Source organism: Nibribacter ruber (assembly GCF_009913235.1).
GTDB lineage: Bacteria > Bacteroidota > Bacteroidia > Cytophagales > Hymenobacteraceae > Nibribacter > Nibribacter ruber.
In genome coordinates, this window is record NZ_CP047897.1 from 1 (window position 1) to 115,343 (window position 115,343).

Genomic DNA, 115,343 nt, shown 5'->3' on the forward strand with positions numbered 1-115,343 from the left:
CGAAACATTCACCTTAATCTACAAACTATGGCAGCAATTAAATGGGCGGTTGACCCTATGCACTCAGAGGTGCAGTTCAAAGTAAAGCACTTGATGATCACTACCGTGACCGGTTATTTCCAGACGTTCAACGTGGAAGTGGAGACGGAGAGTGACGACTTCGCTACCGCGTCCAGCATCCTGTTCACCGCCGATGTCAACTCCATCAACACCAACAACGAGCAACGCGACACGCACCTAAAATCAGCGGATTTCTTTGACACCGATACGCACGGCCAGATAAAGTTTGTGGGCAACCGCTATGAAAAGCTAGGCGATGACCGCGCCAAGCTGCACGGCAACCTCACCATCAAAGGCACCACCAAGCCAGTGACCGTAGACGTGGAGTTTGGGGGCATTGTGGTAGACCCGTACGGGCAGACCAAAGCCGGTTTCACGGTAAACGGCAAGATCAGCCGTAAAGAGTTCGGCCTCACCTGGAACGCCGTCACCGAAGCCGGCAGCGTAGTAGTAGCCGATGAAATCAAACTTCTCGCCGAAATCCAACTGGTGAAACAAGCCTAAGCACCTTCTTCTTAAACAACGCAGCAGCCCGGCTTTTCTATAGGAGGCGGGCTGCTGCGTTTTAGGGCCTTCCATGAGACATACGGACGTTGGTGCCATGGGCGATAGAACTTCTACCAGAAACCATTTGGCTTAGCGTAACAGCATGAATCTCTTATGCTTTAGGCAAACCCTAGTCTTTCAAATGCACCAGGTATTTGGTGAGGTTGCCCCATTGGATGGCCTGGAAGCCTGCCCAGCCGCCGGTGGAGATGACGGTGTTAAGGAGAGGGCGGTCACCGGCTTCCTGGCCGTGGTTGTTGGCTACTTCGTTTTGGCCAATCTCGCAGGCCAGCAGGGTGTTACCTTGGCGGGCTACCAGAAAGGTGCTGGTGGCTTCTTCGGTGAAGAAGTGTTCTGTCTTGCCGGCTGGCTGTGCTGGTTTCTGAGGATTTTGACTGGGCTGTACCACAAACTTGGCCAGGTTTTCTTCCTCGGTCACGTCCACCACTTTCACCCAGTTCTCAATGGTGCTGGCCGGTAGAATGATCTTGATGAAATCTCCCACGGTGGGCTTTCTGCTGATGTCTCTCTGGCCCTGCGCGTTGTAAAGTTCAAAGGTAGAGGTGATGCCCGTCATGTCTGACCAACCCTCTATGTTGAATAGCTTTTCCCGGGCTTCGGCAAAAGCCTGAATGGCGCTTTCTTCGTCTGGGAAGGTATTCTCACTTTGGAAGAACTTGTCCTTGGAGTCTTCGCCCAGCACGGCTTTAAATTCTTTCTTTATCTTATCAAACAGTTCTGTTACGCCCATAGCTTGTTTGGTTTTTTGGTGGTTTGAGGAAATCGTTTTTGGGCAGTTTTCTGGGAAATAGGCCAAAAACGAGTGAAATTATTCTTTCATCAGGGATTGGTATTCGGGGTGCCGCTGCACGTAGGCTTCCACCACCGGGCAGGACGGTATGAACTGGTAGCCTTGCGCTTGCACAAAGTCCAGTCCGGCTTTCACCAATTGGTCTGCCAGGCCCTGGTTGCGGTACGCTTCGGGGATAAAGGTGTAGTCCAGGTCCAACACTTTTTCTTCTGGGTAGGTGTAGGTCATCTCGGCTTCTTCATCGCCTAAGGGCGCGTAAAACCTGAAATCTTCCTGGTCATGCACAATGTCTAGTTTCATGGGCTGTTAGAAAATGCGGACTAGTTTGTACGTGCCTGTTTATGAAAAGTCTCTTCGTTTTTGGCCTGTTTTCTGGAAAAAAGGCCAAAAACGAAGAGACTGGTAAAGAAGTGAATAAACCGATTACTTGGCCACTATCTTGATCATGGTGCCGGCGGCCAGTTGGTCTTTGAGCTGCATGCCGTTCAAGATGGCTATTTCTTCCTGGCGCTTGGTGGGCACGTTGTAGCTGGTCAAGGCTTGGGCCAGGGTAGATGCCTTGCTCAAAGTTTTCACGCGCACGCGTTCAGGCTGGCGGTTGAGTTTGTCTGGATCTGAGAGCGTCCTGAAGTTCTGCATGGTATTGGAGAACGTGGGCGCGTAGGCATTGAAGTCATTTGCTGAAGTCACCCCGAACATACCGTAAATGTTGCCTCCGTACTGGATGAGGTAGATCATGGCGCGCACCGGAACCTGCTCTTGCTGCTGTTGCTGGGCCTCTTGCGACGGTTTCTGGTCAGCCACAATGGCAATGGCTGGCAGGCCGTTCACCGTCACGCTTCTAGACTCCAGGGGCTGCAACTGGTATTTGGTCACCACTTCCTGGGCGGCCGCTTCCAGAGCCGTGCCCGGTACCAGCGTCAGGAACATGAGGGCTTTTCCGTCTTTGGGTGCCATCTGTACTTGTTGCGGCGTGTTTTGGTACTGCCAGGCCTGCGGAATTGGGAACTGGAATTTAAGTTCTGGGTGGTAGAATACCTGATTCTCCACGAAGCCTTGTTTTGGGTCCTCGCCGTAAATGATGCCGTCAATGAGTTTCAGGAAGTTGTTGCGGTTCACCTTTAAGGGCGTGTTGACCTGCTGTTTCCATTGGGCGGCCAGTTGTTTCACGGTAGAATAGCGGTCGCCGGGGTTAGGGTGGGTAGACAAGAAATCCGGAATCTCCTGCGCGCCGGCCTGGGCGCTGCTGCGTTGCAGGGTCAGGAAGAAGTCGGCCATTTCAGTGGCGTCATAGCCTATCTTGGTAGAATACTCCACACCTAGCTCATCACTTTGCCGCTCAGCATCCCTCCCGAATTTCAGGAACAAGAGACTTGCGCCCTGTGATAAGGTCTGGCCCATGTTGGCCAACGTAGGACTGAAGATCATGCCTCCAATCAAGAGTCCCTGCGTGAGGGTGGCCTTGCTCTGCTGCGCCGCCGAGTGCCGGGCCGTCACGTGGCCAATCTCGTGGCCCAGTACGCCCGCAAACTGTGCCTCATTGTTCAGGTGCGCCATAATACCCCGCGTGAAATACACGTAGCCGCCCGGCACGGCGAAGGCATTGATCACTTCAGAATCCAGCACCCTGAAGGTATACTTGAGATTGCTTCTATGCGAGACGGCGGCCATCTGCTGCCCCTTCTCCTGGATGAAGCGCTGCATTTCGGGGTCATTGTACAGGCCAAACTGCGCCACAATCTGCGGATCTGCCTCCTGGCCCATGGCAATTTCCTGTTCCTCTGAGATGAGCATCACTTCTTTCTTGCCAGTGACCGGGTTGGTGGCGCAGGAATTGAACAACAGGAGCACTGCCAGGGCACTGCTGTAGAATATGTTCTTTTTCATAGTTGGGTAGTGTTAGGGGTTGCATTGCCCAGAAGCGGTTACGCTTCTATAAGTGCAATATTTCTCTTGCAACGGCTGGTGGGGCTTTAGGTTGCATGAGGGGGTTTACTAGATCCGTAACGGCTTTTTTGGAACTGGTTTCATGCGTTTATTCCTGCAAAAGAGGAGTGGGGTCTTGCTTAATTTCAACTTGTCTGCTTACTGCTCAAGCTGAAATCAGGATTGAAAGTGCAACTGGAGGGCTAGGCTATAAGGAAACTTGACGGATTTTCTAAGTACAAATGGTCCAGAGACTGGCAGAATTTCGCTAATTTCCACCACTCATTTGCGTTTTAACCCTTGCTCACATGGAACTTGTAAATGCCCCAGCACCCGCTGTCTACTCTAACCTCACGGTAGAAGAATTCATCCAGAAATACGCCACCCACCCGGTCTACACGCCGCCCACCGGCCCAGAACTGAACGCCAAAAACTGGCAGTCAGAATCTGCGTTGCGCATGTTCTTGAACAACCTTACCGCCGAGGTAGCCGAGGATCCAGAGAAGTTGGTGGTGTACGGTGGTATTGGTCAGGCTGCACGCACACCAGCAGACGCCCGCAAGATTGTGGAGTTGTTGCTGACCCTGGAAGAAGATGAAAGTCTGCTGGTGCAGAGTGGTAAACCGGTGGGCAAGATACGGTCGCACTCCGAGGCACCACGCGTGCTGATTGCCAATAGCAACCTGGTGCCGCATTGGGCTACATGGGAGCACTTCAACAACCTGCGTGACCGCGGCTTGATGATGTACGGCCAGATGACTGCCGGAAGCTGGATTTACATTGGCACTCAGGGCATTCTGCAAGGCACCTATGAGACCTTTGCGGCCTGCGGAAGAATCCACTTTGGCGGTGACCTGCGCAACAGGTTAGTAGTGACCGGCGGACTAGGCGGCATGGGCGGGGCTCAGCCTCTGGCGGCCACCATTGCCGGTGCCACCTTTCTGGGCGTGGACATTGACCCTGAGCGCATCAAAAAGCGCCTGGAGACCCGCTACATTGACAAGATGACCTATGACTACCACGAGGCCATGCGGCTGGTGCTGGCGGCGCAAGCCAAAGGTGAAGCCATCTCCGTGGGCTTGGTTGGTGACATTGGCGATGTGCTGGAACGCATGATTCAGGATAACATCACCCCAGATGTGTTGACAGACCAAACCTCGGCGCATGACCCCATCAACGGCTATGTGCCTAATGGACTGACTTTGGTAGAAGCCAGAAGATTACGAGAAGAAGACCCAGCCGCCTATAAAGAGAAATCCCTGAAAAGCATGGCCCGCCACGTGCACTTTATGCTGGAACTGAAAAAGCGCGGTGCCAGAACCTTCGACTACGGCAACAACCTGCGGGAATTTGCCATGCAGGGTGGCGAGAAGGACGCGTTCCAGATTCAGGGCTTCGTGCCCGAGTACATGCGCCCGCTCTTCTGCGAAGGGAAAGGTCCGTTCAGATGGGCCGCTTTGTCAGGAGACCCGGAGGATATCAGAGTAACCGATGAGGCCTTGAAAGAACTCTTCCCTGAGAACACGCACATGATTAACTGGCTGGAGCAGGCGCAGGAGAAAGTAGCGTTCCAGGGCCTGCCTTGCCGTATATGCTGGTTGGGTATGGGCGAGCGCGAAAAAGCCGGATTGATGTTCAATCAACTGGTGCGCGAAGGCAAAGTGAAGGCGCCTATCGTGATTGGCCGTGACCATTTGGACTGCGGTTCGGTGGCCTCGCCGTACCGTGAGACCGAAGGCATGCTGGATGGTTCTGACGCCGTGTCTGACTGGCCATTGCTCAACTTGATGGCCAACACCAGCGGTGGCGCTACCTGGGTGTCTTTCCACCATGGCGGCGGCGTAGGCATTGGCTATTCTCAGCATGCGGGCATGGTGATTCTGGCAGACGGCACAGACCGCGCCGACCGTTGCCTGAGCCGCGTCCTCTACAATGACCCTGCCATGGGTATCTTCCGTCACGCAGACGCCGGCTATGAAACTGCCCAGAAGAACGCTGAGAAATTCGGCTTAAACATATAAGGAATGCTAGTTTAGTAGCCTTTCCGTTTTTGGCCTGTTTTCATCAAATCAGGCCAAAAACGGAAAGGCTTTTTACATGAACCGCTGTTTTGCAAACGCTCTAATTCTAACACTATGTCCACAGCTTCTTTCCTATTAATAGGGCCTTTCACTCAAGTAGTGACCATGGCCGATTTGCCTTTGACTGGTCCTTTGCTGGATGAAGCCTTGCCTATTGAAGAACAAGCTGGGGTATTAGTGCAGAATGGGAAGATTGTACGGGTGGATGCCTTCGCCTATTTGCTCCCAGAGGCTGAAGCAAATGGTTATGCCATTCAATGGATAGAGGAGCCCATGGTATTGTTGCCCGGCCTGATTGACGCGCACACGCACCTCTGCTATGCCGGGTCCAGAGCCAAGGACTACGCCCTACGCATTGCCGGTAAAAGCTACCTGGAAATCGCGCGTAGCGGCGGTGGTATTCTGGACACCGTCCGGAAAACCAGAAAGGCCAGCCAGGCAGAACTTGAACAAAGCCTGTTGCAACGCTGTCAGAGGCATTTACAGGAAGGTGTTACCACCTGTGAAGTTAAGAGTGGTTATGGCTTGAATCTGGAAGATGAATTGAAGATGCTTCGGGCTATCCAAAATGTGAGCCAACAACAGCCCTTGGAGTTGGTGCCTACTTGTCTGGCCGCCCACATGGTTCCGCCCGAATTTGAAGATGGTGCCACTTACCTGAAGCATGTGCTAAAAGTTTTGTTGCCCCAGGTAAAAGCAGAAGGCTTGGCCAACCGCGTGGACATCTTCATTGAAGACACCGCCTTTGACGAAGCTGATGCCTTACGATATCTGAAAGACGCCCAGGAACTAGGATTTGACATCACCGTTCACGCCGACCAGTTTTCTACCGGCGGCACGGAAGTAGCCGCCCACGTACACGCTGCCAGCGCCGACCACCTGGAGGCCAGCGGCGAAGAAGAAATCCACCTCATGAAAAAGGCAGGCGTAGTAGCCACCGTTTTGCCGGGCGCCTCGGTGGGCCTAGGCATGCACTATGCACCCGCCCGTAAAATGCTAGACGCCGGCCTCTGCGTCGCCATCGCCACCGACTGGAACCCCGGCTCAGCGCCCATGGGGGACTTACTTCTGCAATCCGCCTTATTAGGTGCCGCCCAAAAGCTCACCATGGCCGAAACCTGGGCTGGCATCACCTACCGCGCCGCCCACGCCCTTCGCCTTACAGACAGAGGCACCTTGGTAACTGGTCAATTGGCAGATATGATTGCCTTCAATACAGATGATTACCGCGAGATTCTGTACATGCAGGGAAAGCTAAAGCCCAGTGTGGTTTGGAAGCGGGGAGATTTGATTAAGAATTAAGAATTACCTTGGACTAACCCCACTCTTCATATTTGTCATCCTGAAAGGATCTTGGTAGCAAGCTATAAAGGCGTGTGACTAAGCGCAGATTCTCCCATTGAGGATTGCCCGAACGAGAGTTTGAGGCACCGAGCGAAGTTCTGTAGAGGGGTTTTTACATTATAAGATAAATTAAAAATAAGATGGAAATGCGTGGGAGATAAGGCAGTGCCTGGTCTCTACAAAGGAAATTTGTGTTAAGTAGTAATAGCACTTAGTCAAATGCCATTACAGCTTTCTACTAAGATCCTTTCAGGATGACAAAAGTGGGGGAGCCGGTTTTGCTTGTAAGCAGATATTTAGTCAAACTACTGACTGATATTGGCCTGATTTCCAAGAAAAAGGCCAAAAACGACCAAACGTCAAGTAAACTTAATTTAATTTCATCCAACCCAAGTAATTTAACCATTACAAAACCTCATGTACAAACCCATAGACGCCCAAACCTGGAAAGGAAGAGTAGATGCCGCAGACGGTGAGTTGGGCTTACGCTGGCATCAGATGATGCAATTGCTCAGGTTGTCGCCGGAACAGGAATTGCCGCAAGTGGCACCGGGCAGGTGTGGGTTTGCGTTCCTGGGGTTCTGCTGTGATGAAGGCGTGCGCCGGAACCAGGGCAGGGTAGGAGCCGCCAGTGCACCGCCTTTGATTCGGCAGGCCATGGCTTCTTTTGCCAATCACCTACCAAGCAATGCTTCATTGGCTGACGCGGGGGATGTACTGGTGCTCAATCAGTATTTGGAGGAGGCGCAAGTGCAGTTGGGCAAGAAGGTGCAGGCCTTGCAGGAGCATGGGTACAAGACCATTGTTTTAGGAGGCGGGCATGAAACCGCTTATGGGCATTTTCTGGGTTTGCAATCTGCGTTAGAGGAAGAGGAGACGCTGGGTATCATCAACTTTGATGCGCATTTTGACTTGCGCAGTTACTCGAATCAGCCTAGTTCTGGCACGCCGTTTTTGCAGATAGCAGACGCCTTAGAGAAGCAGAACAAAGACTTTAACTACCTCTGTCTGGGCATTCAGGAATATGGCAACACGCGGGCTTTATTCAACACCGCCCAAAACCTATGCGCAGAATATGTACTGGCGCAAGACCTGCATGCCATCAACGCTGAGGCATTAAAATCACAGATTCAAACCTTCTTAAGCAAGATAGACAAAGTTTATGTGAGTATTGATTTGGACGTCTTCGCGGCGGCGTATGCGCCAGGAGTGAGTGCGCCGGCGGCCATGGGCGTTCAGCCAGACATTGTGCTGTTGCTTTTGCAGGATATTATGAAATCAGAAAAGGTGCTGAGCCTGGACGTGGTGGAGCTGAATCCGCAATTTGACATAGACAGCAGAACGGCCAAGTTAGCCGCCTCGCTCATCTACCACAGCATTATGAATTGGCGCTAGTAAACGCGGGCAAGTGCAGGGTTTCTTTGTAGCGCATGCGGTAAGCGTTGAGCGCCGTGGTGCCCAGTTTCTGCAACAACATATAATTGGCTACTGCGCCTACAGGTGCACCAATGATGGGAATTAACTGCGCCATCTTGGCTAGGTCAATGTAGTCTCGGTATTCTTGCTGGAAGGTGCGCCAGTCAAAGTCGTTAATGTCCTCGGGTAGGTGCTGTTTCTGGGTTTCCCAATCCACCATTTGCAAATACACTTCGCGGCGGTGCTGGTGACTACTGAACGCCAGCTGGAAGATGTGCAATAGATACACCCGCTCCCGGTAGTCGCGCACGTCAAACCCCGACAGGCTTCCAATCTCAAACAACAGTTTCAGTTTCAAACTCAGCAACAGCGGGAAGTCCGCTAGGCCCAAGAGAATTCCACCGGCTCCGGTGATGCCTCCCTCGGCGGCGGCGGTCTTTTTGTAGAACTCAATACGCTCTATCACTGCGGCCTCCTGGGCTTGCAAACTGGAATAGGAAACCGGCGGCCGGGACGTAATCTTCGCCCCGAACAGCACGGCTTTTATCATTTGCCTCAAGGTGGTGGTAATGCCCTTGTGGACCTTCTCCGGAATGAAACTGTTTACCTTCTTTTGGAAACGGGCCGCCAGCTGGTTGATGATGGTAGGCCGACGGAGCATCTGCTCCTGCCACGCCCGCAGTTCATGCATAACCTGTTGTTCATACTGGTGGTGTTCCATTTCCATTGAATTTCTTTGAGTTTACAGCAGGCCCATCCCTCAAAATGCCGCTTGTATTTGTGAAGTTTGATTAGTTGCTAGTTCAATTCTAAATTCCAAAATCTTATGGCCTGTGTCGCAATTCAATTGGAGTTGGTTTTCTTCTAAAACTTTCATCTCCCAAATGACCGCAGGAACCTGAGTTTTTAACTCAGTGATGGTAAGATGTATGGTATCCAAATACAAAAGCTTTGAGTCAGCGCTTTTGGTAGAGTCCCATTGCTGGAGGAATATGCCGTCTTTATAGTGAAAGAACCAGTCTCCAAATGTTTTACCATCAAACTCATGGAATGGTGGCTCACTTTTAACTGAAAAATAGCCCGGTCCGAATCGAATCTCACCTTCAAATTTTTGGAAAAGTTTGATGGAATTCATTTCAGTCAAAAATGTCCATTGCTCTATTATACTGGAATTAGTCAACTGGGCTTTCATCCAGAGCTTTTCTTCCTTAGTCTTTGAAAAGCTTTAGTAGAGCGAGAGGATACTTGCAGGAATCATTAGAAAAAGTCCTCCTAGCAGGATTAATGGAGAGAGTAAAAGAGACAAAAAGTGAAAGGAGAAGCTTTTTAAACTTCTCCTTTCCTGTGGCTTACTAACTATGCCCGCTTCTTTTACTTTTATTTGACTCAACTATTTCTAGCTAAAGATAAAGTCTGATTATCTATTTACTGCGTTTTCCGCCCCGGGTACCCGCGGTGCGTTTAGCTGGTCCAGATGCTTTAGACTTGCGGTTGGCCGCCGATTTAGGATTACCCGAATTAGCCAATGGTCTTGACCCGGTTTTGGTAGGCGCCGCGCTTTTTGGTCCTCTGGTTGAAGCAGGCTTTGGTTTGCCGGTGGCCTCTGCCTTCGGTTTGCCAGCGACTGTGCCGGAACCGGTTTTCTTGGCCGGATACTTGGCCTTGCGCTCAAAGTATTCGCGTTTTACCTCGCCGGGCAGGGTGCGCTTGTGCTCAGACGCCGGAAGCGACTGCTGGGGCTTGGCATAGTGAACCTTCACGCCAAATTCTTCTTCTTCACGCAGGTCTGAGAAGTCGTTTTCGGCTTCTTCGGCGGCCTGTTTGGCAGAGGTTCTGGTCTTGGCAGAGGCTTCTTCGGTTTTAGAAGAATCGGCCACGGCCTCCAGCAGACCTTTCATCTCGTCTGGAGTCAAATGACGCCAGTGACCGGTTGGCAAATCGGCTAGCTTCACGTTCATGATGCGCGTACGCTTCAAGCTGGTGGCTTTGTATTCAAGGGCTTCGCACATGCGGCGTACCTGGCGGTTCCAGCCTTGGGTAAGCACAATGGTAAAGCTTTTGATGCCGCGTTTCTGCACGAAGCATTTCTTGGTCACGCCTTCAAACAAGCGCACGCCGTTGCTCATCTTGGCAATGAACTCATCGGTCACGGGCTTGTCTACCGTCACAAAGTACTCCTTGTCATGGTTATTGTCGGCGCGCAGAATTTTGTTCACCAAATCCCCGTCATTGGTCAGGAAAATAAGCCCTTCTGTAGGGTTGTCCAAACGCCCGATGGGGAAGATGCGCTTGGGGTAGCCAATAAAATCAATGATGTTGGTCTTATCCTTCGGGTCTGTGGTAGAGGTCACGCCGGCCGGCTTGTTAAAGGCCAATACAATGGGACGGTCCGTCGGTTTTTTAGACTTAATGGTCTCGCCATCCACGGCCACAACGTCGCCAGGGCGTACCATAGCGCCCATCTTCGGCATGTTTTCGTTAATGGTCACACGACCTTCTTCAATGTAGCGGTCGGCTTCTCTTCTAGAGCAGAAACCCGAGTCACTGATGTATTTATTTAAGCGTACTTGTTCGTCTTTTGACATGATGCTGTGATTCTTGGGTGATAGAATACTACGCGGGTAAATCCCAATTACTTGCCGCCGAAGGTTTTGACATACAGGTATTCCACCTTTGTACGAGCCCAAGGCGTCTTGCGGAGAAACTTGAGGCTGGATTGGATGCTGGGGTCACTGACAAAACAGTTAATCCTGATGCGGTCGCCCAGCTTCTCCCAACCGTAGTGGTCTACCAACTGAGTCAGAATGGCTTCCAAGGTTTTTCCGTGAAGGGGATTGTTCTTCTGTGTTTCCACGCGCTTCTTCTATGATGATGTTTGTGACAATAGCTCCGAGGCAAGACCAGTAGTAACCTTCTTGAACAGAAGCTTTCTAGTCTGTACTCAACAATTCAGAATTTTGATGCGCACTGAAGCAAGACGCAAAGGTACCAACATTTGCGCGGACTACAGGATTTAATTGAGAAGGAAAGGAGAGTAGCCGTTTTCGGGCTATTTTCTGGAAATCAGCCCAAAAACAGTCAATTGGTTTTCAAGAAGAAATGGGTTTGTTAGTTCAAAGTGTTATCGTTTGCCTGATTCTCCTTGTTCCACATTTCCTGTATACCATCCCACCATTGCGTTGCCCATTGTTTAAGCTTATGTAAAGGTAACGGCTCACCTAAGCTTTTAAAAAGCATGTAATCCTTTGCTGTAAAGGCCAATTCACCTCCTGCTATACCTTTAGAATTGTTACAGTTTAAGATGAAGGAGTCAGGTTCAAATAAAGTGAAATTTTGAATCTCAAGGCCTAAGTTACTTATGGTTCGGGTGTCACTTGTGGTTTTCCTGATTGTCTCTCTTAATGCGGTAGGTTTTAATTTAGTCACTTCATCATTTTTGAAAACGAAGTAATCGCACTTTAACTCCCTACAACCAATAAGGTCTAGTTTTATTTGGTAGTCCATGATAGGAGGGATCCACACTTCACCCCATGGAATTACAAGCTCAAGAGTTAAAACATCTCCAATTTTCTTCACGCTGATTATTTCAAAATCGTGAAACATTGAAAACAGTTCTTCTATTTCTTGTTGCTCATTTCCTTTTAGAGAACACATAAGGAAGTTAAAAGCAGTATTTCTCTACGGCCACGGCGACGCCGTCTTCAACGCTTTTCAAAGTCACTTCGTTGGCGACGGCTTTCACCTCATCGCGGGCGTTGGCCACGGCTATGCCCAGACCCACTTCCTGTAGCATGTGAATGTCATTGTAATTGTCCCCGAAGGCAATGACCTCAGACAGTTGAATGCCGTGTTTCTGCAAGATTAACTCCAATCCCGAGGCTTTGGAAATGGCTTTCGGCGCCAATTCCAGGTACGTGTTTTTGGAGCGGTAAATGTGAATCTCCTCGCCAAACTGCTCATTCAAGGCTTGCTCTATTGCGTGTATTTCTTCCTCGGGGCCCATGAGCATGATTTTGTGCGCGCCAGAGTTGGCCTCATTCCATTTTTCTAGTACTTGGGCTGGGTGTTGAAGGATGGCTTTCACCTTGGTTATTTTCTCTTCGCGCTCCGTCCATTGGTCCATCTGCGGGGCATACCAGAAATCCTCTTGGTACAAGCTCATGTGCACCTGCGTGCCCTGCGTCATCTCCAGAATAGGCTGACAGATAGCCACCGGAATCATCACCGTTTCTAGGACTTCCGGCGTGTGGGTGCCTTCGTCATAATGCAGGACATACCCACCGTTGTAGCAAATGAGCGACGAAGGGTGCACGCCCAATTCCTTCTGCAAGTGGTACATGGCGCTGGGCATGCGGCTAGAAGCCAGAATCACCGGAAAATCTTTGGGCAAGCGCTGTAGGGTAGCAATTGTTTTAGGTGACAGTTCCCGGTCTTTGTTCAAAAGGGTACCGTCAATGTCAGTGCAGAAGGCTTTCAAAATCATAGGGCAAAGGTACTAAAGCGGAATCTATAGCCCATTCTTTTTTAAAATGTTAAGGTCGCGTGCCTGATTTCCAAAAAGGTATAAGCAATATATAGTGATGACTACAAAGCCAATCGTTAAGAGGGTACCCAATTGTTTCTTAGCCTTTGATTCGTTCTCTAGCTTTTCTACTATCTGTAGATACCTGCCATTTTTTAAGAAATACAGATAGTTGACAAACACAAAAGCTGCCAAAAGTAGAATCACATTGAGAGGAGTTTCTAAATGCAAATTTGGGAAGAATCTTACTTTGACGTAGCTGTAAGCACTAACAGCGTTGATAAAACACAGAAATGATAAAAACATGAGGGCAGAGAACTCTGGCGTTCTCTTAGTCTTTACCCAATAGGTAAACAAAAGAAGGTTATAAAACAGGTAATTGTATAGGTGGAGCATTATTATTCAAGTCTTGGGTTTTACTTTCCCTCTTGGTCTTTCAGGAAATTAATCTTTCCCTTGGTCTGTCCCCTGACAGACCAACTCTAAAACAGCCAAAATGTTGGTCTGTCAGGGGACAGACCAAGGGAGTAGTAAATTTTTATAACGCCAACCCTATCATCCAAATCTTCTTTCTCATAGAGAAGGACTGACGTTGATTCGTTTTTGGCCTGTTTTCTAGAAAACAGACCAAAAACGAAATACCAGAACTTGCCTCAATCTCTACTTACTCTCCTTCAACAACTTCTCCGCCCTAAACAAACCATCTGCGGCTTGTTGAATCTTGGCTTTCAGTTTTGGGTTATATTCTGGATTTTGGGCTAAAAACGAACGCACCGTATTTGCTGCAGAGGTGGTGCCGTAAGACCCGAAGGTAGCCGAAAGCCAGCCATAAGGGAAAAATATATCACCGGTCTGTTGAATCTCAGTGAGCAGATTAAGGCTCTCAGCCAAATACTTTTCTGAAGTTGCCGTACGCAAAGGATGGTGCAGATAGCCCAGCGCTGACAAGACCCAGGATTCTTTCTCGCGGTTTTCTGGGTTCTTCAAAGAAGCAAAGAACGCATCCCGCACTTTCACATCACCAGACAAGGCCGGAAGCAGGAATTGCATGCGCTGTTTGCGGTCTGGGTTGGGAATGCGGCTCATCTGCTGTTGCAAAATCTCAGCGCTATTTGGATAGTCCCGTACGGCTAAAGCTAAAGCCAAGGATGTGTAGTCGTCTTCGGTGAGTTTAGCACCTTCGGGGGCTTGTTCCTCTTTCCAGATTTGATAAAGTTGCTGTTGGGCTTCCTTGGTCAGGGCAATGCTCTGGTAGGTTTTAAACAGCAGTTTTTTGAAGTTGGGTTTGGCCTGTTTCTGCACGGCCTGCACCAGTTCCTTCTCCAGTTCTGGGGCTAGTTTGTTTCTTTCTGCCGAAGACAAGAAGCGCCAGTAGATGTCGCTTAGTTGGCCGGTCATCAGCTTTAGATTCAGTTCTTCGGGCTCTTGTGCCAAGCCTTTTCTATAGGCATCCAGCAATTGGCGCGGCGTCACTGACCTGCCGTTGAGCATGTTCTCATATAGGTTAATGTACGCCGAGGCTCTCTCTACCGGGCTCTTCAAGCTGTACATAGAACTCAACAGCTTGGCATCTACCGGAAACACGCCATAACCCTGACCCGTGCTATTGAACAGCACAAACAAGGGACCGGCTTTCCCGACGGCGGCGGGTACGGTGACTTGCGCTTGATTGGCATTCACGGTTAGTTGCTCCACGCGATTTGGGTACACCAAGGCCACCTCAAAAAACTGGGGCCATACGCGGGCCGACCCGTCTTCACCTTTCTGAGAGATGCGCAGTTCGGTGATAGCACCGTTGGCGGTTTTTAAGTTATAGTCAAAGACAGGCCGGCCAGGCTCATTCACCCAAACCTGGTTCCAAGCCTGAAGGTCTTGCGGGGTGAGCGCGTCTAGAATCTGGATGAGCTCTGGCCAGGTGGCGTTGCCGTTGGCGTAAGTTTTCAAGTACTGGCGCAAGCCCTGCTTGAACAGCTCTTCGCCCATGAGGCGCTCCAATTGGCGCATCATAATGGGCGCCTTGTGGTAAATGATGTTGCCGTACATAGAGCCCGCGTCCTGCAGGTTGTCCAAGTTCTGGCGGATGGGGTTAGCGCCTGCCGTGCGGTCAATGCCGTAGGCCGCCGGGAAATGGTCGGTTAAAAATTTAAGGTCATAATTGGCGTTGGCCACCGCCACCTGCGTAATTTTATCGGCCATGAAATTGGCGAAGACTTCTTTCATCCAGACGTCATTGAACCACTCCATGGTCACCAAATCCCCGAACCACATGTGCGCCGTCTCATGCGCGAGTAAACTGGAGCGGGAAATCTTTTGGTCCTGCGTAGCACCCTCGTCCAAGAAGAGAGTAGAGGCCTTGTATTGGATGGCGCCCACGTGCTCCATGCCGCCGTACTGAAAGTCTGGGATGGCTACAAAATCAAACTTCTGGAACGGGTATTTTATCTGCGTGTAGTCTTCCATGAAGGCTAACGCGTCTCCGTGAATCTGGAAGATAGGCTCCAAGCTTAATTTCAATTTCTTTTGGTCTGTTTCGCGGTGCAGAAAATGCATGGTGCGGCCCTTTACCGCTTGGCTCACGTGCTGGAATTTTCCGACGGCAAATGAGAACAGATAGGTACTGATGGTATCTGACTTCTGAAACCGATAGGTCTTGTCATTGGCCGTCACCGTCGAGTCCAGCAAGGCACCGTTAGCTAAGGCTTTCCAGTTTTTGGGCAGGGTCAAGGTCAGCTCAAAAGTGGCCTTCAGGTCAGGTTGGTCGAAGCAAGGGAAGACGGTCCGGGCGCGGTCGGGTACCAGGAGCGTGTAGAGGTAGTCTTCGTTTCTGTTCAAAGACAAATCACCGGCAATGAAGGCAATCTCCACCTGGTTCTGGCCGGTTTTCAGGGCTTTGGCCGGAAGCACGATATGCTCTTTGGTAATGCTGACCAGCACTGGCTTGCCGTTTACCTTCACGCTTTTGAGATGATCAGCCTTCTCCTTGAAATCCAATTGCAGGTCATCAGCGGTATTCTTGAGCACAAAACTGATCTTTTCTGTGGCGGCAATGGGCGCTTGCTTCTGCGCGGGAATGGTCAGATGCAGATTGTAGGATAGGTTCTGAAGGACGGCGCGCCGGTGCTCTGCTAACTTTTTAGAGACACCGGTTTCAACGTCACCTGCTTTAGTCTCTGGGCCCATCTTAAAAGAACTACAAGAAATGGAAGCCGTCACCGTGAAGAGGAGCAAGCCATTCCGAAGGGTTTTGATATATTTATGTTTCATGCCATGCTAAAGCTACGAACTTATAGGGTGAAATCCTTTCAGAGAGAGTGTACATGAAAACGCTAGTGATAGAACGCTTGGTTTTTAAGCTCTTATCTGAGAAATAGGCCAAAAACGAAGTTACCTACCGCAAGTTTCCAACTTGTGGTTCCTGTGCCGCAAGTTTGTAAACTTGCTTTAATGATTGCTCCAAGTTGATAACTTGAAGCAGGGTTTGCTAAATAGGATACTGCCATCTTTCCCTTTTGTCATTCTGAAAGGATCTTGGTGGCCAGCTTGACAAACGCTTGAGTAAACATCATTACAGCTGGCCCACAAGGTCCTTTCAGGAGGACAAAAGAGAGTGAATTTGTAAAGGAAAATCGCTGAACAACATTAGACTAACCATGAGTCTCTTTAATAAACCCACTTTGAAAGTTGTAGTCGCCTCGGGCAACCCCGTGAAAGTAAGCGCGGCTTTGGCCGGAATGCAAAAGATGATGCCAGGCGCCTCCATCGAAACCGTCTCCGTGTCTGTGCCCTCTGGCGTAGCCGACCAACCCATGACCGATGAAGAGACGCTGGCCGGTGCGCTCAACCGCGTACAGAATGCCAAAGAAGCAAACCCGCTGGCAGACGCGTGGGTAGGCATTGAGGGCGGAGTAGACTATTTGCAGGGAGAGCTGGCCACCTTCGCGTGGGTAGTCATCCAGACCGAAGACCTGGTAGGCAAGGCCCGTTCTGGTACTTTCTTTTTACCCAAAACCGTACAAGAACTGGTGGAACAAGGACTAGAACTCGGCAAAGCCAACGACCAGATTTTTTCCCGCATCAACTCCAAGCAGAAAGGCGGCGCCATTGGCATTTTAACGGATGAGGTGCTGGACAGAAAACAACTCTATGAACAGGCGGTGGTGCTGGCCTTGGTTCCGCACAAGAACCGGGAATTGTATTTGCCTGAAACGGCCAATCCTTAATTTGAACTTCTACTTTTGATTGTCGTTTTTCGCCTATTTTCCTGAAAATACCCCAAAAACGTCTATCCCTTCTACTCTTAATACATGCCAAAATCAGCACATTTAGATACCTCGCATATTCAGCTCTTCCCGCTGGGAGACAGCGCATTGGTGGTGCAGTTTGGCGAAGTGATTGATGTGAGCATTCATGAGCAGGTGCGCGCGTTTGCCGAGTATGTAGAGGTGCATCCGTTTTATGGGTTTGTGGAGCAAGTGCCGGCGTATACTACTGTCACCGTTTACTACAACCCCTGGCTGTCAAGCCTGAAAGGGAAGGTGAATCCTTATGAAACGGTGGTGGTATGGGTGCAGGAAGCACTGGCAAAAATGACGTCTGCTTCCAAAAAAACTGGCAAAGTTGTCAAGGAGATTCCGGTTTGTTATAGCAGTGAGTTCGGCCCAGATTTAAAGTTCGTCGCGGAGAATTCTGGGTTGTCAGAGGCTGAAGTCATTGCCCTGCATACAGCGCCGGAATACCTGGTGTATATGATGGGCTTTGCACCGGGGTTTCCTTATTTGGGTGGATTAAACCTTAGTCTGGCTACTCCTAGGAAGGCCACACCCAGGCCCACCATTCCCGCGGGTTCTGTGGGCATTGCCGGGGAGCAGACGGGCGTGTACCCCATGCAGACTCCGGGCGGCTGGCAGTTGATCGGGCGGACCCCTTTGGCCTTGTTCAAGGTGCACCGTGAAACTCCCAGTCTGTTACAGATGGGAGACACCGTGAAATTTGTGCCCATCAGGCCAGAAGAGTTTTACCAGTTACAGACAGAGCACCATGGGTCTTAGAATAGAGAAGCCAGGCCTACTCACCACCGTGCAGGACACGGGCCGGTTGGGGCACCAGAAAGAAGGCGTGCTGGTGAGTGGTGCCATGGATGCGATGGCTCTTAGAATGGGCAACTTGCTGGTGGGTAATCATGAGAATAGTGCTTCGCTAGAAATGACCCTGCTGGGGCCAACCATCACTTTCACGCAAAGCCATCTTATCTCCATCACGGGCGCTGACCTATCGCCTAAAATTAACGGGGAAGCCATTCCGCTTTGGCGGCCCGTACTTGTCAAAGCAGGAGCAATACTCACGTTTGGCACCCCCATTCAAGGCACCCGAAGCTACCTAAATATTGCCGGTGGCCTTAAGGTGGAGCCTGTTTTAGGAAGCGCTTCTACTTACCTAAAAGCTGGGTTTGGCGGTTGGCAGGGCAAAGTCTTGCAAGCGGGTATAGAACTGGATTGCAACGAGTTGTCTACCCATATGTTTCCGTTTGTAAAGAGCCTAGAAAACGGTCTGGGAAAGGAAGCATTTTATGCAACTTCTTGGAGGCCTTCGCCAGATTTATTGCCAGCATACGAGCCCAACCCAATCATCAGAGCCGTGCGCGGACCCGAATACGATTGGTTCTCCCTGGAAAGCAAGGACACGTTCTGGCAAACTTCTTTTCAGTTAACGGCAGCTTCAGACCGGATGGGCTACCAATTAGAGGGCGAAAAGTTGGAGCTGCAAAAGGTTCTGGAAATGCTGTCTACGGCCGTCACGTTTGGGACCGTGCAAGTGCCTTCCAGCGGCAACCCCATTGTCCTGATGGCCGATCACCAAACTACTGGTGGTTATCCCAGAATTGCCCAGGTCATCACCGCAGATTATTCCAAGCTTGCCCAAGTAGTGCCCGGGCGGCAGATCCAATTCCAGGAAGTGACCTTAGAGGAAGCACAATTCCTGTACCTGAAACAAGAGCAGAACCTGGAACGCCTAAAGCAAACTTTATCCCTTAAATTCACCACATGAGCCACCTGTATTCTGTAGATATAAACTGTGACCTCGGAGAAAGCTTCGGGGCCTACCAAATGGGCAACGACGAAGCTATTCTGCCCTTTGTCACCTCGGCCAACATTGCCTGTGGATTCCATGCCGGTGACCCTGGGGTGATGAAAAAGACCGTGCGGTTAGCCATAGCAAACAAGGTGGCCATTGGCGCGCATCCGGGCTTTCAAGACTTGGTTGGCTTTGGCCGAAGGGACATGGCGGTTTCAGCGGAGGAAGCCTTTGATCTGGTGGTGTACCAAATAGGCGCGTTGCAGGCATTTGTGCAGGCTGAGGGCGGCGTGCTCCACCACGTAAAACCGCATGGCGCCTTGTACAACATGGCAGCTATCAATGCATCTCTGGCTCAGGCCATTGCCGAGGCCGTCTACAAGGTAAATCCTCACCTGCACCTATATGGCTTGGCTGGCAGTGAACTGGTTAAAGCAGGGGAGAAACTGGGCTTGCACGTAGCCCATGAAGTCTTCGCTGACAGAACCTACCAAGCAGATGGCACCTTGACGTCGCGCAGGTTGCCCAATGCCATGATCATCAACCAACAGGAAGCAGTGCAGCAGGTGATACGCATGATCAAAGAAGGAAAGGTGCGTTCCCAGCAGGGCGAAGAAGTGGCTATACAAGCAGATACCATTTGCATTCACGGCGATGTAGCGCACGCGCTGGAACTTGCCCAGCTCATTAAGGAAAAACTTACCCAGAAAGGGATTCAGTTACAAACCACAGGCGCCTAATTCTATGAAGTCAGAAAGGAATTGGAGTGTCTTGTTGGGTGCCGCCTTCTTGATGGCGACATCTGCCGTCGGCCCGGGGTTCTTAACGCAAACTACCGTATTCACGCAGAAGTTGGGCGCCAGTTTCGGGTTTGTGATTCTGCTGTCTATTCTTCTGGACATTGTAGTGCAGTTGAATGTCTGGCGGGTGATTGCCGTGTCAGAGAAACGCGCGCAGGATATTGCCAACGCAGTATTTCCGGGTTTAGGCATATTCATTTCTCTGCTCATTGTGCTGGGAGGTTTTGCGTTTAACATTGGTAACGTGGGCGGCGCTGGCTTAGGATTTCAAGTGTTGCTGGGCCTTTCGCCAGAGGTGGGAGCCATCATTGCCGCCGCCATAGCCATTGTGATTTTTCTGGTCCGTGAAGCCGGCAAAGTCATGGACCGTTTCGCTCAGGTCATGGGCGTGCTCATGATCCTGCTCATCATTTACGTGGCCGTTGTTTCTGATCCACCACTGGCAGAAGCCGCCACAAAAACCATCACACCCGATCAGATTGACGTGATGGCCATCATTACCTTAGTGGGTGGTACCGTGGGGGGCTACATCACCTTTGCCGGCGGCCATCGCTTGTTAGATGCCGGCGTGCGGGGAGAAGCGGCTTTGCCCAGCGTAAACCGAAGCGCCGTTTCCGGCATCACCATCGCCTCTGTCATCAGAGTGTTTTTGTTTCTGGCAACGCTGGGAGTCATCACCAAAGGCTTTGTGTTGGACGATGCCAATCCGCCGGCCTCGGTGTTTCAATCGGCGGCGGGCAGCGTGGGGTACAAGCTCTTCGGGTTAGTGATGCTGGCTGCGGCGGTGACGTCTATAGTAGGTTCAGCGTACACGTCGGTGACGTTCATCAGGACGTTCCACAAGCGTATTGACCAGAATGAGAACTGGTTTATCATTGGGTTCATCGCCATCTCCACCCTTCTCTTCGTGCTAATTGGCAAACCGGTATCCTTACTGGTGCTGGCAGGAGCCCTCAATGGATTGATTCTGCCCATTACCTTAGGCACCATTCTCCTGGCTGCCTACAAAACCAAGATCATTGGCACCTACCATCACCCGCTTTGGCTAACTGTATTTGGCGTAATAGCCGTGCTCATGATGGCGTACATGGGAGGCTATACCTTGATTCAGAAGTTGCCTCAGTTGTTTTCGTAGAGCTTGTTTTTGGCTTGGTTTACACAAAACAGCCTAAAAACGAATAAGTCTGTTTTTAGGCTGTTTGTGATATTATTGAAGCACTGTGGTGTGAATTGTGATTTATTGCTCACTAGCGTAGACATCGTCTGTAACAGGGTGCAACCACTTTACAATTCCTTTCTCTGTGTTAGGGATAATGTACATCTGTTGCATGCCCTTTTCTGGACTTGCCCCGTGCCAGTGCATCATGTTAGGCGGGCAGGTCACTACGTCGCCTTTCTTCAAAGTTTGCCGGGCTTGCCCTTTTATCTGGTGATAGCCTTCCCCGTCTGTGATAATCAAGATTTGACCGGCCGGATGAATATGCCAATTGCTTCGGGCACCAGGCTCAAAATAGACGTTACCAACTAATGTGTTGTAAGTGCTGTCATTGGCTACCAGACTGGAGGCCCAGGCCTTGCCCGTAAAGTTCTCTTTGGATCCTAGTTCGCCTTTCGGGAAGATGGATTGTGTTTCTTCTTGGGCAGTTGGGTTATTATCTTGCTGTTGGCAGTTACTAAACAATAGTACCATTCCCAAAGCGACTACAGATATTATATTCTTGTTAGGCTTCTTATACATTAGTAATTTGAGTGAGGGGAGAAGGTTAATTTTCGGTTACACCGCCTTTAGGTGATGGCTTAGTTAGCCAGCTTTATTTATCCAATTCAAAAGCCACTGTCACATTTCCAGACCCTAATGCGGTGGAAAGCCCGGTAGGGTCATCAATGCGCCCCAGCCGTGTGTATTGGTAAGGAGTGGTAAGCTCTTTGTAGAAAAGCACCAGTGTGTTAGCTCCAAACAGCATCAAATCACCGGGTTGGATGGTGCCGGGACTGGAAGCGTTGGTAGGCAGACTGCTGGGCAAATCAAAGTACTTTTCGTTTTCGTTCAACTCCGTCATGTTAAGGGTCATGGGCAATTGGGCCTTGAAGGCGGTAGCGGTGGCATTATCATACAAAGTGGCCACAAACTTTTTCTGACCAACTGTTATCCTAAGTTTCATGCTAGTAGAATTAGGCGTATCAGGCTCTATGTTCTTTTTCTTATTTACAGTACAGGCTAACAGTTGGAGGCTGAAGAGCATTAGGAATAAAATGGTGCCTGTTCTCATAAGTGACAGTTTTAGAATTCGGGTTTTCTAATGAAGAACAGGAAGGTGCTTGTGAAGCACCTTCCTGCCAGATGGCCTTATTTCAAATTCTGGTTGAAAAAGGAAGTGAGTTTGTCAAAAGGGATGATGTCTGTCTTGTCATACAAATCAACGTGGTCTGCCTTAGGTACAATCACTAGCTCTTTGGGACCGGATGCCATTTTGTACACATCCTCGGAATAATAACGCGAATGTGCATTTTCACCCGCAATCAGCAGGATGGGACGGGGTGAAATCAACTCCAAATTGGCCGCCATGGGAAAACTGAAGAAGGACATGGGGGTGGTAGCGGTCCAGGCGGTGGTTGAGTTGATGGACCTTGGGTGGAAACCGCGCGGTGTCCGGTAATAATCAAAAAAGGAAGCTAATACAGGATCTGGGTTCTGAGGCAGGGATTCAGGAAGTATACGGTTTCCTTTTACAAGATTGCCTTTTTCGTCAAAAGGTACCTCATGTAAGCCTACCGCGTAGTTCTTGTTCTCGGCATCTGCCCAACGCTGTTGGCTTAGGTAATCAATCACCTTCTTGCGTTGCTCCAAAGTATAGCTGTCTTTGTGGCTGCGGCTCATGCTGCGGGACATGTCATACATAGAAGCAGTGGCTACGGCTTTAATCCGGCTGTCGCTAGTGGCGGCGGTGAGAGCCATGCCGCTCAAGCCGCAGATTCCTATCACCCCAATTTTATTTCTGTCAACAGTAGGCAACAAGCCAAGATAGTCCACGGCGGCACTGTAGTCTTCTGTGTAAATATCAGGCGAGGCCACGTTGCGCACGTCTCCACCACTTTCGCCGGTAAAGGATTGGTCAAAGGCCAAGGTCACAAACCCTCTGGACGCCATTTCATTCGCATACAATCCAGAAGATTGCTCCTTCACCGCTCCAAAAGGACCGCTCAAAATCAAAGCGGCAAGTTTCTGGGTTCCTCTGTTCTTAGGCAGGTATAAATCCCCAGCCAGGGTAATGCCATAGCGGTTTTTAAAAGTTACAGCTTGGCGGGTCACTTTATCACTTAACTGAAAGGTATACTGGTCTTTTTGGGCGGATTCTTTCATAGCTTTCGGGGTTGCTGTTTTCGCTTTCTGATTGGTTTGGGCATTGGCTTGGCCTACCATCATAAGGATGGCCAAGGCTAAAAGAGGTATCTTTTTCATCTTGATTCGCATTTAAATTGATTGAATCTGAGGGAATAGACGAGTTACCCATCAATGGTTTTGATGACTTTGGCTGGTACGCCGCCTACTATGGTATTGTCCGGCACGTCTTTGGAAACCACCGCTCCCGCCGCTACAATGGAGTTTTCTCCAATGGTGACACCGGGCAAAATGGTGGCGGCCGCACCTATCCAGGCATTGCGTTTAATGAGGATGGGTTGGCAGAGTAGGGCTCTGCGGTCTGTGGGATTGGTAGGGTGGTTTTCGGTGATGAGGTTCACCTTGGGGCCTAGCATCACATGGTCTTCTATCGTAATGCCACCCATATCCAGAAAGGAACAGGCATGGTTGATGAAGACATGTTTGCCTATTTGTGTAAACCGCCCGAAATTGGTGTAAAAGGGCCCAAACACCGTGGTGCTCTCCGGCAGGTCAGTGCCTAACAGCTCGCTTAACCTCTCCCGGATTTGGTCTACTCCCGTGGAGTTGTTAACCCTAACTATTAGCTCTAAAGTGCGGGTAACTACTTCTTGTATCTTATGATATTGCGGGTCTTCTAGCCTGATGGGCTCCCCGGCTTTCATTCTATCAAATATGTCTCTATCACGTTGCGTAAAGACATCTTCTCTTTCTAAATCTTCCATTGTCTCTGCCTTTATGAGTACAATACAAAGGTACGTAAGCCACAGGCAGGCAGGTAAAGGGAATCAAACCATTACTTATGAAAATCAAACCTCCTGCGTGCGCATGGATTTTGGGTTGGTGCCCGTGAGGCGTTTAAAGTAGTTGTTGAAATAGGAAGGGTACTCAAACCCGAGGGCGTAAGCAATGTCGGCCACGTTCCAGTCAGTGTGCTGGAGGAGGGCTTTGGCCTCGGTGATTATGCGCTCCGCTACAAGGGTAGTGGTAGGCTTGCCGGTAACTTCTTTTACGGTGCGGTTCAGGTAATTTACGTGCACGTTTAATTGAGCGGCATAGTCCTGGGCGGTCTTTAGTTGAAGCGGACGGTCTATGGTTTCAATGGGGAATTGGCGCTCCAGAAGCTCCAGAAAGACCGAGGTGAGCCGTGAGGCGGCGTTCTTGGTTTGGTCTAACTTCTCTGAAGGCTGTAATTTGTTGGCCTCATGCAGAATAAGGTGAATGTAATTTCGGATAACGTCGTCTTTATGAGCATACTCTGACTGTTGTTCTTCTATCATTCTCTGGAAAATGGAGTTCAAGAATTCTCTCTGCGTTTCAGTGATTTTCAATACCGGCGTACCGCCAATCTTAAACAATGGCGACTGTTGCAGACTCTCAGAACGATCAGATTGCTTTAAGAAATCCTCGGAGAAAAGGATGGTATACCCTACATAGCTGGTGGAGATGGTCTCCCAGGAATACGGGATATGCGGGTTCCCGAAAAATAGGACGGTGCCCTCTTGTTCAAAGGTTCGGTCAGCGTAATGAATGGCGCTCTTGCCCGTAGTCAAGCAGATTTTGTAGAAGTCTTTCCTGCTGTAAATGCGGGTGGCATTAGTGTCACTCTCAATTTGAAACACGTTGAACCCTTTCAATTTGAGTTCTGAATTGAAAGTAGAACCATGGCTTTCAGTCTTCTTATTCATGTGGCAAAGTTAAGGAAATCAAATTAAGTTGACTCCTTGACAGAACACAGCTAGTAAAGCATAAGTTTACTTTAACAGATAAGTACAGAATTATAGCCCCCTCTTAAGTTAATGACAAACTAAGTTCAGAAATAGGCTGGTGTATTGGTTTAGGCTACACCTTGATTCAGCAGTTACCTCAGTTGTTTGCTTAAAACCCGTTTTTGGCCTGTTTTCTGGAAAATAGGCCAAAAACGGAGACCGACTTTAGAAAGAAGCCAATTCTCGTATGCCCAAATTGAAGTCAGAACCAGTTAGCGTCGCATCTCTGGAAGTGGCTACGGCACCGTCTACATAAATGGTAAGTTTGATTTTGGCAGAAGTAGGAGTGTTTACCCAGGTGGCTGGCGGGTACACCGTCACCGCGGCAATGGTTGGGTTGCCAACCCCTTCCTCATCTGGGATGCTCACCGTTTTTGACCAAGTGGTGCCATTTACGGTTTCCGTAGATTCACTATTGGAAGTGATTGCGTAGTCCATTCTGTATTGATCGGCTTTGTCTGACGTAAACTCATACCTAACCTGATGCTCTTCTGGGTCATCTTCACACGCCGAAAACAACACAAACGTAACTAATGCTAACAGAGGTAAAATCTTTCTCATAGTGATTGGATAAGTGGCTGTAAGATATTGATGTATACTAGTTTATCCAAGGGCTGGCTGAAGTAGTATGAATAATTTCTAGTAAGACTATAAAACAAAAAGGCCTGAGAAATGTCTCAGGCCTTTTCTTTGGTCTACAGGGAGAAGTATTACGTCTTGTGTCCTGCGTCCTATGTCTCAAAAAAGACTATTTCACTTCTTTCAACAACTCCTGCACAGCGGCTTCTAGTTGTTGGTCTTTGCCTTTGGCGACTAGCTCAAACTCGTTCATCACTTTCACGTCTGGTTCGGTTTGCAGGTTCTCCAGATAGCGGCCTTGCACGTCTTTCACGCCCAACGGCGGAACGCCCCAACGCAGGCTGTTGTCCTGAAGAGACTCCCAACCGGCAAAGGTACAGGTACCTGGTACCGGCATACCCACCAGTTTACCCAGTTTCAAATCCTGGTAACTGAACGCGAAGCAATGGCCGTCTGAGTAGTTGGCTTCGTTGGCCAGGGCAATGCTAGGTTTGTTCCATCTAAAGGAAGGCTCCACGCCAGTCGCGCGGGTGTCTGTGGTGTAGGTGAGGAACAATTTGCCACTCAGGAACATGGCTAAGTCTGCCACCAAGTCACCACCGCCGTTGTTACGGGTGTCCACCACCATGGCTTTGCGGTTGGCGTACTTGCCCATCACTTCTTCATACACGGTGCGGTAGCTTGGGTCGTTCATGCCCGGTATGTGCACGTAGCCCAGTTGGCCGTTGCTCAGGCGATCTACTTCTTCGGCGTTGCGGCGTACCCAGCGCTTGTAGAGCAGGGTATTTTCCTCTCCACCAGAAATTGGCTTAATAGTGATGTCTCGGCGATTTTTGGTGGCAGGATCGTACACCGTAATAAGCGTGTTTTTGCCGGCCTTGCGGTTCAGGTACTGTGCGTAATCCTTGTCTGGCGTGATGGTCTCGCCGTCAATCTTCTCGATGATGGTACCCGCCTTGATGTTCATGCCGGCTTTGCTCAGCGGACCTTCAGAAATAACCTCGTCAATTTTGATACCGTTGCCCGAGTACGTCTGATCCATGAAAATACCCAGAGACGCGGTGGCATCTGCGTTTACCGGCACGTTGGAGAAACTGGCGCCTGAGTGGGACACGTTCAACTCACCCAGCAACTCGCTCAGCATTTCAGAGAACTCATAGTTGTTGCTGATGTGCGGCAGGTACTTCTCATAGTCAGGCTTCAGCTCGGCCCATTTGGCACCATGGAAACCGGCGGTATAGAAGGTCTTCTGCGTACGACGCCATACGTGGTCAAACATGAACTCGCGCTCGGCGGCTACGTTCAGGTTCATTTCGCCGTTAATGGCTACAGTTTCCTGTTTGGCGGTGGCCGGGTCCAGTTTTACGATGCGTCCGTCAGACAACAGGAACATGTTTTTCATGTCCTTGTCCCACTCCAGAGAGGCGCGCTGGGCGTTCAACGGCACCAGCATTTTTGTTTCCTTGGTGCGCAAATTGGTAGACCAAAGGTTGTAGCCTTTCTCAAAGCGTGCCAGGTAATACAGCGTCTCGCCGTCCTTAGAAACCACGGCATCTCCTAGTTGAGAAGAATGCAAAGTCAAGCGGGCTTTGCGGGTTTTCAGGCCTTCCCAGTCAATGGTCATGCCTTTGTCTTCTTCTTTCTTCTTTTTTTTGTCTTTCTCGTTTTCCTTGGCTTTTTCTTTCTCCTTGGCGGCTTTGTCTTCGGCCTCTTTTACCAGGGCGTAGTCTTCTTTGCTCAGCCTGAATTTGTCATACGCATCTTGCGTCATGAACATGGCAAACACGTCACTTTGGGCACCGCCGCTGTTGGCTTGGGCGCGCATGCCTTCCCGGGTGCTGGCCCAGATGAGCATCTTGCCGCCTTGCATCCACTTCGGCGCGAAGTCCTGATACCCGCTCTCCGTGAGGTTGATTTTCTTGCCAGAACCATCGGCGGCAATCAAACCTACTTCGCCGTTGGCGAAACCCGGCTCTGAGAACTCAAACGACAACCATTTGCTGTCTGGGCTCCAGGTAAAGTACTGGTCATTGTCTGACATGGAGAACAGCTCATTGGTGGTGAGCAGGGTGCGCACTTGCTTGCTGGCCAGGTTGTATACCTTGAGCGTCATGCGGTCCTCCACGAAGGCTATCTCTTTGCCATCCGGCGAAAACTCTGGCTGGTAGTTCTCTTTGTCATTGTTGATGATAGGGGTTTCTCTGAGCAGGGTAGAAGCATAGAAATAGGGCTCTTCTGAGCGAACCCTTTGCGTCTGGTAAATCTTCCAGCCTTTGCCGCGCTCTGTGGCATAGATGAGAGACTTGCCATCTGGCGAGAAGCTCACACTGCGCTCTTGCTCTGGGGTGTTGGTGATTCGCTTGGTCACGCCACCTTCTACTGAGGACACGAATACTTCGCCGCGGTAAATATAGGCTACCTCTTTGCCGTTGGGTGACACGGCCATGCCGCTTACGCCGCCGCCCACGTTCACAATGCGCTCGTTGTTGGCTTTGGCATCTGTGGAGATTATCACGCGTACTTTCTGAGGCTCGCCGTTGGGCTGTTTGGTGTAGAGTTCACCGTCAAAGCTGAAGCACAACACCCCGTTGTTAGAGGCGCTCAAAAAGCGTACCGGGTGCTTTGTGAATTTAGTGACCTGCGTAGAAGCGGCGTTGGCTGAACCAGCTGCCATTTTGTGCACGTTGAACGTACCGCTGGCCTCGCTCAGGTAATAGATGCTTTTCTCATTGTCAGCAAAAACCGGGTTGCGGTCCTCACCCACATAGTTCGTCAGTTTGGTGTGCTTGTTGGCTTTGGCATCATACATCCAAAGATCCCGGGCAATGGCAGATACCTGGTGCTTGCGCCACTGGTTTTCGCCGCCTTTTTTGTCATGGTAGAGTAGCACGTTTCCGTCTTTGCTCACTTTCACGTCCTCGGCGGGTGTAGTTAAGACCTGTGTCACACGGCCGCCCATTACGCCAATCTTGTAGAGTTCTGGCAAGGCGAAGGTAGAGAACATGCGGTTGCTGGCTGCGTCCATGCGCGTAGACCCAAAATAGACCGTCTTGTCATCTGGAGAAAAATCATACGGATACTCATTGGACGAGTGGAAGGTCAAACGCTGGGCCTCGCCGCCATTGATGGCCATCTTGAACACGTCAAAATTCCCGAAGCGGTCTGACGCGAACACGATGGACATACCGTCATGGCTCCAAACGGGCATGAAGTCATGCGCCTCGTGCTGGGTCAAGGGCATAGCCGTGCCACCGCTGGCTGCCACTTTGTACAGGTCGCCTTTGTAGGTGAAGACAATGGTCTGGCCGTCTGGCGAAATGGACGGATAGCGCAACCAAGACGGGCTACCTTGCGCCATGGCCGCTACGCTGGATCCCGCCAGCAACGCCGAGCACAATAATTTTTTGAGCATATTTTGTGTGATTAATTGGTACAGGAATAAGGCAGTAAGTTACAGACTTAGTAGCAAGATTAGTAGCATTTAGCAAGGCAATCTTTCAAAGCCCGGGAGGTATTTGAGTCTGTGGCTCGTTTTTGGGCTATTTTCCAGAAAACAGGCCAAAAACGACCTGAATCAAGGTGTTTCTAGTTGCCGTTATACTTGAGAAAATGTGTTTTTGGAAAGGTGGTTATTCCTTCACTGCATCCAAGGCTTTCCAGATGGCGGTCAAGTGTTCGGCTAGCTTTTGATTTACTTTTCCGGTGGAGGGATTATCCAGTTCGGTGTTGGCCATGAAGATTTTCCCGATGCCCGTGGCCGGGTCAAAATACAGCAAGGTAGTCACGCCCAGGTCGCCGCCGGTATGCCCAATCTGCCCGTTCTTTCTATGCGCCCAGAAGATGCCGCTGTTGGGTTCAGATGCCTTGATGTCTTGCGGTGCATTCTCTTCAGAAAATTGCTTTTGAAACAGCTGGGCGTATGCGGTACCTGGGAGAAGGGTGCCGGTGCCTTGAAAGCCCTTTATCATTTCCTGCAGAAACCTGGACAGGTCCTGTAGGTTGGTGTGCAGGCTTCCGTCTGGGTAGGTGATTTCACTGTACAGAGGGTAGGCCTTTTTCTTGTAGCTGTAGTTCTTACTGCTCGCCTGGGCTAGGTCAGGCGTTAGGAACCATGCGGTTTGCTGCATACCCAAAGGCTTAAAAATATGCTTTTTACAAAACGCAGAAAACGGCATTCCTGCTTTCACTTCAATTAAATACGCTGCCAAGGCAGACCCAATGTTAGAGTAGGCATACGTAGTGCCAGGCCCCGCACTTGTGAAGTTTTTTACGCTGTAATGCTGGCCGTTTGCGGTGACGTATTCTTTCAGAAACGAAGCCAGTGTAGTGTCCGTCCGGTTTGTGAGGACGGCTTCTTTTTTCATCCAGTTGTACAGTGGTGCCGAGGAATCTGAGAAGGTATTGAAAGTGAAAATTTTGCCATACACTTCCTCTCTGTCCAGAATTCCTGACGTGTGCGTGGCCAGGTGTTTTACCAGGATGGGAGCGTGCGTTTCTGGATTGGTGACGGCCCAGGGCAGAATGTCATTGATGGGGGTGTCCAGAGTGAAGTAGCCTAATTCTACCGCTTTCATCAACGCCACGCCTATCACCGTTTTGCTCACCGAGGCGATGTTCTGGACCGTGCCCGTAGTGTACGGCTGCTTGTTTTTTAAATCGGCGTGGCCGAAGGCGTTTTGATATAAGACACCGTCCTTGTTGACTACCGCCACGGAAAACCCTACATACCCAGAGGACTTTTGCAGTTTCTCCAAAGACTTGGTCAGGGCCTGGTTGTGAGAATCTTGTCCGTACGAAGACAAGCCCATCAAGGATATGAAAACGAAGGCAGACAAGCGAAGGAATAGGAGGGGAGCTTTCAAGCGATAAAGAAATTAGAATCCGGGCAAAATAAGTGAACAGAAGCAGCCTCAAGGTGAATTGGTACACCTCCGTTTTTGGCGTATTTTCTGAGAAATAGCCCAAAAACGATCTGTATTTGTTTATCCTTTCAAGTGAGCCAAACGGTCTTCTATTTCTGCAAATGAAGGACGCTGGGTAACCTGGGGTTGCAAACAATCTTCTTGTAGCGTGGCTAATTCTTGTACCGTCTTTTGTCGCGCAGATGCCTCAAAAGTTACAAACGGCAGCACATCTTCCAGCAAACACCCAAAGGCCCGTACCTCAATCTTCTCCAGGTTTGTAGCCAGTTCTCTATTTGCCCCATCATACAAAGTAGCCGCGCCAAAATCCCCGAACAGCGGATTCCCCTGTTCATTCACCAAGGTGTTGTGCGCATACAAATCGCCGTGCAAAATGCCGTGAGCGTGTACATGACGGGCCACTGAGGCAATGCCTTTGGCCATGTTCAAGACCTGGTCCAGCGTAAAAGTAGTGCCCTCATTAAACATGTCTCTGGTGATGGTGGCAAAACTGGGCGAACCTGCCAGATTGAAATATCCTTCTGGAATTAAACCTAGCACAAGACCTTGCTTTTGGTCAGGATGATGGGTGAGCACAGCCAAGGTTTCTACCAGGTTTGGATGGGCGCCCGCGGCTAGGCTGGCCTGCATTTCGTCTTCGGGGAGGCCGTCGCTGGTGACAGAGCCTTTAAAGATTTTCACGGCCACTTCTTCGGGTAAGTAAGAGGGTGCTTCTGGTTTCACCCTCGCCTTGTAAATAATGCCCGAGGCGCCTTCGCCCAACTGTTGCTCTATTCCTAGTTCTTTCCAGTTTGTCTCCGGAACCTTGTGCCCAGCTGCGGCAGAGGCGCTGCATGGATTGCTGGCAAAGGCCAGCCAGGCCAGACGCGGTAAAGAGAAAAGCCATGCTGGTAGTTCTGTTAATCTGTTAGCCGAGATGCGGAGCAGTTCCAGGTTCTGGCAGTTGGCTAACTCAGGAGGCAAGGACTCCAGTTGGTTGCCGGCCAGCATGAGTTTCTGCATGTGGGTACAGTTACCAATGGAGGCGGGGAGTTGCGTGATTTGATTGTCTGTGAGGATGAGCCAGCGGCAGGAGGCGGGAATGACGTTTTCTGGGACGGTTTCCAGTTCACAGGCCTTGAACCCAATCATCTCCAAACGGACACATTGGCCCAGCACCGCCGGGAATTCTGTAAATGGGTTGTTGGACAGAAACACAATCCTGAGCCGGGACAGCTGGGCAAACTCATGGGGCAGGGAACGCAGCTGGTTGCCTGCCAAGTCCAGCACTTCCAGGGTGTCGGCCAGGTCCAGGATTTCCATGGGAAAGTGCTTAAGGCCGCAGGAAAGCTTTAGCTGCGAAGTGCCGCGCAGGGCTCCGGATTGTAACTGCTCAAGGGTTTGCATGGCGCAAAGGTACGCCAAAGACATGGTTTGCCTACTGCTTCCCGTGGCGCTGCAAGGAGCTGTTTTTAGCCTTTTTTCTGGAAAACAGCCTAAAAACGACGGGGTGTTACAAAGGCTGTATTCTTAACATTGGCATAACATAAACATAACACTGCCATCACAAAATAGGGAAATGATCCAAATACCTTTGTAGCGTTGAAAAAGTAAACGGCCGGCAGTTGGAAACGCCAACCCAGGCTGGTCTTCTTTGGATGATTTTTTTCAGCTCCTTCTTTGCACCTGACTAATGCAAAAGGGGAACTTACTCGCTTTGACCTTTAACCCATTTGTTATGTTCTCACCCATAACGAGTACCCACCGTCGTATTACCCTTGTCGGTAAGTCTTTAATTTTGCTCATCTGCTTGCTGTTAACTGCAGAAGCTGGAAAGGCGCAATCTGTCAATGCCACCAAGGGTGGTAAGGGCCTGCAATTTGTTTCCGCTGACTCTGTCTTTTCTACTAAAATCAATCTTAGAATCCAAACCCTTTATGTGGGGGAGTATGACCTGGACAATGACGAATACTCAGACCAGGTTCAGATTAGAAGAGCGCGTTTAAAACTGGAGGGTTTTGCCTTCAGGCCTGCTTTTGAATACAAGTTAGAATTGGGTTTGAGCAACTCAGACATTGGTGGCGGTAATCAGGCAGCGAACAATAATACCTCCAATGTGGTATTAGATGCATTTGTGAAATGGAATATCAATGACAACCTAGGTTTGATATTTGGGCAGACCAAACTGCCCGGTAACAGAGAACGCATTATTTCCTCTCAAAAAATGCAGTTTGTGGACCGCAGTCTGTTGAACTCCCGCTATAACATTGACCGTGACGTAGGAATACAGCTACATCATGAGTTTGCTTTGGGAACAGTGGTAGTGAAAGAGGTAGCGGCCATTTCTATGGGCGAAGGCAGAAACATTACTGTTGACAATGTGGGAGGCTATGACTTTACCGGACGTGTAGAAGTCTTGCCTTTTGGCGAGTTCAAGGGCGGCGGAGACTATGTAGGTTCTGACCTGGAGCGAGAAGAAACTCCTAAGCTGGCCATTGCCCTAGCATATGACTTAAATAAAGGTGCCTCCAGGGAGCGCGGCCAGTTGGGTCGTTTCTTTACGCAGCACCAGGACCTGAAGACTATTTTTGCAGATGCCATGTTTAAATACCGCGGTTTCTCTGCCATGGCAGAGTTCGCCGACAAAACATCTTCTGGTTCACCGGTGGTAGAAACTGACCTGGAAACGGGTGATGTGAAGAACTCTTTCTTTACAGGATCAGGTTTTAACATTCAGGCTGGTTACCTGTTCAAAAACAATTATGAAGTGGCAGGCCGGTTCACCAACGTAGACCCAGAAGCCGCCACCCAACGCGAAGAAAATAAGCAGTACACCTTAGGTCTCTCTAAGTACATCCTGGGTCATACCGTAAAAGCGCAAACAGACGTAAGTCTTTTGAGAGAACAACAGAAATGGAGCAACCTAATGTATCGTTTCCAATTTGAGGTTGGCTTCTAAGCAATTGAGAAAGCATTCTTAACATATCAGGTAAGTACCTAATATTAAAAAACCATGAAAACCACATTTCAATCTTTCGGTACGCAGGCAGCTAGCCTGTTTTTAGCGGCCACCTTATTAGTTTCCTGCGGAAAAGGCGGTGACCAAAAAGCAGAAAACGTAGAGGCAGATAAAACCTCTGGCAACGCTACCACTACCACTGCCATCACCATCAAAGGTTCAGACACGGTTTTGCCTTTGGCGCAGCAAGAGGCTGAACGCTACATGGCCCAGCACAAAGACGCGTCCATCACCATTGTGGGCGGCGGTACAGGCGTGGGTGTCTCGGCGCTCATGGAAGGCACCACAGACATTGCCATGGCCTCCAGAGAACTCAAGACCAAAGAGAAGCTGGAACTGAAGGGCGCCAAGAAAGACATCCAAGAAGCCCTTATTGCCTATGACGCCCTCTCTGTGATTGTGAACCCAAAAAACAAAGTGAGCCAATTGACGCGTGAGCAGTTGGAAGGCATCTTCACGGGCAAAATCACCAACTGGAAAGAAGTAGGCGGCGCTGATGCCAAGGTGGTGGCCTATTCCAGAGAGACCAGCTCCGGTACTTATGAGTTCTTCAAAGAGCACGTGCTGGACAAGAAAAACTACGCCAACAACATCTTGATGATGCCCGCCACCGGATCCATTGTGCAAAGCGTGGGCCAGACCGAAGGCGCCATTGGTTACATTGGCCTGGCCTATGAGTCCCCCGAGGTAAAATCATTGGCGGTGTCGTATGACCAGGGCAAGACCTACGTGAAGCCTAGCGTGGCTGCCGCGCAGGACAAGTCCTACCCGGTGTCTCGCCCGCTGTTCTTCTTTTATGACGCCTCTTCAGAAAGCAAGGTGAAGCCGTTTATAGACTACATCCTCTCTCCTGAAGGGCAGAAGACCGTCCTTGAAATTGGCTATGTGCCCTTGAATAAATAATCCTGAGACTCCCGTGAAAACCACTCCTCCTGTAAAGCGCAACGTCAGCCGCCTGGGCGAAAAAGCCATTGAGGCCGTCCTGACCCTGAGCGGCACCGTGACCAGCCTCACCGTGCTCCTGATTGTGTTCTTCCTGTTCAAGGAAGGACTGGGGCTGTTTTCACAGACGCCGGTGAGCGAAGGAAGCGTGATTGCCGTGAGCGCCCAGAATCCGGTCAAAGAACTATCCTCCGCCCAGATTAAGGAAATCTTTGACCAGGAAATCACCAACTGGCAGGAGGTGGGCGGACCCAACGCGTCAATCCAACTCTTCAGCGTAGACGACATCACAGACTATTATTCTGAGGAGGAAATAGGCAAAGACTTTGAATACCTGCCTCAGCGCCTGAGTGACTTGATGGTACGGGAACCCAACTTGCTGGTCTATTTCCCGGAGGAGTACCTGGCCAAAGACTTCAAGGGGCACCAGATCAAACTCAAGAACATTACCCTCACAGACTTTCTGCTGGGCCGGCAGTGGTACCCCACCATTACGCCAGCGGTGCAGATGGGCGTGCTACCCCTTATTCTGGGTACGTTGTGGGTGAGTCTGGGCGCAATTCTCATTGCCCTGCCGCTGGGTTTGGCCACCGCTATTTACATGGCTGAAATTGCCAGCCCGCGCATGCGCAATTTGCTAAAGCCCATCATTGAATTATTGGCAGGAATTCCATCCGTAGTGTTCGGGTTCTTTGGGTTGGTGGTGATTGTACCTATGATCCAGAACGTGTTCGGCTTGCCGGTAGGGGAGACCGCCTTGGCGGGGAGCATCATCCTGGGCATCATGGCCCTGCCTACCATCATCTCCGTGTCTGAAGATGCCATGCGCACCACGCCCCGGGCCATGAAAGAGGCAAGTCTGGCCTTAGGCGCCAACAAGTGGCAGACCATTTACAAAGTCATCATCCCGTATTCGCTGTCAGGTATTTCTACGGCGGCCATCTTGGGCATTGGCCGCGCCATTGGCGAGACTATGGCGGTGCTCATGGTCACAGGAAACGCCTCAGTGATACCAAGTACTTTCTTGGAACCAGTGCGCACCATTCCGGCCACCATTGCCGCAGAACTCGGCGAGGCCCCGCAGGGCGGCATCCATTACCAGGCACTTTTTGCATTAGGTTGTATTCTCTTCCTGATGACCCTGGTGATTAACCTCACCGTAGACTACGTGTCTGCCAAGAGAGAAGCGAAATAACGAATCATGTATCAGGTAGCAAGTATCACGTACCTGATACATGATAGAAAGAATAAAGTAGGAGCTGAGATAAACTTACTAGTTAATAAGAAACTATTAATAAGACACGTGCCACAGTAGTCTTGCTACGTGATACTTGCTACCTGATACCAATAAAAAGATGGGATTTCAAGAAGGAACAAAGAAGGGAGACAGCAAGCGGCTTAAGCAGGCGGTAGCCTTTGGCGTATTCAAGGTGCTGAGCTTTCTGGTGGTGGCTATTCTGGTCATCATCCTGGGCTTCATCATCTTCAACGGCATTACGGCCATCAGTTGGGAGTTCCTCACAGAGATGCCGCGCGAAGGCATGACTGCCGGCGGTATCTTTCCGGCCATAGTGGGTACGCTGTGTCTGGTGGTGGGTAGCATGTTGTTCGCGTTTCCGGTGGGCATTCTGTCGGGTATCTACATCAATGAGTACGCCAAGGACGGCTGGCTCAAGCGTTTCATCAAACTCATGACCAACAACCTGGCGGGCGTCCCTTCCATTGTGTTCGGTTTGTTTGGGATGGCCTTGTTTGTGAACAAGCTGGGCTTTGGAGACTCCCTGCTGGCCGGCTCCCTGACCCTGGGCTTACTGGCGCTACCCGTGGTGATAAGAACCACAGAAGAAGCCCTCAAATCCATTGACGATTCCTTTAGGGTAGGCAGTCTGGCGCTGGGGGCCTCTAAGTGGCAGACCACTAGCAAAGTGGTGCTTCCCATTGCGTTTCCCAACATCATTACAGGCTTGATATTGTCCGTGGGTAGGGTGTCTGGCGAGACGGCGCCTATTCTCTTTACCGTGGCGGCGTATTTTCTGCCCAAGCTGCCCACCAGCATCTTTGACCAGGTTATGGCCCTGCCTTACCACTTGTACGTGATCTCTACCAGCGGCACCGACATTGAAGCCTCGCGCTCTATGGCCTATGGCACGGCCTTCGTCCTGATTGTGATTGTGCTCTTGGTGAACTTGCTGGCCAACTGGCTGCGCAAATACTACGGCAAGAAAGTGAAAATGAACTAAGCCCCGTTTTTAGCCTATTTTCCAGAAATCAGCCCGAAAACGAAAAAATGAACTGCCTCTTTCTCAAAAGATATGAATAGCATAGAAACCAAAGACGTTCACCTGTACTACGGCGATTTTCATGCCCTCAAAGGCATTTCCACGGCCCTCAAGAAAAACCAGGTAACGGCTTTCATAGGACCCTCCGGCTGCGGAAAGTCAACGTACCTGCGCTGCTTTAACCGCATGAACGACCTCATTGACAACGTCAAAATCACCGGCGAAATCCTGATTGACGAGGTGGACATCTACCAGAAGAACATACGGGTAGACGACTTGCGCAAGCACGTGGGGATGGTGTTCCAGAAACCAAATCCGTTCCCCAAATCCATCTTTGAGAACGTAGCCTACGGTCTTAGAGTAGATGGTATTAGTGACAAAGCGTTTATTGAAGAGCGGGTGGAGCGTTCCCTCAAACAGGCCGCCCTCTGGGAGGAGGTCAAAGACAAACTCAAGAAATCCGCTTTTGAGCTGTCGGGGGGGCAGCAGCAGCGTCTGTGCATTGCGCGCACGCTGGCCATTGAGCCATCTGTGGTGCTCATGGATGAGCCTGCCTCGGCGCTGGACCCCATTTCCACGGCCAAAATTGAGGAGCTGATTTATGAGCTCAAGAAGGATTACACCATTGTGATTGTGACACACAACATGCAACAGGCCGGCCGCGTGAGTGACCATACGGCTTTTTTTTACCTAGGCGAGCTGATTGAGTATGGCAAGACCAAAACCATTTTTACCAGCCCCAAAGACCAGCGCACGCAGAACTACATCACCGGCCGTTTTGGTTGATTCTGCTTGTATTGCCGCCCCTGAATTTTGTGCGTATCTTTTGCCATGATACCAGCCCATATTCTCAACCCAGGATCCATGAACCAGTTAGACAAAGAGTTACAGCTTATAAAGGCCAAAGTGAATGCCATGTGGGAGTTGGTGGAGCTGCAGGTGGCCTCTGCCCGCGAAGCCTTGGAAACCACCAACCCGCAGCTGGCCCGCAAAGTGGTGAAGCGCGATAAGAAGGTCAACGATTTTGACCTGAAGATTGACCGCATGTGCGAAAACTTCTTCGCGCTGTACAACCCCGTGGCCGTAGACTTGCGCTGGATGCTGGCCACCCTCAAAATCAACGCCAACCTGGAGCGCATTGGAGATTCTGCCGAGGGCATTGCCCAGCAGGTGTGCGAGGTGGAGAGTGCCTTTGCGCCAGCTCTGCTAGAGGCCACGCGCTTCACTGAAATGTATGATGCCGCCCAAGCCATGCTGGCAGACGCGTTCCTGGCCTTTGACGAGCAGGACACCTCCCTGGCCCGCCAACTGATTCAACGCGACAAATTGCTCAACAAGATTAACGGCAGAAAGGACAAGGTGTTGGTACAGTACATGCAGCAGCACCCAGACCAGATGAACCACTGCCTCAAGTTGTCCAGCGTCCTGCAAAAGCTGGAACGCATTGGCGACCAGGTCACCAACATTTCAGAAGAGGTGATCTTCTACGTGGACGCTAAGATGATCAAGCACAAAAGCATGAAGAAGAAAACCAAAGACAAGAAGAACAAGCCAGAAGAAGGCGAGTCGCCTTCAATTTAAATCTCAAATTTTCTTTCACTGTCATCCTGAAAGGACCTTGTGGGCGAACTAGACAGGCCTTCGCCAAACGCAGATTCTCCTTGAGGGGAGCGTAGAGGGGTGTCTGCAACTGCTGGTCTTAATATTTCATTACATACTTATGTATAAATGACTTGTGAAAATCCTCTAGTAGTGTACTTTCCTGATAAATAAATCATTACTCTCCTTTGTAAACACCCCTCTACGCTCCCCTCAAGGAGAATCTGCGTTTACTTAAGCGCCTTTTTCGTTCGCTACCTAGATCCTTTCAAGATGAAAAAAGAGGAGAAGTGAGTATCTGATTTTAAGCTTTAAAAGACAAGGCCGATGCTCCAGTTGCATCGGCCTTCTTGATTTAGAAAAATTTCGTTTTTGGCCTGATTTCCAGAAAACAAGCTAAAAACGGATTGATTACGCTGGATTTGTAGAGCGCAGATAGGTTGGCTTCTGCCGGGCTTTGGCGGCTTGTTCAAAGGCATAGGCCAAACCAATCAAAGGCCCTTCTGTGTACGGCTTCCCGAAGAACGAGAATCCAATAGGCAGATGCAAGACCTGACCCATGGGCACCGTGATGTGCGGATAGCCCGAGATAGCCGCCGGCGTGGACAAACCGTAACCCGAGAAAGCATCACCGTTCACTACGTCAATGCACCAGGATGGACCGTACGTAGGGCCCGAGATGGCGTCCAGCTTGTTGTCGTCCATGATTTTGTTGATGATGGCGCGGGATTGTTTCAGGTTCTTGTCGCGGGCGGTGAGGTAGGCTTTGCTGTTGAGGTCGCCTAGTTTTTCAGAGCTCTCAAGCGTTTCCTGCTTGAAGAAGGGCATGGCCTTGGCCTCATTCTGCTTGTTGAATTCAATCACCTCTTTCAAAGATTTTACCTTGGCATTGGCCGTGGCCAGGTACTTGTTCACGCCGTCTTTGAACTCGTATTGAAGGACCTTGAATTCGTCGCCGCCCAGTTCATTGATTTTGCCCACCACTTCCACTTCCACCACGGTAGCGCCTTTGCTTTTCAATGCCTCAATGGCTTTTTGGTACAGGGTATCTATGCCTTCATGGCCTTTCAGGAAAGACTTTTCCACGCCAATGCGCTTACCTTGCAGGCTGTTGGCGTCCAGGAACTTGGTGTAATCAGTAAGAGTTTTGCCAGTGCTTTCCTGGGTGATGGCGTCGTTGGCATCTGTACCGGTCATAGCGCCCAGCAAAATGGCGGCGTCTGCCACGGTTCTGGCAATGGGACCTGCCGTGTCTTGACTAGCCGAGATGGGGATGATGCCTGCACGACTCACCAAACCCACGGTGGGTTTAATGCCCACGGCGCCGTTCACTGAAGCCGGGCATACTACAGAACCATCGGTCTCAGTGCCCACGGCAATGGCGCACAGGTTGGCGGCTACCGCCGTACCAGACCCAGAGCTGGAGCCGCAGGGAGAGCGGTCCAATACGTATGGATTTTTGGTCTGGCCACCCCGGCTACTCCAGCCGCTGGTAGAACGCGTAGACCTAAAATTAGCCCATTCGCTCAGGTTGGTTTTGCCCAGAATGACAGCCCCTGCCTCGCGCAGTTTAGCGGCCACGAAGGCGTCTTTGCTGGCTTTGTTCTCGGCTAAGGCCAAAGCGCCCGCGCTGGTTGACATCTTGTCCTTGGTGTCAATGTTGTCTTTGATGAGGATTGGAATGCCGTGCAGAGGGCCGCGCACCTTGCCGTTTTTGCGTTCCTGGTCCAGGGCTTCGGCAATTTGTAATGCGTCTGGGTTTACCTCAATCACGGAGTTGAGCTTGGGTCCGTTTTTGTCGATAGCCTGAATGCGGTCCAGGTACAGCTGGGTGATTTTTTGGGAAGTGAGCTCGCCTGACTTCATCTTGTCCTGAAGCTGTTGCACGGTGGCCTCGCTCAGTTCAAAATCGTCTTGGATGTCTGCGCTTTGGTTACCGTCTGTGCTGGCGGTATCATCGGTTTTTTTGGTGGCACAGGCGCCTACGCCCAGCATAGAAAAAGTAATGCCCGCCAAAGAGCCGGCCTTTAAGAAGTTTCTGCGTTTCATGTTGGTTAGTTTGGTATTGAAAGATAATCTGCAGCGCCTGATTTTTAAATAGAGGACGCATAATTCTTTTCGGGGCAAGGCGCAAACGACCAAGCGTCTAAAGCGGGGTTTAACTCAGGCTACTGCCGTTTTTGGCCTCTTTTCCAGAAAACAAGCCAAAAACGTGGCGGTTTGAGGCAGGCAGCCGGCCCTAACCTAAATTCCTCTCATACCATAAGCAGAATGTAGCGGCTAGTTTTTACATTTACCAGATGCCCAACCGCCAGCCCATGAAACAGCTACTCACCCTTTTACTAGTAATTTGCCTACTGCCTTGGGCGCAGGCTCAGCAACGCAAGCGCGTGCGGGACTACGGCGTGAAGATTGGCGTTCTGCCTACGGGTTCTTTGAATGCCATCACCGATGTGCCGGGCGTGAAAGTTGGTCACGTGACGCTGGTACAGGGGGCGCAGGTAAGAACCGGCGTGACGGCTATCTTACCCCACGGTGGAAATTTGTTTCAGGAGAAAGTGCCGGCGGCAGTGTTTGTAGGCAATGGCTTCGGGAAGCTGGCGGGCGTGACGCAGATACAGGAACTGGGCAATCTGGAATCACCTATTATCTTGACGAATACCCTAGCGGTGGGCACGGCGCTCAATGCGGTGGTGGACTATACCTTGCAGCAGCCGGGCAATGAAACGGTGCAGTCGGTGAACGCGGTGATAGGGGAGACGAACGACGGATATTTGAATGACATACGTGGCCGGCACCTAACCCAGGCGCATGTGCTGGCCGCCATCAAACAAGCCAAAGAAGGACCAGTAGCAGAAGGCAACGTGGGCGCGGGGACGGGTACGGTGTGCTTCGGGTTTAAGGGTGGCATTGGCACTTCTAGCCGGCAACTGCCGCAGAGTTTGGGAGGCTATAACGTAGGCGTTTTGGTGCAGAGCAATTTTGGCGGCGTCTTGCAGATTGACGGAGTTCCGGTGGGCGAGGAGCTGAAGCAATTTTCTTTCAGTAAGCAGATTCTGGAAAAGGCCGACGGCTCCTGCATGATGGTGGTGGCTACCAATGCGCCGGTAGACGCCCGCAACCTGGAGCGCATGGCGCAACGGGCCATGCTGGGCCTGGCCAAAACCGGCGGCATCGCGTCTAACGGAAGCGGGGATTACGTCATCGCATTTTCTACCAACGCCGGGGTGCGCGTGCCGTTTACTCCCAAAGAACCCACCCAAACCGTGACGTATCTGCACAATGACGCCATGAGTGCTTTGTTTCTGGCCACCATTGAAGCCACTGAGGAAGCCATCATCAACTCGCTCTTCAAAGCCGAAACCATGCAAGGCAAAGACCAGAACACCATTCAGGCCCTGCCCTTAGACAAAACCTTAGACTTACTCAAGAAACACCATGCCCGCTAACCCAACTTTGTACGCCTACCTGCGCGGCGAAATTCTGCCCTACGACCAGGCTTTTCTGCACGTGAGCGACTTGTCCATCCAGAGAGGCTACGGCATCTTTGACTTCCTGAAGGTGGAGAACGGACAGCCCCTGTTCATGGAGCATTACCTGGACCGGTTTTACCACTCGGCGCAACTGATGGAGCTGGCAATCCCGCTGGAGCGGTCTGCCTTGCAGGAGGCGGTGTTTCATTTGATAGACAAGAACAACCTGCCACTGTCTGGCATCAAGATGATTTTAACGGGCGGCTATTCTCTGGATGGCTACCAGCCAGTAGAACCTAATCTCATGATTGTCCAGCAACCAGTCACCATGCCTACCCAGGAGCAGTTGCAGAAGGGCTTTGAAATTATCACCCATGAGTACGTGCGCGATATTCCGGCGGCCAAGACCATCAATTACTCGGTGGGTATAAAACTGTTGAGCCAAATAAAAGCGGCCGGCGCCGATGATGTGCTCTACCACCAAGGCTGCGTGGTGTCAGAATTCCCGAGGGCGAATTTCTTCATTGTTAAACAGGACGATACGGTGGTGACAGCGGCCCAGGATGTCTTAAAAGGCATCACCAGAAAGAACGTGCTGGAGATTGCCGGCCGTACCTTTAAAGCCGAGGAAGGCACCATCACATTGCAGGATATTGACCAGGCCAAAGAGGCGTTCCTCACCAGCACCACCAAGCGCGTGATGCCCGTGGTGAAGATGGACGGCTACGCCATTGGCGACGGCACGCCCGGCCCCGTCACCCTTGCCTTGCTGGAGGAATTGTTGAAGCTGGAGAAACATTCTGCTCAACGCTAGTCTGAGGCTTTGGCTGAGGATTCTGCTTGCCCGGGGCAGTAGGCGCGAAATAAAAGTGATACACCATCAAGGCCAGGCAAAACAGCAGAATGAGCAGAATGGCCGCCGTCTGCCACGCCGACCACACGAAGAACTTAGGTTTGCGCTTTTTCTTGTCCAGGTACTGCTTTACCCGGCCGCGCGTCTCTTTGACGGCGTGGTACACCTTGGCGGCCTGGGCCAGCTCCATGCCTTCCACCAGGTCTGAGCACAGCTCACAAGACACCAGGTGGCGCTCCACCAGGTGGTTCTGCTCCGGCGATAAACGCTCTGACTGGTACCCGCGTAGCACCTCCAGTGACGGATGGCCCTCGGGTCCCCAATCCTGTTCAAAGTGGTGGTTACTGTTCATAGTTTCTCTCCAGGTAAATGCGCAGGTTTCGCTTCCCGTTTTGAATGTGGCTCTTTACTTTGGCCACCTCGTACCCGGTCAGGTCCGCAATTTCTTTGTAGCTTTTTTTCTGCAGGTAAAACAACTCCACGCACAGGCGTTGTTCTTCGTTCAAGGTTTGTAATCCTTCTGCCAATAATTGAACCTCTAGTTCAGGCTCTGGTTGGTCTTCATAGGCGTGGGCGCTGGACTTTTCCAGACTGGCGCTGGTCTGGTCATCAAAGGAACTGAATTTTTTCTTTTTATCAGCGCGCAGGAGCATCAGGCAGTGGTTCTTGGCCAGGGTGTGCAACCAGCTTTTAAAAGTAGTTACCTCATGCTTTTGCAGGGCCGTGAACAGTGTCTCAAAAATCTGCATGGTGGCGTCCTTGCTTTCCTCTTCGTCCTTCAGGTACTTGAGGCACACCAGGTACACCATCTCTGTGTGCCGCTCAAACAATTCCCCCACGCAAGCCGCGTCCCCTGACTTCTTGAACTGGTGTACCAGCTCCAGGTCAGTAGGGTCTTTTTGGCGTGCGAAGAGTTTTAGAAACATAAGGCCGTTGGGTCAATGCGTCGAAAAAGGTACTGGATTTGGCGCGGACTATTGCTGGTGCTGCTCAAATAATTCTTGCCGTTTAGTAGTAGATGCAGAAACCGCTATGTTTCCATAAGCCGATGCAAAAAATAAACCAGGCAACTGGCGCTACCTGGTCTAGGATGTTTTATGCTGGTTTTAAATTCGAGGCGGGAAAGCCGTTTTTCGCCTATTTTCTGGGAAACAGGCAAAAAACGGCTTTCTTCTAAAGGAGGGATGGCTCTATTTTGCGAATGCCTGGAGCTTAGGCTTCCAATACTTTTAAGGCTTCTTCGTTGCCAATCTTGTGCGCCATCTCGGTGGCGGTGAGGCCGCGGCTGTCGCGTAGGTTCTGGTCGGCGCCGTGCTTGGCCACAATCTTGACCAGCTCATGCCGCCCGAACATGGTGGCAAACATCAAAGCGGTACCGCCGCTTCCGTTCTGCAGGTTCAAGTCGGCGCCGTGTTCAATGAGTAGCTCGGCTATTTCAGCGTGACCCTTAAAGCACAGTCCCATCAAGGCGGTGTTGCCGCTGTTGTCCTGTATGTTCACATCGGCGCCCGCATTTAGCAAGACTTTGGTGGCTTCTAAATGTCCTTCGTAACTGGCCAGAATCATGGGCGTGAATCCGCGGCCGTCGCGCACGTCCACCGGCACGCCTTCGGCTAGCAGTTCTTTAATGAGCGACACGTCTCCTTTGCGGGCGGCATCAAAAATTAAATGTTCTGGATTGGTAGAGCTGAATTCCATGAGGCTTGCTTTTGATTAGGGTTGATGGATGATGCAACATACGGAAAAGGGCAACGGCAGGACCATCAATACTTTTGATGCCGCATAGAGACCGGCTATAAGAAGGACGGGTAAACAGGTTACGGAAGAATCTGTGGCGGAAAAGAGAAAACCGTTTTTGGGCTGTTTTCTGGAAAACAGCCCAAAAACGGTTTTGCATTAGGTGGCGTGAGAACTGTTAGTCTGCCCAGCGCCATTCTCCGGCAATCTGAAGCGGCTCTTTGAGGTTATTCTTTAACAGGAATTCCTTGGTCTCCGCGTCATTGAGTTTCTTGGCTTGAATCTGGTCTGCGTCTGCCAGGCCGTACAAGAGCATGGCACTGAAGCGCACCGTGTTTTTCAATTGTTGTTCGTCTACCAAGGCAAAAGAGTCGCAGTCGGCGTGGTAGCAATCGCCGCCATTGTTCGGCAGCTTTCCACCAAAAGAGCCACCCGTTGGGATGCCCTGCAACATGAACGGCTGGTGGTCTGAGTGCAGACCCGCCCTAGCTGAGAAGCTGTTTTTGAATGTGGTGTCAATGGAAGCGGTAATGGCCCCGATGGACTGGAACAAGGGCTTCATGGATTCCTGGCTGGCGTTATAGCCTTTGGGGTCATTGGTCATGTCATAGTTGAGCATGTAGGCAATGTTGTTCAGGCTCTTGTCTTTGGTAGCCTGTTCAATATAAGCTTCAGAACCCAGCAGGCCCTGTTCTTCGCCCATGAACATGACAAACTCAATGGTGCGCTTAGGCGTCAGGTTCAAGGCCTGGAAGGTGCGGGCCATGTCCAAAACCGCAAACGACCCGATGCCGTTGTCAATGGCGCCCGTAGACAAATCCCAGCTATCCAAATGGCCGCCAATCACAATCTTCTCCTGCGGCAGTTCGCTTCCTTTTAAGGTAGCAATCACGTTACGGGCTTTGATCTTGCCCGAATGATTGGTCATGGCAATCTGCGCCGTCACCATCTGGCCACCCTGCAACTGCTCTTTCAGTTTCAGGCCGTCTTCCTTGCCCACGCACAGGGCGGGAATAGGAATCAGTTTGCCCGTCACTGAGGCCGTGCCCGTTAAAAGCGTACCACCCGCCACTGTGTTAATGATGATGATGCCCTTGGCCCCGTTCTTAATGGCCAAGGCTGTTTTCTCTGACCGGTGCAGGTTCCTGGCACCTTCGGGTGAGCCTGGTAAAATGCCTAGGTATACTAGAGCAATCTTGCCTTTCACGGCATTGGGTTGTGCGTTGTAGTCGGCTTCCAGGCCGTTGCCCATGTCCACCAACTGTCCCGTGGCATTGGCCTTGACGGGGGAGTGCGCCAGTGAAACAGCCTTCACGTCTTGAAAATGCGGGCCATTTATGCGAACTTGCAGCTTTAAAGTTCCCCTGCTCCAGCTCTCCACCTCAAAAGGTTGATACCGCACTTCTTTGAATCCATAGGATTTGAAGAGATTGAACGCGTACTCTTCGGCCTTTTTTCCATTCTCAGAACCAGTGAGCCGATGGCCAATGGTTTTGCTGGCTTGTTGAAGGGAACTATATGCCTTGGAGTTTGATTGCACTTCTGCATTGATTTGCTGGAAGGTGGCCGGCCAGGAGGACTGGGCGTGTGCGGTTAAGGAAAGTGCCAAAGCCAAAGTAGAAAGAATTATTCTGGAGGATGAATCCATATGATGCTGGTAATTAGATTTTTGTAGTTTTTTGGAGAATTATAAATTAAAATACTGAATTTATTTAAACTTTTATGGCTTTGCCTTGTCAAAGGCGCTAACCTTTTTAAAATTCAGAACATAAAGGCTTGCAGAAGTAATATTAGATAATTGATTAATGAAAAGTAAGAGGACCGCTGAGATTATAAAGATTTTGGGAGAAGGCAGCATAAAAGTGTTGTCCTTGGATGTATTTGATACTTTATTGTGGAGACAGGTATCTCACCCTACTCATGTTTTCCATCAAACTGCCCTACGAGTAAAAAGAAACCATCTTCACTCTTTCGCGCTGGATCCGGTGTTCTTTATGCAGGAAAGAATCAAGGCGGAAGAGCATGCGCGGCTAAAGATGTCTAAGCATAATCATGAAGTCACTATTGCCGAGATATATAATTGCCTGGATGTACATTCAAACGTAAGCAATGATTTGCTTATTGAAGCAGAGCTTGCTTCTGAGGTGGAAGTCCTTAAACCTAATCTCACTATATTCAACGTCATTCAGTACTGCGCTCAGAAAAAAGTTAAAGTAGTATTGTGTTCAGACATGTATTGGCCTGAGTCACAGTTGCGCAGCATGATTGACCAGGTATATGCCGCTAATGGCTTGCCAGCTTTCACATATGACTTATTTGTTTCTTGTGATTATCGACACGGAAAACACAGCGGCGGGCTATACGAGGAATTGTTAAAAACATTAAAGGAGACTAAGAGGGAAGAAATTTTACACATAGGAGATAATTTCCACGCAGATGTGGACCAGGCAGATAAAAAAGGTCTAAACAGTTATTACTTTAAAAGGACGGCATCACTGTATGACAAGCTGCTGGCCAGAGAAAAGCAATATACCAGCACTACTCCGCTAGAAAGCAATTTTGGACTTGACAGTCTGCGGCTCCAGTCTGTGTTTGAATCTGAGGCTCTGTTGCAGGATAACGACCAGTTCAACCACCAGAGCTACGGTTCTTTTATACTAGGTCCTGTATTTACCCTTTTTGCCGAGTGGATTATCAATGCTGCCCAAAGCAGAAATCAAAAGGTAGTTTACTGCCTCATGCGGGACGGCTACTTGATTAGCCGCCTTATCAATAAGATTTGTGAAGCCAGAGGGCTGGATATAAAAGCAAAAGAAATCTGGATTTCCAGAAGGATTATCAAGAGAGCCTCAATTTTTAAAGCCGACAAGAAAGAACTGGGTGGTTTCTTTGAAAACATTACTCATCCTAAACTGTCAAGCCTCACCAAGGATTTAGGCATTGATTTAAACGTCTTGCGACACCTGACCCAAATTACCCATGATGAGCCTTTGGCCCAGCATGAGGCTGACTTGGTTCTGGGAAAATTAGAGCAGAGCAATATTCTTAAAAAGGAAATTGTAGCCCATTCAAAAACCGTGCGGCAGAACCTGTTGAATTATCTTTCACAGGAGGGATTCTTTGACACTAAAAACAATATAATTGTTGACTTGGGCTGGGGTGGAACCATCCAGAAGAGATTACAAACCATATTTGACTTTGAAAACTTAGCCGTTGACAGCCTTGGCTTATACCTAGCCACGCATGTAGGCATTAAGGCATTAAATCACATCAATGTTGAGCACCAAGGGTTCCTAACCAATCAGGGAGAAGAAGCATATGCTTGTGAGACCATTGTCTGCATGCCTGAAATTCTTGAGCAGTCTTGTATGGACAGAAGAGGTACGCTCTGTGAAATTAAAGAGGACGGGGTCATTGTCAACGAAGAGAACCTGATTCCGGTAGAGCAGCTAAAAGAGCTGGAAGAATTGCAAAAAGGTATCTTCCACTTCTGTGATCTTTGGGTACAAAACCACAAATCTCTTAAGTTCACCCCTCAGAATAGAACCATCCTGAAAAACTACCTGTTAGGCGTGCTTGTGCCTTCCATCAAGGCTCCTTTAAAAGAGGAGGTGATGCTGTTCAGTAACTGGGGACATGATACCAATGATGGCACAGATGAAGTTGAACCCATCATTGGTACTGCTGAGATGCGGAAACGTGCCCTGTCCATGTCTAGACCCGAGATTCTTCAACTCTCCAGGTTAGACTGCTATTGGCCAGAAGGTCTGTTGGCCTTTTTAGATGCTCAGTTTGGACATCATGACTATCATAGAGCAAATGAGCAAGTGTACTTTGCGCCAGAGCCTCCTGTAGTTGCACTAGAGCCTGTGAATATGCCACCCGTGCAGGAATCCTTAGTTGCCGCGCCAGTAGTCTTTGAGTCTCCACAGTTCACTCCGGCTGCACACAACAACATTGATAGCCTATTAAACTACTACTACTCTAACTATGAGGTGTTGCCTAACTGGTATAAGAAGGGAGGGCACCTACTTAAAATTATGACCGGCAGAAGAAAGTTGTTCAGATCTGAGAAGAAGCAGTTGAATAGAGTAAAGGAGCTGGCCATTATCAACGGTAGCTATTCCAAATATGACGAGTTGCGGCTTTGGTATTATTTGGAGTATGAGTCATTGCCTAAATGGTACAAGAAGTTCGGGGTAAAAATCAGCAATAACTAAGGCAGCGGTTTGTTGAAGATAGCAGTTCTCACGCATCTGTTTTACGCAGATACCTTGAACGACCTCAAACTGTACCTTGGAAATCTTAAAGGATTCCAAACGCAGCTTTATTTTAGTGTTTGTGCTGGCCATTCTTATACCAATGCGCTTGTGCAAACAATTAAAAATGAGTTTGAGGGGAGCTTAGTCATAAAGACTACCAATGTAGGAAAAGACATTGGGGGAAAGCTGGCCATGGTTCATCTTTTTTTAATGGCGCAGGATACTTCTGATCTGATTCTTTTCATGCATGATAAGAAAAGCCCTCATACCACCAGTGGTGCAAATTGGAGGTCCGATCTGTTGAGCATAGCAGCAGAGGAGAAGCTAGCTACCGTGGAGCACATTTTCTCTTGTCAGGAACAGGTGGGCATTGTAGCCAGCAAGAAGTTTATCCTTAATGAATACAACCAGCAGAATAAGAGTTTTACAACTACCAATGATTTTTTGCTAAAGAAGTTAAGGGAGACTTATGGGTTAAAAAATACCACCTTTGAATTTGTAGGTGGTACAATGTTTTGGATAAGAAGTAAAATAGTTAGAGAGTTTTTTTTAAAGCACTCTCCTCTCAAAATCAGGGAAAGCCTTGAGGTGGGCAATGTGCTTGACCATGAAAAGGGGACTTATACCCATTCATGGGAACGGCTGCTGAGTTGGATAGCTCTGGATCAAGGATATAAAATAGTTGGTATTTGATGTTGAACAGAGTTAGCTACCTTACTGATGATTTTACAAGCAGCAAGGTCTTCTTTGAAGCAGGAGGGAAAGGTGATTTTGTTTTGGTAATGACATCAGAACGTTTTCGGCTTGTTAAAGAAGTTATTTTAGGAATACATGCAGTAAAGAATATTAACTCAGAGGCATCTTTTGCGATCTGTTTTGATTTTTCTAACGCTTCTACACTTACAGGAGAAGAAGCGATTCTGCATATAGAGAATTTTATCCAACTCTCTTTTTTGCCGGCCTGCCAAACTGCGCTTAACGCAGTGATTTTCTATTTTATTCCACCCGTAGTACACAGTGCTGTAGAAGCCTGGGTGCACTTTAGAAACGCGCTTAATGGTTCTTTTATAAAGCAGGGATTCACGGAAGTCATATTCAAGCCTATTCACTTACTACAGCAGCAGCAGCAGGGTGTTTTGTTAACAGACTTCAATAGTATCCATTTACCTTTGTCAGAAGAAGACTTGCATGAGACTTATTACCAAGCACTTTTGCAGAAGGGAATAATAGGTGGCTCATTATTAGTCCTTCATAAACCACTTGAAACTTTTAAGGTCATTGAGGCTATTGCTTGTAAAACCGAAATAGAGTTTGGAAAAGCTGAGGAGGTAACTTATACTTTGATGATGCAGAATCTTACCCTTCAGAAAAAGGTGAAGAAACTGGAAGAGTTATATGTGGCTAGTACCAAAGAATTAAATAACCAAAAAGAATACTTAACAATCTATCATAGCAAAAGCGAATCATTGGGTATCAATGAATTCTATTTTCATGAGTATGAAGTCCTGCCACTTTGGTACAAAAGGTTGGGGCATATCATAAAGGTAATGACAGGCAGAAGGACCTTTCAATCACTTTATGATAAGAACGCTAAAAAATATTTAAATTGAATTACTGGTTGCTTACCACTGAGTTTCCTCCATTCTTTGGCGGGGGCATCAGTACTTACTGTTATTTTACCTCAAAAATGCTGCAGGCCAACGGCCACAGCGTTTCTGTTTTTATTAATGACTCTTCTGTTAATGGGCTAGACGTAAAACTGCTGGACGGGGTACGAATTGTCAGATTCAACCCATCCAAGACCAATGCATCTGCTTTTTTGGGACACGTGACCAATATAAGCTATGAGTTTGCGGAGGTCGTCAAACAGTTTGTACAGGAAGAAGGGCAGCCAGATGTCATTGAGGCACAAGAGTACCTTGGAATTGCCTATTATCTGCTTCAGTTCAAGTACTTGAAGTATGACTGGTGCAAGAACATTCCGGTGGTCATTACCATGCACTCGCCTTCCTTTCTTTACATGGAGTACAACCATGTATTGCAGTACAAATACCCCAATTACTGGGTATGCGAGATGGAACGCTTTTGTCTGCAGGCAGCAGACCTCTTGCTTTCTCCCAGCCAGTTCATGCTCAATGAGCTAGCCAATAGGTTCACCCTAACCAACCAAAACACAGCGGTGGTGCCTAACCCATATGAGGGTGAGGTGAAGGGGAGAAAGGCTATTCCCAATAAAAATTTCCCAGATGAAATTGTCTTCTTCGGAAAACTAACCTACCAGAAGGGTGCCTCCATTCTGTTAACCTATTTCAAGGAATTATGGGATGGAGGCTTCAGAGAACCTTTGATTTTGATAGGCGGCCAGGATATAGTGTATCACCCCGAAGGGAAGACTATGGGCGACCTGATCAGGAGAAAGTACAAGGAATATATTGACCAAGGCCTTCTTAAGTTGGAGGACAGAATAGAGCCTTCTCAAATACAGAAGCGCCTTTCCAATGCCAAAGTGGTCATTATTCCTAGCATGAATGACAACCTGCCGTACGTTGTATTTGAAATGATGGCCATGGGCAAGGTTGTGTTGGCGTCTAAGCAAGGAGGCCATTCTGAGGTGATAGAGCATGGCAAGGATGGTTTCATCTTTGACCATGGCCAACCAGGGACCTTTGCCCAGCAGCTGAACCATGTGTTGCAGCTGTCTGAAAAGGAAAGAAAGGCTATCTCTGTCAATGCCATCCACAAGGTGCAGAACCATTATAACCTGCAGGCCATCTATACCCAGAAAATGGGCCTTGTTAGCAAGTTATTGAAGAAAAAGGAATTGGTAGACACTTACCCTTTTGTGCGGGTGAGAAAAAGTACTCTGCCGGTTAAAACACCTTTGGCTTTACCAGATGCTGCAGACCTGCTCACTGTCATTATCCCTTTCTACAACCTAGGGGAGTATGTAGAAGAAACCATCGCTTCAGTTCGCAAATCTACCGGGGTGAATAAAGAGATTTTGATTGTCAATGACGGAAGCAATGATCCTAAGAGCCTGAAAGTGCTGGAGAAACTGCGCAAGGCAAAGGACTGCATTGTGATTGACACCAAAAATGCCGGCCTGGCTGCAGCCAGAAACACCGGAGCTAAGAATGCTCAAGGAAAGTACATTGCTTTTCTGGACGCCGATGACAAAGTTGCCCCAGAATACTTTGCAAAAGCGCTTAAGGTATTGCAGCACAATACCAATGTGCATTTTGTAGGTGCCTGGACTCAATATTTTGGAGATTCTTCCAAAGTGTGGCCCACCTTCTCCCCAGAGCCGCCTGTTATTCTATACCATAACATGGTCAATTCCAGTTCCTTGGTTTATAAAAAGGAATCCTTTTTGCACGCGGGCCTTAATGACGGTCAAATGCCCTTCCAAGGACTTGAAGACTATGAAAGCGTCATCTCACTTTTAGAAAACGGCTTAAACGGAGTAGTGTTGCCAGAGGTGCTCTTCCACTACAGGGTGCGCAAAGATTCGATGATCAGAGAAGTTTCCAGTGTTAAAATGCTGGTTTTATATGAGTATCTAAGCAAGAAGCACAAGGAGTTCTACTCTGAGTATGCGGCAGAGGTCTTCAGTTTGACCAATGCTAATGGGTCTGGAGTGGTGTTGGACAATCCTTCATTAGATTTCCAGTTGATTTATAGATTCCCCTTTAACAGCAGGCTGGGCAAGGGAGTCATTAAAGTAGTGAAGAAGAACAAGTACTTGAAAAGTGTTGCCTTCAAGGCTTTTAACATGATAAAAAAGTAAAAAATATGAGTTTAAAAGCGCTTACCAGTTGGTACCAGGGAAATAACAAGATTGAGCGGCTGTGGCTACTGGCTAAAATTGAGTTTAAATTAAGATACTATGAGAACAAACTAGGTTTGTTCTGGGCTTTGTTAAAGCCTTTCATGGACATCACCATCTATTACATAGTATTCCAGATTATATTAAAACAAGACGTTCCGGCATTTGCCTCTTATTTGTTTATTGGGCTTATCTTGTTCAACTTTTTTATAGAAAGCACTACGGGCACTATACAGATTTTAAATACCAAAAAATACTTGTATGAGTACAGTAACATGAACAAACTGGAAATATACCTTTCTACGCTTTTAAGCAATGTGATAGGGTTTTCCTTTAATCTGGGCATGTTCATTCTCTTCTATAACTTTCTGGAGCCTGAGTCTTTAGGCCCAAGTCTGTACAACTTCTGGATCATCCCTATCTTTGCCTGTCTATTCATCATGGCATTAGGGACGTCCCTAATCTTGTCCAATATTTACATCATCGCTAAGGATATTAGTCAAATCTGGCAGGTGGTGTCTACCATGCTGTTGTTTGTCTCGCCTATTTTCTATAAGCTCATAAATTTCAAGCAGGCGTTACCTTCTTTTGAATACGCAAACCCGTTGGCAGGCATCATCATTAATGCAAGGAGGGTATTGATGCAAGGCCTGCCACCAGACTTAGATTTGCTATTGTTTGACTATGGTTATGCTTTCCTGCTTCTGTTCATGGGATTGATTTTGCTAAATAAACTGGGTTCTAAAGCGGCAGAAAGGTTATAACAATAGGATGGAAGCTACAACATTAACTAAAACCGTGGCCATCAAGGCCCGCAACATCAGCAAGACGTTTCAAATTTCTGAAAATAGTCATAATACCATAAAACACAGGTTGTTTAACTTGTTTAATCCTCCCCGGACTAAATACGTGCCGGCCGTAAAAAACCTGTCCATGGAAATCTTCAAGGGCGAGTGTATAGGCTTGTTAGGCCGGAACGGCTCTGGTAAGTCTACCTTGGTCAAAGTGCTGGCCGGCGTGTATCCTACAGACAGCGGCTATATCAACATAGAAGGTACCACCATGCTCATGAACCTGGGTGTGGGGATGAGTCATGAGTTAACGGCAAGGGAGAATATCTATGTTTCTGGGTCTGTGTTAGGACTTAAAATCAAAGAGATTGACGCCATCTTTGACGAGATTGTGGACTTTGCCGAACTGCGCGAATTCATTGACACTAAAATCAAGTTCTTCTCTTCTGGCATGGTGGCCCGCTTGGGATTTTCTATTGCCGTAAAAGCTGGCGCTGATATCATGTTCCTGGATGAAATTTTTGCCGTTGGTGATGTGAAGTTTCAAGAGAAGGCCATTAAGGTGTTTGAGAGCTCTTGGATTGAAGGCAAGACCGTGATTCTGGTAAGCCACAGCATGGAGGTAATCCGGAAGTATTGCAGCCGCGCCGCATTCATGAAAAACGGAGAGCTTGTGTTTGTGGGTGACACTGAAAAGGCGATTGATCTGTATATGGAAGACAACCACTAATCTCCAACTCACATTTATAAGTAGAAGTCCCGCTGCTACAAGTAATAATCTTGTAACAGCGGGACTTCCGTTTTTGGCGTGTTTTCCAGAAAACAGGCCAAAAACGACCTGATAAACTTGGTGTAGTAGCGGCTTGATTACAAATCTTCCTTCGCGCCCTCTTCCAATTCCTGGTTTTTACCTATGCTGGTGGTTGCCTCTTCTTTCGTATACAGGAGCAGGAACGGAATGAAGAACCCGGTTAGGGTGGCGCCAATGCTGCGGGCGAAGTACACCTCAGTAACCCAGGCGGCGGCGAAGGTAAGAATCACCAGGATGGCCAGGGCATTGTGGGTTTGGGAAGCTCTAAGCAAGGGCAAGACAATCCAACTAGCCAGGAAGAACAAAAAACCAACCAACCCCAGGCTATAGAGAATATCTAAGTAATTGTTGTGGACGTCGCGGCCAGTCTTTATGGCGTATTGGAAGTTCTTCTGGGTGTATTTCGCGGTGAGGGCCGCGTCTTTGTCGCCTAGGCCCGTGCCCACTACCGGATCCTCCTGAAACAGCTCCCAGCCGCAGGTCCAAACGGCCAGCCTGAAATTGACGCCGTTCCACTGGTCCTCGGTGATCTGCATGTTGTAGTGGCTTTCGCGGCCCATGTTCTCAAATTTAAAGCTGCTGTAGGCCACCTCTTTGTAGCGGTTGAAGGTGAGGGGCAGCATCTTATAAACTACCACGGTGCCAATCACCATGCCTAATACCAGGGTCATGCCTTCCAGAATCTTCCGGTGCCTGATCACATAGTAGAAACTAAACAGCACCGAAACCCCCAGCAACCAGGCGAACATGATGCGGCTGGCCAGTAAATACGCGATCGCATACAGGAACAGCGTGCCCAGCACCAGCAGCCCTTTGTGCTTGTTCTGGGTGTAGAAAATGGCTCGTATGAAAATAAAAATGGACACGTTTACCAACAGGGCAATATAGATAGACTGCCGCTCCAGAATGTAGACAAGGGCATCATTGTACAAAAACTCCGGACGTGCAAAGAAGCCAGAGTAATAGATACTGGACAGCAGACAGACAAACAAAACAACGCACGTAATGGTAGCAAACGAGACCAGCACTTTTTCCTTGAACTCCCGGCGCAGGTCCAACAGGCCAATGCTGAGCGGGAATAGAAGCAACGGCAGGCGGAGTTTCAGATGGTGAAATCCGGTTTCCTGATTTGTAGAGAGCAAAGCGCTGAGCACCAAAAAACCATAGAAGGCGAGCATGGCGATAACGTGCCGGCGCTGTTTCAAAAGACGCCACTTGTCCTGCCAGGAGTTGAAGAAGAAGCTATAGAGCACCACTGCGCCGGTGGTTAGGCTGGCGAAGGCCGTCAGGCTCCCCGTGAACAGTGAAACAAAAAATAACAGAAGGAGGGCGTAAAGGACTTTTTCTTTTTGATTCATACCAGCGGCCCCGTAAAGATTCTCATGGCAGCAAACAGAGGGGCAAAACCTGTTTGCTACCTACAAAGCTACATTAAATTGGCCAAGCCTGTCTCTTGCAGGCAGCTATTCAAAGACTGCAAGCTGGTATTTCTTCATATGTAACGGTGCGTAAATAGATGAATACAATAGTTCACCTGTTGCGTGAGCCTTCCTCAATATCAGAGTGTTGCGATGCCTCTACCTAAAATCTGAATATTAGCCTTGTCTATATAGTAGAATAAACCGCAGGCGTTTGGTTATTTTGCAGCATCATGGGAGTCTATTTTACATCATTGAATTCTGGCAGCAACGGCAACTGCTATTATGTGGGCAATGACCAGGAAGCGGTCTTGATAGATGCGGGCATCTCATGCCGCGAAACGGAGAAACGCATGCTGCGCCTGGGCCTGAGCATGAGCCGGGTAAAAGCCATCTTCGTCTCCCATGAGCACTCAGACCATATTAGAGGCGTGGCCGTTCTGGCTAGAAAACACCGTATTCCGGTATACATCACTCCAGCCACCTTGCACAACTGCTACCTGCGCACTGAGGCCATTGACACCCTTCCATTTGAGGCAGGGGAGGCCGTGCAGATTGGCGGACTCACCATTACGGCCTTCGCCAAGTACCATGACGCGGCAGACCCGCACAGTTTTGTGGTGAGCGCGGGTGAATTTAAGGTTGGTGTGTTCACCGATCTTGGCAGGACGTGCCAGAACCTAATGGAGCATTTCAGCCAATGCCATGCCGCCTTTCTGGAAGCCAATTATGACGAGCACTTGCTTGAAAACGGCCGCTACCCTTATTACCTTAAAAACAGGATTAGAGGAGGGCACGGGCACTTGTCCAACCGTGAGGCCCTGACCTTGTTCAGCACCTGCAAACCCGACCACATGAGCCATGTGCTGCTGTCGCACCTGTCCAAGGAGAATAACTGTCCCAACCTGGTGAAAGAACTGTTTCAGGCCCACGCCGGCGATACTCAGGTGGTGGTGGCGTCCAGGTACGAAGAAAGCCCCGTGTTCACCCTTCTTCCACAAGAAGCCATGGCCTAAGTTTTACCTCTAAATTGCATTTTTTTGCAAACCATATACCCGCTCCTTCGTTTTTATAGGCATACTGAAATCTTAACCTAAAAATACTATGGAAGCAAGAGACATGAAAAACCAGGCAAGAGACCTGAAAAACGCCGCCGATAACTTCAACCCAGAGCATAAAGAAGGCCCAGTGGCCAGAACCATTGAAGAGTATACTGCCAAGTTGCCTTCAGACTTGTTCTTATGGGCAGCCCTTGGCTCAATGGCCATTTCGGCTACGCTTAAAATCATGAAAAAAGACGACGAAGCACTTTTTGTAGGTCAATGGCCAGCCCCGTTCTTGCTTTTAGGCTTGTACAATAAAATTGTAAAAGTAAAAGGACACGAAGGCGAGAAGACTTCTGGCAGCCGTTCCGGAAGCTACTAATCCTGAAGCCGCACACAAACAGAAATAGGAAGCCCTTGGGCTTCCTATTTCTGTTTGTAACCACCGCAAGTCTAACCGTTTTTGGCCTGTCTTCTGGGAAATAGCCCAAAAACGGCGGTAGACAAATCTGTGGTGCCTTGATTTACTGCGGCCGGTTCTTGGTTCTCCTGGTGGGTGGTGCAGTCAGCGGGTCTTCGGGCCAGTGGTGCTTGGGGTAGCGGCCCCTAAGGTCTTTGCGCACGTCAAAATAGCCGGTGGTCCAGAAGCTTCGCAAGTCGCGGGTGACCTGCACGGGGCGCATGGCCGGCGAAAGCAAGTGCAGGAGCAAGGGTACTTTTCCGCCGCCAATTCTAGGAGTGTCCAACATCCCGAACACTTCCTGCAGCCTGACGGCCAGCACGGGGGCATCGGGGTTGGAGTAGTCCAGGGCAATGCGTGAGCCACTAGGTACGTCCAGATGGGAGGGGGCCAGTCTTTCCAGCTCCTGCCGTTGCTCCCAAGAGAAATCCGTGAGCAAAATTTCCTCAAAATTCAGTTTGGCTACTTGTTCTAAGGACTTCAGACCTAGCAAGTGCGGGCCCAGCCACTCTTCCATGGTTTCTTGTAGCTCTATATTAGACCAAGAAGGCCAGGTTTCTGGGGCTAAGGTGTGCAGAAAGTGAAGCCTATCCTGTAACCGTAACGCTTCTGGTGACCACGGCAGCCGTTCCACTCCTTTCTCTTGCAATGCTTGCAACAAGGCCTGAGCTACCAATTCTGGATTGGGTTTTGAAAAAAGTTGTTCCTCCAGGACCAAGGCCCCTAGTCGGGTGATTCTTCTGGCCACCACCTTCTCTGTAGCGGTGTCCCATTTCACTTCTTCGGCTTGCTGTACCTGGTCTTTGAAATGCGCCAGGATTTCAGCTTTATCTACCGGGGCGGCTAGCAGCACTCTGGACTTGGTTCCAATTTCTATGTGGGCCACTCCGTAGAACTCGGCTTCTGAGAAAAGCTCGGTGGGCAGGGTGGCTTTCTGCCCCGTGACCAGGCGCACGCGGCCAGAGCTTTCCCGCTGGGCCAGGCGGTCTGGATAGGCGAGAGCCGCCAAGATTCCGGCCTTCTCTGGCTGTAGTTTGCGCGAGGGTTCTTTCAGGCGCTGTCTCAAGTGCTGGGCTTGCTCTTTTATCCTCCGGAGGGCGTTTTCATCTACCGTAAAGCCTGCCAGGGGAGGATGCTGGTGATCCATGATTTCCAGGCGCAAAGCCAGATCAGGGAGGGCATCTGAGAAACTGCCCGCTATGGGCTTAAGAATGTCACGGTCAGAGAGAAGGGCAGCCAGGGCACAGGCGGTAGCGCCAGCTCCCAACGCATGCCCCTTCAGGACTAAGTGGCCCAACCGGGGCGAAAGACCCAACGCGGCCAGCGCTTTGCCATGGGCCGTAGGATTGCCTTGTTCTGTGACAGCCTCCAGACGCCGCAGAAGATCCTGGGCCAAAGTTAAAGCAGGGGCGGGAGGCGTGTCCAGCCATTTTAACTGCTGTGCGTCCTTCACTCCCCAAATGGAAAGTTCCAGGGCCAGGCTGGAAAGGTCTGCTTCGCAGATTTCGGGGGCTTGGCGTTCTGGTAGTTGCAATTGGTCTGCCTGGGTCCATAGCCGGAAGCACTTGCCGGGGCCTAACCGGCCGGCCCGTCCCCGGCGTTGGTCGGCGGCGGCCTGGGAGACCTGGGTGGTGGCCAGCGTGGTTAAGCCGTTGCGGGGCACAAACCTGGGCACGCTCGCAAAGCCTCCGTCAATCACTATTTTCACGCCTTCAATGGTCAAGCTGGTTTCTGCAATGCTGGTGGCCAGAACGACTTTCCTGAAGCCTGCCGGGGCCGGTTTGATGGCTGCCAACTGCTGGCTTAAGGTCAAGTCTCCGTGCAATAAGTGTAGTTGGGTGGTGTTGGGCAAGGTGCCTTCCAGGGCCTGGGCCACGCGGCGCATTTCGCCCATGCCCGGCAAGAATACCAGTACATCACCTTCGGGTTCTTGGCTCAGGGCTTTTCTGATGGATTTGGGCACCAGTTGGGTTAAGCGCTCAGTTGGGCGGTTTCCGGCAGCGGCAGCCTCAGCGGGGGATAAGTAAAGAGTTTCTACAGGGAACATACGCCCCTCGCTCTTGACTACGGGGGCCTCCAGCCAGGCGCCCACAGACGCGGCATCCAGCGTGGCGCTCATCACCAGAATGCGCAAGTCTGGCCTGAGCACGGCCTGGGCATCCAGCGCCAGGGCCAGACCCGTGTCGGCGGCCAGGCTGCGTTCGTGAAACTCGTCAAAGATGATAGCGGAAATGCCCTCCAGGCCCGGGTCAGACTGGATGAGTCGCGTCAGAATGCCTTCCGTGACGACTTCAACTCTGGTTTTTTCTGAAACCACATGCTCTAGTCGTACCCAATAGCCCACCGTCTGGCCCACGGCTTCGCCCAGAATGTCTGACATGCGCTGGGCGGCGGCGCGGGCGGCCAGCCTGCGGGGCTCTAGCATCAGGATTTTGCCATCGCCGCGCCAGTCTGCCCCTAAAAGTGCCAGGGGCACCAACGTGGTTTTACCAGCCCCGGGAGGCGCTTCCAATACTGCGCGCGGGTGGGTGCCCAAGGCTTCCAGCAAGCCCGGAAGCGCTTCTTTGACGGGTAAATCTGGTAAGGAAGAAAGGAGGGGCAGTGCAGACATCTTGCAGCAAAGGTCGGGATTCTTGGGCAAAGAACGAACAAGAGCCGGTGTGTCGTTTTTGGCCTGTTTTCTGGAAAACAAGCCAAAAACGACACACCGGCTCTAAAGGATCTCTAAGATAGCTCTCCTTACCTGGGTTTGGTGAAATTGATGAGAACCCAATCTCCCGTTCAAGATCACCTAACCCAGTGTTGTAAACTTATTGAATTACAACCCGCTTGGTAACTACCCCTTGGCTGGTTTGTAACAAAATGACATAAATGCCAGAAGGTGCCCGCGGTAAGGATATGTCTAGCCTGCTTTCTTTACCTCCTTTTATGATTTGGCGGTAAATGATTCTTCCGGTTTTGTCCAGCATCTGCAGGGTGTGCACGTCAAAATCTGCCTTAATGAAATCAATGGTAAACCGGCCTTGGTTGGGTAAAGGGTAGACTTCAATGGACTCTTGCGGCGTGAGGGATAGAACCGTAAAGTCTGCCTTTGACTTTCCGCCAACGCCCGCCACTGTGACTTTGCCGCTTACCGCTCCTCTGGGCACTCTCACCTGCAGGGTTGTGGCAGTGGCACTGAGCACTTCGGCCTTCACGTCTCCAAAGCTCACGGTGTCTGGCTGACCTAGCGCTGAAAAGTTAAGGCCCTTCAATTCCACTACGGTTCCCACGCTGGCAGAGGCAGGAAGTATTGCTGTGAGCACGGGTCCTGGAATCACCTCGAAAGATTTGCTAGAGCTTCCGCCGGGCGTGCTGATGGTCACGTTTCCTGTCACGGCTCCCGATGGCACTTGCACCACCACCTGCTGCTCACGGGCACTTAGCACTTTGGCGACCTTCTCCCCGAAATACACCTGGTTCAGTCCTGCTTCTGGCGCGAAGTTCTCTCCCTGCAACGCAACGTCTCCACCTACGCGCTGCCTCATTTTGTCAAAGCCTGTGATAGCAGGCATGTGCCAAACTCTAAACTGACCGCTCTGGGCCGTGCCGCCTTTTGAATACACCGTGAATACACCACTCACGGCACCCACTGGGATGGCCACAATCACTCCGTTGTTCGCGTATCTTTTAATCTGGCAAGGGACGGTGCCCAAGGTGATGCTCTCCAGTAAGTCGGGGCGGAGGTTCTCTCCCTGTATGGTTACTTCTATGCCCACTACTCCCTCTTTCACGCTCAGCCCGGTTATGACAGGCGGTTGGTACACGGTAAAGTCATCAAACGTGGTAGTGGAGCCGTCTACATGAGATACCTTTATCTTCCCGGTAAACGCGCCCAAAGGCACTTGTACCTTTATGCCAGTGCTGGTGGCTTCCAGTACCTGAGCCGGTTTTCCGTTGAAGTACACTTTGTTTAAACTGTTTTGCGCCAGAAAGTTAGTCCCTGAGATGACTACCACTGCCCCATACTTGCCGGCACTTGGGACGTAGGCCGTAATGGAAGGAGACACGAGAGCGTCTTTGACCTGCAACTGCTTCTCTGGATTAGGCACTAATGGCAGATCATAGATTCTGTTGGTGGTAGTGTTGGTGCGCACCGGCTCATTGTAGTCAAAGAAAATATCCGCGAAATTCTCTATCAGCTGCTTTTCTGACAAGGTTGTTTTAGGACGAATGCTGAACTGGATTAGGCCATTACTGCCTGCTAAGTCCTTGGAGCTGTCTGGCAGCATGATGTTGTCAAAGATGAAGGTAAGTACCGGGCGCTCTTTGCCACTTACCGTTAATCTGTATGGGTGAGAAGCCGTACCCATTCTCAGCGTGCTGATATTTAGGTCCGCGGACAAGGTGTCTACTACTACTACACGATAGGCCACATCTGTACCGGTGTTTTGAAACCGAACGGTGTAGCGCAGCGGGGTACTGGTAGGCGTGTATTTCTCTGAGGTAAGGCCCACCGGAATCACCTGTTTGTCATTGGGGTCATACGAGTCAATGATTGGCAGGCAGTCCATGGCTATTTCTTGTTCGGCGTCATCTGGGGGCAGGGCGTTCATGGCCGGTGAAGGAAGGCCATCGTTTAAACTTCTAATCTCCAGGTTGGCGCTTGCCGATTTTTTGATGGGGTGTCCTGGTGGTTGATCTGCCTCAAGCCGCAAGGCCCTGCCCAAAGGCGCAAATTTTAGAGCAAGGCTGTCGCCCGCCGCCAAGCGGTACCTGCCTACCATGGAGAGTTCTGCATCCTGGATCAATCGGAAGGAGAGACTGTCGGTCATGTCACCGCTTCCTACGTTGGTGACCACAAACCGCACCTGGCCGTCTACAGGGTCTTCGCCGTTTATCACTATGTTGGCACGGTTCCAATCTACGGCTTTGTCTTCTGGGTTGGCAGGCGAAATCCATGCTTTGGTACACACCGTTAGCCCACGGATGGTAGGGTCTGCACAAGACACAGAGTCTGTGATAGTGATGGTTCCTTTATGCAAGGCCGCCAAGGTACCTACCTCAAATACATAATTGCCTATTTCATCTTTGGTAAATGGCACAGAAGCAGAAATGAAGTGCACAAACTCAGGCAACTGTACGGTCACCTTAGCATCTGGAGCTGCGGCATACCCTAAGTTTGAATAGGAGACAGTGGTCGTATTCCGGAAGCAGCGCCGGCGGCGGTCAGATGAAACGCTTATGGTTAAGTAAGGATTGTACAATATTTTGTAGGCAATGTCTGGTGCCTCTACTACACTGGTGTCACCAGATACATAGACGGGCAGTTTAGAAGGCGGACAACTTACTGTCATAGTAGCTCCTAAGATGAGCGCTGGGACCACCCGTATTTTGTAGCTGCCAGAATCTACAGCAAAAGAATACCTTCCATCTTCATCTGTGTGGGCATAATAAGGACCTGGCGTGGCTTCCATGACAAGGCCGGCAATGCCTGTCTCACCCGGATCCATTGTGCAATTTTTGTTTCGCTCATTGAATACCCTGCCCGTGATGACGCTTAAAGGAGCCGAATAATTCTTGGACCGGTAAAGTGAAAACACATCGGCCTCAGTGCTTACGGTAGCCAGAGATGCGCCTCGGCTGTCAAAGGCCAGATAGTGGAGGGGGCTGGAAAGATTCTCCTGAAGAAGCGTTCCTTTTGCATCAAATACTCTTAGACGGTTTTCATTCTCAGAGGATAAACCGTACTTATGAAGAGTGGAGGTGGTGTAGATGTTGCCCTTGTTGTCTAAGGCCAGGTCTGAGGAAGCATACTTGAAGTTGTCATTGTCATTATGCGCACCAAAATGCCTGATGAACTTCCCGCCTTGGGTGAATTGCTGCACCCTGGAGCCAAAATAGTCCAGTACCAGGACAAGTCCGTTTTTGTCTACCATGACGGCAGAAGGAAACCAGAGTTTTCCAGGTTCAGGGCCCATGGTTCCAATAGAAGCAACCCGCTTTCCCTGGGCATCCAGTTTTAAAACCGCACCACTTTGTAAGTCGGTGACAAACATGTTTCCAAAAGGATCTACATAGATTCCCTGCGGAATCACCTGCTCATTGCTACCACTAAGGTTGGTGAAAAAAGCCAGGCGCTTCCCAGTAGGGTCAAGCTTTAAAATACCGTTCCTGCCTGATAGTGAGTCCTGACTGCAAATGACGTAGATGTTACTTTTAAGGTCAAGGGCAAGACCCTTGGAACTGATCAGTGAGGATACTTCCCAAAGGGCGTCACCTTTTGGGGTGAACTTGGTGAGTTTTCCGGCCTTATCCAGCAAATAAAAATTGCCTTGGTCATCCAGGGCTGCATCCTGGGCTGAATGGGCTCTTCCCCATTTCCTTACCACTTGGCCTGCCTTGTTGTAACTAAACAAGGTGCTGTTTCCATAATGCCTTACGTCTACTGCCAGTAGGTTGCCTTCTGGTGTGATGGCAATGGGGTAGGGCGTAGAGGAAACTAAACCCTGGGCTACCGTTTCTATGGTTTTTTCATACTGGCCATCGGCGTTGAAGACTTTCACGCCGTCTGCCTGGGCCGTGTATTGTGAGAGGTACACTTGATTGGTTTTTCGGTCACAGGCTAAAAATCCGCTGGCCGCCTGCTCACCCGTTTTTATCTCTTTTAGGACTTCGCCCTCACTGTTTATCTGGAAGATGCTTTTATGGGAATCTCCTGCCACATATAATAAATCCCTGCCATCTACGGCCAGCGAAAGGGGGGCTGCTAATTTTCCGTCTGCCCCCGTGATGGTAAACGTTTTTATGAAGTTGCCTTGGGCGTCAAACTTGTGGATTCTCTTGCTTTTATTGTCCAAGTAATGATTCTCCATGTCACTGGCGAAGATTTCACCCAAGGAGTTGACAGCTATTCTGGCCAGAAATACAAATTGCCCCGGTCCCTCTCCCTTAGACCCGAAGGTGAAAAACAGATTACCTTCTGGGCTGAATTTTGAAATGGTTCCCTGACTGTGGTTAATGATGTAGAGGTGATCTTTGGAGTCAATGTATAGGTGATAGAGAGATTGTTTAAGGAAAGACTCACTTATACCATTAAGCTTGAAGTCATGCACAATCTTACCTGAAGGAGTCATCTTGGTAATGGTACCCGCCATTGACTGTAGATAGACGTTGCCTTTAGAATCTGTTTCTAATGAATAGGGCCTGTGCACTGCAAGACCCACGCGCTGATGCAGGTCAAAGTCTGCCAACTGGGCTTTCAAGTGGCAAATGGGCACGCAAAGAAGAACCAATACTAAATAGAGGAAGCGTAGTTTTTTAACCATGCAAATAAAGGGATAGAATAGAGGATAGAATGAGGTATAGAATAGGTAGGGTAGTGTAAAAATATGGATAAATATTCATCACCTCAAACAACAGGAAAAGACTTGCTGCTGGGATTGGAGAAGTTGCAGAGAAAAAGAAGTCATTGTGAGGTAAAGAGCTGAAACGCTGAGGAATAATCGGTAGTCTTTTTCTTAGATACCAGTCTCCAAATACCTCCAAAATTTGCTCTAGACTGCCAATAACTGACAATGCCCCAAAGAAGCAAGGTCTCCTTTCCTCAAGCTATAAAAACCAAGGATTGCCAATTAGCCCGTAGGTCGTTTTTGGCTTCTTTTCCAGAAAACAGGCCAAAAACGACCTACTAATTCTTTACACCTTTCTCTGCTACTTTCTTTTCTGCCAGCAGCATGGCCTGGTAGGCGTTTACAATACCTCCAGATTTAGAGAGCGAGGCGAAGGCAATTTTGCGTTTATTGGCGGAGGCCAGGTTGGGCAGGTACACTTTCTGTTTAGGATATTGGGCGGTAGAAGCCAGCAGCACCTCTTTTAACTCCAGGGCGGTTAATTCTGGATAATAAGACCAGACCAAAGCGGCTACGCCAGACACCACCGGGCTGGAAAAGCTGGTGCCTTCCATTTTGTTGTAGCGGTTTTCTGGAGCGAGGGAGATGATGTCCACGCCCGGCGCGAACAGGTCTACGCTCAGCTTGCCATAGTTGGAGAACTCGCCGCACAGGTTCTCATCCAACAGCCGGGCGTTGGCACCCACCTCCAACCAGTTCTGGGCCAAGGTGCCGTCAGATTTTTTGCTGGTGGGATAGCTGGGCACTTGGTCATTGTTGGCTGCGTCATTGCCCGCCGAGTGCACTAGTAAAACGTTCTTAGAGGCGGCGTAGGCCACGGCCTCGTCTACCATACTTTTCTGGGGTGAGAAGCTCTTCCCGAAGCTCATGTTAATGATATGGGCTCCGTTGTCTACGGCATAGCGAATGGCCAGGGCAATGTCCTTGTCGCGCTCGTCTCCCTGGGGGACGGCACGCAGGGCCATGATTTCCACTTCCTGGGCAATGCCGTCTATGCCTTTCTGGTTGTTGCGCACGGCCGCTATCAGGCCCGCTACCGGAGTGCCATGGTCGGGGCGGGGGCCGGCTACGTTAGGATTTCCGTAGCGGCGGTCTTGTAGGTCCTCGGGGTTGTCTGCCAGTAAGGTGCGTGGGTCAAAGGTGAGGTTCAGGTGCTGGTTCAGGAAAACGTCGCTCATTTCCAGGGCTTGTTGAAACGAGTAAGGAGTGTAGCCCAACTCATACCGGCTCAGGAGCCAGGCGCGGGCGCGCAAAACGTCTTCGCTGGCGTTGGTGATGCCTTTTACATCGGCTAGGGTCACTTCTTTCTTACCCAGGTGCTGCGCCAAAATACCTTCCACGTGGCTTATTACCTGCCCGAACTCCTGCAACGACTGTTTGTTTTTCTGCTGTTTGGCCAGTTCCTCGTCAAAGGCTTTTTTGGCGGACAGGTACAGTTTGTATTCCTCCTGCTGAGCGGCGGGTACTTTTTGCACAGAGGTGACGTGACTATACAGCGGTGAGAGCTTCCGGTAGATTCTTACAAACTCATAAGTCTCAAAGGTTATGTCCTGGCCGGCGGCGTTGCCCAGAAAACCCCAGCCGTGCACGTCGTCTACGTAACCGTTCTGGTCGTCGTCCAGGCCGTTGCCGGCAATTTCTTTGGCATTGGTCCAGATGCGGCCCTGTAGGTCTTCGTGCAGAATGTCCACCCCGCTGTCAATCACGGCCACCACCACTTTGCGCTTGGGCGTTCGGGTTGGCAGCAACTCCTGATACACCCGGTTCACGCTGGTGCCTTGCACCTGCTCCACCTCTGGGCTCATGTTGTACCAGTTCACCAATTGCTTGTCAAAGCTACTGATATTGGTGGTAGGGCCGTTCTGACCCCAGGAGGGAAACGAAGCGCCCAGCGTGGCTGCTAAAGCCAGTGCAACACCAGCAGAGAACGTAGAGGATTTTTTCATACAGACGTCTAAAGCGCTTGAACAGAAGGACTAGCAGAAGCAGGTTATGCGGGAAAAGGCCAGAGGCTCCCACCAGAAAGGCGTGTAAGCTCTGCTATATTATGTAAACCGCAACTAGGACGAAGTTACTGATTTTTGTAAAGTTTCCCATAAGGTCATGGGTTTTGTAGAAGTAGTTTTCCCTAACAGGAAAGCAAGAATTCAGCTTTAAGAAAAGTCCTTTGCCTGGCGGGAGAAGTGTTTCCGTTTTTGGCTTCTTTTCCAGAAAACAGCCCAAAAACCACTAAGAGAGACGGCATGGGCAGACGCTCCTAAAACCTGAGGCTCCAAATAAAAGTATGCTACCTAGGTACTTGTACTGAGAGAGTGAACTTCTAATAATATACAAAGGCACCCCCATGGCAAAAACATTCAGAATTGAGCATGACTTTCTAGGCGAAAAGGAGATTCCAGAGAATGCATACTATGGCGTGCAGACGCTGAGGGCACTGGAAAACTTTAACATCACGGGCATTACCAATGCGCAGGAACCTTTCTTTATAAAGGCCTTTGCGTACGTGAAAAAGGCCGCCGCTCTGGCCAACCGAGACTGCGGCGTACTGGACCCAACTATTGCTGAGGCCATTGTCTTTGCCTGTGACGAACTCATTGCCGGCAAGTACCAGGACCAGTTTCTCACAGACCTGATTCAGGGTGGGGCGGGCACCTCGGTGAACATGAACGTGAATGAGGTGATTGCCAACATAGGTTTGGAGTACCTGGGCCATGACAAAGGCCAGTATGAGTACCTGCACCCCAACAACCACGTCAACTTCTCCCAGTCTACCAATGACACGTACCCCACAGCCATCATGCTGTGCCTGTACTTTAAGCTGGAAGTTTACCTGGAGGCCTTGTCAAACCTAAGAAAAGCCTTCAAGCGCAAAGGCCAGGAGTTTGAGAATGTCTTGAAAATGGGCAGAACCCAGTTGCAGGATGCCGTACCCATGACGCTGGGGCAGGAGTTCAACTCGTTTGCCACTACGCTCAAAGATGATGTGCGCCGACTGAAAGAAGCCCAGCGCAAACTCACAGAATGCAACATGGGCGGTACCGCCATTGGTACCAGCATCAATGCGCCAGAAGAGTACCCTGCTTTGTGCGTGCAGTACCTGGCAGAAATCACGGGTATTCCCATGGTGCTGGCAGAAGACTTGATTGAAGCTTCTTCAGACATGGGCACCTACATGCACGTGTCCAGCATGGTCAAGCGCAATGCCGTCAAAATCTCCAAGATCTGCAATGACCTTAGGCTGTTGGCCTCTGGGCCGCGGGCGGGCCTGAATGAGATCATGCTGCCGCCCATGCAGCCGGGTTCTTCCATCATGCCGGGCAAAGTGAACCCGGTCATCCCAGAGGTAGTGAACCAGACCGCCTTTTATGTGATTGGCGCCGACATGACCATTACCATGGCCGCCGAGGCCGGACAGTTGCAGCTCAATGTCATGGAGCCGGTCATTGCGTTCAGCCTATTCACTTCCCTCAACTACATGACCAATGCCATGAACACCCTGCGCACCAGATGCGTGGACGGCATTAAGGCCAACGTAGAGAACTGCCAGAACATGGTCATGCGCAGTGTGGGCATTGTCACTTCGCTCAATCCCATATTAGGCTATGAAACCTCAGCTTCTGTTGCCAAAGAAGCCCTGGCCACCGGCAAATCCATCCATGACATTGTGGTGCTGGAGCGCAAACTAATCAACCAGGAAAAGTGGGACGAAATCTATTCTTTCCAAAATATGGTACACCCTGTCTTTATAAATACGTAAATACTTTTCAGCCTTGAGAATTGTGCTTTGGTTATGAATAAGTGCTTTTTTAGGCTGAAAAGAAGATAGATATTGTACTTAAAGATAGACGGGTATGTTTAAGATTCCCTTGTTGTACCTCACCGAGTGGGTAGAGGCGTTTTTTCAGGTGCCCTACATGCGGCAACTCAGAAGCCGCTACCCCAGGGTATTTGCATTCTTGCACGCACGTTTCAAGACCGACCATTTCTACGGGCTTCCGCTGACCATTTTATTGGTATTGATGGGCGTAAACCTGCTGCTGTTGAGTAAGCTCGCCGAAAACGTGGTCAACTCAGAAGCCACTCAGGCCATGGATGTGCAGGTGTCGGGGTTTTTCTTCGGGATGCGCAGCGCAGAGCTGAGTCTGTTCCTGTACGCGTTTACGCATTTAGGCAACGTGTACGGCGTAGCGGCCATGACAATCCTGGCGGGGATCTTCTTCCTGACCAAACGCATGTTCCAGCATTTGGTGGCCTTGCTGGTGTCTGTGATGGGGAGCGGGCTTTCCATGGATTTGCTCAAAACGTACTTTCACCGTGATAGGCCGCTAGACATTGCGTTTTACGTGCCCGAGAACTCTTTTTCTTTCCCCAGTGGGCATTCTGCCAGTGCCATGGCCCTAATGGGGTTGCTGGCGTATTTCTGTCTGGTGGAAGTTAAGCACCATCGGGCTAAAATATTGTTGGTGAGCGCGGGCTTCGCGTACACGCTCTTGATTGGCATTAGCAGGATTTACCTGGGCGTTCATTTTCTCACAGACGTGGTGGCGGGTTTCCTGCTGGGCTTCTTGTGGGTGGTGTTGGCCATTGGCGTGCTGGAGTACCTGACCATTGACCGGGTAAAACAGGCCGTCACTAAAGAAGACGTGATGGTCACATAATTCAGAATTTACCTAAACCAGAACGCCCTCCTTGTGCAACCAAAGAGGGCGTTCTGGTTTATGCGAGGGTTCTATTTTATCAGGCTCAGTATCTCTTTCTTCCTCTGCCGGGCACCGTCGGTCAGGTTTTCGTCATACTCCAGGCCGGTGTGCTCATAAAGAGAATAGAACGCAAAATGGAAGGCTTTCTCTGCCTCCTCCTGGCTGGCGCCGCTGGCTTCCAGTTCCAGGTCTTCATAAGAGAGCAGGTACAGGCCGTCTTCTAACATCACCTTCACCTCCAGAGGTCGTTTTAAGACGATGGGAGGCTCCCCCGCTACGGTTATCTTGGTGAACAGAGCGTGCGCGTAAACGTCCAGGGGTTCCTGCGCAGAAGTTTCAGCCGGTTCATCTGTCTCTGAAGGCAGGGGAGGGACCACAATGGGCTTCCGTTCTTTTTTAGGCCGAATCACCTTGGGTTTCTCTTTGGAAGGCGTGAGGGTTTGCACGGCGCTCTGCGGAATGCGCGTGAGGTTCATGGCCTTTTCGCTTTCCAGGGCACTTACCAGAATCTCATAGCCTTCAGCCTTGGCCAGGGTTTTAAACAACGGCCCGAAGATCCGTTTACGCTCCTCGGTTGTAAAATCTTCGGCCAGTTGGTTGACTTCCGAGGGGCTGGAATAGTCTACTGTCAGAATCTGGTGCACAAAGTTGCGGAAGCTTTCCTTAAGTACCGGCAACGGAAAGTCCATGCTACTGCCTCTCTTGGCCTTGGTGCCCAGGTAATCTGGCGCAATGCTGGCCTTGAATCCCTGAAAGTTCACGTCTACCATCATCAAATCTGAGGTGATTTCTGGCTTGGTGACCTGCGTGGTGATGAGGCCTTTGCGCTTATTGTTGGTGATGGTGAGGTATTGGATATAGCTATCCTGTAGCAGCAACAGCATGTCGGCCAGACTTCCTACCGCCACGGCCTGGTCGGCGCGGTTCTTGGGTCTGATGTGCAAGGTAAAGGCCAAGGCCCTTAAACTATCCAGGTACTGATTCTCCATACGGGGCGCTGTTGTTTTTTTGACTCATAACACCGGTTGTACAAAGGTAGTTTGCTAAAAGGAAGAAGTAGATATTTTATTTTTGCTAAATTTTTTAGTAGGAGGAAGGTTTGAGATATAGGTCTCGTTCTTGGGCAGTTTTCTGGGAATTAGGCTGAAAAGAGGAGGGTTGTTAAGAGTTATGATTGGAAGCAAATGTCCGTATAAGAGGCTTCCATCTTTCACTTACATGGCGCGGAAGTGATTCTTGTAGAGACAACGGCACCGCCTTGTCTCTCACGCATTTTTGATAAAGCCCTTCCTCACAAAAGAGGAGCTGGGGGACCATAACCTACGAGCGTCTGCACCAATGCCGTTTTTCACCTAATTCTTCCAAAACAGCCCAAAAACGCATTCCAGACTCAGGACTCAAGACTCAGGACTAAAAGACCTCGTAGTGCGCGCAGCTCCTGATAGTGTCTGTGCTCGTTTTTCGCCTGTTTCCCAGAAAATAGCCCAAAAACGGATTCCCAGCTCAATCATCAGGACTAACTCAAAGGAACCTGTCTGACAGGAGGCCGTAAGGAAAAGGGCGTGTGGGCCGTGGTTGGCCTGCACCTGGTATGAACTAAAACAGATAGAACTATGTGGCAACCCATTTCAAGACAAATGCACGGCCTAGCCGAGGCAGGGTACATTCCGGCAGTGGCCTCGGCGCCAGAATCAGTGGGCTTTACAGAACAGGAAACGGCTACTACCTTGTGTAGAGCCATTGGTGGAATGGCGTTGGTCTCTGCGCTGGTGACCAAGGCTGAGTGGGGCGTGGTGCAGGCAGTACCGTATAAGGTGCATTTAGGAATAGACGCGGCTACCAGCCTTTTTGCCCTGGCCGCTCCGTGGCTGTTTGGATTCTCCAGGCATGAGAAGGCTAGAAATACCTTCCTGGCCATGGGAATGACCGGTTTGGTGGTAGGTGCCTTGTCCAGACCAGAAGAAATGGACCCAGGCAAGGAAAGGAGCCTGAGAAGAAAAGCCGAAGCTCTGCCTGCCTTGTAAGGCCTTAACTCTTGAGGTAGGCGTTTCTTGAACCAGAGAAGTTGTCATTAATAGGAGTCCTTCATTTGGTGAAAATAAATCGAGGTCCGTTTTTGGGCTGTTTTATGCAAAACAGCCCAAAAACGGACCTCGTTGGTTGAATGCTTCAGATTTGGCGTATCCTGGACATTGGCCACTCACCAATGTAAAGTGGATGTGGCCTACATCATCACTGTTTAGACGTTGCCGTCTACTTAGGGAAATAGATTTTGAAGGTGGTGCCTTTGCCTACTTTGGTGGAGACTTCAATCTTGCCGCCAGCGTTTTGCACAATCTTCTTGACCATGTACAGGCCAATACCGCTGCCTTCTACGTGGTCATGGAAGCGGGTGAACATGGAGAAGAGCTGTTCTTCCTGCGCGGGATTCATACCCAGGCCGTTGTCTTCTACTTTTAAGACACTGTACCCACTTTCACTTAAGCAGGACAGATGAATGTAAGGCTCCTGGTCCAGAGAACGGTATTTGATGCTGTTGGAGATCAGGTTGTAAATGATGCTGCGCAGGTTCTTCTCAGAGAAGGAGATGATGGGGCATTGTTTAACGTCAATCTTCAACTGCACGCCAGAGGCCTTGAACATCTGGTCCATGTCCAGAACGATGTCTTCAATCAACTCACCCACCTTGATTTTCTCAATGACGCCATGCTGCTCGTTCTGGAGCTTGGTCACTTCAGTGAGGTTGTCAATGGTCTTTTTGAAACGCTCCACCGCTCCCTGCATCATCTGAATGATCTGGTGCAATTCTACCTGTTCGTAATCTTCTTCGGGCAGTTCCAGGCGTAGTTCCCGTAGCAGCGCCTCAATGTTCAGGATGGGGGCCTTGAGGTCATGCGACGCCGTGTACACGAAGTTGTCCAGGTCTTCTATGACCAGCAGCAGATGGTTGTTGGTTTCCTTGAGTTTCTCCTGGGTTTCCTTCAGGTCGGTGAGGTCAATGAAAGAACCAAGCACGCGGTGCGGCATCTGGTACTCGTTGTGCAGAATGTAGGCGCGGTTGTAAATGTAGGCGTAAGAACCGTCGGCACGGGCCAGTTTAAATTCAGCAATCCACTGGTCCTTGCCTGAGTTGATGGCCTCATTAATGCCTTTTAGTACGCGCTGGCGGTCTTCTTCGTGAATTTTATTGAACCAGGAGTCAATGCCGTTCTCCATTTCAGTGTGGCTGTAACCCAGAATGGACTCCAAGGTGTCACTCCACCAGAGCTCATTGGTGATCAGGTTCCAGTCCCAGACCACGTCATTGGTGGCCTTGGAAACCAGCTTGAAACGCTCCTGGCTTTCGGTCATCTCTTTGGTGCGCTCCACCACACGCTCCTCTAACTGGTTGTTGAGCAAGATGAGGTTCTCCTCGGCTTTCTTGAGATCCTCGTAGGCCATCAGAATCTTTTCCTCGCTTTCCTTTTTATCTGTGATGTTGGCAAAGGTCACGGTGAAGCCATCGCCCATTTTCACAGCCACAATCTCATACCAAGCACGTTTCCCGTTGAAGTCCAGGTGCTGCTCCAGGTGCAGGGGCTTGCCGGTTTCCACCACGCGCGCAAACTTCTTGAACAGTCCGTTTTTCTTCATGAAAGACAGGTCTTCCATCACGCTCTTGCCTATCAAGTGAGCCTGCGGAGTGCCCACCAGTTGCTCGGCCTGCTTGTTCAGAAGCGTCCAATGGAAGTCTGTAATCTCCTGTTCACCCGTGCGCACTGCCCTGAACGCCATGATGTTGTTGAGCGAGCTGTTGAGCACGCCCTGCACCACGTTGCTTAAGGTCTTGAGCGTAGTCACGTCTACAAAACTCAACACCACGCCGTCTTTGTTACCGTCATGCTTGAGGTAGGGGATGATGCGCAGCAGGTAATACCGGCCGTCCTGGGTTTCTACTTCCTGCTCCACCTCATAAGACGTGTTGTTCACCTTCTGGATGTCTTCCAGCAGGTTGGGGTACCGCAGATTGTGGGACAGGTGATGAATAGGCCGGCCCAGGTCTATGTCAATGATGTTGATGATGTTTTTCACCGTGGGCGTGAACTTCCGGATGGTGAGGTGATGGTCCAGGAAGAGCTGCCCTATGTTGGAGCTCCTGATGTAGTTGTCTAGGTCTTCGTTGAGCTCCTGCAGTTCCCGGATTTTAAGCTGATGCTCAGAGTTGACGGTGTGCAATTCCTCGTTCAGGGATTGCATCTCTTCATTGGAGCTTTGCAGTTCTTCGTTTGAAGACATGAGCTCCTCATTGGTAGACTGTAGTTCTTCATTTGCGGTGCTCAGGTCCTGCACGGTCATGTGCAGGCTTTCGCGGGCCTCGCGCAATTCACTCTCCAAGGTGGTGAGTTGCTGAAAATACTCTGAGTCTTCTTCTGTGATGAGCGAGGGCTTGAGGTTCTTGAGCGAAGGCGCGGCCTTGCCCATTTCCTGCAGCAACACCAGCAGCACCTTGGGTTGATCTGGTTCCACCGTAATCGGCCGAACAGACAAATGCACCAGCTGGCTTTTCTTGCCCAGCAGCATCATGACCTGGCGGGCCACCGGCTTCTGGGTCTTAATGACTTTTCTAATGTCCACGCTCAGAGTGACGGCCAGTTCCTTGGGCACCATTTTGAGCAGGTTCAGGTGCAGGCGCTTGTCTGGCAGTTTCAAGAACCGGTTAATGTCGCCCACGCCGTGCAGCAGCTGGAAGTTGTCGTCTACGTACAGGCCGGTGATCTTGAACTCGTCTGCCACGGCATCCATGAACAGGTCATTGTACTTGACCAGCTGGGCGTTTTTGTACGAAGGGCTGTGCTCCACCGGAAACGTGTGCGCCTGCGGCGTGATGCCGTAGTTCTGCTGCACCCCACGCTTGTCTTTAATTTTCTGGAAGAGCTTCCATTTGCGGTTGCGTTCGGCAAAATAGGTTTTCATCTCGCCAATGTGTTCACTGGAGCCCAGCAGCAGGTAGCCGTTCTGTTTTAAGGCGTATGGGAACACAGACAGCACCCGTTGCTGCAGGTCTGGGTTGAGGTAAATGAGCATGTTGCGGCATGTAATCAAATCCATGCGGCTGAACGGCGGGTCTTTCTGCAGGTCATGCTGCGCGAAAACCACCATGCCCCGCACGTGCTCTTTGACGGTGTACCGGTTGCCCTTCAGGTGGAAGTATTTCTGCAGCCGCTCTGGGCTTACGTCTTTGGAGATGGAGGCCGGGTAACTGGCTTTGGATGCCTGTTTAATGGCCCGCTGGTCAATGTCAGTGGCGAACAGTTTCACGTTCACGGGCCGGCCCAGGCGCTCTAAGCACTCCTGAAACAGAATAGCCAGGGAATACACCTCTTCCCCGGTGCTGCAGGCCGTCACCCATACCTTGACCAGTTCTTCTTCGGGGGTATTGGCCACAATCTCTGGTATCACCTCCTGCTCCAGCAAGTCAAACGCTTCCTGGTCCCTGAAAAAACGGGTAACGCCTATCAGAAACTCCTGGCACAGCTGCTTGATCTCAGCGGGGTGGTCATGCAGGTAAGCTAAGTAGTCCGGCAGGGTTTCTACCTTTAAGGTGTCCATGCGCTTTTTCAAGCGGCGGTAAATGGTGGCTTGTTTATAGTTCTTGAAATTGGTCTGGGTATGCGTACAGATGAGGTCCAGAATCTCTTTGAGCACCTCTTCGTCTTCCTCTATCAGGTTCTTGTCAATGAGTGTTTTCACTAACGGTATCTGGCGTGTGTATTCAATGATTTCACCGGGCATTCGTTCCGGGGAGAAGACGTAGTCTACAAACCCGGCCTCAATAGCGCTGCGGGGCATGCCGTCAAACTTGGCGGTGGCGGGATCCTGCACCATGACCATGCCTCCCGCCGACTTGATTTTCTTGACGCCCTTGGTGCCGTCTGAGCCCGTGCCCGACAGAATGATGCCAATGGCGTATTTGCCCATGTCCTTGGCCAGCGACTCAAAGAAGACGTCAATGGCAAAGTTGGGCTCCCGGTTTCTAATTTGGTTGACCAGGTGCAACCGGCCTTTTTCTATGGTGAGTTGTTTGCCGCTGGGCAGCACGTACACGCAGTTGGGACGGGTGCGCATATTGTCCTCGGCCTCCCGCACCTGCATCTGGGTGTGCTTGGACAACAGCTCGGCCATGAGGCTTTTATGGTCCGGTGACAGGTGCTGGATAATGACGAACGAAAAACTGGAGTTGTTGGGAAAGTAGTCAAACAACGTATGGATAGCCTCCAGCCCACCGGCAGAAGCGCCAATGCCAACCAGGTAATGGTCCGTTTTTGGGGGAGTAACTGCGAGGAGCGTGCTTTTCATGGGCAATGGTTAATGCTGGTGCTCTAACAAATAAACTAGAAGGCCACCGGCACTAGTATTTCTCTTTAATGATTTTTTCCAGGATGGCGCCGCGCAGGAATTCTGCGGCCTCCAGTTCTTCTGGCAGCCAGGGCATGGAGGTGTGCTTTACCGTTTCCTGGTAGGTGGCAAAGGAGTTTCTGGGGTGGTATTTCTTCCCGTCTGGCTCCATCTGGATGGCCTGGTTAGGGTCGCCGCCCCAGGCAATGGTCTGAATCACCTCTGGCCTGAAACCCAGAATGTACTCTCCCTCTTCTGCATTGATGGGCAATACCACCAGGCCGCTGGCTACGTCTTTGTACTCTTGGCTGCGGGCATACTGGAGGGGCAAGGTATCTGTGGCATAGGTTCTTTCCTGCCGCTGCCGCTTTAACCAGTACACCAGTTCCTTCAGGTTCTGGGAGGAGGGCACCGCGCCGGTAGTCCAGATGCTGCCTTCATACAACACCGCCGCGCCAGAAATGTTTAGCAGCTGCAAGAGGCTGGGCTGCCCGTTGAGCAGGCCCTCGGCAAAAGAATCTGAGGTGTAGAGCTGCTCCAATAGCTGGGCATGCAGGTCCCGGAGCTGGGAGCGCAACTCAATGGCTCTTTCCTTTTCTTTGGCGGCAATCTGGGCAGAGACAATGCTGGAGAGCAGTTCCATGGCAGACCTAAGCTCATAGCTGGGGTTCTTGGGCGTCTTGTGGTGGCAGGAAACCAAGCCCCAGAGCTGGTTGTCAATAATGATGGGCAAAGACATGGAGGCCTGCACGCGCAAGTTGGTCAGGTACTCTAAATGCACAGTGGCCACGCTGCGCAGGTTGCACTCAGACAAATCTGTGAACTTGTGGGTAAGCGGATTGATGACCGGGTTCATGCGCACGGGCGTGTAGTCACGCGTGGGGATGAGCCGGTACGGGTTGCTGAAGTACAGGTCGCGGGCCTGCTTGGGCACGTCTGAGGCTGGAAAACGAAGGCCCAGATAGTCGTCCATGTCTTCTTGCTTGGCCTGGGAAATGACAATACCATTCCACTGCGGGTCAAACTGGTACAGGAGAATGCGGTCAAAGCCCGTGAGCTTTTTCATTTCTTCCACCAGAATCTGGCTCACGGCCTGCGTGGTGGGCGCCTGTTTCAGCAAAGAGGTAATGTATTTGATCTGCTGGTACAGCGCCATGAACGAATTCTGCGGGGCTGGCACCGGGTTTTCCTCCAGCTCAATCAATACATAGTCCTGCTTCTGGTGCACCAGTGCCGTGAACGGAAGCTCCCGCCCCTGGATGGTAAACGTCAGGTGAAACGGGATTTTTTCCTGATAGCCTTGGGGGGCCATTTTGCTCTGGAGTTCATGTAGCTGGGCCTGGGGCAGAAACTGCTCAATGGACTGGCCCAGCAATGCCTGCACCGGCAGGGAAAGGAACTGCTCGGCATTTTCGCTTACTTGGGCAATGCGCAAGTCTTCCGGTGATAAGGTGAACAGAACTCCGTGGGGCTGAATGAGATTGACCAGGTGCAAGGGAATGCTTCCGCAGAACTCTGAGTCATAGTTCTTCTCAAGGGTGATGCCAATTGGAGCCTGTTTGTTTTCCATAGGGGTAAGAAAAGCGCGCCTGAACCTGTGCCAGAAGCTCTAAGGTACGCATTGATCAAGGATTATTATAATAGGTGTCCCAGAAGGTAATCCGTATAAACCGCAAATGTCTGGCAAAAGTTGTCTAAAAATTCTTCAGGATGGCCTTTAATCTGAGTGCATTCCTGACGGCGTTTTTGGATAAGATTAATGGTAGCTGGAACGTCAACATGGGTAGAAGAGAGTACTACTTGTTTTGGTAAAGAATGTTCCGTTTTTGGGCTATTTCCCAGAAAACAGCCCAAAAACGAGTGTTTGCCCTATAAAGAAACGGTAGAACCAAAGCCTGAGTACGCTGCCAGAAAACCTTGCCAGCGTATTGCAGTATGTAGAGACACGTACCTTGTTCACTAAAAATTGACAGACAATGGCAACAGGCAAATCTTTTGAGGAGCTTTTCAATACGCAGCAGAAAAAGCTGGCATTTTTTCAGAACCTGATTCTGGCGGCGGTAGCAGACCGGCAGCTGGATGAACAGGAAAGTGAGTTTTTGCTCACCATTGGTAACCGGCTCAACCTTTCTGCAGAAGATGCGCGGCCGCTGGTAGACAACCTGTCGCTGCTTTCTTTTGTCATTCCTGAGGACGGCCTGCAGCGCACCCTGGAACTACAGACCGTGATCATGATGGTGCTGCAAGACGGTCACATTGAAGACAAAGAATACCAACTGTGCCTGGAATATGCGCGCCGCATTGGGTATGCCAAAGAAACTGTAGACGAAATGATTGACCAGTTGAGCCAGGGAGAGCAAGCCTAGGTTTTCTAACCTTGGCAAATCATACAAAAAGAGCAGGAGCGGTAAAGGCGCCTGCTCTTTTTGGTTAGCAGCAAGTCTTACAATGGATCCTGTTCCTGGTCTTCAATAAAGCCCGCGTCTTCCAATGAATGCAACCTGATGTAGGCCCGGCGCCAGGGCGTATCATCCAGGAGGCGCCACTTATGGCCGGCTCCTGTCAGATCGGCTGCCAGCAGTACATCACCGGGTTTTAGGAGGAACACCTGCGCGGCGCTGGTGGTAAATTCCAGCTGGCCCGACAGCGTGAGCACATACTGCAGACAAGGCGCGGGGTGCCAGTCATAGGCTGCGGGGCTGGGCGTCTCTTTAAACTCCAGCTGGTGGGCTGGCAAATGCTGCCGGTCTGGGACGTAGCCTTTCACCACCTTTGAGTTGCCGGTGGCGTCTGTGTACAATTTATAGGCTTTGATCATAGCTGTGGGCGCTGGTTTTAGTACAGAAAAGGTATTTCCCTAGTGTACTGACAAAACCGAAAGGAAGATGTGCCCCAGTACTTTCTTCTCTCAGAAAAACTCCCTTTAGGAAAGCGGCTGGTCCAAATCTTTGATCTGCTGCAGATACCCCGAGGGCAGGAGGATGGATTTGAAAAACCAATCTAGCTTGAATATTCTGGAAGCTTTGTAGGCCAGCAGGAGAGGAGGCAGCAAGGAGGGGGCCTGCCAGCCCAGCAAGGTTTTCACCCGCGCTGGAATAACCAGTTTCTGGCCCTCCAGCAATATTTTATACCGAATGGCTCCTAAATATTTTCTGTATTGGCGGTACAGATCCTGGGTAAAATGGCTGTACACCAGGTTCTCCTGCAGGTGGCTGTTTCGCATGATTTCCCATTCTGGGAAGTTGACCGGCAATCCTTGCAAGCCCATGCGGTGGCCTACGCGGTAAAATACCTGAAACACTTCTTCCTTTTCTGAGGGCGTGAGCCGGAGTTCCAGCACCTCATAGGCGCGTATGGAATAGTCAATGAGCATGAAAAGGACATCGCGGTAGGCCCAGTCTGGAATGCGCTGGCCCCGGCTGGCTTCTACGTGGGCGTGAATAGAGGCCATCCGGTCAATGGTCTGGTGCGCCGCTTCCAGCTCTGAGAAAACGATTTGCCGGGCATAGGCCACCGTAGAGAACAATCGGCCTAAAGGATCTGCGGGCAGCCGGCCGGTAAAGTAGAGCCAGTCCACGGCTTTGTTCAAGGCAAACTCCGCCGATGATCCGGCAAAGATGAACAGGATGGTATCTCCCTTGCCCCATATCTCTCGCACTATAGACGTTCTCTCAACAAAGTATTTCATGGTGGTTTTCAATGGCAGGCTACTAAGTGCTCTCTGGCAAACGTACGGCGCTCGCAGAATGGTACGCAAGGGAACCACGATTTTCATGCTTGGCTAACGTTAGCCGTTTTTGACGTATTTTCCAGAAAACAGGCCAAAAACGGCAGACTATTTATTTTAGGATTGCACCCAGGCCATGGCCTCTGTCTGCTGCTCTGCCGGAAAGAATTTAACCTGCGCAGTGGTGAAAGGCTTTATGGCCGTGGCCAGAGTCTGCTCCCAGGTTTTGTCGCCCACCAAGGCAATCTTCTTAAAGTTGTTGATATGGCGCACTCAAACGAAAGGTCTTCCAGCAGGCCCTGCAGCGTCCAGCCCGTGAAGTCGTACATGTGCCAGTACAGGTTAATTTTTTCGTGATCGGCCAACTTCTTTTCCAGCGCTGGTAGGAGCTGTTGGTAGTCGGTTTTGTGTAAGGTGCCGGTCACGCGCACGGCCACCAGGTCTGGGGCGGTTGTATTTATGATCTCTACCATGGTATTTCTGTTTTTTCTTATCATACGAAAGAAGCTACGCCAGAGGAAAGTGCTATAGTGCTTTCTTTCGCCTGTAGGGAACGTAATTTAGCCTTGTTGGATAGAAGCCAAGCCCAATCCTGCGTATAAGGCTTTTGCAAACTTCGGGTGCGGCGCCGGCAGTGGTTTGGTTTGTAATTGCCGATGGTTAGGCCTAACTCGCACCCGTTTACCAGAAGTACCTATGGACAGATTATCTCAGAAAGAATATAAAAACGAATTTGTGCAGGCTTTCCCCGGCGATGACACCGGCGACACCCGTCCGCGCCAGACGCCGGGCATGCTCTACAGCAAAGCCACGCCCACACCCGTGAACAAGGTAACGCTACTGGCCTGGTCAGAGGAGCTGGCGCAGGAGTTGGGCATAGAAAAGCCCGTGGCCCAGGAGGATATAGACGTGCTGGGCGGAAATTTAGTGGCACCCACCATGCAACCCTACGCGGCCTGTTACGCGGGCCATCAGTTTGGCAATTGGGCGGGTCAGTTAGGCGATGGCCGGGCCATCACGCTGGGCGAATGGCCCGCATCCAACGGCCAAACCTGGGAATTGCAGCTGAAGGGCGCCGGCCCCACTGCCTACTCCAGACGCGCCGACGGCCGGGCCGTGTTGCGTTCCTCTGTGCGGGAATACCTCATGAGCGAAGCCATGCACTACCTGGGCGTGCCCACCACACGGGCTCTGAGCCTGGTTTCAACCGGCGACCAGGTCATGCGGGATATGTTCTACAACGGCAACCCCGAGTTTGAGCCCGGCGCCATTGTCTTGCGCGTGGCGCCTAGCTTTCTGCGCTTCGGGAGTTTTGAGATGCCTGCCGCCCGCCAGGAGCAGGACAACCTGCGCCAGTTGGTGGAGTGGACCCTGGCGCGGTATTACCCGCACATAGAAGGTGCCACCCTGGAAGAAAAGATACTGCCTTGGTTTAAAGAAATCATGGACCGCACGGCCTTTATGATCAACGAGTGGCTGCGTGTGGGCTTTGTGCATGGCGTCATGAACACAGATAACATGTCTATTCTGGGACTCACTATTGACTATGGTCCGTACTCGTTCCTAGATGACTATGACCCCGATTTCACGCCCAATACCACTGACTTGCCAGGCCGGCGCTATGCCTTCGGGAAGCAGGCCAACATTGCCTACTGGAACCTTGGCTGCCTGGCCAGCGCCCTGGCTACCTTATTGCCAGATGCCAAGGAGCTTGTGACTCTTTTAGAGACCTACAGCCAGGTGCATTACCAGAAATACTTTGACATGATGGCCAGAAAACTAGGTTTGGACCAAGTGCAAGAGTCTGACCCGGTGTTTATTACGCAGTTTGAGGAAACGCTTGCTGAGCTTCAGCCTGACATGACCATCTTCTACCAACTGCTCATTGACCTGCCCCTGGAGGATGGAACGGAGGAGGCTACCCTGGCTCATTTCCAGGAAAGTTTGTACACCCCGCCTGGTGCCCGTGAAAAGGCGCTGCTACACACCATTTTGACTGCTTATCGCGCCCGTTTACGGGTCAATACCCTCCCTCGGGAAGAATCTCAGGCCCTGATGCGGCAGGCCAACCCTAGGTTTATCTTACGCAATTACCTGTTGCACCAAGCCATAGAAAACCTCACGCAAGGAGACAACCAGTTGTTTACCCAATTGCAAGCCGCCATGAAAACTCCGTATGCCCAGGAGCATGACCAGTTCTTTGCCAAGCGCCCTGACTGGGCGAGTCAGAAGCCGGGTAGTTCTATGTTGTCTTGTAGTTCTTGATTTGTTTGTGATGAAGGACCAGGGAAGGCCGCGGATGATACGTCTGCGGCCTTTTTGTTTCTATAAGGTGGGGTTGGTGTCTATGACACAGATTTAGTTCTGTGTCTCTTGGTTATGGTTGGGTGCATGCAGTTAGCTGTCTCTTCAGTAGTTTCTTCCTTCCGGTGCGAAAGACCAACCTTATTTCATTTCTTCTGCTAAGCGCTCACGGCCGCGGGGCCCCGTCCTGGCCCTTCGCGCTGCTGTTGTTTGTGGGACTTTGTCCCTGCCGCCGCTGGCCGCGGCGCACAAACACCAGAGGCGCTCAGAACCAGGACTGGTTTGGGTCCCAATACTGCGGGGGATTGATGGTTGGTTTAGCTGGTTACTAGTAATAGCCTTGGCTGTCGCTGCAGAGTTACTCGTGCCGGGCACGGTTTTTTTTATCTGTTATTGAGGTCAAATTGAATGGTGAAGCATCCTTTGACTTGATGCAGCGAGCGTAGCTCAGAGAGGGGGTAATACTAAAGGTGAAATGCTCGCTGGTTCCTTTAGGAGAGGCTACTAATAAAAGAAGCAAGCAGAAGAGGGCATTGGGAGGGAGAAAAGGCAGTGTCTAGTCTCTGTTTATGCAATACATAGATTATGCAATACATTGAAAATATCAGCGAATAAGGGGGCTAACAACCTACTCAACCACAGGACCGTTTTTGGTCTGTTTTCTAGGAAATAGGCTAAAAACGAAGCAAAAAAAAGAGGTGCGGACATCCGCACCTCATATAGTATTAGCAAGAAGTAGGGCTTCTTACTTGTTCTTTTTAACGTGTAGTTCCTTGGCTTCTCCGCCTTGAGCATTTGAGCCGGAAGAGGCATTCTGCTGGTTGGAGGAGGAGGCGTTGGAAGAAAGTCGTTTGGTATCTTGGGCACCAGCGCTGCCAGATGTTTCATCGTTCTTGTTGGAAGACCGTCCACCTCTGGCCAGGTATAAGCCGTAGGCAATCAGACCGAAACCAGCGGCGAAGGCCACGTATGATTTGTCTTTGTTGTGCAGGCTTTGGTAGAATTCCATGCCTGACTCCGCGGGGTTGTTGATGATGGCAGAAATGTGGGATGGGTCCTGAATTAAATCAGCGAGTGACTTTGGTTCTGTATTCTTGTTTTCCATAGTAGTATATTGGCTTGAGGTTGTAGGTACGGATTTTCCCGAAGGAAGATACCTGTCCGCTAAAAATCCTTCCCGGGGCTCTGGTACAGGATCCATCCTATTGCTGAATAAGATGTTCCCTTTCAGGCATATATAAACTAAGGCAAGTCGGTAAATACTTATCTCTAGGAATAGGGAAGATGGTGACCTAGGTTAAACAAATGCCTTAGGTTTTTAGAGGCTTTGAGTGTAGGGAACTTTCGTTTCAAATAAAGGAGGCCTTCCTTGGGCTAATGCGACGTGGGGGTAAACACTGGAAAAGGTAGCCAATAGATGGGTCTCGCAAGTAGATGCATAAGTAGGCTGCTTCTGCCATTGGAATCCAGAAAGAGACTAGGAGAAAGAGGGTAACCGGATCTTTTAATTTCTATCTAAATTTAGAAGATGCACGGATTTATTATAAAATTGGCGCCTTGTTGGGGATGAGTACTTTTTGAAGGATTGGGTGAATAGACTATGCGCTAGCTCAAGCGTTTAATTCAGATTTGTTGCGGGAATTCATAATTTAGGAATATTATAAATTGCTTCAAAAGAAGAGGTTTGCTGAAACAAAGAACCTGCTGGGCGCGCTATACCATAGTATCTCATGTTGAACTAAAGCCCTAAAGCTATGGAAGCGACTTGCAATCACTGCAACCACTGGATGCAGAACGTAAATATACCAGAAGTACAAAACAAACAGTTTGGCGTCTGCGATGAGCTCACTGGCCAGCATGCCCTTAACCCAGAGTATGTGTTGCCGTTGGTACACGAAGGCCCCAGCGACACCAAGCCTCGACAGTTTGAAATGATTACCGGCGCTCAGTTTGGTTGCAATCACTTTGATGAACGCCGCTCCTGGGTGCAGTAAGCGTTTTTAGTTGAGTTGATTAACTTTAGTTTCTTGCAGGCTCTGTATTGAGCTGTTGTGAAACTTATGGATAAAAATAGCCGCTGTAGTTTACAGCGGCTATTTTGTTTTTGAGGCAATAGACTTGTCTTTTCGGAGAAAGAGAGTTTACTGGTGCTCTTGCTTTAGGGCGGAAGTCACGAAAGTAAATCCGCGTCATAGAAGAAATAGGAAAGTGGAGGCGTGGCTTTGGTGAGAACACCAACAACGGTAAATGGCGAAAGGGAAGTTGAAAGAATAATTGATGTATTTGATGTTAACACCCCCTGCGCCCCCCTCAAAGGGGGGAATCACCTTCAAAGTAGTCTTAAAAGTAGCTTTGTCGTTTTTGGCCTGTATTCCGGGAAATAGTCTAAAAACGGAGGGTGCTTTCTAAACGCAAAGCCCTCACAGGTTTTAAAAACCTGTGAGGGCTGTTCTGTGGCTGGTGCCAAACAATCAGCAATCAACAACCAACAATCAAATTACTTCCAATCCACCTTCGGGAAGCGGGCTTTCAAAGAACCACGCATCAAGCGGTATTCTTCCTGCCAGAAGTAATGCAAGCTGTTCACCACTTTCAGAGGCTTTAAATCTGGCGTTAGCAAGTGCAAAGCCACGCCTTCGTCACCGCCATCAACGGTTGGATTGTGGGTCCAGTCAAACACGTCTTGCAAACGCACTTCCATGATGGGCGCCTGGGCGTTGTCTGGGTAGTACAGTTCCACCGCATGGCCGTCTGGTAAGGCTAAGGTAGCGGGAGCCAGTTCTTCTAACATCACCCGTTGCTCCCTAGTCAACATATTCTGCAACAGCGGCAACAGGTCAATGTCCAGCAGGTCCTGGCCAATCTGCACGTCCTCCAGGTGGTAGGCCAGCCATTCGTTGTTGGTCATGAGCAGGGTAGGGGTGCTAATATCAGGGAAGCCTTCGGTGGGGTGCCATTTCCGGAGACACAGCACGCGGTTCTGGAACTGCTTCACGGCCTCAGAGAAGTTCAACCAATCCTCGCCTTCACGCTTGATGGTCTCGCAGATGGCTTGCACCAGGAAACGCTCATCCGGCTCAGGCAATGGTTTGCTCTGGAGCACGATAGAGCCAATGCGCATGTCGCGGGAGGCCGTTAATTCGCCTTCCTCAGGGTCCCAGGAGACCACATCCTTTTGCTTCACCAGCGGGGCCAGGTCTTTGGGGTTGAGCGGCGAGGCCAGGAAAATGCGGCCCGGACCATCGCCGCCGGCGTGCAGGTGGGCAATGGCGAGCCAAGGGTCATGGGCCAGGTCGTCGCGGTGGCCGGCAGAGGCGTACTTGCCGTTGGCCAGCTGGAACTGGGCGTTGTTCCCAGGCCTGGCGTACGCAATACGTTCTGGGTAACAGTTGGCCAGCAGCACGCCGGTCTCATACGGGTCTACTGCGGTGTTTTCGGGTTCAATAGAAAACATCCGTCTATAACTGGCGGCAATCTTGTCAATCTTGGAGAAGCGCTTCTGGTGCAGTCCTTCTTGGCGGGTGCGGCGCAGGGCCTCAATGCGCAGGTTCAGGTCAATGCCGGCTTCGCGGGGTAAAGGGTCACGTTCTTCCAGCAGGGCGGCAATGTCGGTGGCCAGGGCCAGTTGGTCGCTTTCCTGGGCGGCCAGGAGCATGTGGGCCAGACGCGGGTGCGTGGGCAGGGCGTGCATCTTGCGGCCGTGCTCGGTGATGCGGCCGTTCTCCAGGGCGTTGAGCTGGTGCAGGGTTTCCTGAGCGTACAGCAGGGCGGCTTTGGGCGGCGGCGTGAGCCAGGTTAAGGCCCTGATGTCTGAAATGCCCCACGCGGCCATGTCCAGCACCAGCGGGGCCAGGTCGGCTTCCTGAATCTCGGGGGTACGGTGCGGGGCCAGGCGTTCGTGCAGGGCCTCGGTCCAGAGGCGGTAACAGGTGCCCGGACCTAAACGCCCGGCCCGACCCGCGCGTTGGTCGGCGGCGTCTTTGGAGATGCGCACCGTCTCTAGCCTGCTCAGGCCGGTGGCGGGGTCAAAGCGCTGGGTTTTGGCAAAGCCGGTGTCAATGACCACGGTCACGCCTTCAATGGTGAGGCTGGTCTCAGCAATGGAGGTGGCCAGCACCACTTTGCGCTTGCCGTTGCGGTCTGGCATAATGGCGGCGTATTGCTTGCCGGGGGGCAACATGCCGTACAGCGGGTGGATGGCCACCTCGCGCAGGCCTCTCCGGAGCAGGGCCTCTACTTTTCTGATGTCCTGCTCGCCGGGCAGAAACACCAGCACATCGCCTTGCTGTTCTTGCAGGGCCTTCCGGATGGCGCGGTCCGTCATTTCATGGAGCAGTTGGGCATCGGTCTCGCCGGCGTACTGCACGTCTATGGGGTATTGCCGACCCTGGCTCTCTACGGCGGGGGCGTTGAGCAGGCGGGTAAGCTGGGGCATGTTAAGCGTGGCGCTCATGACCAGAATGCGCAGGTCTGGGCGCTGGGTAGACTGGGCTTCGCGCGCCAGGGCCATGGCCACGTCTGCGTGGATGCTCCGCTCATGGAACTCGTCAAAAATGACCAGCCCCACACCGTTGAGGGCGTTGTCTGAGTGGAGCATGCGGGTGAGAATGCCCTCGGTGACTACCTCCAGGCGGGTCTTCTCTGAGGTGCGGTTCTCAAACCTGATGCGGTAGCCCACAGTCTGGCCCACCTCCTGGCCCAGCAGTTGCGCCAGCCGTTCGGCAATGGTGCGGGCCGCCAGCCGACGGGGTTCCAGCATGATGATTTTCTGCCCCTGCAGCCAGGCCTCGTCTAAAAGGGCCAGCGGCAACAGGGTACTCTTGCCCGCCCCCGGAGGCGCGTTCACAATCAGCGTGTTCTGTTCGGCAAGGTGCTCCCGCACGGAAGGGATAATCTCCCGAACGGGCAGGTCTATGGTAAATGGGTCGAAAGGCAAGGGGAGAATTTAGAGGGTTACTTAACTAATCTTACAAAGTTAAGACTAGACTTTGGGAAATATAAAAGAAATAACAATATTTGAAGAGGATAGGAAGCATCTTTAATTAATTATGTTTTATGTTTATAGTTTCTATTGGAGTTAAGCCATTGTTAAATCACGATATAAAATTTAGTGAATTGTATCGTTCAGAAAATGAAGAAGGTATTGCTAAATTTATTTCATCTTTAAAGAAGCACGAAGGGCCAATTCCTGTAGAATCATTAAATAGTTTAGTCGGTTATCCAATAAGAGTAAATGAAGTGTATTATTGTGATATAGAAGTTTATATAATCTTAACAAAAGAATAATGTTTGAATTGATGTTGTCTTTTGGAATTGTATAATGAAGAGAGAAGACTATAATAGGATATTAAGATTGTATCCAAAGCAGAAATGGTTAGTAAAAAAAGAAAGTGAATTGTTTAGCCTTCTTCAACATTGTGATCTGCCCCATCAGAAGGAATTGGTATTTGAACTTTTGAACGAATTTATATATGTAGATTTGGAATTATTAGAAATATATTTAGAGAATATTGCTGAATATATAGTTAATTCTTCTGGATTTACCTTGGAAAGAACAATTATTACTGCATTAGCTTGGGAAGGAGATCCTGATAGTAGTCAAATGATTATTCAGTTATTAAGGCCTTGGATGACTAGGAAAGGTTGGAATAATGTGGCCTTTGCAAGTAATGTTCCTAAGGGAATGAAGTTGCTAAATAAGTATGGATATGATCAAGTAATATTAGTAGATGAATTTTTAGGTACAGGAAGGACAGCAGAAATCCGTATTGAGTATTTGAGACAAGGTGCTGTTCGTGATTTAGAAATTAAAGCATGTTTCGTTGCAGGTATGAAGTTTGGCTTATGTAAAATTTCAAAACTATATGATGATGTTTTTTGTACGCTTGAGCTAGATCAAGCTATAACTGATAAATATTCAGGAATAGAAAAAACTAATGCAATTAGGTCAATGCATCAATTAGAAACTAAACTACTTAATGATATAAATGGTAAAAAATTAAAAGATTATAAATTTGGGTTCTCAAAAACTCAAGCACTTTATTCTTCTTATGGCAATATTCCTAATTCTGTTTTTCCGATTTTTTGGTGGCCATATGATAATGAATCTAAAAATCGGAATGTTCTTTTCATTCGTAATGAGACAGGATTGGAATTATGAAACTTTCTAATGAAGAAATAAGGATTTTGAAAGATTTGTACCGATCATCTGATGGGTTATCTCCTTTTGTTTTTTTTCAAAGATATAAGTATTCTCCTGCAGTAGTTTTTGAGTTTTCAACAAAGTTTTCAGAATTAAATTTTATTGAGGTCTCCAAATCATCAGGTAAGTTCAACTTGACCAATGGAGGAAGAGACTTTGTACTTAAAAGCAAGTTGAAGCTTTCAAATGATATTTACTCTAATATGCCTGAGGGTTGCACCCAACCTGCTTTGAAGGTAAATGAGCCTTACTTGCCTATTTTTAGTAAATTGCCAAAAGAATTATTAAACTTGTAGTACCTATGGGAGGTGGAAAAGAAACTAGCATATTGGAAGCGAGTCGCTTCTTGAGTTAAGGTTAGATTTAACCTAGGGCAAAGCAAGTTTGCCAGTTTGCTCGGCAGGGCCGAGACAAACTCTCAGTAATGATATTATTCGTCGTATCCTCCGAATAATATCATTACTGAGGTTAGCTAAAGTAAAGAAAGTAGTTTTATCCACCTCCCTTTTCAAATGTCGAAAAAAAGGATCTTAAGCAATTGGTCAAATTTTTTTGAGCAAAGAGGAATTCCTGAAGATATCCGAGAAATTTACCTCAGGTATATAAAAAAACTTTTAGTCAAAGATGTACCTATAATTTTTGACTTCAATCATCTGTCGAAATTAGTTGGACGGCAACAATGGTATTTGGCATCTGTCGTTAATAACACATCTTCGCATTATAGAACTTTTAATCTAAAAAAACGATCTGGGGGATTTAGGGAGATTTCAGTTCCTTATCCTGCTTTATTAGGAGTTCAGTATTGGGTTTATAAGAATATTTTACAAAAAATCCCTATTAATAATTCGAGCCATGGGTTTGCTAAAAACAAATCTATAATTACTAATTCTAAAATACATTTAGGGCAATCTAATTTGTTGAAAATGGATTTGAAGGATTTTTTTCCTTCAATACACTTAGCAAGAGTTATAAAAGTTTTTAAAGCCTTAGGCTATACTACTAAAGTTTCCTATTATTTAGCCTCTGTTTGTTGTATAAATGATTGTCTCCCACAAGGTGCACCTACTAGTCCTATTCTAAGTAATATAATTAGTTTTGATTTAGATAGGAGGTTATACCTTTTTGCTAAAAAATTCAATTTGAAATATTCTCGATATGCTGATGATTTGACTTTTTCTGGTGAAAATATAAATGTCAAAATGATACATTATATTTCTGAAATTATAGTTTCAGAAGGCTTTATAGTAAATGACAAAAAGACTAGATTGCATAAGGAGTCTGCTAAAAGAATAGTTACAGGTATTTCAGTCGCTGGTAGCGAATTAAAATTACCTAAAAAGTATAAAAGAGATCTTAAACAAGAATTATATTATATTAATAAATACGGCATTCATTCTCATGTTTCATCTGTTAATATCAAGCATACAAATTATATTGATGTTTTAATAGGTAAGCTGAATTTCTGGTTAAGTGTTGAGCCAGGCGACGAGTTTGTTGTAGAACAATTAAAAATGTTATATAGTATAAAGTATCCTGAAAGTATTCCTAAATAATATGTTGTATTTTTCTTAATACAAGAATATGTTAAATAATTTAATTGTTAATTATTGAAATACGTATTAAGCTTAAAATTAATTCAATTCTCCTCATAAACCTTTTCAATCCTTCTATCCGGTATCAACCACATCAACGCCACCAGCACATAGACACCGTTCGCGGCCCAGGGGCTCCAGAAGGAGAGGGCTATGCCTGTCAGGTACAAGAGCGGGGAGAGTTTGCCTTTCAGGTCTTGGCCAATGGCTTTGGCGAGTATTGAGTCTTTGCCGTTCTTTTGGATGATGGTCTGCTCCAGTACCCAATAGGCAATAGAGCACAAAAGCAGGATGCCGCCATACAGGGCCGTAGCCGCCGGCGCGAAGCTGTTTTCGCCCATCCAGCCGGTGGCAAAGGGAATCAAAGACAGCCAGAAGAGCAGGTGCAGGTTGGCCCAGAGAATGCTTCCGTTTACCTTGCTGGCGCTGTGGAGCATGTGGTGGTGGTTGTTCCAGTAAATACCGATGTAGATAAAGCTGAGCACGTAGCTCAGGAACACGGGCAGGAGCGGGGCCAGGGCTTGCCAGTCGGTGCCGTGCGGTACCTTAATCTCCAGTACCATAATGGTGATGATGATGGCCAACACGCCGTCACTAAATGCTTCTAACCGGTTCTTGTTCATAAGGAGGGTCACCCACCGCACCCAAGCCCGGCGAGTAGGAAGAAGGAAAGGTACTACTTAAACTTATATGTAGAAACAGCTATATTGATTTTGCCTCTCCTATTTGAACAGCCAAGGTCCGTTTTTGGCCTGTTTTCCAGAAAATAGCCCAAAAACGGAAATGCTTGTCCCGCCATGCGCAGTTGCTCTTATCTCGTTATTTGTACTTGACTATTCTGTCCAAAGACAAACCATCTTATAAGTCACAACCATAACCCAAACTTCTTTTAAGCGTTGGGTCAGGACAAAGACAAACAAGTGTATAGGTGCCTACAAATAGCTAAGCCATCTCTTCTCTAGGTGGGCGGCTTTGTAGCGGCTGTACCAGCGGCAGGCCGGGTAGAGAAGTAAGACAATAGTTATCCAGACCAGGTAGACATAAGGCAGTTCTACACCTACCCCCACTTCGGGGCGGCCAAATTTCATCATCCCGAAGGGCAAGTCCTGCCACTTGACGCCCTGCGCCAACACCATCACCAGCATAGAGGAATGGATCAAGTACCAGTGCAGTAGGTAGAAGAACATGGGCACCCGGCCATAGGTGGCAAAAAAGCGCGTCACGGCAGTATTGGTAGAGTTGAGCAGCCCCAGCAATACAATCATGATTCCTAGAAAGAATAAACTAAACTGCAATGAAGGCGGGTATTTGGTCACGTTGAAGAAAGACAGAATGGTAAAGGCCGTGGTGTTTTGCGGGGCCCAAGGATTTGGTTCGCCGTACAGGTTAAACACCCGCAGCACCACAAACACGGCCAGCATGGCAAAGCCAAGGATAAACAAGGCTTTCTTCCGGGCGAAAGCCTCTCTGCGTATCAGTTCCCCGAAGCTGTAGCCCAGTAACAGCAAACTCAGCCAAGGCAAGAGTGGGTAGGCCACCAACACCGCCGGTCCGCCCTCAAACGGGAAGAACCCCTGCCTGAACAACAAGGAATAAAAGAATTTGCCGGCCATGGTTTCTGCCGGGCCTACTTGTAGCAAAAGGTTATGCAATAAAATAATCACCAAGCCAATGCCGCCAATAATTCTGGAGGGAAGCCTGAGCAACAAGGCCAGCACCACAAAGCCCACGCCAATGGCAAAAATGACTTGCAACATGACCGTCCTGAACTGAATGTCAAACCAAATTCCAAAACCGATGACCGTCACTTCCAGTACCATTAGCCAGACGCCTCTACTCAACAAGAACTTCTGCGCCCGGCCGGCATCCCCGTGTTTCTTGTAAGACAAATACGCCGAGGTGCCCGCCAGAAACACAAAGGTGGGCGCGCAGAAATGTGTGACCCAGCGCGTGAGAAACAGGGCCGGCGTGGTGGTGTCAAAGGAGAGCGGGTCTTGTGACAATGAAGTGGTATGCCACAGGTCGCGCACGTGGTCCAGCGCCATGATCACAATGGCCAGCCCGCGCACTACATCAATAGAAGACACCCGGCTTTGGGTTTGCTGGGCCAGCGGAAGAGAAGCTTCGGTTTGCAACATAGATGGCGTTGGGTTGGAAGGTGGTGGGTACGTGGTTTTGAAGATATATAGCTTTTCTATGTTTTCCTAGAGACCTGCCAAGCCCCACCTTTCTATGGATTCCCTACTCCCTTGGCGTTGTTTCTAACCCTAAAAATGAGCAGGCCGTTTTTGGCCTGTTTTCCAGAAAACAGCCTAAAAACGGCTGATGCGCGCTGGGGCATTTGACCAGAAATACAACAGCCGCTTTCTGGCTTGCGTAAGGGCAAAGACCTTTGGTTTTACCGCATATGGCAAAAGAGACTCACGCAAACACCCCGCAAGAATTCACCGGCTTTGTGACCGTACGCGGCGCCCGGGAGCATAACCTCAAGAACGTAGACTTGACCATTCCCAGAGACGCGCTGGTGGTGTTCACGGGCGTGTCGGGTTCGGGCAAGTCGTCGTTGGCGTTTGGGACGCTGTACGCCGAGGCCCAGCGCCGTTACCTGGAGAGCGTGAGCCCGTACGCGCGGCGGCTGTTCCACCAGATGGCCGTGCCCGAGGTAGACGCCATTGAAGGCTTGCCGCCGGCGGTGGCTTTACAACAACAGCGCGGTACGCCCACCACCCGTTCCAGCGTGGGCAGTGTGACCACGCTCTCTAACCTGGTGCGCATGCTCTACAGCCGGGCAGGTGATTACCCCAAAGGCCAATCCATCATCTACGCCGAGGCCTTTTCGCCCAATACCCCCGAAGGCGCTTGCCCCACCTGCCACGGCCTGGGCCGCATCTATGAGGTCACCGAAGACAGCATGGTGCCCGACCCCAGCCTCACCATCCGGGAGCGGGCCATTGCCGCCTGGCCAACTGCCTGGGGTGGCCAGAACCAGCGCGACATTCTGGTGACCCTGGGCTATGACGTAGACCGCCCCTGGAAAGACCTGCCCCAGAAACAACGCGACTGGATTCTGTTCACCGAGGACCAGCCTGTGGTACCCGTGTATCCCGGTTATACGCCTGAGCAAACCCAGCGCGCGCTCAAACGCAAAGAAGAACCCAACTACATGGGCACCTTCTCCAGCGCCCGGCGGCACGTTTTCCATACGTTTGCCAACACCAACAGCCCCCAGATGAAAAAGCGGGTGATGCAGTACATGCTCCACACCGATTGCCCCACCTGCCAGGGCAAACGCCTGAACCCCGCTTCGCTCTCCATAAAATTTGCCGGCTATGACATCACCGAACTGTCGCGCCTGCCCCTGCAACGCGTGGCCCAGACCTTGCAACCGTATGTGAACGCCGTCACTTCTAGCCACACCCAGCATGACGAGGAACACCCCGAGCAGGTGATTGTGAAACAGCGCATCGCCCAGGACTTGGTGGCCCGTATTCAGGTACTCTTGGACTTGGGCTTAGGTTATCTGTCCCTGGAACGGAGCACGCCTACTTTATCGCCTGGCGAATTACAACGCCTGCGCCTGGCCACTCAGTTGTACTCGCATCTGTTTGGCGTGGTGTATGTCCTGGACGAGCCCTCGGCGGGCCTGCATCCTTCTGATACCTTGGCCCTGCTCACTGCCCTGGAGAACCTGAAGAAAGCGGGCAACTCTCTTTTTGTGGTGGAGCATAACCTGGACGTTATTTCCAAAGCAGATTGGCTGGTGGACGTAGGTCCGGCGGCTGGCGAGAAAGGCGGCGAAATCCTGTACAGCGGTCCGCCTCAAGGCTTGCAACAAGTCAGCAACTCTCAAACTGCCGCCTATCTATTCTGTTCAGCGCCAGTTGGTATCCGTGAGCGCCGCACGCCCACCGGTTGGCTCAAACTCAGCGGCGTGACTCGCAACAACTTACACAACCTGGACGCTGAATTCCCGCTGGGTGTGTTCACCACCGTCACGGGTGTGTCAGGCTCGGGCAAGAGTAGTTTGGTGAGTCAGGTGCTGGTAGAATTAGTAGCCGAACATCTGGGGCATGAGTTGCAATTGGAAGAAGAGGAGGGAGACGCGCTGGAAAGCAAAGCACCGCAAACCTTGGGCGGAAGAATTGTAAGCGGCCTAGAGCAAATCAAACGCCTGGTGCGAGTAGACCAGAAAGCCATTGGGCGCACGCCGCGCTCTAACATGGCCACCTACACCGGCTTGTTTGACCACGTGCGCAAGCTCTTCGCCGAGACGCCCTTGGCCAAAAAACGCCGTTATGACGCGGGCCGCTTTTCCTTCAACGTAGCCAAAGGCCGCTGTGAGAACTGTACCGGCGAGGGATTCGTGATGGTGGAACTGCTTTTCCTGCCCAGCGTGTACGCGCCCTGCCCGGTCTGCCACGGCGCCCGCTACAATGCCCAAACCCTGGAAGTGACCTACCGCGACCTCAACATTGCCCAAGTCCTGAACCTGACTGTAGACGCCGCCTGGGAATTTTTTGATGAGGAACCTGCCATTCACCGCGCCCTCACCGTCCTGCGGGAAGTAGGCTTAGGCTACCTGCGCCTCGGTCAACCCGCTACAGAACTATCTGGTGGCGAAGCTCAGCGCATCAAACTCGCCACCGAACTGCAACGCCTGAGCCGCGGCAATAGCTTGTATATTCTGGATGAACCTACCACCGGTTTACACCCCTCAGACGTAGAGAAGCTCATGGCCCAATTAGAGAAACTGGTAGATGCCGGCAACACGGTCATTGTGGTGGAACATACCATGCGCGTGGCCGCTGCTAGTGATTGGGTGTTAGACATAGGACCCGGCGCCGGGGAGGAAGGCGGACAGATTGTAGCTGCCGGAACGCCAGAGCAGGTGGCTAAGGTGAAGGAAAGTAAGACAGCGCCATTCCTTCGGAAAGAATTAGAAAGATAACTGCCGTTTTCAGGCTGTTTTCTGGAAAACAGCCTGAAAACAAAAACCAACTTACTTTAAAATTAGGCTATGCAAAGACTCGGCTCCAGCTTAAATAAAAGTCTCTATCCGCGGAAAACAATATAGTTAGCCTTTGTTGAATTGTCTGCGCATTTACAAACAGGCTATATGATGCTAAGACAAACGCTTTCGTGCTTCGCTGTTGGCATGCTCTTGTGCTTTACCCTTGGTTGCTCAGGAAACCAGGCGCTTGCGGCATTCTTGCATGAACATAGATAAGAAAGGCTACGTGCTGAAAAGCAGTTCATTGCCTTTCTTGCCAGAGACCACAAGCGCGTCCATCTTACGCAGGCAATAGGTAATCTGACGGCAGCGGTGCAAGGGAAGCTGCAGGGAAGCTTGCAAGTCTTTGTTACTGAAGGGCTGAGGCAGGATCTCTGGCAGAAACGTCAGAAAGTCCTGGGGACAGGTAAACAGGTGCGTGCTTAGGACCTGCAGCAGTTTGCGGTCCTTGACGCTCACGCGCTTGCGGTATTTGCTGCCTTTGCCATCGCGGCAGCGCACCTCTTCTTCTTTGATCAATACAAACTCCAGGGTAAAGTTGGCATGGCTGACCAGCTCCGGGATTCTTACCAGTTCTTCAAACAAATCAGTTAGTTTGCCTTGGTAGGGAGATTTGCGTCTGGAAAGGATGTTTTTGCCAGTGCCATCTACCTGCGCTACCACCTTCTCTGCCGTCACAGGATGCACCAGGTGCACAGGATGATCTGAAAGCAAGGCCAGCAGTTTAGGGCGTATGGCTGAGAAGTTTCGGGTTTGGATCTCTACTAGCTGATGGCCGCGTACCAGGTCTACCACATAGCCTTTCACGGGCACTTCCAGGCGGTCCTGGGGCTGGGCCAGCCACTCTTTAAGGGCAAGGTGCAAGGAGCCCTCATTCTGAATGTTGATGCCCTGCCGTTCGGCGGTCAACGGGGTTTCTTGTACGGCTGTTTCCACTGGTTGCAAGGGGGCTAAGGAAAAGCAAAAGTACACATCCCAGTCCCATTCTGTGTCTTGGCAGTTCGCTTTTAGTTATGCTTCGGCTCACGTTTTAGAAGAATTGGGAAGGATGCCCACAGGCCAGGAAACCCAAGGCAATTGTTTTTAGCCTGTTTTCTGGAAAACAGGCTAAAAACGGAAAAGCCAGTCTTGTCTGAAGTGAGTTGGGCTGCGTAAAACACTAAAAACACCAGAAAACTACTGATTTTACGACCTTGCCTCAACCAGAAAAAGCTGCCATCGTTTTTGCCAGAAAAAACCAATCCCATGATCCTGCCACCGTTCCTGAAGCCCCATGACAAAGTAGGCCTGATTAGCACCAGCTCTTTCACCGAGGATAGGTATATACAAGAAGCCGTCAGGATTCTGGAAAGCTGGCATTTGAAACCGGTGCTGGGCAAGACCATCGGCGCCCGGCACGGTAGCATGGCGGGGCCAGACAGGCTCAGGAAACAGGACCTGCAAGACATGCTGGACCGGGATGACATCAAGGCTATCTTCCAGACCACGGGTGGCTACGGCATTGTCAGGATCATTGACCAGGTAGACTTCAGTCATTTTAAATACAAGCCCAAATGGGTGGTGGGTTACAGTGACACCACCTTTCTGCACAACCACTTGCAGGGCCAGCTGAGCACCGGCTCCATCCATGGTACCATGGCCGCCGACCTGGAGGCCGGTTATCATGCCACCTCCTGGGAGAGCCTGCGCAAAGCCCTTTTTGGCGAAGACCTGCACTACACCATACAACCGCATCCTTTAAACAGGCTGGGTACCTCAAGCGGTATGCTGGTAGGCGGCACCGTCAGTATTCTATGCAATGCCAAAGGTACCATGTCTGAGGTGAACAGCAACGGCAAAATCCTGTTTCTGGAAGAGGTGGGAGAGAAGCATTTCCGGCTGGACAGCTACCTTGTTTCTTTGAAACACGCCGGCAAGTTTGACTACGTGCGCGGCCTCATTGTAGGCGAGTTGGTAGAGATGGAGGACGATGACCCGCCCTTCGGGAAAACGCCCGAGGAGATTGTGATGGACGCCGTCAAGGAATATGACTTTCCGGTAAGCTTTGGGTTTAAGGCGGGCCACGGCGAAGTGAACAAAGCCTTGATTCTGGGCGCCTTGGTACACCTGAAAGTAAACGACCAGGGCACTACCATTTCCTTTGAAACGTAGAACCACCTAAAGAATAACCTGACCCGCCGTTTTTAAGCTGATTTCGGGAAAACAGGCCAAAAACGAAATCCCATATGTCTACTCTACCTCTAGTTTGTCTGCTCACCTGTGAACACGCCGGGAATGAAGTTCCGCCAGAAACGGCACATATTTTTAAAGGCAAAGAAGAGGTTTTGTACACGCACAAGGCCATAGATCTGGGTGCTCATGTGTTGGCCAGGCACTTGGAGCGCGCCTTACATCTGCCTTTGTACGTGACCACCGTCACGCGCCTGCTGGTGGAGGCTAACCGGTCCCTGGACAGTGACGAGCTGTTTTCTAAGTTTTCAAAGAAACTGTCAGAAGCAGAGAAGCATCAAGTCCTGGAAGCCCATTACCATCCGCACAGAAACCAGGTGCTCAACCGCATAGAAGAAGAAATAGCCAAAGGTAACCGGGTGCTGCACCTAGCCGTGCATACGTTTACGCCTGCCCTGGACGGCGACGTACGCAAGGCTGACATTGGCTTGCTCTTTGACCCCGCCAAACCGTTAGAGAAGAAGATTGCCGGTCAATTTAAAACAGCCCTGGAGAAACAGAACCCTCAGCGACACATCCTCTACAATGATCCTTACCCTGGCACGGCAGATGGCTTCCCTACGTATTTAAGGAGCAAGTTGGAGAAAGACCAGTACGCCGGCTTTGAGCTAGAAGTAAACCAGAAGTTCTTCCTCTCCGGTGACCCAGACGCCTGGGAAACGGTTAAACAAGAAATAGGGGAAGCCCTGAAGACCGTCCTTCAGAAATACCAGGAAAAACGCCGCATCACCATCCGGAAGGCGGAATGAAAAGCGTCCTCGTTTTTGGCCTGTTTTCTAGGAAACAAGCTAAAAACGAGGACGCTACCTACATATTCTTAGACTTTTGCGAAAGCCTGCTCCATGTCATTGATGATGTCCTGCGGGTGTTCTACGCCCACGGAGATGCGCACCATGTTCTCGCCAATGCCCATGTGGGCGCGGTCTGCCAGTGAGATGTCTGAGTGGGTCATGGAAGCCGGATGTTCGGCCAGGGATTCGGTGCCGCCCAAGCTTACGGCTAATTTGATCAGGCGCAGGTGGTTTAGGAAGGTGAAGGCCTCTTTTTCGCCGCCACGAATGTCAAAGGAAATCATGGAGCCGGCGCTCAGGCACTGCTTTTCATAGATAGCCTGTTGGGCGGGATTGTCCTGCAAATCGCCCAGGTAATAGATGCGCTCTACTTTGGGGTGGTTCTTGAGGTAGTTGGCTACTTCTTCGGCGCCGCGGGCCTGGCACTCCATGCGTATTTTCAGGGTTTCCAGGCTTCGCATGAGCATCCAGCCGGTCCATGGGCTGGCCATGGAACCCATGAACGTGCGCATGCCTTTCACCGCCTTCATCAGTTCCATTGAACCAAGGCAAGCGCCGGCAATCAGGTCGCTGTGACCACCGATGTATTTGGTAGCCGAATAGATGAGCAGGTCTGCGCCGTGCTTGAGCGGGTGGGAGAACAGCGGCCCCAGAAAGGTGTTGTCTACGGCCACTAATACTTTCTTGTCTGCGGTGCTGTGTTTTTGGGCCAGTTGGGCGCAAGCTTCAATGTCTACCAGGTGGTTGGTGGGGTTGGCAGGCGTTTCCAGGTAAATCATGGCCAGGTTGCCGGCTAAGCCAGATTCTTCCAACAATGTTTCCACTTCAGAGGCCGTCATATTCGCTTGAAAGCCTAGGCTCTTAATCCCGAATTTGGGCAGGATGTTTTTGATGTAATAATCAGAACCGCCGTAGATGGGCTCACTGTGCAGGACCACGTCACCGGGCTTGAGCAGGGCCAGCAGCATGGTGGAGATGGCGGCCATACCACTGGCAAACACCGCAGCGTCCTCGGCGCCGTCCCAGAAGCGCAAGCGGTTTTCCAGAATCTCCAGGTCGGGGTTGTTGAGGCGGCTGTAGATGAGCCCCATTTGTTCTTCGGCCCCCTTCTCACGTAAGCCATACGCCAGTTCAAAGAAAGCCTTCCCTTCCTCGGCGTTCTTGAACACGAAGGTGGAGGTCTGATAGATAGGCGCCTTCACGGCCATCTCTGACCATTCTGGGTTGTAGCCATAGCTCATCATTAAACTTTCTGGGCGCAGGTGCTGGCCGTTGAGATGGGGGCCCTGATGGTCTTCTTCTAGTTGCATAGTAATAGATCTAAGTAGTGAATCTTGCTTAAAAACAGATCGAAACTGGGCGCTGACGCCTCCATTTTTACTGTTTGTACACGGGTAATGTGCTTACAACTTCACAAAGGCAGATTTCTTAGAACTGGCTTCTTCCCCTTCTGGCAGCAACCCGTTTGGCTGCCAGGTTTTGCAGTCTAAAAGGTAGTAAAATCTTTTGGGGTATGCTGCCTTGGTTTAGTAAAGTGCAACCAGGGTGTATGTTTAAAAGCGGTATTTAACTTATTGTTTTACAGTTGGTTTAAGGGTAAAATAAAATTCGGTTTTGACGTGTTTTCCATGAAATAGGTCAAAAACGAATAGTTGTTAGCGGGGTGGGGAGTGTCTACAATGTTGGTTGGCGTTAGGGGATTTGGAAACAACTGCAAAGGGAGCATAAAGGAACCCATTGCTCTTTTCTTTTGAGTGTACCAGTTGGTTTTGGGCATTCCCGAATAAATTACCTACTTGCGCCTTTAGGTTCTTGCAATGCAATCTTTACTTCAACAGCGCCTGGCGTTGAGCGTCTTTTTCTTTTTGTCTGGGTTCAATTTTGCGTCCTGGACTTCACGCATTCCTACCATCAAAGCCAACCTGCACTTGAATGAGGCCGAGCTGGGGACCATTCTGCTGGCCATGCCCGTGAGTTCCTTGATTGGCTTGCCTTTGTCGGGGTGGTTGGTCTCTAAGTTTGAAACCAGGATTCCGCTCACGGTGGGCTTTCTGCTCAACTCCCTCTGCATCTCGTTTATTGGTTTGGCGCATACACCCATTGCGCTCATCATGGCCTTGTTCCTGTTCTCGTTGAGCATGCGGGTGTATAACATTTCCATCAACACGCAGGCTTTGTCTTTGCAGAAGCAATCTGACCAGAAGTTCATAGGTTCTTTTCATGGGCTGTGGAGCACCGGCGGCATTGCGGGCATTGCGTTTACTACCTTATTGGTAAAGCTGGAAGTGCCCATGGTGCCGCATTTGGTCATGGTGTCTGTGGTGGCCCTGGCAGCTACCCTCTACTTTTCCAGAAACCTGCTGCGCAACGACGTGGCCCCTTCTGGTGAGAAGAAAGGCCTGAGAAAACCCGATGCTTATTTGATGTACCTGGGCCTGCTGGTGTTCTTTGCGGCAGTGTGTGAGGGCGGCATGTTTGACTGGAGCGGCATTTACTTTCAGCAGGTGGTGAAGGAAGAAGTATTCACGGCCGGGTACCTCATTTTCATGACCTGCATGGCCGCCTCCAGGTTTATGTCTGATAAAATCATTGACCGGCTGGGCATGGCCAATACCTACCTCATGAGCGGGCTCTTCATCTTTTGTGGCATTGCCCTGGCCGTGCTTTTTCCCAGCTACTGGCCGGCCATGATCGGGTTTTCCATGGTAGGGTTCGGGACGGCCGCGGTCATTCCCATGACCTATACCTTGGCCGGGGCCTCCAAAACGTATTCGGCGGGCATCGCCATTTCGTTTATCGTCACCTTTGGGATAGTGGGGATGTTGTTGGGGCCGCCCATGATTGGGTATCTGGCCCACGCCTTCAGCCTCAAGGCCTCGTTTGCCGCCTTCGCCGTTTCTGGCCTGATGCTGCTGCCTATTTCCAGGTTGTTTTTTCAGCTACAGCGAAAAGCAGCTCCGCAACCTTAACTCGTTATTAGGCTGTTTCCCAGAAAATAGGCCAAAAACGGATAACATGCTTTTCCCAGAAATCATAGCGTAGGTGCACGGATTAATTGTGACCATACAAGAGAAGCACCTCCATAAAAAGTAATCGTCCGTCCTCCCGAGCAAACAAGGGAGCTCCTGCCGGGTCAAAGTACGCATAACGTAAAGCCAGCAGGCGGATCTTACAAAAAAAGACTCGCCTGCTGGCTGTAAAGAAGAGGGGGAAGGATGTTATTTCTGGCCGAGGACTACAAATTCCTGCACCAGCAGAGTGTCTGTGGCCTTCAACAGAGCTACCCCGGCTGCATTAAACTTGTTTGACACCAGGCTGCTGTTGAGCGAGTAGCTGTTTTGGTCTCCACTTTTTAGAGTATGGGCCATTTTATGAAGGTGCAGTTCTTCTCCTTGTAGCGACGCTATGATCTGGGCTTTGGTGGTGTAAGAAGACGTAACTCCTGAACTGGTAGGCAGGGTAACTTCATTGTACCTGAGCGGTTGGTGCTTCATGATGCCATTGGCAATTTTAACCGAATGTGTTTGACTGGGGGAAAGAATGGTAGACTCCTGTCTGGACGTCAATACCAGATCAGCATCTTTCTGCACCACCTCGTACTTCTCGCTTTTAGGAACCGTCTTTATCTCTGCTTCCTGTGCCTGCAGGAACGTCACCTGCTCTGACCAGGATGATACGTCTATGGTGCTGTTTTCTAAGGAATAATATTCAATGTTCACTCTTCTGGCAAATGCCTTGATGGCTGCCTGGTCTATTACCTCGCCAGCGGCTGTGAACATGCGTACGGGCGTTGAATTGTACTGTTTGGTCATGGTGAAGGTAGCCGGGTAATCGAGGCCCAGGGCGTCTTCGTCTTTATCACCGCAGGCAGTGAGAGTGGCCAGTGACAAAAGCAGGAGTGAGATTTTTTTCATGATAGAATAGGGAATAGATTGGATGAAGATAATAATAGTTTCTAACCACGGAAAACCCTTTCACCCAGCCCTACCATACTTTCTCCTTTCTTTTGCCGTTTTTTAAACTGAGGCGCTTATTTTTACCCATTGGTGCCCAGCGCCGTATTCTTTCATTCAACCAAACCAACATGAATACATCTTTCATCTCCATGGCCAAGAAGCCGGGCTTTTTGCTCTTGCTGGCAGTGGTGGGCTGTACGTCTACCCAGCCGCCACAGACGGCTACCACACAAACCGGCGCGGCCCCAACTACTATAGAAACCTTGAAACCTACCTTAGACAACCCGCTGCTCAAAGAATGGACCGGCCCTTATGGCGGCGTTCCGGCCTTTGACAAAATGAACCTGAGTGACATTCAGCCGGCCTTGGAAAAAGGCATGGCCCTGCACCTGGCAGACATTGACGCCATTACCAGCAACACCGCGGCGCCTACCTTTGAGAACACCATTGTGCCCTATGAGAAGGCCGGTGAAGCCCTAGGCCGCGCCATGATCTACTACGGCATTTGGGGCAGTAATCTCTCCTCGCCGGAGTTTAGAAAGATTCAAGCCGAGATGGCGCCCAAGATCTCTGATTTCCGGTCAAAGATATCGCAAAACGCCAAACTGTTTGAGCGCATTAAGGAGGTGTATGACCAATCACAGAAAACGGCACTGTCCCCAGATCAGCAGCGCACGGTACAGCTCATCTATGAAGAGTTTGCCATGGAAGGCGCGGGGTTGGACAAGGCTTCTAAAGAGCGCTATGCGGCCATCAACAAAGAACTGTCTAGCCTGTACACCTCGTTTGCCAACAATACCCTAGCCGATGAGGAGAAGTACATCACGTACATCACCAAAGACCAGCTGAGCGGCTTGCCCGAGTCGTTTGTGAAAGCGGCCGCTAAAGCGGCGGCTGACAACGGCAAGCCGGGCCAGTACGCCATCACCAACACGCGGTCCAGCATGGACCAGTTCCTGACCTACTCAGACAACCGGGCGCTGCGTGAGAAAGTCTGGAACACGTATTATTCCCGCGGAGACAACGGTGATGCCAATGATAACAACCAGAACATCACCAAAATTCTGCAACTGCGCGATGAGCGCGTGAAATTGCTGGGATACGACACCTACGCTGACTGGCGCCTGCAGAACCGCATGGCCAAGAACCCCACCAACGCCATGAACCTTATGGAGTCTGTGTGGCCGGCCGCTTTGGCCCGCGTGAAGGAAGAGGTGAAGGACATGCAAACCGTAGCCAATGCCAGCGGTGCTAAAATCACCATCGCGCCCTGGGACTACCGCTACTACGCAGAGAAAGTACGCAAGAAAAAATATGACCTGGACTCAGACGAGGTAAAGCAATACCTGCAACTGGAGAACTTAACCCAGGCCATTTTCTACACCGCCGGCGAGCTGTTTAACTTCTCGTTCAAGCCAGTGCCAGCTGGTTCTGTGCCCGTGTACCATGAAGACGTGAAAGTCTGGGAAGTAACGGACAAGACTACCGGTGCACACATTGGCCTTTGGTACTTAGATCCGTTCGCGCGGCAAGGCAAGCGCTCCGGGGCCTGGGCCTCGCCGTACCGAAGCTACACTACTTTTAATGGCAAGAAAACCGTGTTGGCGTCCAACAACTCCAACTTCGTGAAGCCCGCGCCCGGTGATCCCGTGTTGGTATCCTGGGATGATGCCACCACCTTCTTCCATGAGTTCGGCCACGCCTTGCACTTCCTGGCATCTAACGTAAAATATCCAACCTTGAACGGCGGCGTGCGCGATTATACTGAGTTCCAGAGCCAGTTGCTGGAGCGCTGGTTGTCTACGGACAAGGTGATCAACCAGTTCTTGAAGCACCATAAAACGGGTCAGCCTATGCCGGCGTCTCTGGTGGCCAAAATCAAGAAGGCGTCTACGTTCAATCAAGGATTTGGCACCACGGAGTTCCTGGCCTCAGCGTTGATGGACTTGAAATACCACACCGTGAAAGACCCTACCGGCCTGGACCCTGACAAATTTGAGAAAGAGACGTTGGCTGCCTTGAACATGCCCAAAGAGATTGTGATGCGTCACCGCTCGCCACATTTTACACACGTTTTCTCAGGTGAGGGCTACGCCGCCGGTTACTATGGCTACCTGTGGGCAGACGTGCTCACCTCAGACGCCGCCGAAGCCTTTGAAGAAGCCCCCGGCGGGTTCTATGACAAAGACGTGGCCGCCCGTTTGGTGAAATACCTGTTCGCGCCGCGCAACTCCATGGACCCGGCAGAAGCCTACCGTTTGTTCAGAGGCCGTGATGCCAAGATTGACGCGTTGATGCGTGACAGAGGTTTCCCGGTGCCTAAGTCTACTGGTAAAAAGTAAACTATCGTTTTTGGCTTAATTCTCAGAAAATAGCCTAAAAACGAATAATGGAAGGCCTCATGGGTAGTTTACCTGTGAGGCCTTTTTGTTTCGTAATGTTAAAACCGTTGCTCACCGCAGATTCCCCCTTTGAAGGGGGCGAAGGGGGATGTTTACATCAGCTAACTCTATTCCATCCTCATCTGTGTTCCCTCATCAACAATAATCGCCGTTGTTGCGTGTTGATTGGGCCAACAACTCCGATTGCCCGTCAAGCTGCTTCGTCCCCCTTCGAAGGGGGTAGGGGGATGACTGCTTTATCTAACAAATCGCATCTAGTCTTTGCCCCGCCCGCCGTTGTTGGTGTTCTCACCAACGACCCATACTGCCTCTGCCTCCCAATACCTTACTACCAACTTCTCTTTTCTGACTTTCTGCCGAGGTTTGTCACTTTTCTCCTTGATGAGAAAAGTAACCAAAAGAATCAAGAACCCCCGAACTCGCTGCCGCTCAGACAGGCGGTGGTTCAACCTTCTGCACCTGGCTGACGCTGACTGCTCTTGGCTGGCTTAGGCTTCTGCCAGTTAAAAAGCCACTACTTGCTCCCTTCCCATGCTCCGGGCGCACAGCCAAGGCTGCCCTGCGCAAGGTCGGTCAGCAGACGGACTGCTGTTGGAGGCGCTGTAATGCCTGCATCGCCCTGCGGGCGGTAGAAAAAGAATGACTCAGGACTCTGGACTCTCCCAGACCTCGTAGTGTGCGCAGCTCCTACGAGTGTCTTCTTGCGTTTTTGACCTGTTTCACAGAAATCAGGCTAAAAACGCTTGTCCCTCTCTTTAAGTAATTTCAATGATTAAATAGAAATACCTTTCTTTCGTACATCTTTCCAGACCCATACCCGTTCAACAAGCCCTATGGCCTTATTCGTATTCATTGTAGTAGTAGCAATCGTAGTCATTCTGTTTTACCGCTGGGCCACCCAGAAAACCAGAAACCGCCGCATGGTTATGGCACAGGAGTTTCCGGTGGAATGGCGCAAGGTGCTGCTGGACCGCGTGGGCTTTTATCATACCCTGAGCAAAGAGGAAGACAAGCATCGGTTTGAGAAAATGATTCAGCTGTTTCTTTCTGAAAAGCGCATTACGGGCATTGAGGTAGAGGTAGATGATACGCTGCGCGTGCTGGTGGCGGCCAGTGCCATTATTCCCATCTTCCGGTTCGACGATTGGGAGTACCGCAACCTGGGCGAGGTGATCGTTTTTCCGGGGAGCATTGAACGCTATAAAAGTGCAGACTCAGAAGCCGTTTCTGAAGTGCTGGGCCGTGTGAACCCGTTTCAGAATGACCATTATGTGACCTTGTCCAAACCGGCTCTGGAGCGCGGCTTCAATGACATGGCCGATAGGCAGAACGTAGGCATTCATGAGTTTGCGCACATGCTGGACCAAGCCGACGGAGAGATTGACGGCACGCCGCAAGCCTACCTTCCCGAAGAACTGGTGAAGCCCTGGCAAGAACTCATGTACCGTAAGATCAAGCAAATCAAGAAAGGCGAATCAGACATCAATCCGTACGGGGCCACCAATGAGGCCGAGTTCTTTGCCGTGGCCACGGAGTACTTCTTTGAGAAACCCGGGCAACTGGCAGAAAAGCACCCCAGGCTTTACCAGATGCTCACCCAGATATTCCAGCAGAATCCTAAGCGGCGTTTCGGGTTGAATTTTAGAGAGCTGTTGAACCCGTACGGCAAGCGCCTGGGGCGTAATGAACCGTGCCCTTGCGGAAGCGGCCAGAAGTACAAGCAATGCTGCCTGCTCAAAAAGAATAAACTCACGCTGGCCGTATAAGCAAAATTTCTATATAGGTCTTTCACTATAACAAGAAGGTGCTGGCACTAAAGAAAGGACCGCGCCCAAGGCGTCTACTTTTCTTCCCAGAATTACGTAAGGCCGGTGTAGGTACAGGAAAGTAATTTAAAAGCGCGCCGCATGGCAGTACAAGGCTTCTTTCTTGCTGTACGCCACCACCTATGAAGACACGCCTTACCCTACTGCTCTGCCTGGTGTCTGTGACCTTGTTGCAGGCCCAGGTGATAGAGAAAGACACCATCCAAGCTGGCCGCGGCTCCCGCGATGCCCAGCTCAAAGACATAAAAGACCGCAAGCAGCGCCTCTTCACAGATTCTCTGGGCGGCACAGAACCCACCAATACCGTCTTGCTGGACACCACGCTCTACAACAAGTACGGTGACCTCCTCAACGACGACCCTGACTACAACTGGCGGCATCCGCTCTGGAAACCCACCGCGCAGGTCATCGGCATCAATCTGGCGTTCATGGGCTACAACCGCTACGTGGCAAAGGCAGATTATGGGTACGTAAGCCGCGAGACCTGGAAGCGCAACCTAACTACTTTTCCTGAGTGGGACACTGACGAGTTTGGCATCAACTTCATAGGGCACCCGTACCAGGGCACGCTGTATTTCAACGCCGCCCGTTCACAGGGGTATAACTACTGGCAGTCGGTTCCGTTTGCCATAGGCGGAAGTTTGAGTTGGGAGTATTTTGGGGAGAATACCTTGCCGTCTTACAATGACATGATTTACACGCCCATCAACGGGGCCGCCTTGGGCGAGATTCTGTACCGCCTGAGTTCCAATATTCTGGATGATAGAACCACTGGCCGGGAGCGAGTGATCAGGGAAGTGGCGGCAGGCGTCGTCAATCCCATCAGGGGTTTGAACAGGCTGCTACAGGGCAAAACCACCCAGGTGACCAACAAAGAAGTCTATGAGAAAGAGCCCGTCAACGTAACCTTGTTTGCGGGCGTGCACAGGATCAATGATCAGCAGGACGATGTCTTTGGGGCGGGCGGTAACAAGGCCCTATTCAACGTGCAGCTTGACTACGGCAACCCGTTTGAACTGCAGAAGCGCAAGCCTTTTGACTTGTTCAGGATACGGGCAGAGTTGAGCAAAGGCGGCGGCGACACTACCAGCGGCATCATCAACAACATTACGGGCTACGGCATCTTGTTTGGCAAGAACGGCACGCTGGGCAAGCTGGATGTGCTCACCGGTTTGTTTCAATATTATGACTACTGGAACACGCGTAATTTTGACTTGGGCGCCCTGGGTTTCGGGGGAGGTTTGTTCACGCGTCTGCCCCTGAGCAAGCAGGTGAACCTGTACACCAACGCCCACCTGGGTCTGATTCCCCTGGCCGGGAACAGCACCCGGTTCGCGCCAGATGAAAACGGCCTAAGAGATTACGTCTACACCCTTGGGGGACATGCCAAGCTGGAAAGCACCTTGAGCCTGGGCAAATACGCCACGGCCGCTTTTGTGTATTATCATTACTGGCTCAAGACCATAGAAGGCCTGGAGGGTAGCAATTCTATTGGCATTGTGCGGCCAAGGGTGACGGTGCGGCTGTTTAAAAATGTAAGCCTGGGCTACGAGCATTTTGGCTACACCACCAATAGAAAGCTGGAGAAATACGCCACCCAACGGTCTGTGATCACAGACCAGAAGATTTTCCTGCAGCTGTTCCTGGAAGATCCGCAGCGCCGGGGCCGGTACAACTAGGACAAGCAGACCTTGCAAACACAAAGGAGCCGTTTTTGGGCTGTTTCCTGGAAAACAGCCCAAAAACGGCTCCTTTGTGTTTGGTGTAGACGGCTGTTATGAATTAGATATCTAAGTAATGCACCACTTTCACGTTGGGCATGGTGTTGAAGATTTCTTCCATGCCTTTGCGGTGCGCAGCGCCCACGGCCACTACCACCCGTTTGGCGTGTTGGGCCTGTGCTTGTTTGAGCACGTTTTCACAAATGCCCTGGTTGCGCATGTCAAACCAGTACACCATTTCTTTGATGGCCTCAGTAGGGAAGCCCGGGTAGCCATAGAACTCAGGGCCGCCATAGAAGTTCCAGGCGTTGTTGAGGCGGGCATACAGCGGGTTGTTCATGTACTCGTAGTTCTTGTACTTCTTGGCATCCAGTTCGGCCACGCCGTTTTTGGAGAAGGTCTCTATCTGTTGCAACGTCTGGGCTTCTGAAGAGGTGGAGTCTGCCTTGGCTTTGGCTTCCATTTCCTGCATGAGCGTGCCGGCTTTGTTCCAGGCCTTGGTCCACTGGGCATCATATTTCTGGCAGTCCATGGCGTATATTTTGGGGTGCTTTAGCTCATAGACCAGCGGGAAGAAGATTTTGTGGTATTCAGATTTTTCGCGCAGCATACCCACTTTTTTCAAGGAGTCTAAGGGACCGAACATCTTGGTAAACCGGGCTTGGTCTGCGGGGTTGAAGTTGGGCATCTGGTACTGGGTCAGGACGAAGAACTGGTACTCTGCGTTGCCCCGGTCCTGTGACAAGACCAGATCGCGGGCCAGTTGCATGCGCTTCTGGTGAGCCTTTTCATTTTGTTGCAGGGCCAGGTAGCCTTTGGTGATTTGCTTGTCTACATTCTTGGAAGCTGTACCGTTCAGGCCCTCAAAATAGGCCAGGCGCTTTAAGGAGTTGGCCGTTCCCCAGTAGTTTTGTTTCTGGGCTTCGCGTTCATCCTGGGGGCTGAGGGTCTCTCCAAACACCATGTCTGGGCGGAAATTCTTGAGCTTGTCAATGATGGGCCGGTATTTATCTGGGGTACCTGTATTGGAGTGCGACGAGGCCACTACCAGAATCTCAATGGAATCCTGGGCCTTGACTAAGGGAGAAGCCAGTACCAAAAGACTCAAACTGAAGGCAGCCTTTACAAAAGAGCGATGAAAAACGAAGGGCATAAACGGGAAGCGTATTGATGTTGATGCTCTTAAGTTAGAAAAAAGATTTACAGCCGGTTGCGTTTGCTATAAAAAATTGTGGAGGGGTGTCTTTTCTAGCAGCAAATTGAGATGCGCATTTTCCTAAAAACGGAGACCTGCAAGCTGAGCATTTTATTGACCGAAAGTATTCGCCTTTGGTGGAGTTATTTTAAACAACCTCATGGTAAAAGCTTTTCTATTGGTTGGTAACAATACCAAAAAGGGCAGAGGGTAATCGCTTACTTTTGCAATACAATTTCCGGTTCAGGCGTCTGCCACTGGCTCTACCTTTCGCTTTAAAAATGCGGATTTGCCATTAAGATGCGTTAATCTATAGGCAATGTATGCTTGATCAGCGAAGCAGAGTTGAGGCAGAATCTAAGTCCAGCCGGGGCCGGTCCGTCTGGAGATACGTGACCCAGATGCCCATTACATACGTTGCACCTTACTTCTACACGATGCATGTGGTGGCTGTCATCAAACAAGTATTTGCAGGCGGCTTTGGAGACCGGTTGGGTAAAGCTGGGCCACCCCGAGATGGCGTGATACTTGGTGTCTGCGGAGAAGAGCAGACTGCCGCAGCCGGCGCAGGAAAAGTCGCCGGGCTCGTAGTTTTTGCAGAAGGCGTTTCGGTAGGGAGGCTCGGTGCCGCGTTCCCGCAGGATGGCGTATTGGGCCGGGGAGAGCCGCTGCTGCCATTGTTCCTCGGTCTGTTCCACCCGCCTGGGAGGTTCTGGGTTGCCGTATTTGGCGTAGCTGATGATGTCTTTCCAACGGAGCATTCTGGGTCACGGCGGGTACGTACAAGTGAAACGCAGCAAAAGGCTTTTCGTTTTAAAGGGCAGACTTGCCGTTTTTGGCTTGTTTTCCAGAAAACAAGCCAAAAACGGCAAGTCGCGCAGGGTTCGGGCAGAAACCGTACCTTTGCGGGCATACCACCGATTCTGGCCAGCAGACACGGTTTCTTCTTACGCATCTCCTTATGAAAATTGTAGGCAACATCTTAGACATCACCCACAAGCGCGATACCCAACACCAAGGAATTGAGGTGCACCTGGACCGTGTGGAATACATCATGTTTAAAAAGGATGGCCACTACCGCCAGGACTTCAACTACATAGACGACCTGGATGCTCCCCTGGTCATCACCGGCGACCGTCTGGCCAGAATCATTGACAAAAAACTGCCTGAAGGCGAGTATGACTTCAAAGTCTATGACTTGGTGGAGGGTGAGTATGTAGAGAACCCAGACAAGTTTCTATCCATTCTGCTCATCTATGATTTTGAAGAAAACCAGCACATCTTAAGCTCACTGGAATATTCTGAAACCGTGCCCGTTGAGGAATTCAAAAAGATAAAAGGTGCCCGGGAGAAAGAGAAAATTGCCAGAAAGAACAAGGCGAAGCGTAGGTAAATAATTTCTTGAAAATTTTATAATAACGCATTCTTTATGGAGTTATCTTCTTGTAAGATATACTCTTAAGGAAATGTGTATGATGCTTCGCTTCCTTTGTTTGCTTTCCTTTTCTTTGCTTACCTCTTCTGTTGCTTCAGCGCAAGCGCAAGACTCATCCCATACCATTGACCATAGATTCTATGTGGGGGTTGGTTTCCCGAATTTTCAGTATCGGGTGTTATATGATGACATCCCAAAGAAGCCCAGATTTGTATCTGGAGAGTTTATTCCCATAGACGTACATCTTGGCTATAAAATTAACAAGAGAGCTAGTGCTCAACTAGGGCTTGCTTATAGTGGCAGAACCAGAGAAAGCCAAACCTATGGAGTCCCACTAAATGGAAACGGCCAAACTGTATACCATACTTATTATGACCGCACAAGAGGTATAGGCCTACCCGTAACAGGAAGATTTGTTTTGCTTAATGCGAACAAGAAAATGCCCATTTATGCAGTAGCTACTTTTACCTCAGCTTATATCTTCAGCCATTTTCGTGAGACTACTACAGAAAATTACATAACCACCACTCTTTACGATGAACAGTACAAAGGAATAGATTTATTTACCACTGCAGGTTTTGGACTAAGTTACAGGGTTCAAAAACGGTTGAATGGGAATGTTGAGTTTTTATTCTTTAAACGAAATCTTACAAGCCCTAATTTTGACATGTATAATGATAGATGGTTTGTAAAGATGATCAAATCGTTGTCTGTGAGCTTCAACTATAACTTCAATTAAGGTTTTATCCTCACTATGGCGCAAGCATTCTCTTGTGTCTTGGTAGCCTGTTGTTATTTACCCAAACCGCAAGATAAACGCGGTGCCCATGCCTTCCACAGATTGTACTTGAATGGTGCCGCGGTGCAGTAAGACAATCTGTTTGCATAAGCTCAGGCCAATACCGCTCCCCGTCTTTTTGGTGGTGAAGAACGGAATGAAAATCTTCTCCTGCACTTCTTCAGACATGCCATTGCCGTTGTCGGTGAGCTTAATGATCACTTTCTTTTCTGGGTTGGCGTAGCCGGTGAGCGTGATGGTGGGCTGGGGCTTTTCTTTCACAGCTTCCATGGCGTTCATGACCAGGTTAATGAGTACCTGATCCAACAGGTTCGGATCGGCTTGAAGCGTGAGGGAAGTATCTTTTAAATCTACTTTGAAGGTAATGCCGCGCTGGGCCAAGGTAGGTTCCAGCAGCCGCTGCAGATTAGAGAAAAGGTCCTTGAGCAACACCTTCTCTAAGTGCAGGGTGGTGATTTTGCTCAGGTTGCGGTACGTCTCCGCGAACTTCAACAAACCCAGACTGCGGTGCTTTATAGTAGTGATGCCTTCTTCCAGATCTTCTAAATCATGAGCGGTGGCACCATTGGTTTTAGTGTCCTGCAAGCGGTTTTTGAGGGTGTTTGCCAAAGAGGAGATAGGCGCGATAGAGTTCATGATTTCATGCGTCATCACATTCAACAGTTTCTGCCAGGCTTCGGCCTCATTTTCATCCAAGGCCTCATGCACGTTCTGGAACGCCACCAGTTTATACCGTGCACCTTCGTTCTGAAAAGACGTGGCAGACAAGAGCATCTTCACATCTCCTTTCTCCAGACTTACTGTTTTGGCCACAGCTATCTTGGTCTGACCAGGTTGCAGTCCATAAACTGCTTCATAAAAGTTCTGGTCGCGCTTGGCCAGGGAATGAATGGTTTTGAGGTAAGGAATATGCAGTTGTTTCTTGAAGGACTCGTTCATCATCAAGACCTCGCCGGTGTCCAAATCATACGACAGAATGCCTGTCTCTACCAACTCCAACACCTTCTGCAGATACTGGTGCTGGGTTTCTTTTTCGCGGTTGATGGTCATGAAAGTAGAGTTGATTTCATTGTAGCCTTTGCGCAGTTGCTGTAACTGCACGGGCGCCTGCTTCTCACTGAAATACCTGGAGAAGTCACGGTAATGGACGGCTTCTAGAAACAGCTTCAGCTCTTCCTGGGCCTGCTTTAGAAAGTGTACCAGTTCATGTACCTGGTAGGCAATTAATGGTACCAAAAACACCAGCAACTCCGACCAGCCTTTCAAAACCACTGGCACGGGAAGGCTGAGCGTAACCAGCAATAACGCCACGCGCAAAAGTAACCGCCCTTCAAAATTCTTAAATGTCATACTTGCCTAAGCGTCTGTAGAGCGAAGTTCTAGTAATGCCCAGTTCTTTGGCGGCTTTGGTGAGCACGCCGTTGTGCTTTTCCAGCACCCGAATAATGGTGGCTTTTTCTATTTCTTCCAAGTTGGTTTCGGTGGCAGCTTTTTCTTCCATCAAGCCAGATTCAATAGGGGAGAAGAGTATGTCTTTGGCTTCCAGCACGGGGCCGTCGGCCATAATCACGGCGCGTTCAATGGCATACTGCAACTCCCGCACGTTCCCCGGAAAATGGTAGCTTTTCAATTTGTCCAGCGCCGCCTTGGAAAGATCAGGCGTGGTCTTGAAATACTTATTGGCGTAGAATTCGGCGAAGTGCTTTGCCAGCAATACAATGTCATTGCCGCGCTTACGCAAAGGCGGCACCACAATCTCCACGGTATTAATGCGGTAGATTAAGTCTTTCCTAAAACGGGCTTCGCTGGCCAATTGCGCCAAAGAAACGTTGGTGGCGCAGAGCAGGCGCACGTCAATGTTAATCGGATCATTGGTGCCTAGCCGTATGATTTGTCGGTTCTGCAGCACGCTCAGTAATTTAGACTGTTGCTGCAAAGAGATGTTGCCAATCTCATCCAAGAAGATGGTACCCGTATGCGCGGCCTCAAATCGACCCGCGCGATCATCCTGGGCATCGGTAAACGCTCCTTTCTTGTGCCCGAACAGTTCACTCTCAAACAAGGACTCGGTCAAGGCTCCCACGTCTACTTTCACAAACGGCTTATCGGCGCGCAGGGAATGTTGGTGGATGGCTTTCGCGATGAGTTCTTTACCGGTTCCGTTTTCACCGAGGATGAGAATGTTGGCATCGGTAGGCGCTACTTTCTTTATCTTATAGAAGATGTCCTGCATGGCTTCAGATTCACCCAACAGTTCAGAACTGATGACCTCTGGGCCTTTTATAGTAATAGAAGAAGCCGAACCTGATTTGTTGCTGATGCTATCCTGAATGGTCTGTAACAGCTTGTCATTGAGCCAAGGCTTGACCACAAAATCAAAGGCGCCTTCTTTAAGCGACCGAATGGCCAGGTCAATCTCGCCGTAGGCGGTAATCATAATGACGGCCGCCTCACTGCCTAAGTGCTTTATCTTCTTTAGCCAGTACAGCCCCTCATTGCCCGTATTGATGGAAGAGACAAAATTCATGTCTAGCAAGATGGCGTCAAAGGTGTGCTGTCTCAACAGGGCCGTCAGGTTCTCGGGGTTTTTCTCCGTGATAATTTCCTTGACCATGGGGCGCAGGAGTAACTTGACCGCCGTCAATACATCTGGATCATCGTCCACCACCAAAACAGAAGCCTTCTTCAATTGCATAATCTTACTAGCTATACCTTACAAGAAACTACAATTATGCCATTGTTACAATACGCTGATTTAGAGCCTTAATCTGAAAAGGAGATGTTCATACGCGTGCGATTTCGCACACATGAGGCGCGAAAATGCACGCGCCTGCTTTATAGTTTCTGGGTAAAACGCTGAAAATAAGCGATAATCAGTTTTGGCACTAGGTGTGCGTATAGTTGGGCAGAACCACAAACCAGCAATGGCTTTTTAGGGCCCATTGGTTATGTTCACTTGGTCGTTGACGTTTAAAAGGACAGCCTAAATCAAAAGAAACGATGTTCAAGAACTACTTTAAAGTAGCGTACAGAGGCCTTATCCGGCACAAGGGGTTTAGCATCACCAACATTGCCGGTCTGGCGCTGGGCTTAACCGCCTGCTTGCTCATTGGTCTGTTTGTGTATGATGAGCTGCAGTACGATACCTTCGTGCCCGAAGGTGACCGCGTGTACCGCGTTTACAATTATGCCAACCTGGAAGAGACTAATGACCAGATTGCCCCCGTGCCGCCCATGTTTGGTACTACGCTCAAAGAAAGCTTTCCGGAGGTAGAAACCAGCTTGCGTATTCTCATGCAACCCTGGGATGGCCAGACGCTGGTAGAGAATGGCAACAAACGGATTTATGAAAAAGGAGGCTTGGACGCAGACCCTACGTTCTTTGAAGTCTTTCCGCATACGTTTATCAGCGGTTCCCCAGAGAAAGCCCTAGATGACCCGTATTCGGTAGTCATTTCAGATAAGTTTGCTGAGAAAGTGTTTGGCACTACCAATGCGGCTGGCAAGCGGGTGATAATTGACAAGGAGACGTTCTTGGTGAAAGGCGTTTTTGAAAGCAATCCCAAGTTTCATTTACCCATCAACTTCATCAGGTCGCTTAAAAGATTTGGCTTCAACTCAGAGCGTATGAGCAGCTGGGGCTGGCAACAATTCTATACTTACATCAAGCTGAAAAAAGGAGCCAGCCCAGATGCCTTGCTAGCTAAGTTTAGGGCAGTGACCATAAAGCAGATAGACGACGAGTCCAACAAGCCACATGACTATTTGCCCTATTTCCAGCCCTTGCAGCAGGTCCATTTGTATTCGGCATCCTTCAAGTTTGACCAAGTCCTACGGGGCAACATCACCTATGTGAAGGCCTTGAGCATCATTGCCGTCTTCATCTTGCTCATTGCCTGCTTTAACTTCGTGAACCTGGCCACGGCCAAGTCTCTGCAACGAGCCAAAGAAGTGGGCGTGCGCAAAACCATTGGCGCCAGCCGCTCTCAGTTGATGTTCCAGTTCCTGGCCGAGACGCTTTTGATTACCCTTATCAGTGTGATAATAGCTGCCGCTCTTACCTCCTTGTTTCTGCCAGCGCTCAATGACTTCACAGAAAAAGAAATGACCTTCAATGTATTCACCAGCCCTACGTTGATGCTGATTCTTCTAGTGTTAGTGATAGTAGTAGGCGTGTTGGCGGGTCTGTATCCGGCCATTATATTGTCGGGATTTAAGCCGGTCAATGTCTTGAAGGGCGCAGTGGTGAGCGATGGCGGGCCCGGAAAGATTCCGTGGTTGCGCCATGGGTTGATTGTCTTGCAGTTCTCACTTTCCATTTTCTTAATTATTTGTGCACTGGTGGTATACCAACAGGTGAGCTACTTGCACAACAAGGACTTAGGTTTTAACAAAGACCAAATCATGTTCTTCCCGATGCGCGGTGACAACATGTATAAGAATTATGAAACCTTTAAAAACGAACTGACCCAATCACCGGCCGTAGCGAGCGCCTCCATTGGTTATGGCTTCCCTGGTGATGCCACTGCCGGCGACGGTATTGAAGTCATCAAAGACGGGCAGCGGGAGTACCACGGCGTTTCCCAATTGATGGTAGACCATGACTACATCAAAACGCTGGGACTGAAACTAGTGGCTGGTAGAGGCTTCTCTAAAGACATGCCCACTGATAAGGACCAGGCATATATGTTGAATGAAACCGCTGTGAAGGAGTTGGGATTAGGCACGCCTGAAAAGGCGCTAGGTCAGAAGTTGGAATGGAAAATGTGGACCGATGGAAAGGACACCATTAAAAAAGGCACCGTGATTGGCGTAGTGAAAGACTTCCACTTCAAAAGCCTATTTGACAAGATGGACCCAACCGTATTGCAGATTTTCCCGGGAGCCAACTGGAAGGTAGCCGTAAAGCTGAAAGGAGACAACGTGACGGCAGGCATTAACCACGTCAAGTCTGTTTGGAACCAGTTC

The 115,343-nt window shown here is 50.2% G+C and carries 89 protein-coding genes and 1 pseudogene (1 of these 90 running past the window's edge); 45 read left to right on the forward strand and 45 right to left on the reverse strand.

The annotated features are described in order from the left end of the window. The first annotated feature begins 27 nt into the window (after positions 1-27). The gene (locus GU926_RS00005) at positions 28-564 is read left to right on the forward strand and encodes a YceI family protein (protein ID WP_160687795.1); all 537 of its coding nucleotides are present in this window, start codon (positions 28-30) and stop codon (positions 562-564) included. A 172-nt stretch (positions 565-736) separates the two neighbouring features. Here GU926_RS00005 and GU926_RS00010 read toward each other — a convergent pair whose 3' ends face one another. The 3 genes from GU926_RS00010 to GU926_RS00020 form a co-directional block, all read right to left on the reverse strand. Further along, positions 737-1,357, reverse strand: a complete 621-nt coding sequence (locus GU926_RS00010; protein WP_160687797.1) for a hypothetical protein — start codon at positions 1,355-1,357, stop codon at positions 737-739. 78 nt (positions 1,358-1,435) lie between these two features. Then, positions 1,436-1,717 carry a GNAT family N-acetyltransferase gene (locus tag GU926_RS00015; RefSeq protein WP_160687799.1) on the reverse strand — a complete coding sequence of 94 codons (282 nt, stop codon included), beginning with the start codon at positions 1,715-1,717 and terminating at the stop codon, positions 1,436-1,438. Between the two features lie 123 nt (positions 1,718-1,840). Next, entirely contained in the window at positions 1,841-3,304 is a 1,464-nt protein-coding gene (locus GU926_RS00020) for a M48 family metalloprotease (protein ID WP_160687801.1), read from the reverse strand. A 347-nt stretch (positions 3,305-3,651) separates the two neighbouring features. On the opposite strand from GU926_RS00020, the gene hutU reads away from it, so the two are divergent. The 3 genes from hutU (at position 3,652) to hutG (ending at position 8,163) form a co-directional block, all read left to right on the forward strand. Further along, positions 3,652-5,364 carry a urocanate hydratase gene (hutU, locus tag GU926_RS00025; protein ID WP_160687803.1) on the forward strand — a complete coding sequence of 571 codons (1,713 nt, stop codon included), beginning with the start codon at positions 3,652-3,654 and terminating at the stop codon, positions 5,362-5,364. A gap of 114 nt (positions 5,365-5,478) precedes the next feature. Next, on the forward strand, positions 5,479-6,726 hold the full coding sequence (gene hutI / locus GU926_RS00030) for an imidazolonepropionase (RefSeq protein ID WP_160687805.1): 1,248 nt from the start codon (positions 5,479-5,481) through the stop codon (positions 6,724-6,726). A gap of 459 nt (positions 6,727-7,185) precedes the next feature. Continuing rightward, on the forward strand, positions 7,186-8,163 hold the full coding sequence (hutG, locus tag GU926_RS00035) for a formimidoylglutamase (RefSeq protein ID WP_160687807.1): 978 nt from the start codon (positions 7,186-7,188) through the stop codon (positions 8,161-8,163). Here the strand turns inward: hutG and GU926_RS00040 are convergent. From GU926_RS00040 to GU926_RS00070, 7 genes are all read right to left on the reverse strand, one after another. Further along, positions 8,147-8,905 carry an EcsC family protein gene (locus GU926_RS00040; RefSeq protein ID WP_160687809.1) on the reverse strand — a complete coding sequence of 253 codons (759 nt, stop codon included), beginning with the start codon at positions 8,903-8,905 and terminating at the stop codon, positions 8,147-8,149. The genes hutG and GU926_RS00040 overlap by 17 nt on opposite strands. A gap of 39 nt (positions 8,906-8,944) precedes the next feature. Beyond that, a complete protein-coding gene (locus GU926_RS00045) occupies positions 8,945-9,376 on the reverse strand; it encodes a hypothetical protein (RefSeq protein ID WP_160687811.1) in 432 nt (143 codons plus the stop codon). A gap of 229 nt (positions 9,377-9,605) precedes the next feature. Then, on the reverse strand, positions 9,606-10,769 hold the full coding sequence (gene rluF / locus GU926_RS18545) for a 23S rRNA pseudouridine(2604) synthase RluF (protein WP_160687813.1): 1,164 nt from the start codon (positions 10,767-10,769) through the stop codon (positions 9,606-9,608). Between the two features lie 47 nt (positions 10,770-10,816). Next, positions 10,817-11,038, reverse strand: a complete 222-nt coding sequence (locus tag GU926_RS00055; RefSeq protein WP_160687815.1) for a VF530 family protein — start codon at positions 11,036-11,038, stop codon at positions 10,817-10,819. Between the two features lie 254 nt (positions 11,039-11,292). Beyond that, positions 11,293-11,838 (reverse strand): hypothetical protein, encoded by a 546-nt coding sequence (locus GU926_RS00060; RefSeq protein WP_160687817.1) that lies wholly within the window; start codon positions 11,836-11,838, stop codon positions 11,293-11,295. 7 nt (positions 11,839-11,845) lie between these two features. Then, the gene (locus GU926_RS00065) at positions 11,846-12,667 is read right to left on the reverse strand and encodes a Cof-type HAD-IIB family hydrolase (protein WP_160687819.1); all 822 of its coding nucleotides are present in this window, start codon (positions 12,665-12,667) and stop codon (positions 11,846-11,848) included. A 699-nt stretch (positions 12,668-13,366) separates the two neighbouring features. Further along, a complete protein-coding gene (locus GU926_RS00070) occupies positions 13,367-15,970 on the reverse strand; it encodes a M1 family metallopeptidase (RefSeq protein WP_160687821.1) in 2,604 nt (867 codons plus the stop codon). A 386-nt stretch (positions 15,971-16,356) separates the two neighbouring features. Between GU926_RS00070 and yjjX the strand changes: the two genes are divergently transcribed. From yjjX to GU926_RS00095, 5 genes are all read left to right on the forward strand, one after another. After that, entirely contained in the window at positions 16,357-16,926 is a 570-nt protein-coding gene (gene yjjX, locus GU926_RS00075) for an inosine/xanthosine triphosphatase (protein ID WP_160687824.1), read from the forward strand. Positions 16,927-17,010: 84 nt separating this feature from the next. Then, entirely contained in the window at positions 17,011-17,754 is a 744-nt protein-coding gene (gene pxpB / locus GU926_RS00080) for a 5-oxoprolinase subunit PxpB (RefSeq protein ID WP_160687826.1), read from the forward strand. Next, on the forward strand, positions 17,744-18,751 hold the full coding sequence (locus GU926_RS00085; protein WP_160687828.1) for a 5-oxoprolinase subunit C family protein: 1,008 nt from the start codon (positions 17,744-17,746) through the stop codon (positions 18,749-18,751). Before pxpB ends, GU926_RS00085 begins: the two co-directional genes overlap by 11 nt. Then, a complete protein-coding gene (locus GU926_RS00090; protein ID WP_317165601.1) occupies positions 18,748-19,518 on the forward strand; it encodes a LamB/YcsF family protein in 771 nt (256 codons plus the stop codon). The genes GU926_RS00085 and GU926_RS00090 overlap by 4 nt, the downstream gene beginning before the upstream one ends. Before the next feature lie 4 nt (positions 19,519-19,522). Beyond that, complete coding sequence (locus GU926_RS00095) at positions 19,523-20,713, forward strand: NRAMP family divalent metal transporter (RefSeq protein WP_160687830.1); 1,191 nt, start codon at positions 19,523-19,525, stop codon at positions 20,711-20,713. Between the two features lie 102 nt (positions 20,714-20,815). Here the strand turns inward: GU926_RS00095 and GU926_RS00100 are convergent, their stop codons facing one another. From GU926_RS00100 to GU926_RS00140, 9 genes are all read right to left on the reverse strand, one after another. Continuing rightward, positions 20,816-21,268 (reverse strand): cupin domain-containing protein, encoded by a 453-nt coding sequence (locus GU926_RS00100; protein WP_160687832.1) that lies wholly within the window; start codon positions 21,266-21,268, stop codon positions 20,816-20,818. Positions 21,269-21,389: 121 nt separating this feature from the next. Then, complete coding sequence (locus tag GU926_RS00105; protein WP_232058383.1) at positions 21,390-21,740, reverse strand: cyclophilin-like fold protein; 351 nt, start codon at positions 21,738-21,740, stop codon at positions 21,390-21,392. Between the two features lie 185 nt (positions 21,741-21,925). Then, positions 21,926-23,050: an alpha/beta hydrolase gene (locus GU926_RS00110; protein WP_317165602.1), complete on the reverse strand. Its 1,125-nt coding sequence runs from the start codon at positions 23,048-23,050 to the stop codon at positions 21,926-21,928. A gap of 32 nt (positions 23,051-23,082) precedes the next feature. Further along, positions 23,083-23,682 carry a sugar O-acetyltransferase gene (locus GU926_RS00115; protein ID WP_160687839.1) on the reverse strand — a complete coding sequence of 200 codons (600 nt, stop codon included), beginning with the start codon at positions 23,680-23,682 and terminating at the stop codon, positions 23,083-23,085. 84 nt (positions 23,683-23,766) lie between these two features. Continuing rightward, the gene (locus tag GU926_RS00120) at positions 23,767-24,645 is read right to left on the reverse strand and encodes a helix-turn-helix domain-containing protein (protein WP_160687841.1); all 879 of its coding nucleotides are present in this window, start codon (positions 24,643-24,645) and stop codon (positions 23,767-23,769) included. Positions 24,646-24,891: 246 nt separating this feature from the next. Further along, positions 24,892-25,287, reverse strand: coding sequence for a hypothetical protein (locus GU926_RS00125; protein WP_160687843.1), 396 nt, complete (start codon positions 25,285-25,287; stop codon positions 24,892-24,894). Between the two features lie 187 nt (positions 25,288-25,474). Further along, the gene (locus GU926_RS00130) at positions 25,475-28,717 is read right to left on the reverse strand and encodes a S41 family peptidase (protein ID WP_160687845.1); all 3,243 of its coding nucleotides are present in this window, start codon (positions 28,715-28,717) and stop codon (positions 25,475-25,477) included. Positions 28,718-28,934: 217 nt separating this feature from the next. Further along, complete coding sequence (locus GU926_RS00135; RefSeq protein ID WP_160687847.1) at positions 28,935-30,167, reverse strand: serine hydrolase domain-containing protein; 1,233 nt, start codon at positions 30,165-30,167, stop codon at positions 28,935-28,937. A gap of 120 nt (positions 30,168-30,287) precedes the next feature. Beyond that, a complete protein-coding gene (locus GU926_RS00140) occupies positions 30,288-31,637 on the reverse strand; it encodes a leucine-rich repeat-containing protein kinase family protein (protein ID WP_232058385.1) in 1,350 nt (449 codons plus the stop codon). Between the two features lie 307 nt (positions 31,638-31,944). Between GU926_RS00140 and GU926_RS00145 the strand changes: the two genes are divergently transcribed. From GU926_RS00145 to phoU, 6 genes are all read left to right on the forward strand, one after another. Next, the gene (locus GU926_RS00145) at positions 31,945-33,165 is read left to right on the forward strand and encodes a porin (RefSeq protein WP_160687849.1); all 1,221 of its coding nucleotides are present in this window, start codon (positions 31,945-31,947) and stop codon (positions 33,163-33,165) included. Between the two features lie 54 nt (positions 33,166-33,219). After that, positions 33,220-34,128 carry a phosphate ABC transporter substrate-binding protein gene (locus GU926_RS00150; RefSeq protein ID WP_160687851.1) on the forward strand — a complete coding sequence of 303 codons (909 nt, stop codon included), beginning with the start codon at positions 33,220-33,222 and terminating at the stop codon, positions 34,126-34,128. Positions 34,129-34,141: 13 nt separating this feature from the next. Continuing rightward, the gene (gene pstC / locus GU926_RS00155; protein ID WP_160687853.1) at positions 34,142-35,362 is read left to right on the forward strand and encodes a phosphate ABC transporter permease subunit PstC; all 1,221 of its coding nucleotides are present in this window, start codon (positions 34,142-34,144) and stop codon (positions 35,360-35,362) included. A 160-nt stretch (positions 35,363-35,522) separates the two neighbouring features. Further along, positions 35,523-36,407, forward strand: a complete 885-nt coding sequence (gene pstA / locus GU926_RS00160; RefSeq protein ID WP_160687855.1) for a phosphate ABC transporter permease PstA — start codon at positions 35,523-35,525, stop codon at positions 36,405-36,407. A gap of 72 nt (positions 36,408-36,479) precedes the next feature. Next, entirely contained in the window at positions 36,480-37,232 is a 753-nt protein-coding gene (pstB, locus tag GU926_RS00165) for a phosphate ABC transporter ATP-binding protein PstB (RefSeq protein WP_160687857.1), read from the forward strand. Positions 37,233-37,310: 78 nt separating this feature from the next. Then, positions 37,311-38,027, forward strand: coding sequence for a phosphate signaling complex protein PhoU (gene phoU / locus GU926_RS00170; RefSeq protein WP_160687859.1), 717 nt, complete (start codon positions 37,311-37,313; stop codon positions 38,025-38,027). A 429-nt stretch (positions 38,028-38,456) separates the two neighbouring features. Here the strand turns inward: phoU and GU926_RS00175 are convergent, their stop codons facing one another. Next, the gene (locus tag GU926_RS00175) at positions 38,457-40,094 is read right to left on the reverse strand and encodes an amidase (protein WP_160687861.1); all 1,638 of its coding nucleotides are present in this window, start codon (positions 40,092-40,094) and stop codon (positions 38,457-38,459) included. 269 nt (positions 40,095-40,363) lie between these two features. On the opposite strand from GU926_RS00175, the gene GU926_RS00180 reads away from it, so the two are divergent. Together GU926_RS00180 and GU926_RS00185 are read left to right on the forward strand one after the other, a co-directional pair. Beyond that, on the forward strand, positions 40,364-41,494 hold the full coding sequence (locus tag GU926_RS00180) for a DmpA family aminopeptidase (protein WP_160687863.1): 1,131 nt from the start codon (positions 40,364-40,366) through the stop codon (positions 41,492-41,494). Beyond that, the gene (locus tag GU926_RS00185; RefSeq protein ID WP_160687865.1) at positions 41,484-42,332 is read left to right on the forward strand and encodes an aminotransferase class IV; all 849 of its coding nucleotides are present in this window, start codon (positions 41,484-41,486) and stop codon (positions 42,330-42,332) included. Before GU926_RS00180 ends, GU926_RS00185 begins: the two co-directional genes overlap by 11 nt. On the opposite strand, the gene GU926_RS00190 is transcribed toward GU926_RS00185, so the two are convergent. The 4 genes from GU926_RS00190 to GU926_RS00205 all read right to left on the reverse strand — a co-directional run bounded on the left by GU926_RS00190 (position 42,274) and on the right by GU926_RS00205 (position 45,756). Next, on the reverse strand, positions 42,274-42,723 hold the full coding sequence (locus tag GU926_RS00190) for a hypothetical protein (RefSeq protein ID WP_160687867.1): 450 nt from the start codon (positions 42,721-42,723) through the stop codon (positions 42,274-42,276). The two genes, GU926_RS00185 and GU926_RS00190, sit on opposite strands and share 59 nt — an antisense overlap. After that, a complete protein-coding gene (locus tag GU926_RS00195) occupies positions 42,713-43,297 on the reverse strand; it encodes an RNA polymerase sigma factor (RefSeq protein WP_160687869.1) in 585 nt (194 codons plus the stop codon). Before GU926_RS00195 ends, GU926_RS00190 begins: the two co-directional genes overlap by 11 nt. Positions 43,298-43,583: 286 nt before the next feature. After that, entirely contained in the window at positions 43,584-44,069 is a 486-nt protein-coding gene (locus GU926_RS00200) for an ankyrin repeat domain-containing protein (protein WP_160687871.1), read from the reverse strand. 217 nt (positions 44,070-44,286) lie between these two features. Continuing rightward, complete coding sequence (locus GU926_RS00205) at positions 44,287-45,756, reverse strand: M20/M25/M40 family metallo-hydrolase (RefSeq protein WP_160687873.1); 1,470 nt, start codon at positions 45,754-45,756, stop codon at positions 44,287-44,289. A gap of 157 nt (positions 45,757-45,913) precedes the next feature. On the opposite strand from GU926_RS00205, the gene GU926_RS00210 reads away from it, so the two are divergent. Genes GU926_RS00210 through GU926_RS00235 form a run of 6 tightly spaced genes read left to right on the forward strand, consistent with a single transcriptional unit; the run spans position 45,914 to position 53,717 of the window. Next, on the forward strand, positions 45,914-48,328 hold the full coding sequence (locus tag GU926_RS00210; protein ID WP_160687875.1) for an HAD family hydrolase: 2,415 nt from the start codon (positions 45,914-45,916) through the stop codon (positions 48,326-48,328). Between the two features lie 12 nt (positions 48,329-48,340). Continuing rightward, positions 48,341-49,063 (forward strand): rhamnan synthesis F family protein, encoded by a 723-nt coding sequence (locus GU926_RS00215; RefSeq protein WP_262886168.1) that lies wholly within the window; start codon positions 48,341-48,343, stop codon positions 49,061-49,063. Continuing rightward, the gene (locus tag GU926_RS00220; RefSeq protein ID WP_160687879.1) at positions 49,060-49,980 is read left to right on the forward strand and encodes a hypothetical protein; all 921 of its coding nucleotides are present in this window, start codon (positions 49,060-49,062) and stop codon (positions 49,978-49,980) included. The genes GU926_RS00215 and GU926_RS00220 overlap by 4 nt, the downstream gene beginning before the upstream one ends. After that, a complete protein-coding gene (locus GU926_RS00225; protein WP_160687881.1) occupies positions 49,977-52,157 on the forward strand; it encodes a glycosyltransferase in 2,181 nt (726 codons plus the stop codon). Before GU926_RS00220 ends, GU926_RS00225 begins: the two co-directional genes overlap by 4 nt. 5 nt (positions 52,158-52,162) lie before the next feature. Further along, the gene (locus GU926_RS00230) at positions 52,163-52,960 is read left to right on the forward strand and encodes an ABC transporter permease (RefSeq protein WP_160687883.1); all 798 of its coding nucleotides are present in this window, start codon (positions 52,163-52,165) and stop codon (positions 52,958-52,960) included. Between the two features lie 7 nt (positions 52,961-52,967). Next, positions 52,968-53,717 (forward strand): ABC transporter ATP-binding protein, encoded by a 750-nt coding sequence (locus tag GU926_RS00235; RefSeq protein ID WP_262886149.1) that lies wholly within the window; start codon positions 52,968-52,970, stop codon positions 53,715-53,717. Positions 53,718-53,854: 137 nt separating this feature from the next. On the opposite strand, the gene GU926_RS00240 is transcribed toward GU926_RS00235, so the two are convergent. Beyond that, the gene (locus tag GU926_RS00240; protein WP_160687887.1) at positions 53,855-55,156 is read right to left on the reverse strand and encodes an O-antigen ligase family protein; all 1,302 of its coding nucleotides are present in this window, start codon (positions 55,154-55,156) and stop codon (positions 53,855-53,857) included. A gap of 293 nt (positions 55,157-55,449) precedes the next feature. Here GU926_RS00240 and GU926_RS00245 point away from each other — a divergent pair, with 293 nt between their 5' ends. Further along, entirely contained in the window at positions 55,450-56,232 is a 783-nt protein-coding gene (locus GU926_RS00245) for an MBL fold metallo-hydrolase (protein WP_160687889.1), read from the forward strand. A gap of 88 nt (positions 56,233-56,320) precedes the next feature. Then, positions 56,321-56,641 carry a hypothetical protein gene (locus GU926_RS00250; RefSeq protein ID WP_394350770.1) on the forward strand — a complete coding sequence of 107 codons (321 nt, stop codon included), beginning with the start codon at positions 56,321-56,323 and terminating at the stop codon, positions 56,639-56,641. 142 nt (positions 56,642-56,783) lie between these two features. Here the strand turns inward: GU926_RS00250 and hrpB (GU926_RS00255) are convergent, their stop codons facing one another. The 3 genes from hrpB (GU926_RS00255) to GU926_RS00265 form a co-directional block, all read right to left on the reverse strand. Beyond that, the gene (gene hrpB / locus GU926_RS00255) at positions 56,784-59,330 is read right to left on the reverse strand and encodes an ATP-dependent helicase HrpB (protein WP_160687891.1); all 2,547 of its coding nucleotides are present in this window, start codon (positions 59,328-59,330) and stop codon (positions 56,784-56,786) included. Positions 59,331-59,529: 199 nt separating this feature from the next. Beyond that, complete coding sequence (locus tag GU926_RS00260; RefSeq protein WP_160687893.1) at positions 59,530-64,026, reverse strand: DUF7619 domain-containing protein; 4,497 nt, start codon at positions 64,024-64,026, stop codon at positions 59,530-59,532. A 362-nt stretch (positions 64,027-64,388) separates the two neighbouring features. Further along, positions 64,389-66,056 carry a S8 family peptidase gene (locus tag GU926_RS00265; RefSeq protein ID WP_160687895.1) on the reverse strand — a complete coding sequence of 556 codons (1,668 nt, stop codon included), beginning with the start codon at positions 66,054-66,056 and terminating at the stop codon, positions 64,389-64,391. A 398-nt stretch (positions 66,057-66,454) separates the two neighbouring features. On the opposite strand from GU926_RS00265, the gene aspA reads away from it, so the two are divergent. Together aspA and GU926_RS00275 are read left to right on the forward strand one after the other, a co-directional pair. After that, positions 66,455-67,867, forward strand: a complete 1,413-nt coding sequence (gene aspA, locus GU926_RS00270; protein ID WP_160687897.1) for an aspartate ammonia-lyase — start codon at positions 66,455-66,457, stop codon at positions 67,865-67,867. 94 nt (positions 67,868-67,961) lie between these two features. After that, entirely contained in the window at positions 67,962-68,768 is an 807-nt protein-coding gene (locus GU926_RS00275; RefSeq protein WP_160687899.1) for a phosphatase PAP2 family protein, read from the forward strand. A 71-nt stretch (positions 68,769-68,839) separates the two neighbouring features. Here the strand turns inward: GU926_RS00275 and GU926_RS00280 are convergent, their stop codons facing one another. Beyond that, a complete protein-coding gene (locus GU926_RS00280; RefSeq protein ID WP_160687901.1) occupies positions 68,840-69,799 on the reverse strand; it encodes a hypothetical protein in 960 nt (319 codons plus the stop codon). Positions 69,800-70,423: 624 nt separating this feature from the next. On the opposite strand from GU926_RS00280, the gene GU926_RS00285 reads away from it, so the two are divergent. Then, positions 70,424-70,834, forward strand: coding sequence for a hypothetical protein (locus tag GU926_RS00285; protein WP_160687903.1), 411 nt, complete (start codon positions 70,424-70,426; stop codon positions 70,832-70,834). A 229-nt stretch (positions 70,835-71,063) separates the two neighbouring features. On the opposite strand, the gene GU926_RS00290 is transcribed toward GU926_RS00285, so the two are convergent. Both GU926_RS00290 and GU926_RS00295 read right to left on the reverse strand, forming a co-directional pair. Then, positions 71,064-75,146 carry a chemotaxis protein CheB gene (locus GU926_RS00290; protein WP_160687905.1) on the reverse strand — a complete coding sequence of 1,361 codons (4,083 nt, stop codon included), beginning with the start codon at positions 75,144-75,146 and terminating at the stop codon, positions 71,064-71,066. 52 nt (positions 75,147-75,198) lie between these two features. Continuing rightward, a complete protein-coding gene (locus tag GU926_RS00295) occupies positions 75,199-76,755 on the reverse strand; it encodes a GAF domain-containing protein (RefSeq protein WP_160687907.1) in 1,557 nt (518 codons plus the stop codon). Between the two features lie 406 nt (positions 76,756-77,161). Between GU926_RS00295 and GU926_RS00300 the strand changes: the two genes are divergently transcribed. Further along, positions 77,162-77,551 carry a hypothetical protein gene (locus tag GU926_RS00300; RefSeq protein ID WP_160687909.1) on the forward strand — a complete coding sequence of 130 codons (390 nt, stop codon included), beginning with the start codon at positions 77,162-77,164 and terminating at the stop codon, positions 77,549-77,551. Positions 77,552-77,628: 77 nt separating this feature from the next. On the opposite strand, the gene GU926_RS00305 is transcribed toward GU926_RS00300, so the two are convergent. The 3 genes and pseudogenes from GU926_RS00305 to GU926_RS00320 all read right to left on the reverse strand — a co-directional run bounded on the left by GU926_RS00305 (position 77,629) and on the right by GU926_RS00320 (position 79,409). Then, positions 77,629-78,003, reverse strand: a complete 375-nt coding sequence (locus GU926_RS00305) for a cupin domain-containing protein (protein ID WP_160687911.1) — start codon at positions 78,001-78,003, stop codon at positions 77,629-77,631. 105 nt (positions 78,004-78,108) lie between these two features. Next, a complete protein-coding gene (locus GU926_RS00310; protein ID WP_160687913.1) occupies positions 78,109-78,873 on the reverse strand; it encodes an oxygenase MpaB family protein in 765 nt (254 codons plus the stop codon). A 156-nt stretch (positions 78,874-79,029) separates the two neighbouring features. Further along, positions 79,030-79,409 (reverse strand): annotated as a pseudogene (locus GU926_RS00320) (STAS/SEC14 domain-containing protein). Positions 79,410-79,608: 199 nt separating this feature from the next. Between GU926_RS00320 and GU926_RS00325 the strand changes: the two are divergent. Next, positions 79,609-81,177: a protein adenylyltransferase SelO gene (locus GU926_RS00325; RefSeq protein ID WP_160687919.1), complete on the forward strand. Its 1,569-nt coding sequence runs from the start codon at positions 79,609-79,611 to the stop codon at positions 81,175-81,177. A 784-nt stretch (positions 81,178-81,961) separates the two neighbouring features. Here GU926_RS00325 and GU926_RS18340 read toward each other — a convergent pair. Further along, positions 81,962-82,321, reverse strand: a complete 360-nt coding sequence (locus tag GU926_RS18340; protein ID WP_198001443.1) for a hypothetical protein — start codon at positions 82,319-82,321, stop codon at positions 81,962-81,964. 649 nt (positions 82,322-82,970) lie between these two features. Between GU926_RS18340 and GU926_RS00335 the strand changes: the two genes are divergently transcribed. Further along, positions 82,971-83,210: a hypothetical protein gene (locus tag GU926_RS00335; RefSeq protein ID WP_160687921.1), complete on the forward strand. Its 240-nt coding sequence runs from the start codon at positions 82,971-82,973 to the stop codon at positions 83,208-83,210. A gap of 503 nt (positions 83,211-83,713) precedes the next feature. Here the strand turns inward: GU926_RS00335 and hrpB (GU926_RS00340) are convergent. Further along, entirely contained in the window at positions 83,714-86,152 is a 2,439-nt protein-coding gene (gene hrpB, locus GU926_RS00340) for an ATP-dependent helicase HrpB (protein ID WP_160687923.1), read from the reverse strand. A gap of 119 nt (positions 86,153-86,271) precedes the next feature. On the opposite strand from hrpB (GU926_RS00340), the gene GU926_RS00345 reads away from it, so the two are divergent. From GU926_RS00345 to GU926_RS00360, 4 genes are all read left to right on the forward strand, one after another. After that, positions 86,272-86,502: a hypothetical protein gene (locus GU926_RS00345; RefSeq protein ID WP_160687925.1), complete on the forward strand. Its 231-nt coding sequence runs from the start codon at positions 86,272-86,274 to the stop codon at positions 86,500-86,502. A 34-nt stretch (positions 86,503-86,536) separates the two neighbouring features. After that, entirely contained in the window at positions 86,537-87,376 is an 840-nt protein-coding gene (locus GU926_RS00350; RefSeq protein ID WP_160687927.1) for a phosphoribosyltransferase-like protein, read from the forward strand. Continuing rightward, positions 87,373-87,714, forward strand: coding sequence for a hypothetical protein (locus tag GU926_RS00355; protein ID WP_160687929.1), 342 nt, complete (start codon positions 87,373-87,375; stop codon positions 87,712-87,714). Before GU926_RS00350 ends, GU926_RS00355 begins: the two co-directional genes overlap by 4 nt. 216 nt (positions 87,715-87,930) lie before the next feature. After that, on the forward strand, positions 87,931-88,971 hold the full coding sequence (locus tag GU926_RS00360; RefSeq protein WP_160687931.1) for a reverse transcriptase family protein: 1,041 nt from the start codon (positions 87,931-87,933) through the stop codon (positions 88,969-88,971). Positions 88,972-89,054: 83 nt separating this feature from the next. Here GU926_RS00360 and GU926_RS00365 read toward each other — a convergent pair whose 3' ends face one another. Both GU926_RS00365 and GU926_RS00370 read right to left on the reverse strand, forming a co-directional pair. After that, positions 89,055-89,633: a TMEM175 family protein gene (locus GU926_RS00365; RefSeq protein ID WP_160687933.1), complete on the reverse strand. Its 579-nt coding sequence runs from the start codon at positions 89,631-89,633 to the stop codon at positions 89,055-89,057. A 309-nt stretch (positions 89,634-89,942) separates the two neighbouring features. After that, positions 89,943-91,148, reverse strand: a complete 1,206-nt coding sequence (locus GU926_RS00370; protein WP_160687935.1) for a DUF1624 domain-containing protein — start codon at positions 91,146-91,148, stop codon at positions 89,943-89,945. A gap of 269 nt (positions 91,149-91,417) precedes the next feature. Here GU926_RS00370 and uvrA point away from each other — a divergent pair, with 269 nt between their 5' ends. Continuing rightward, complete coding sequence (gene uvrA, locus GU926_RS00375; protein ID WP_160687937.1) at positions 91,418-93,958, forward strand: excinuclease ABC subunit UvrA; 2,541 nt, start codon at positions 91,418-91,420, stop codon at positions 93,956-93,958. 285 nt (positions 93,959-94,243) lie between these two features. Here the strand turns inward: uvrA and GU926_RS00380 are convergent, their stop codons facing one another. Next, positions 94,244-94,957, reverse strand: coding sequence for a hypothetical protein (locus GU926_RS00380; RefSeq protein ID WP_160687939.1), 714 nt, complete (start codon positions 94,955-94,957; stop codon positions 94,244-94,246). Between the two features lie 309 nt (positions 94,958-95,266). On the opposite strand from GU926_RS00380, the gene GU926_RS00385 reads away from it, so the two are divergent. Then, positions 95,267-96,172: a S66 peptidase family protein gene (locus GU926_RS00385; RefSeq protein WP_160687941.1), complete on the forward strand. Its 906-nt coding sequence runs from the start codon at positions 95,267-95,269 to the stop codon at positions 96,170-96,172. Between the two features lie 74 nt (positions 96,173-96,246). Further along, complete coding sequence (locus GU926_RS00390; RefSeq protein ID WP_160687943.1) at positions 96,247-96,999, forward strand: N-formylglutamate amidohydrolase; 753 nt, start codon at positions 96,247-96,249, stop codon at positions 96,997-96,999. A 68-nt stretch (positions 97,000-97,067) separates the two neighbouring features. Here GU926_RS00390 and GU926_RS00395 read toward each other — a convergent pair whose 3' ends face one another. Then, entirely contained in the window at positions 97,068-98,351 is a 1,284-nt protein-coding gene (locus tag GU926_RS00395; RefSeq protein ID WP_160687944.1) for a cystathionine gamma-synthase family protein, read from the reverse strand. A gap of 507 nt (positions 98,352-98,858) precedes the next feature. On the opposite strand from GU926_RS00395, the gene GU926_RS00400 reads away from it, so the two are divergent. After that, positions 98,859-100,010 carry an MFS transporter gene (locus tag GU926_RS00400; RefSeq protein ID WP_160687946.1) on the forward strand — a complete coding sequence of 384 codons (1,152 nt, stop codon included), beginning with the start codon at positions 98,859-98,861 and terminating at the stop codon, positions 100,008-100,010. Between the two features lie 249 nt (positions 100,011-100,259). On the opposite strand, the gene GU926_RS00405 is transcribed toward GU926_RS00400, so the two are convergent. Next, the gene (locus GU926_RS00405; protein WP_160687948.1) at positions 100,260-100,955 is read right to left on the reverse strand and encodes a hypothetical protein; all 696 of its coding nucleotides are present in this window, start codon (positions 100,953-100,955) and stop codon (positions 100,260-100,262) included. A 170-nt stretch (positions 100,956-101,125) separates the two neighbouring features. Here GU926_RS00405 and GU926_RS00410 point away from each other — a divergent pair, with 170 nt between their 5' ends. The 3 genes from GU926_RS00410 to GU926_RS00420 all read left to right on the forward strand — a co-directional run bounded on the left by GU926_RS00410 (position 101,126) and on the right by GU926_RS00420 (position 106,904). Further along, positions 101,126-103,339, forward strand: a complete 2,214-nt coding sequence (locus tag GU926_RS00410; RefSeq protein ID WP_160687950.1) for a M3 family metallopeptidase — start codon at positions 101,126-101,128, stop codon at positions 103,337-103,339. A gap of 893 nt (positions 103,340-104,232) precedes the next feature. Continuing rightward, on the forward strand, positions 104,233-105,165 hold the full coding sequence (locus GU926_RS00415; protein WP_160687952.1) for a zinc-dependent peptidase: 933 nt from the start codon (positions 104,233-104,235) through the stop codon (positions 105,163-105,165). 182 nt (positions 105,166-105,347) lie between these two features. After that, positions 105,348-106,904, forward strand: coding sequence for a DUF3943 domain-containing protein (locus GU926_RS00420; RefSeq protein ID WP_160687954.1), 1,557 nt, complete (start codon positions 105,348-105,350; stop codon positions 106,902-106,904). A gap of 103 nt (positions 106,905-107,007) precedes the next feature. Here the strand turns inward: GU926_RS00420 and GU926_RS00425 are convergent, their stop codons facing one another. Then, entirely contained in the window at positions 107,008-108,099 is a 1,092-nt protein-coding gene (locus tag GU926_RS00425; RefSeq protein ID WP_160687956.1) for a DUF5694 domain-containing protein, read from the reverse strand. Positions 108,100-108,446: 347 nt separating this feature from the next. Beyond that, positions 108,447-108,902, reverse strand: coding sequence for a peptide-methionine (R)-S-oxide reductase MsrB (msrB, locus tag GU926_RS00430; RefSeq protein ID WP_160687958.1), 456 nt, complete (start codon positions 108,900-108,902; stop codon positions 108,447-108,449). A gap of 200 nt (positions 108,903-109,102) precedes the next feature. On the opposite strand from msrB, the gene GU926_RS00435 reads away from it, so the two are divergent. Beyond that, entirely contained in the window at positions 109,103-109,534 is a 432-nt protein-coding gene (locus GU926_RS00435) for a hypothetical protein (RefSeq protein ID WP_160687960.1), read from the forward strand. 79 nt (positions 109,535-109,613) lie between these two features. Then, positions 109,614-110,315, forward strand: a complete 702-nt coding sequence (locus GU926_RS00440) for an outer membrane beta-barrel protein (RefSeq protein WP_160687962.1) — start codon at positions 109,614-109,616, stop codon at positions 110,313-110,315. 57 nt (positions 110,316-110,372) lie between these two features. On the opposite strand, the gene GU926_RS00445 is transcribed toward GU926_RS00440, so the two are convergent. Both GU926_RS00445 and GU926_RS00450 read right to left on the reverse strand, forming a co-directional pair. After that, entirely contained in the window at positions 110,373-111,725 is a 1,353-nt protein-coding gene (locus GU926_RS00445; protein ID WP_160687964.1) for a sensor histidine kinase, read from the reverse strand. Then, entirely contained in the window at positions 111,715-113,070 is a 1,356-nt protein-coding gene (locus GU926_RS00450; protein WP_160687966.1) for a sigma-54-dependent transcriptional regulator, read from the reverse strand. Before GU926_RS00450 ends, GU926_RS00445 begins: the two co-directional genes overlap by 11 nt. A gap of 305 nt (positions 113,071-113,375) precedes the next feature. Here GU926_RS00450 and GU926_RS00455 point away from each other — a divergent pair, with 305 nt between their 5' ends. After that, positions 113,376-115,343: the 5' portion of an ABC transporter permease gene (locus tag GU926_RS00455; protein ID WP_160687968.1), read on the forward strand. It continues 456 nt past the right edge of the window; only the first 1,968 of its 2,424 coding nucleotides appear in the window; its start codon is at positions 113,376-113,378; its stop codon lies beyond the right edge, outside the window.

Bases quoted from the DNA above. Each gene is read 5' to 3' on its own strand.
- GU926_RS00005 (WP_160687795.1), top strand. From the start codon at position 28: ATGGCAGCAATTAAATGGGCGGTTGACCCTATGCACTCAGAGGTGCAG.
- GU926_RS00010 (WP_160687797.1), bottom strand. From the start codon at position 1,357: ATGGGCGTAACAGAACTGTTTGATAAGATAAAGAAAGAATTTAAAGCC.
- GU926_RS00015 (WP_160687799.1), bottom strand. From the start codon at position 1,717: ATGAAACTAGACATTGTGCATGACCAGGAAGATTTCAGGTTTTACGCG.
- GU926_RS00020 (WP_160687801.1), bottom strand. From the start codon at position 3,304: ATGAAAAAGAACATATTCTACAGCAGTGCCCTGGCAGTGCTCCTGTTG.
- hutU (WP_160687803.1), top strand. From the start codon at position 3,652: ATGGAACTTGTAAATGCCCCAGCACCCGCTGTCTACTCTAACCTCACG.
- hutI (WP_160687805.1), top strand. From the start codon at position 5,479: ATGTCCACAGCTTCTTTCCTATTAATAGGGCCTTTCACTCAAGTAGTG.
- hutG (WP_160687807.1), top strand. From the start codon at position 7,186: ATGTACAAACCCATAGACGCCCAAACCTGGAAAGGAAGAGTAGATGCC.
- GU926_RS00040 (WP_160687809.1), bottom strand. From the start codon at position 8,905: ATGGAACACCACCAGTATGAACAACAGGTTATGCATGAACTGCGGGCG.
- GU926_RS00045 (WP_160687811.1), bottom strand. From the start codon at position 9,376: ATGAAAGCCCAGTTGACTAATTCCAGTATAATAGAGCAATGGACATTT.
- rluF (WP_160687813.1), bottom strand. From the start codon at position 10,769: ATGTCAAAAGACGAACAAGTACGCTTAAATAAATACATCAGTGACTCG.
- GU926_RS00060 (WP_160687817.1), bottom strand. From the start codon at position 11,838: ATGTGTTCTCTAAAAGGAAATGAGCAACAAGAAATAGAAGAACTGTTT.
- GU926_RS00065 (WP_160687819.1), bottom strand. From the start codon at position 12,667: ATGATTTTGAAAGCCTTCTGCACTGACATTGACGGTACCCTTTTGAAC.
- GU926_RS00070 (WP_160687821.1), bottom strand. From the start codon at position 15,970: ATGAAACATAAATATATCAAAACCCTTCGGAATGGCTTGCTCCTCTTC.
- yjjX (WP_160687824.1), top strand. From the start codon at position 16,357: ATGAGTCTCTTTAATAAACCCACTTTGAAAGTTGTAGTCGCCTCGGGC.
- pxpB (WP_160687826.1), top strand. From the start codon at position 17,011: ATGCCAAAATCAGCACATTTAGATACCTCGCATATTCAGCTCTTCCCG.
- GU926_RS00085 (WP_160687828.1), top strand. From the start codon at position 17,744: ATGGGTCTTAGAATAGAGAAGCCAGGCCTACTCACCACCGTGCAGGAC.
- GU926_RS00090 (WP_317165601.1), top strand. From the start codon at position 18,748: ATGAGCCACCTGTATTCTGTAGATATAAACTGTGACCTCGGAGAAAGC.
- GU926_RS00095 (WP_160687830.1), top strand. From the start codon at position 19,523: ATGAAGTCAGAAAGGAATTGGAGTGTCTTGTTGGGTGCCGCCTTCTTG.
- GU926_RS00100 (WP_160687832.1), bottom strand. From the start codon at position 21,268: ATGGTACTATTGTTTAGTAACTGCCAACAGCAAGATAATAACCCAACT.
- GU926_RS00105 (WP_232058383.1), bottom strand. From the start codon at position 21,740: ATGAAACTTAGGATAACAGTTGGTCAGAAAAAGTTTGTGGCCACTTTG.
- GU926_RS00110 (WP_317165602.1), bottom strand. From the start codon at position 23,050: ATGCGAATCAAGATGAAAAAGATACCTCTTTTAGCCTTGGCCATCCTT.
- GU926_RS00115 (WP_160687839.1), bottom strand. From the start codon at position 23,682: ATGGAAGATTTAGAAAGAGAAGATGTCTTTACGCAACGTGATAGAGAC.
- GU926_RS00120 (WP_160687841.1), bottom strand. From the start codon at position 24,645: ATGAATAAGAAGACTGAAAGCCATGGTTCTACTTTCAATTCAGAACTC.
- GU926_RS00125 (WP_160687843.1), bottom strand. From the start codon at position 25,287: ATGAGAAAGATTTTACCTCTGTTAGCATTAGTTACGTTTGTGTTGTTT.
- GU926_RS00130 (WP_160687845.1), bottom strand. From the start codon at position 28,717: ATGCTCAAAAAATTATTGTGCTCGGCGTTGCTGGCGGGATCCAGCGTA.
- GU926_RS00140 (WP_232058385.1), bottom strand. From the start codon at position 31,637: ATGTCTTTGGCGTACCTTTGCGCCATGCAAACCCTTGAGCAGTTACAA.
- GU926_RS00145 (WP_160687849.1), top strand. From the start codon at position 31,945: ATGTTCTCACCCATAACGAGTACCCACCGTCGTATTACCCTTGTCGGT.
- GU926_RS00150 (WP_160687851.1), top strand. From the start codon at position 33,220: ATGAAAACCACATTTCAATCTTTCGGTACGCAGGCAGCTAGCCTGTTT.
- pstA (WP_160687855.1), top strand. From the start codon at position 35,523: ATGGGATTTCAAGAAGGAACAAAGAAGGGAGACAGCAAGCGGCTTAAG.
- pstB (WP_160687857.1), top strand. From the start codon at position 36,480: ATGAATAGCATAGAAACCAAAGACGTTCACCTGTACTACGGCGATTTT.
- phoU (WP_160687859.1), top strand. From the start codon at position 37,311: ATGAACCAGTTAGACAAAGAGTTACAGCTTATAAAGGCCAAAGTGAAT.
- GU926_RS00175 (WP_160687861.1), bottom strand. From the start codon at position 40,094: ATGAAACGCAGAAACTTCTTAAAGGCCGGCTCTTTGGCGGGCATTACT.
- GU926_RS00180 (WP_160687863.1), top strand. From the start codon at position 40,364: ATGAAACAGCTACTCACCCTTTTACTAGTAATTTGCCTACTGCCTTGG.
- GU926_RS00185 (WP_160687865.1), top strand. From the start codon at position 41,484: ATGCCCGCTAACCCAACTTTGTACGCCTACCTGCGCGGCGAAATTCTG.
- GU926_RS00190 (WP_160687867.1), bottom strand. From the start codon at position 42,723: ATGAACAGTAACCACCACTTTGAACAGGATTGGGGACCCGAGGGCCAT.
- GU926_RS00195 (WP_160687869.1), bottom strand. From the start codon at position 43,297: ATGTTTCTAAAACTCTTCGCACGCCAAAAAGACCCTACTGACCTGGAG.
- GU926_RS00200 (WP_160687871.1), bottom strand. From the start codon at position 44,069: ATGGAATTCAGCTCTACCAATCCAGAACATTTAATTTTTGATGCCGCC.
- GU926_RS00205 (WP_160687873.1), bottom strand. From the start codon at position 45,756: ATGGATTCATCCTCCAGAATAATTCTTTCTACTTTGGCTTTGGCACTT.
- GU926_RS00210 (WP_160687875.1), top strand. From the start codon at position 45,914: ATGAAAAGTAAGAGGACCGCTGAGATTATAAAGATTTTGGGAGAAGGC.
- GU926_RS00230 (WP_160687883.1), top strand. From the start codon at position 52,163: ATGAGTTTAAAAGCGCTTACCAGTTGGTACCAGGGAAATAACAAGATT.
- GU926_RS00235 (WP_262886149.1), top strand. From the start codon at position 52,968: ATGGAAGCTACAACATTAACTAAAACCGTGGCCATCAAGGCCCGCAAC.
- GU926_RS00240 (WP_160687887.1), bottom strand. From the start codon at position 55,156: ATGAATCAAAAAGAAAAAGTCCTTTACGCCCTCCTTCTGTTATTTTTT.
- GU926_RS00245 (WP_160687889.1), top strand. From the start codon at position 55,450: ATGGGAGTCTATTTTACATCATTGAATTCTGGCAGCAACGGCAACTGC.
- GU926_RS00250 (WP_394350770.1), top strand. From the start codon at position 56,321: ATGGAAGCAAGAGACATGAAAAACCAGGCAAGAGACCTGAAAAACGCC.
- hrpB (WP_160687891.1), bottom strand. From the start codon at position 59,330: ATGTCTGCACTGCCCCTCCTTTCTTCCTTACCAGATTTACCCGTCAAA.
- GU926_RS00260 (WP_160687893.1), bottom strand. From the start codon at position 64,026: ATGGTTAAAAAACTACGCTTCCTCTATTTAGTATTGGTTCTTCTTTGC.
- GU926_RS00265 (WP_160687895.1), bottom strand. From the start codon at position 66,056: ATGAAAAAATCCTCTACGTTCTCTGCTGGTGTTGCACTGGCTTTAGCA.
- aspA (WP_160687897.1), top strand. From the start codon at position 66,455: ATGGCAAAAACATTCAGAATTGAGCATGACTTTCTAGGCGAAAAGGAG.
- GU926_RS00275 (WP_160687899.1), top strand. From the start codon at position 67,962: ATGTTTAAGATTCCCTTGTTGTACCTCACCGAGTGGGTAGAGGCGTTT.
- GU926_RS00280 (WP_160687901.1), bottom strand. From the start codon at position 69,799: ATGGAGAATCAGTACCTGGATAGTTTAAGGGCCTTGGCCTTTACCTTG.
- GU926_RS00285 (WP_160687903.1), top strand. From the start codon at position 70,424: ATGTGGCAACCCATTTCAAGACAAATGCACGGCCTAGCCGAGGCAGGG.
- GU926_RS00290 (WP_160687905.1), bottom strand. From the start codon at position 75,146: ATGAAAAGCACGCTCCTCGCAGTTACTCCCCCAAAAACGGACCATTAC.
- GU926_RS00295 (WP_160687907.1), bottom strand. From the start codon at position 76,755: ATGGAAAACAAACAGGCTCCAATTGGCATCACCCTTGAGAAGAACTAT.
- GU926_RS00300 (WP_160687909.1), top strand. From the start codon at position 77,162: ATGGCAACAGGCAAATCTTTTGAGGAGCTTTTCAATACGCAGCAGAAA.
- GU926_RS00305 (WP_160687911.1), bottom strand. From the start codon at position 78,003: ATGATCAAAGCCTATAAATTGTACACAGACGCCACCGGCAACTCAAAG.
- GU926_RS00310 (WP_160687913.1), bottom strand. From the start codon at position 78,873: ATGAAATACTTTGTTGAGAGAACGTCTATAGTGCGAGAGATATGGGGC.
- GU926_RS00325 (WP_160687919.1), top strand. From the start codon at position 79,609: ATGGACAGATTATCTCAGAAAGAATATAAAAACGAATTTGTGCAGGCT.
- GU926_RS18340 (WP_198001443.1), bottom strand. From the start codon at position 82,321: ATGGAAAACAAGAATACAGAACCAAAGTCACTCGCTGATTTAATTCAG.
- GU926_RS00335 (WP_160687921.1), top strand. From the start codon at position 82,971: ATGGAAGCGACTTGCAATCACTGCAACCACTGGATGCAGAACGTAAAT.
- GU926_RS00345 (WP_160687925.1), top strand. From the start codon at position 86,272: ATGTTTATAGTTTCTATTGGAGTTAAGCCATTGTTAAATCACGATATA.
- GU926_RS00350 (WP_160687927.1), top strand. From the start codon at position 86,537: ATGAAGAGAGAAGACTATAATAGGATATTAAGATTGTATCCAAAGCAG.
- GU926_RS00355 (WP_160687929.1), top strand. From the start codon at position 87,373: ATGAAACTTTCTAATGAAGAAATAAGGATTTTGAAAGATTTGTACCGA.
- GU926_RS00360 (WP_160687931.1), top strand. From the start codon at position 87,931: ATGTCGAAAAAAAGGATCTTAAGCAATTGGTCAAATTTTTTTGAGCAA.
- GU926_RS00365 (WP_160687933.1), bottom strand. From the start codon at position 89,633: ATGAACAAGAACCGGTTAGAAGCATTTAGTGACGGCGTGTTGGCCATC.
- GU926_RS00370 (WP_160687935.1), bottom strand. From the start codon at position 91,148: ATGTTGCAAACCGAAGCTTCTCTTCCGCTGGCCCAGCAAACCCAAAGC.
- uvrA (WP_160687937.1), top strand. From the start codon at position 91,418: ATGGCAAAAGAGACTCACGCAAACACCCCGCAAGAATTCACCGGCTTT.
- GU926_RS00385 (WP_160687941.1), top strand. From the start codon at position 95,267: ATGATCCTGCCACCGTTCCTGAAGCCCCATGACAAAGTAGGCCTGATT.
- GU926_RS00390 (WP_160687943.1), top strand. From the start codon at position 96,247: ATGTCTACTCTACCTCTAGTTTGTCTGCTCACCTGTGAACACGCCGGG.
- GU926_RS00395 (WP_160687944.1), bottom strand. From the start codon at position 98,351: ATGCAACTAGAAGAAGACCATCAGGGCCCCCATCTCAACGGCCAGCAC.
- GU926_RS00400 (WP_160687946.1), top strand. From the start codon at position 98,859: ATGCAATCTTTACTTCAACAGCGCCTGGCGTTGAGCGTCTTTTTCTTT.
- GU926_RS00405 (WP_160687948.1), bottom strand. From the start codon at position 100,955: ATGAAAAAAATCTCACTCCTGCTTTTGTCACTGGCCACTCTCACTGCC.
- GU926_RS00410 (WP_160687950.1), top strand. From the start codon at position 101,126: ATGAATACATCTTTCATCTCCATGGCCAAGAAGCCGGGCTTTTTGCTC.
- GU926_RS00415 (WP_160687952.1), top strand. From the start codon at position 104,233: ATGGCCTTATTCGTATTCATTGTAGTAGTAGCAATCGTAGTCATTCTG.
- GU926_RS00420 (WP_160687954.1), top strand. From the start codon at position 105,348: ATGAAGACACGCCTTACCCTACTGCTCTGCCTGGTGTCTGTGACCTTG.
- GU926_RS00425 (WP_160687956.1), bottom strand. From the start codon at position 108,099: ATGCCCTTCGTTTTTCATCGCTCTTTTGTAAAGGCTGCCTTCAGTTTG.
- msrB (WP_160687958.1), bottom strand. From the start codon at position 108,902: ATGCTCCGTTGGAAAGACATCATCAGCTACGCCAAATACGGCAACCCA.
- GU926_RS00435 (WP_160687960.1), top strand. From the start codon at position 109,103: ATGAAAATTGTAGGCAACATCTTAGACATCACCCACAAGCGCGATACC.
- GU926_RS00440 (WP_160687962.1), top strand. From the start codon at position 109,614: ATGATGCTTCGCTTCCTTTGTTTGCTTTCCTTTTCTTTGCTTACCTCT.
- GU926_RS00445 (WP_160687964.1), bottom strand. From the start codon at position 111,725: ATGACATTTAAGAATTTTGAAGGGCGGTTACTTTTGCGCGTGGCGTTA.
- GU926_RS00450 (WP_160687966.1), bottom strand. From the start codon at position 113,070: ATGCAATTGAAGAAGGCTTCTGTTTTGGTGGTGGACGATGATCCAGAT.